A 115,343-nucleotide genomic window follows, 5' to 3' on the forward strand; every position below is an offset into this window, starting at 1 on the left:
GGATGGATATGTCTATGGACTATGCACACACATTTGGTAACGGTGTATGGTTGCAATTACGCGGTAATTTTACTTACGCCACTAACAAGTATGAGGTATACGAAGAGCCTACTTATGAAAAAGAATATTGGAAGTCGAGGATTGGGTATCCCATCCAACAGCGCTGGGGATACATTGCCGAACGACTGTTTGTAGATGATAATGAGGTGCAAAATGCGCCAGCACAAAATTTTGGGACACCAAATGTCGCCGGAGACATCAAGTACAAGGATGTCAATGGAGATGGTCAATTGACCGCACTGGATATGGTGCCTATTGGCTATCCAACGATTCCAGAGATTATTTATGGAGCAGGATTTTCGCTGGGATTTAAGAATTTTGACGTATCTGCTTTTTTCCAAGGATCTGCTCGGAGCTCGTTTATTATGGATCCTCGTTTGGTACAACCTTTTGTCTCTGATCCGCCAGACGTGGTGCCGTACATAGAGGGTCGACATCAAATATTGAAAGCATTCGCAGACAATCATTATTCACCTGAAAATCCAGATTTGTATGCCTTGTGGCCACGATTGAGTGTCGAGAATCACGCCAATAACATGCAACCGAGCACCTGGTGGATTCAAAATGGTGCATTTTTTCGGCTTAAGCAAGCCGAAATTGGGTATAGTTTGTCCGATAACGTAGCCAAAAAGATACGAGCAAAGAATTTGAGATTTTACCTAAGTGGGTCTAATTTGTTGCTAATAAGCGGTTTCAAAATATGGGATATAGAAATGGGAGATAGAGGTCTAGGCTATCCGCTTCAGCGTGTATACAACTTCGGGCTTAATGTAACTTTTTAATCCAAATGATCATGAAAATACTTGTAAGACTACAGATAGCACTGCTCTTGATCATGAGCACCTCCTGTAATAAATATCTTGACATCGTACCAGATAATGTGGCCACGATTGATTATGCATTTCGGATGCGGACGACGGCCGAAAAGTACTTGGCAACATGTTACTCTTTTATGCCAAAACTAGGCGATATGTATGCAAATCCGGGCATGTTTGGGGCGGATGAGCTTTGGCTATCAAAAGATAAAAATTGGTGGAATAACTGGGTGACGGCCTTGGGGCAACAAAATGTCAACAATCCGCAATTGGATTATTGGAATGGCTACAACGCCTCCACTAATCTTTGGATGGGTATCAGTCAATGTAATATCTTTTTAGAGAATATCGAAAAGGTGCCGGACATGGATGAAGTGGAGAAGCGACAATGGAAAGCGGAAGTGAAATTTTTGAAAGCCTACTATCATTTCTTTTTGCTGCGGATGTACGGTCCGATCCCCATCATTGACGTCAACCTACCCATATCAGCATCGGGCGAAGAAGTGCGGGTATATCGTCAACCTGTTGATAAGGTGTTCGATTATATTGTCCGTGTCATTGACGATGCGACTATCGACCTACGGAAGAATGTGCGTGATGAAAATTCGGAATTGGGCCGTGTCACCATGCCGATAGCTAAGGGTTTCAAGGCTAAGGTATTGGTTTATGCAGCAAGTCCATTGTTTAATGGCAATACGGAATACGCGGGCTTCAGTGGTAAGGACGGGGTCGTACTTTTCAACTCGACCGTCGACCAAGAAAAGTGGAGCCGAGCACTACAAGCGTGTAAGGAGGCTATCGAGGTCGCCCATGAAATGGGGCACAAACTTTATGAGTTTGAAGGGAGTTTACAGACCAAGGATATCTCAGAGGATACCCGATTGGCGCTAAATATTAGGGGCGCAATCACGGATCGGTGGAATCCAGAAATCATTTGGGCGAATACAGGCAGCACCACCCGTGGACTCCAAGTATGGTCTGCTCCACATGTGCTCGAACCAGCCCATATTGGTGTGTCCGAGCCCAATGGAAGCATAGGGGTGACCATGAAAATAGCCGATCTATTTTATTCAAAAAATGGAGTTCCCATTGAGGAGGATAAGGCCTTTGAATACAACGATAGGTACAGCTTGAAAGTAGCGACGGAAGCGGATAAATATCAGGTGAAAGAGGGGTATAGTACTGCAAAAATTCACTTTAATAGAGAAGCCAGATTTTATGGAACACTGGGATTCGATGGCGGCGTTTGGTATGGACAGGGAAGATACGATGACAAAGATCCCTATTACTTGCAGATCAAAAAGGAGCAGATTGGAGGAAAGGAAGGTATCAGTTGGCACTCTGTGACGGGATACTATGCCAAAAAATATATTCATTATACCAATACTACCGTCAATCAAAACACGTATACGACTACCAACTGGCCTTGGGTGATGCTGCGGCTTGCCGATCTCTATCTGTTGTATGCGGAAGCTGCAAATGAAGTGGGTGGGCCATCTGTGGATGCTTTCCAATATCTAGATTTGATTCGTAAGCGTTCGGGTTTACCTGCAGTACAAGTTGCTTGGACTGCACATTCCAAAAATCCGCAGAAACCTAATACCAAGGAAGGCTTGCGAGCCATCATACGGCAGGAGCGAGGCATCGAGTTGGCACTGGAAGGCGAGAGATTTTGGGACTTGAGGAGATGGAAGACGGCACCTGAGCAACTGAACAAACCGATCAAAGGATGGGATGTGGATCAGGTATCTTCAGAGGCCTACTATCGGGAGAAGGTTTTGTTCAATCAACGCTTTAGCTTGAAAGATTATTTTTGGCCAATCCGTGAACACGATCTCATCGTCAACAAGAATCTGGTACAAAATCCAGGATGGTAAACTAATAAAGGAAAATAATCATGAAAATACACGTCATATCATTACTTGCCGTTGTTCTTTTCTTTACGCAATGTAAGGAAATGGATCATGGCCCCTTATCTACATCTGACGGGAACCCGAGTCCTGTGACTGGTGTGCATGTAGAAAATACACCAGGAGGAGCGAAGGTGTCCTATACGTTGCCTGGTGACCCCGAACTATTATATGTGATGGCCAAGTTTCCTAGCGGGGATGGTACGAGCACACGGACGGTCAAATCATCGGTATATGCTAATTATCTGGTATTGGATGGTTTTGCAAGTACAGCAGAAGTGGAGGTAGAGCTGTACAGTGTCAACCGAGCGGAAAACATGTCGGAACCATTGCGAATTAAAATCAAGCCGGAGAAGCCTTATCTGGAAGATGTCTTCGAATCACTCGAGGTAGAAGAAACTTTTGGGGGTATCAATACGCGATTTGTCAACCCGATGGGAGGTGAGTATGTATTGCATACCTTATATAAAAATGCAGAAAACGAGTGGGTACTATACGATCGGTTATATACAAAATCTAAAGGACGGGATTATGCCGTCCGCGGGCTCTTAGCAGAGCCAACAGCGTTCGGATTTTATTTCACTGATAAATGGCGCAACAGATCGGATACCTTGTTACGCAATATGACTCCTTTGTTTGAAGAGCGTCTTGATAAATCAAAGTTTAAACATTTCCCCTTGTTGACAGATACTTATGAACCTGAATATGCATCATGGGCAATTGAAAATCTATGGGATAACGATCCGAATAAAATCTTCTATGTGAAAGCGGGATTGCCAGGAGCAAAGGTGCCTAATTGGTTTACAATAGACTTAGGTGCTGTACAAAAAATCAGCCGGATGCGTGTCAATCAACTCGCGTACGCGGAAGCGTGGATGTTTGCCGCGGGCGCACCCCGTGTATTCGAAATCTATGGTAGCAATGCGCCCCCATCAGATGGAAGTTGGGACAATTGGACGCTGCTGGGCTCTTTTGAATCGATAAAGCCATCTGGTTTGCCACTAGGGGAATTGACTTCGGAAGATATTGCGGTAGCCAAAGCGGGAGAGGATTTCGAATTTGCGGTCTCTACACCAAACGTAAGATACTTGCGTTTCAAGACGCTCAAGACTTGGTCTGGGCAAGTGACCATTGCTATGGGGGAAATGACCTTGTGGGGGCAGACCATTCAAAAATAGATATCTGAAACAGGAAATAGTGGAATAAAACGAATCCGTATACGAAATATTCATGTAGCACATGCTGCACAAACACGAATGACCGCGAGGCGGCATGCCTACTGTTTGAAATAGAAAAGCAGGTATAATGTAGTTTGGGTCGGCCAGTTGGCAGATGACAATTTAAAAGAAAAATTAGATATGAAATATAATCCATATTATGTGCTCATACTTATCTTGACCGTAGGCCTAGCAGGTCTAGCGGTAAGTTGTACCAAGATGGATGAGCATTACAAGGAATTTCTTCAAGGTGGAGAGATTACCTATATCGGGAAAGCCGATTCTATCGTATTTCGCGGGGGGCGTAATCGCGCAGAAATAGGGTGGCTGGTCCTTTCGGACCCTAAAGTAGATAGTTATAAAGTCTATTGGAATAACAAGCGAGATTCCGTGACAGGGCCAATTGTGAAAACAGATAAAGTGGATACGATACGGGTCAATATTGATAATCTTGTAGAAGGAACTTATCAATTTGAAATCGTCTTGTTCGATAAGAAAGGTAATTCATCAATCTTGAACAATGTAATTGGCCAAGTTTATGGACAGCAATACCAGGAGTCTCTGCTCAACAGGACTTACAAGGCTATCAAGAGGACGGGGCGTAATCTGGAAATCAATTGGATGCTTATGGATGAGACGCTACACGCAGTGGAGTTGAGCTATCTGGATCGGGACAATAAAACTGTCAAAAAGGTAGTGTCAGCAACAGCCGAATGGGATACCTTAACAAATTTTCCAATAGGTGGGACATTTGAATACCGATCGGTATTTCTGCCGGATACCCTGGCTCTGGATAAATTCTATACGCCTACACTGGAAGTAGAAGAGCTGGTGCAGGAGCAGCTGGTTTCAAAAACAGGTTGGAAAGCTGTATTGCTCCCTACCGATACCTATGAAGCTGAATTTAGCTCTTGGAAAATCGAAAATCTATGGGATAATAATGCGAATGGAAATCCTAATTTTTTCTATCAAAATCCAAATATCCCGGGGCTTGCATTACCCAATTGGTTTACGATTGATTTGGGCTCCAACAACCGTCTGACTAAAATCAAAGTACTACAATTATCCCATGCTGATGCTTGGATGTTTAACTACGGGGCGCCCAAGACCTTCGAGATATACGGAAGCAATGCTCCGGCCGAGGATGGAAGCTGGGCTGGATGGATCTTACTAGGCGATTTTGCTTCGGTCAAACCTTCGGGTAGTGCCGTAGGTACATTGACCGCTGAAGACATTGTGGTCGGAAAGAACGGAGAAACTTTTGCATTTGCGAATACAGAGACACCTTACCGGTATATCCGATTTAAGACAAAAAGTACTTGGGGGGGAAACAACAATGTGATGATATCGGAGCTTACCTTATGGGGATATCCAGCAGAATGATGATGAGGGGGCTGATATTTGGGTTGAGCATACTGATATTGTCCTGTACTGCAGTGTCTTCAGGCGTTGCAGTGCCCCCTTTGCAAAAAGGGGATAGTAGCTATACCATTCCGAAAGAAAAAATGATGCGTATCAAGGCGGCTGACTTGACGATACAGGTGGACCCCAACTTTGCTTACTACAAAAATAGATCGGTAGAGAGTATTGCGGATGAGCTGTATCTAGCGGGTTATAAAGCAGTACACTATTTTGTCGTGAATGAGCACAATGTGAATGGTCCATTGATCGATGCTATACGAAAAAGGGGATTGATGGTGTGGTTGATGACGCTAGGAAATGGTACCTATTCCACTGATCGCTATCCGGCGGGATGGGAAGCCTGGAAAATGAGGGTCAATAGTCCTACTGGGGAGGCTTCGGGGTTTACATTTTTGACTCCTTTCCATCCCGATTTTGTGGCTTGGAAAAAGAAACAATTGGTGCGTTTGATGAAAACCTATGCATTTGATGGAATTGAACTGGCCGAATCTTACTTTCCGGAGTGGGATGCTATTCGACTAAGAACCTATGGTGATGTAGGTCCCTTGGCAGCTCAAGCATTCTTGGATAGGTATGGGGTGCGGATGCCCGATTTTCAAGATAGGGACTCACCCGACTATTACCTAAAGCAGCCCGATAGGTATAAAAAATGGATTGATTTTAGGGTCGAGATCATCAACGGTTTTTTGGATGATTTGATCAACGGAAAAGATGGCATCCGAGAGGCTAGACCAGATGCATTGGTGGCGACTTGGAGTCTTGCTATAGACAAAGGAGAGCAATCCTTTAGCAAAATAAGGGAATATCAAGGACTGGATGCCGCAAAGATGATCGAACGGGTAAAGCCCGATCTGCATTACTTTCAGACGCACTGGCCCGATTGGATAAAATCTGAATCGGAACTCCCACCAGATTATATGAAGCATTATCAAGCTTTTGTGGATCAGGTACGACGCGTGCATCCCCACGTACCTTTGGGCCTACAAGCAGACATTGGTTCTATTCAGAGTATGGTCAAATCTAAGGATTGGATAGATAAATTCAATCAGCACGCTCGAGAATATGGCTATGTGACATGGACCAGCTATGAGTATCATTTAGGGGGGCATATCTATCATGAACCGCTGCTTGTAAAGGAATGTACACGTCAAGGGGAGAGCGAAATACGGATTGCATTCAATAAGCGGATAGATCCGGCAGCTATAACCGAAGGGCAACTGTCGATACTGACGGAAGAAGGTTTGTTCCCACTTGAGGGGGCTAAGCTAACCGTGGATGGACATTGGCTTATCTTGAAACGAACGGATTGGCCAAGTGATGGATTTGAATTGCGCGTGAACAATGTGAAGGATACCCCCCAATGGTGGCTGTTCAAATCATACCCAGCAAATGAAATAGCGAAGGATACTCGAGTAAAGGTCCTTCCTGCAAGTGAATAATCAATGATACAAAATTTAAATAAACTTTATACAAGCAATTATGACAGAACTATCGAGGCGTAAATTTATTAAGAATGCCGGGGCACTGGCCGCTGGTTTTACCATCGTTCAGAGCCACGTGCTTGGGAAGGCATTGGGTCATGTAGCCCCAAGCGACAAGCTCAACATTGCGGGTGTCGGTGTCGGTGGTATGGGCCGTCGTAACCTGGCCAACATGAAGACGGAGAATATCGTTGCGCTGTGCGACGTAGATTGGCGTTATGCCAACAAGACCTTCCAGGACTATCCGAAAGCGGAGCGTTTCCGGGATTGGCGTGAGATGTTCGACAAGTTCGGTCCTTCGATAGACGCGATCATGGTGGCTACTCCTGACCATTCGCATGCTGGTGTTACGGCGCACGCGATGACCTTGGGCAAGCACTGCTATACGCAGAAGCCCTTGACCCACTCGGTTTACGAGTCACGTCTGCTTGCGAAGCTTGCCAAGAAGTACAAGGTGGCCACGCAGATGGGCAACCAGGGCAACTCGTTTGATTGGTGCCGTGAGATAGCCGAATGGATACATGCCGGGGCGATAGGTGAGGTTACCGAAGTGCATTGCTGGACGGACCGTCCGATCTGGCCCCAGGGGCTGATGAAGCCAAGTGGCGATATGGCTGTGCCCAAGGACCTGGACTGGAACGGCTTTATCGGTTCGGCGGAGATGCGTCCGTATAATGCGGTCTACACCCCTTGGAACTGGCGGGGATGGTGGGATTTTGGGACAGGTGCCCTTGGTGACATGGCCTGCCACATCATGGATCCGGTATACTGGGCACTGGACCTGAAATATCCGAGCAAGGTGATCGGCAGCTCAACTTTGAGCAACCTGTACTCGCCGCCCCATGCGCAGATCGTGGAGTACACGTTCCCGGCGCGCAAGGCCGTTGGCAATGTGAAGATGCCGGAGGTGAAAGTGAGCTGGTACGACGGAGGGTTGCTTCCGCCGCGTCCTTCGGAACTCGCCGCAGGTGAGATGATGGGCGATTCCAACGGAGGTATCATCTTCATCGGAACCAAGGGCAAGATCATGACGGGCTGCTATGGTATGAACGCGACCCTTTTGCCCAAATCGCGGATGGCCAATTTCACGAAACCCAAGGCCAAGTTTGCCCGTATCCCAGGGGGCAACGGAGATATCTGGAATACGAATGCACATGAGCAGGACTGGATACGTGCGTGCAAGGAGAGTGCCGGCAACCGTAAGGAGTCCAGCTCTCACTTCGGATTTTCGGGTCCGTTCAACGAGACGGTGGTGATGGGGGTGCTGGCTGTTCGGTTACAGGGCCTCCACCGGGAATTGCTGTGGGACAGCGAGAAGATGCAGTTCACGAACATCTCTGCCAACGACAAGTTGAACATCGTATCTGTCGACGACTTCAAGGTCATCGATGGGGACCCGACGTTCGACCGCAGGTTTATCGAGATGAATGCGCAGGAAGCGGCCAATGAGTGGGTAAAGCATACCTATCACAATGGGTTCAGCTTGCCACCGATGCCGAACAGCTAAATTTTTTCATATTGTTGCGCAGCATTTTCCGGTGAAAACTGGAGAGTGCTGCATTTTTTTATATTTTTACAGTTAAATCGAACCCAATGAACCCCATAATGAAACTCATGCTTCCCATTGTCTTGTTGCTATGTACACTATCTAGTGTAAAAGCGCAGCAATTGAAATTTAACACATCCGGTAAGTACAAAATTGTACAATTTACAGATATTCACTATAAAGCGAATGTCGCAGCCTCGAAAAAATCTATAGACATGATGAATGCGACGCTGGAGGCGGAGAAACCAGATTTGGTTGTCTTTACGGGTGACATCGTCGTAGCTGATCCTTTAGCTCAAGGATGGGATGAGGTGCTGGCAACTGCTATTTCACGTAAAATCCCATATATGGTGACACTAGGCAACCATGATGATGAAGCTCAATGGAGCAGACCGGAGATAGCGAAATATATCAGCCAAAAACCTTTGTTGGTGAATAAACAGGTGGAGGTAGAAGGAGTACGAGGCGTGCTGAATGCACAAGTCAGTATCATGGGGACAAATGGTAAAGCAGGATACTCCCTGTATATCATGGACTCGAATGCTTATAGTAAGGTAAAATCAATACCAGGATACGACTGGTTTAGCCATGACCAGGTTTCTTGGTATGTCGATGCGAGTAAAAAAGTAAGGTCTGAAAATGATTCTATCGTACCTGCCTTGGCATTTTTTCATATTCCGTTGCCAGAATACCAAACGGCTTTTGATAACTTGAAAAATAAGCGGTTGGGTGTGCGTTATGAAGGTGAGGCAAGTCCTATCGTGAATTCGGGAATGTTTGTAGCGATGGCTACTGCAGGTGACGTTGTGGGGACCTTTGTCGGACATGATCATGTAAATGATTATTTGGTGGATTATCTTGGCGTAGGACTGGCCTATGGATGCTTTTCAGGAAGTGAGAATACATATGTGCGTGGAAAGAATGGAGCGCGTATCATCGAGATAAAAGAGGGGGTGAGGGCATTTCATACCTATATCAGAGAATCTGATGGTGCAATCCTTTATAAAACGGATTTCCCGTTTGCGAAAAAATAGCTTGCCTTATTTGTGGTGTGCTTTCTGCAAAAATATGAATCGATTAAGGTCGGCTGATTAAAATACCGGTATTATACAGAGGTGTTCTATTCTATCTTATTGTCCTTTATGTTACAGGAGATGTTGCATAAAGGACATAAGTGCTGTTCGAGTGGCGTCATCTTGAATCTGGCCAGTAGCATCTATCTTGCTCTTTATCCCACGTATGTGTAGGCTGGTCTCTGGACGGATAGCTGCACCTAGTGTTTGCAATATGCGTTGCAGTTCTGCATGGCCTTTCTCTCCATCGGCGGAGGCTGTCACGATACCTACAGGTTTGTCCATCCATACGGTACTGGCAACACACCATTCCAAGAGATTTTTTAATCCACTGGGGACGCTAAAGATATATTCTGGCGTGCAGATCAATACGACATCAGCGTCTTGGATAATCTGTCGCAAGGCTACAATCTCGATGGGTGGTTGATTTATACTTTCCACAGGGTCAAAATGAGGTATTTCTTTCAACCTATCAAAAATGAACAAACGGGCGCTGTCTTGAAGCTGCTCGTTTAGGAATTGGACAATCTTGTGACTTGAAGAGTCGGCGCTGGCGCTACCTATTATAGCGATGATATTTTGCATTGGAATAATGTGTGTGGTATGTTTTATAATAGCTCCTGAAAAGAGTATGGGTAATGTTCACCCATTAATTTCTTATATTCCAGCGTAAAGGATTGATAGGTTGAACGTGCTTCATCATCCATCTTTAATGTAATGTAGGCCCGTATTTTGGCCGCTAGGGCATAGTCGTTCAAGGGGTCGATCCTAAAAATCGTATTCGCCAATGATACAGTGCTATGCGGAGTTTGTGCGGCAATGCTTTTGTCCAATTCGCCGCGTAAGACAGGTTCTAACATCCGCTCGAGATTGGTTTTGAAGGTGTCAAAAACAGGGTCATTGGACGATTGGAGCAAGTGGCCCCTGTTCAATAGCTGAATCAATTCGTCGCGGCAGCTGCTCACATCGGTCGACAGTATTTGGATGCACCTGGTATAGTCGCAATACGAGCTTTCCGTCTGTACAATCTTGAATTTGCCTTTGTCAAATTCCAGTTCTATTCCGTCCAACTCACTGAGGGCCTTGCGTAGGTGATTAATGGTCACCCCGCGTGAATTCTTGACTTTGTCTTCGGGCTTGTCCGGCCATAGGATACTGCTGAGGTGCTTGGAGGTAATGCCATCTGTGAGGTTATGTTCCAATATTAGGCAAAGCGTTTGTTTGAGACGGGTACTAAAAAGATGGGTAATGTCTCGATGGGCCCTATCCAATACTTTAAATTCGCCGAATAGATAGATAGCATTGCCCCGGTCGATAGGGACTGTAGTTTCTGGCAACGGAGATGAAAAGGGCCTAAGGAGCCTTGATTTTGTTTTCTTCTTGTTGCGGTATAGGAAATAGACAGTGCCAACTGTCACCAATAAAAGGACGATAGCAATCAAAATCTTCGTTCGTGACGTATTACTTGGGTAGTCACTGAGCTGCGCCGACGAAATAGGGGGGAAACTTAAGCTATATACTTTAAGGGTAGAAGCGACATCATTCTTTGATTCTTGAACCAGGGCATAGAGACTACCCAGTTGGGCATCGTAGTAGAGTTGGGCACGGGTCGTAATCTTGTCAGAATAGATGGCTACTGAATCTCCTAAGATTTCATAGCTGCCGTCTTTGATGGAAAACTTGTAGAGCTTGAAAAAGGAATTGGATACATGCTCAGGGTATCCTAAAGTGTAGAAGTGTGTGCTGTCCGGAATAATAATGCCACGGGCTGGAACAATATTGGTCGATGCCCAAGGGATATCCCAAAGTTTGGTAATCTGCTTGGTGTCAATGTCAACCTTATGTAGGTCGTAAAAGTATTTCCTGCCAACGATATGTTCGCCCGATTCATTGCCCATCCCTCCAAAAATATAGGCGGTATTGTGTTCTTTTAAATAGCCAATGGAGAGAAAGTAACGGGGATAAATGACTTTTTCTTTGAAATCGGTTGCCATCTTCCAACTTCCGGAGTCGATGTCGTAATGATAAAATTTGTCACTGTAGCGCATCTGTCCATATCCACCAAAAATAGTGAATTGTCGATTCTGTGGATTATAAAAATAGCCGTGATGATGTAGCTCATTGTTGAGCTGATCATAGCTCTCAATCTTCCAAGTGTAGGTATCCAAGTCTAAACTGGCTACTGAAGGTCCGGTATAGGGATCTACATGATGGGTCTCGTAAACATAAAGCTTATTATGACTTGGGTCGATAAAATTCGTGCCGACCACCAGATCTACTGGACATTTTGAGGGGTATCGGATGGTTTTGGATTCTAGGGTCTTGACATTATATATGAGTATAGAGTCCTGATTGAAGTAATAAACCTCCTTACGAACGTCATTGTAATTGGAACCAGCTTGGGTGAGTGAAGCTGAAGTGGTGAGAAACTTCCATTTATAGGAATCGTTAATAAGCCACTCGGGATTGGATACATCACCAACGACGCGGCCTTGTATGTCGTGTACCTCATTTCCTTCATTCTCTCGCAAAGGTATCGTAATCGTCTGCTCGGTATTGCCTATCGTGAGATGTTTGATGGCAAAGTTTGGAAGGTCAATCAGATAGTCACTTTTTCCAAAAATAATCTTAGGGTGATAGGTGTCAGGTAGGTCAAGTCCTTGAGCAACTAATTCTCGGTTGTGTACCTGTAGCCTAATTTCATCTTTTAGCAAATCTACCTTGATATGCACTTTGAACCAACTCAGGTTTTGCAATTCATGGCGGTCTACTCGTACGGTGATAAGACTGCTCTTGCCTTCTTCATTCAATCGGAATACGCAATAATCCTGTTCTTCGTCATAAAAAAGGTTAAAAACCCGATTACTTTTCTCGTTTTTAATCCGGAGGATATAACCAATAGGATTGGGCGGGAATAGGGAGATATCGAAATCTATATCAAAGTAGTTGGTATAGGCCACCGTTTTGCGGCTCAATACTTCATAGGATGTCCTATTCTCAATCAGCTCATGGCCACCACTGAATTTTAATCCCTGGGCCAGCGATAGCTGAGGAATAAAAACACAGGATATTAGGAGCACATAGAATAATCTCATAGCTAGTTTGCAACAATAATTACCGAAGAATAGGATTAAAGAACGGATTTGTGGAATCTCTAAGGGCATATTCTCGAGTAGTCGACGTTTGGATTTAAAATAACCGAATATTCAGCAGGGGTAAAAGTATATAAAATTAAGTTTATTTGAAACTAAAAGGTTTTTGTAATCTCGATATGACAAAACAAAAACAAGAAACAATATACCCAAAAAATGCATAGGGTTAGCATTTTTCTTTTCATTTTAACCCATTTTTAACCCTGGATTTAATCATCCTCCCTTAATATTGTGGTCGATATCGAAGGTGAACCAATCTTTCGGATACCACGAATTATAAATTAAAATATGAGGAGAAAAGCAACTATAATGCGAATGGGCTTATGGCCTATTTTGATCGCAGCAGCAGTACCAAGTTTATATGGTTTTACTGCTCCCCCCCACCCAATATCCACTGTAAATACAACTCTTCTAAATAAAGAAGATCGTGCTGTCCAAAATTTGGATCGTGCTATACAATTGGTGGATCGTACCGTAGCTGTATATTTTAAAGGTGACGGAATGGAAATGGGCAGATTCTACAATCCTTTTACAAAAGTACGTTCGGACGAAAGGGGGAGTGTGTGGATGTATGGCTCGTCAATAGAAGCGGTCAATGCTATTTTGAAAAGTCTAAAAACATTAAAAGACAAGGGCAATTCGACACTATACGATAAACACTATACCCGCTATACCGCATTGCTAAATCAATTGTATGATAATGCGGCATACTACCTGGGGACATTCAACCTTACCTCTTTCACGCAAACAAAGGAATGGACAGTATACGCTGTGGATCGAGTTAATCAGAAGGGAAAGGCAAACGTATCGGGGATATTGAACGTGTATGATGATCAAATGTGGTTGATACGCGAATTTATTGAAGCGTATAAATTAACCGGAGAAAAGGCATATTTAACCCATGCGGAGTATCTGACAGCATATGTATTGGATGGATGGGATACCGGCCGTGACAATAAAGGTGACGAAATAGGAGGTATACCTTGGGGACCAGGTTATGTCACAAAGCATTCTTGTAGCAATGGCCCGATGGTGAGTCCATTGGTATGGCTACATGAGCTGTATAAAGGGAAGTCTGACAAAATCGAACATCGCTATATCGATGGAAAAGATAAGAAGACACGTAAAACCAAGCAAGAAAAAAAGAGTGATTACTACCTAGCTTTTGCGAAAAAGATATACAATTGGCAGAAGCAATATCTGATTACATCGCAAGGTGTTTATGATGATATGATGGGCGGTTGTCAACCGGATTGTAACCTGGCCTACGAGACCATTAACGGTGTGAAATATAGAAAAAGTACGTTGTTAACAGACCGGCTCGGCCCAACGTTCAGCTACAATAGTGGTACCATGCTATCAGGAGGTGCTGACCTCTACCGAGCTACACGAGACAAATCCTATTTAAGAGACGTCAGCGAACTATCAGATGCTAGTTTCCGTCATTTTGCTAAACTGGGCGCCACCGTGCCAGGCTACTATACCTATGATGTGCGTGGTTTCAACAATTGGTTTAATGGAGTGTTGATGCGTGGGTACATGGATGTACTACCTATGCATAAAGCTACAGCGACCTATCTCGATTCTTTCCAAAAGAACTTGGACTATGGCTATGACAATTACTTATACGAAGGCCATTTACCAACCAACTTATTGGGCGGTTGGGACAAGGATAAAGAGAAGAATGGTGTGGAATCCATGTTTATGTTTACCTATGCTGCACAGTATGCCGTACTTGCGCAATTTGAATTAGAAAAATCACAATAACTCTTAACCAAATAAACATTATGATCAAACTACAATGTACAAAAAGATGGCATGTTGGCATTCTGCTGATGCTGATGGCTGTATGTGTTCCGTCCGTAATTTGGGCGCAGCAAAGAACCCTCTCAGGTAGGGTGGTGGATGCGAATAGTGCACCACTTGCTGGGGTCGTGGTACGTGTGTTGGATGCTACCGTGAAAGCGGAGACTTCAACAGATGCTGATGGCCGTTTTTCGTTGGGGGCTACTGGTGGGACAGTTCTCCAATTTAGCTATGTAGGCTATGTAACCAAGCAGGAACGAATAGAAGGGCGAACGAATATTCAGGTGCAACTCCAGAGTTCGGAAACGGAATTGGAAACGGTAGTCGTAGTGGGCTACGGTACGCAGAAGAAAGTTACCTTGACGGGAGCCGTATCGGGAGTAAAAGGCTCTGAAATGCGCCAAACAAAAAACGAGAACCCACAGAATATGTTGGCGGGTAGGATTGCCGGGGTGCGTGTCTGGCAGAAAAGTGCAGAACCCGGTGCATACAGTGCAAATTTCGATATTCGGGGGATGGGGGCACCATTGGTTATTATTGATGGGGTGCCACGTACCACGGAAGATTTTCAACGTCTCAACCCAAGTGATATTGAAGATGTATCGGTATTGAAAGATGGATCTGCGGCTATATATGGTGTTAGATCGGCTAATGGTGTAGTATTAGTCACTACTAAAAAGGGAAAAGCAGGAAAGGTGTCTATGGGATACAATGCTTCCTACACGTTTCAAAAACCATCTGGTATGCCCAAATTGGCTGATGCATTTGAAGCGATGACGTTATACAATGAAAAATCCATGAACAAGATTGAAGGCGGTGGTCTCATCTATGGAGAGGATTTCTTTGAGGACTATAGAAACGGGACCCGCAAATCATCCGATTGGAATTCATTGGTCTTTTCGGACTATGCACCGCAGACGCAACATGACCTAAACGTATCGGGGGGAAGTGATCGTGTACAATATTATGTGGCTGGCGGATACTTATACCAAGAGGGATTTTTTAAATCAGGTGACCTGAACTATAAAAAATACAACTTGCGGTCGAATATCAATGCTAAACTAGCTGAGGGATTAAATCTTGAGGTCAACCTCAGTGGGATGGCAGATGTGCAGAACAATCCTTATACGAGCTCTGTAGATATCATCCGTAACTATTGGAAGCAAGGGGTCTTATTCCCTGCATATGCTGATCCAGAAGGCACACTTTTGAATTATGAGGGATTGGATCTCCAACAAAATACGGTGGCCATGATGACCTCAGATATATCCGGGTATCGCAAATACAAGAAGAAAACGTTTCAGTCTTCGGCTTCTTTGAACTATGACTTGGGTACGTTGACGGATGCCCTGAAGGGATTTACGGCTAAGGCATTGATTGGCTATGATTATCGAACGGATAATAATACGATATTCCGCAAGGAGTATTACCAGTATGCGTTGGATAAGACAACCAATAAATATATTCAAAGTCTGTATAGCCCGAGCAGTCCTAACCAACTTAGAAGGGAAATGTTTGATAAGCAGCAGCTCTTAACACAATTTATGTTGAACTATGACCGGACGTTTGGCGAAAATCATAAAGTGTCGGGGCTTGTCGGATGGGAGACACAAAAGAATGATGGGGATAATTTCTATGGCTTGAAGAACCTGGCTTACGGAGCGGATCAGCTCTTGGCAGGTGTGGAGGACGGATCTATGGTAGGCATGTCAGCTGGTCTTCGTGATTTCTATGATGAAGCGAAGCAGGCACTCATCGGTAGAGCCAATTATGACTATGCTGGCCGTTATATTGCCGAAGTGCAATTTCGCTATGACGGGTCGTCAAGATTTGCCAAAGGACACCAGTGGGGATTTTTTCCATCGGCATCTGTAGCATGGCGTATCTCAGAGGAGCCTATCTTTAAATCCATATCGGCTCTATCATTTGTCAATCAATTGAAGGTAAGGGCTAGCTACGGGGTATTGGGGGATGATCTGGCCAATGAATGGGATTTTGGATGGATGCCTGGATATATCTACCCCGCTACTAGTGGTAATGCTGCAGGTGGCTATAACAATCAATATGCACCCGGGTACATGTTTGGAGGTAAATTTGTGACGGGGGTAAATCGTAAAGCTATAGCGAATGACTTGATTACTTGGTATGAAGCGAAAACTTTCAACGTAGGGGTGGATTTTGACGGTTGGAATGGTCTATTTGGATTTACATTGGACTACTTCGATCGGAGACGCTCGGGATTATTCGAACGCCGAACTTCGACTTTTCCAACCGTTATAGGCTTAACCGCTCCATTGGAAAATGTAAACAGTGACCGACACTATGGATTGGAATTGGAATTAAAACATCGTAATCGGATCAACGATTTCTCGTACAATGTGCGCGCAATTGCTACAGTAACCCGGAATAAGTTCTTGACAGCGGTTCAGAATGGACCATATAAAAATTCGTATGATAGATGGCGTAACGATAACCTAAACCAGCGTTATCAAGGCTTCCAGTTTGGATATGAGGCCGCAGGCCGCTATACTGACTGGAATGACATCCGTAATTATCCAATCTATAAAGAACGGGATATCTTGCCAGGAGATTATAAGTATATGGACTGGAACGGAGACGGGGAAATCAATGGACAAGATGAACATCCATTTGCCTTGGATCAGACACCTTGGGTAAACTTTAGCTTAAACTTGGAGACAGCCTATAAGAACTTTGACTTGAGCCTGCTGCTTCAAGGATCGGCCCTGGGGTCTATGGAATACAAAGAACCCCTATACGCGATCTGGGGAAGCAACGGTGGCGGTACATTGGAGCAGTACCTGGATCGCTGGCATCCAGTAGATCCGACAGCAGATCCCTATGATCCGGCTACCGAATGGGTAAGTGGTTACTACGGCTATACAGGTAGATACCCCAAGCAAAATTCAGCCTTTAATAGGGTGAGTACAGCATACCTAAGGTTGAAAAGTGTGGAATTGGGATATACGCTTCCGAAATGGAAGACCACGTCTTCGATGAGTCTACGTGTGTTTGCAAATGCATATAACATCTTCACGATCACGGGGGTCAAGTTTGTCGATCCTGAGCATCCGGATGATGATTTGGGACGGATGTATCCATTGAACAAAACTTATTCAATGGGTTTGTCACTCACTTTTTAAGGCAATAAGGAGTTGTTGAATTTAAATTAAAGATGATGAAAAAAATATTTGTTATATTATCACTACTGGGTACATTAAGCTTCTCGGCTTGTGTAGACCTGGATATAGCCCCTAAAACGGTTGTCTCGGATGATGACCTTTTGGATAATGCCGCCGGGATGGACATCTACTTGGCACGTATGTATAGCTGGATGCCCTTCGAGGATTTTAAATATATGGGAGAGTGGGGGATAGAGTTTAACGGCTGGTTGGCATCTATTGGTATCGATGGCACCGGAGAAGCGGTGAACAGGGATGGGATTACGAGGGCTTTTACCGGCGAACGCACAGCATATTGGGGCCGGGGGCTTACCTTGATCCGGGATGCCAATCATCTGATTGAAACGCTACCCACCTACAAAGATAACTTTGACGAAGATACGTACAACCATTATTTGGGTGAAGCGTATTACGTGAGAGCGACAACTTTCTATGCGATGGCTAGACGTTTCGGTGGAATACCTTTGGTGACCAAGGCCATTCAATACCCCGCAGATCCGGTGGCATTGGAAGTGCCGCGCGCGAGTGAAGAGGAAACATGGGATCAAATCCTTAAGGATTATGATGAAGCTATCCGCTTGATGAAACCGAAAAGTCCCAAATCGGGATATTCGAATAAATATGTGGCATTGGCATTTAAATCACAAGCGGCATTATATGCTGGGAGTGTGGCTAAGTACAATGAGACGGTATCGGGACGATTGACAGGATTGGGTATCAAGACAGGGGTGCGGGTCATTGGTTTTGCTCCGGATAGATGGCAGCCAGCAGCCGAGCGTTACTTTGCGGAAGCCTATAAAGCTGCACGGGAGATCATGAATACAGGTGGCTACTCGCTATACAAGAAAAAATGGCTAGCCAATGATAAGGAGGCGCAATATCAAAATATGGTGGACATGTTCAGCGATCTGAGCAGCCCCGAGAATATCTATGTCAAGGAATATATGTATCCAACGACAACGCATAGCTTTGATGCATTCAGTTCTCCATTTAGTTTCCGTTCGCCGCTTTCTGCAGGGAGTTGTCCAACATTGGATTTTATGGAACTGTTCGATGGCTTCGCTCGCTATCCAAATGGAACGCTGAAGGTGACGACGGGAAATAGTAATAGCGAAGGTGATTATTTACTGTATGATAAGCCGATGGATTTATTCAAAGACGCTGAACCTCGCTTGCGCGCATATGTTATCTTTCCAGGGGATCAGTTCAGAGGTAAAGAGATGGAAGTAAGAGCGGGAGTATATACAGGACAAGCTCCTGTAAAACCCTTATTCTCCAACTATTCATATGCTACGGCAGATAGCCGCTATCAGCAATTGAGTGCTTATACACAATCACCTAAAACACTATATCTAAGCCCTCGGAATGGTGAAGGGCAGGAAACTGTGGACTATAATGGACAACAGATGACGGCCGCAGGCACTGATGGTCCCTTCTATGATAATGGTGAGGCGACGTTGACGGGTTTTTACATCCGGAAGTGGTTGCAAACGAATCCTTCTGTGGAAATCGGAGAGGGTAAATCTGCACAACCTTTTATCCTGATGCGCTATGCGGAGGTTTTATTGAATGCGGCTGAAGCTGCTATCGAGCTGAGAACAATGGGCGCCAACTCTCCAGATGGAAGCGATCTGCAGCAAGTGGCGACGCAGGCTGTAAATGAAATTCGCGAACGCGCGGGGGCTAATCTATTGTCGAATGCGTTGACGGCGGATGTAGCAGGTAGGAATATCGTGCGCAAAGAAAGACGCAAAGAGCTGGCCTTTGAACACAAAACGAAGTGGGATCTACGCCGCTGGAGAGTGTCCCACTATGATGGGCGTGACGGATTCTGGGGTGAGAATAAAGACAAGAACGGCTACAGCAACAACGAAAACTTCCGCTTTCGTGGTCTATACCCATTCTTCTCTACGACAACAGGTAAATATTTCTTTGACGCGCGTTTTCAATGGGTAAGCACCAAGACCTTTTCGTATACGCCATTGGATTACTATTTCGAAATACCGGGTGGAGAGGTTGCGAAAAGTCCGGTAATCGACCAACAACCAAACCGTTAATTTTTAAAAGATTCAGAAGATGAAATATATAATTTTAAATACATTGATGAGCGCTTCTTTGCTATTCGCTTCTTGCAGCTTTTTCGAGAAGGACAATATGGAAGCTCCCTCTGTAACCATACAGGGCGAAGTCGTGGATGTGGCTACCGGTAAACGCGTGTTGACGGATCAGGGAAGTGAAGGGATTCGTGTCAGACTGACCGAGTTGAGTTGGGGGGATAACGTAGAGCATAATCCTGATTTTTATTGTATGCCGGATGGTAGTTTTCAAAATACGAGATTGTTTAAAGGCAATTACAACGTGACTGTAGACGGACCTTTCGTTCCTTTGGTGAGGAAAACCGCCGATGGAGCGACCCTTGCGGATGAGAGTAAAGTGATGGATCTGGATGGTACGACGAAAGTAAAATTTGAAGTGCAACCATTTTTGAATGTAGAATGGGTGGATGAGCCAACAGTGAGTAATGGAAAGATTACTGCACGGGTGCGAGTAACCCGCGGAGTGACAGACGAAATATTCCGTAGCAAAATCGAGCCGATGGGAAATTACAGCGCTGATTTCTTAAACGTCACTGATGTGCAACTATTTGTCAGCTACTCCTCAACGGTCGGATATCGCGCACGGGATCAGCGTTGGTCAAACGAAATAAAATACAGTGAACAAGCTTTTAACCCGTTGTTAGGGCAAATTGTTACAATCGAATCAAAGGATGCTATCCCCATTCCAGCTGGACGTACGGTATTTGTGCGGGCAGCTGCGCGAATCAATTACGATACACCAAGGGGAAGTGGTACTAAAAGGTGGAACTATAACGAGGCAAAAGCTGTAGTGATACCTTAATAGCGCATCCTGTTAACGTCATAAAATCAATAAAATAAACGTAAAGCCAATGAAACATTTTGTTATGCTATCCTGCCTCTTGGGTATGGTCGGGCAGTCACATGCTCAGGTCAAAGATAATGTCAAGACGACTTTTCAAAGTTCGAGAGAATGGAGACCAACTATCGACAATCGCGCAGATGCTGTCATGATATATGGAACTGGAGGTAATCCTTCTGACAAATCTAGACGAATCCCCTTTGAAGATCGAGTGAAATCCTGGCGGGATAGGGGATATATTACTCATTTTATGACGGGAATCGCTTGGGGTGAATACCAAGATTATTTCACTGGCGAGTGGGATGGTAAGAAGCATCTCGATGAAGGACAGGTGACTATGAAAGGGGATACCATATGGCACGGACATATGGTACCTTATATTGTACCGACTCAAAATTTTCTAAAATACCTGAAGGAAAAGCATGTCAAAAGGGTCATTGATGCGGGTATTGATGCCATTTTTATGGAGGAACCAGAATTTTGGGCAAGGGCGGGTTACAGCGAAGCTTTCAAGCGGGAATGGAAAAGCTACTACGGATTTGACTGGAGACCCCAACATGAATCTCCTGAGAATACGTATTTGTCAAATAAATTGAAATACTGGTTGTATTATAATGCCTTGAATGAGGTCTTTACCTATGCAAAAGAATACGGTAAGACCAAAGGTATGGATGTTAAATGCTATGTGCCGACACATTCGCTTGTCAACTACTCGCAATGGATGATCGTAAGCCCAGAGGCGAGCTTGGCTTCGCTCCCAAGCGTAGATGGCTACATCGCGCAGGTGTGGACTGGGACCTCGCGAGAGCCCAATTATTTTAATGGAATCGAGAAGGAGCGGGTGTTTGAAACTGCTTTTTTGGAATACGGCTCGATGGAGTCTATGACTGCACCGACGGGACGAAAAATGTTTTTCTTGACCGATCCAATCGAGGACTGGCCGAGAGACTGGGTGGATTATAAGAAAAATTATGAAGCGACCTTCACCGCGCAATTGCTATATCCTAAGATCGCGGACTACGAAGTGATGCCCTGGCCCGAACGTATTTATGAGGGGTTGTATAAGACAAGCGCAAATAGCGATAAGAAAGAGCAAATTCCTCGCCATTATTCTACGCAGATGCAGGTCATGATCAACAGCTTGAATACAATGCCGCAATCGGAAACGAAGGTGTCGGGCTCTAATGGAATCAGTGTATTGATGTCTAATTCGTTGATGTTTCAACGCTTTCCAAACCATGCTGGGTATGATGATCCGCAGTTGGCCAATTTTTATGGACAGGCATTGCCATTTCTAAAAAGAGGGGTGCCAGTTAAGACGGTACACTTGGAAAATGTAGGATATCAACAGGCACTTGCTGAGACGAAGGTACTGCTGATGACATATGCTAACATGAAACCCATGGAGCTCCAGTCGCATCAGCATTTGGCAGATTGGGTAAAAATGGGTGGAGCGTTGGTATACAGTGGCTCTGATCAAGATCCTTTCCAATCGGTACAGGAATGGTGGAACACCAAGGGTAATGCGTATGCAAGTCCTTCTGATCATCTCTTTGAATTAATGGGTATTTCGGCAGGAGCTAAAGAGGGTGTTTATAAGTATGGAAAAGGTACGGTAGCGATTATCAGGAAAGACCCGAAAGAGTTTGTTGTTAAGGCGAACAATGCACAGCAGTTGCTTGACGTAGTGAAGGATTTATATGAGAAGCAACCTAAGGCGGGCAAATTGGCCTTCAAGAATAGCTTTTATCTACAACGTGGCGTGTATGACCTAGTGGCTGTACTCGAAGAGAGTGTTAGCAATGAACCTTACCGAATTACTGGTCATTTGATTGATCTGTATAACCCTCAATTGCCGATATTGACTACAAAAATGGTCCAGCCGGGTGAACAAAGTCTGTTTCTGAACATTGACCGTGTGAAAGATAAAAAGAGACCTCAAGTGTTAGCGGCAGCTTCTAGGGCTTACAATGAGCAAATTGCATCTAATTCTTATGCGTATATTGCCAAAAGCCCAATAAATACAACCAATATATCAAGGGTGCTGCTGCCTCAAAAACCTAAAAGTGTGCAAGTAGATAATAAAGAGGTTTGGGAAGAACAAAACTGGGATCAGCAGACTAAAACGTACCTTCTTGGGTTTGAAAACAACCCGGATGGGGTATCGGTCATGTTTAAGTGGTAATTACATAATGGAAAGTGATAAATTAATCAAACAAGTGAAAATGAAGCATATCTTATTATTGGTAGTCGTACTTTTGAATTTTACGCATTTGGCAAAAGCCGAAAAGAAAGAGCCAATCGACTATGTCAGTATATTGGTGGGTACACAGTCCAAGCACTCCCTGTCGACAGGCAATACTTATCCCGCGATAGCACGCCCTTGGGGTATGAATTTTTGGACGCCGCAGACGGGTAAGATGGGTGATGGATGGGCATATGTGTATACTGCGGATAAGATACGTGGCTTTAAACAGACACACCAGCCTAGTCCATGGATCAACGACTATGGACAATTCTCTATTATGCCAGTGACCACCAAGCCTACATTTGATGAAGAGGAACGGGCAAGTTGGTTTTCGCATAAGGCGGAAACGGCATCCCCGCATTACTATAGTGTATACCTGGCCGATCACGATGTGGTCACGGAGATTAGCCCTACTTCAAGAGCTGCAATGTTCAGATTTACATTTCCTGAACGCGCCAAATCATATGTGGTGGTCGATGCATTTGACAATAATTCGTATGTCAAGATTATTCCCGGAAAAAACCGGATAGTAGGTTACACCACCAAAAATAACGGAGGTGTACCGGAGAATTTTAAGAACTATTTTATTATCGAGTTTGACAAGCCATTTACATACACAGCTGCGGTGCGTGACGGAAAGATAGAGGACAATAATTTGGAAGCTCAGGTAAACCATGCTGGCGGAATTATTGGCTTTACGACCAAAAAAGGGGAGCAAGTACATGCTCGGGTGGCGTCTTCATTTATTAGTCTGGAACAGGCAGAATTGAATCTGAAAGAATTAGAAAACAAATCTTTCGATCAGGTGAAAAATGAAGGCCGTAAGGAGTGGAATGAAGTGCTGGGAAAAATAGAAATTGAAGATAATAACATTGATAATCTTAGGACATTTTATTCGAATTTCTATAGAACGTTACTTTTTCCAAGAAGCTTTTACGAATACGATGCGAATGGAGAAGTAGTCCATTACAGTCCGTATAATGGACAAGTGCTACCGGGGTATATGTTTACGGATACCGGGTTTTGGGATACTTTTCGGAGTTTATTCCCGCTATTGAATGTGCTATTCCCGACGATGAACGAAAAGATGCAAGAGGGATTGGTGAATGCATATAAGGAAAGCGGATTTTTGCCGGAATGGGCCAGCCCTGGACATCGGGACTGTATGGTGGGTAACAACTCGGCGTCGGTGGTAGCGGATGCTTATATGAAAGGATTGAAGGGTTATGACATCGAGAAGCTATGGGAGGCAGTGGTACATGGGGCAAATGCGGTCCATCCACAGATCAGATCTACAGGCCGATTGGGATATGAGCACTATAACACACTAGGCTATGTACCGTATGATGTAAAAATCAACGAAAATGCAGCGCGTACATTGGAATATGCTTACAATGACTGGTGTATCTATCAACTTGGCAAGAAATTGGGGAAGCCGAAAAAAGAACTCGAAATATATGCACAACGTGCAATGAACTACAAGAATCTATATGATCCGAGCCACAAATTGATGCGTGGAAAGAATAAGGACGGTAATTTTCAATCACCATTTAACCCATTGAAATGGGGGGATGCTTTCACGGAGGGAAATAGCTGGCATTACACATGGTCGGTATTTCATGATCCACAAGGGTTAATAGATTTGATGGGGGGAACACGTGAATTTAACACGATGTTGGATTCTATTTTCAGCGTTCCGCCTTTATTCGACGAGAGCTACTATGGCTCGGTGATTCACGAAATTAGAGAAATGCAAATCATGAACATGGGGAATTATGCACATGGTAATCAACCTATCCAGCACATGATTTATCTCTATAACTATTCAAAGGAGCCTTGGAAGGCACAATACTGGACGCGAGAGGTAATGGATAAATTGTATAGCGCTAGTCCCGATGGATACTGTGGAGATGAAGACAATGGACAGACTTCGGCATGGTATGTATTCTCTGCACTGGGATTCTATCCTGTGTGTCCAGGCACAGACGAGTATATCTTAAGTGCACCGCTTTTTAAGAAGGCGACGGTAAAACTTGAGAATGGCAAGGAGGTCGTAATTAATGCACCGAACAACACGAAAGAGACACGTTACGTCAATACAATGAAGGTGAATGGTGCGGAATACAGTAAAAATTATTTGACGCATGACCTGTTGATGAAGGGAGCGAAAATTGATTACGGAATGTCTACTGTAGCCAATAAGAATAGAGGGGTGAATACAGCTGATTTGCCGTATTCCTTCAGTTCGGAGAAGAAGTAGATGAAAATATTACAGTCTTAAGAACGGAATAGTATAAGGCTGAACAGAGAAGGGGTTCCGCAATTGCGGAACCCCTTCTCTGCTTTTATATTGTTATCCGCCAGTGGGTGAATCGACACGATGTTCAATTGCGTTGGTGCAGTCTGAGCTATATGGATATTTCATATTAAGATAGGATTTGAATCTGTCAAATGAATGGGCATAGGGTGAAGTCCTCATGCTGCCTACTTTTTGGAAGTACGCATAGCCTTGATTTTTGTGATAGAGTCGTCTTGAATGAAATGTTTATAGGTTGCTGTTTCCATCCCATATAGGGCGAGTTTACCATCGGCATTGCAATGTATCCCAAAGCCATGCGTCTTGGTTAAGGGGGAAGCACGCATGCAGGCTTGTCCTTTAGAAAAAAAATCTGCCCTATGCCGGGGGTGCTCCGTCTTTAGCAAATCATATCGATAGGCAAATACTTCAAATAGGACGTCATCGGATGTGAATTGATAAGGGGCATTCCGAATAATTTCATATTGTAAAGCGGCAACGGTCTTTTTGTCTCCCCTTATGATAGGTGGGGTGCCAGCGGTTACTTTAGTATCTGGAGCCACTTCAATAAAGGTGTCAAAATAGTTAGTCGTATGTATTTGATTATTGTCTTTCATATTGTTTACGTCTATTATTTCTTTTAATTAAGTGGGGCTTCGGCAACTATGGAGCAACAATGTGAGAGTAGGGGGACCTATACTGTTGGGTTGAAGACTTTGAACCACTCAGACAAGGTGTGGCGGCCTACCTCATAAAAGTATTTTACTTGCCATGCTTGCGTTTTTGTCGCTTGTTTGCTGTTGGTTACTATCCAAGGTGGATATACGCGTATGCCTCGCTTGCCTTCTTTTTGTGGTGTGGATACGATACCCCTATGAATGAGGGTACACATAGGGAAGATAAACTGCCCCAGACGATTGTCTTCTCTTATCGTGATGATCAAGAAATCAAAACCATCTGACTGGGAGAACGGAACTGTAGTACCACAAACATCACGTTGCCAGATGGTAACGAATTGTCCGTTTTTGGCCGGGGTTATCTTGGCTGTGCGATGTAGAATGAGACATCCGTCTACTTCAAAAGTACAGGCATCATAGCGTTGACTCTCCTTATCCGCACGTTCATGGAATACGATCAGTCCTGCAGGTGTATATACCTGCTCTAGGATGCGACGTCGAATGGAAGATATAGAGGTGGTCAACGTTTGGTGTATTTGTATACAGAATTATGCCTTACCGAATACAGTCGTTCGGATTTGTTTCTTACTTCCTGATAAATCAGCGGTATTGCTAATCTCCAAAACTCCTCCCTTGATGGTGTAATCTACACTGATACTCTTTGATTTTTGATCTTTGTCTAGGTATTTGAGTGTGATTTTAGAGCCATATAGCGCAAATGACCCTTCTATAGAAGTAGGGCTTTCTTGACCAATATTTCCTGTAAGCGTAAAGCTATCATCAGGGTAGAAATCAAGTGCTATGTGACTGATTTTGATGTCTTTTTTGTCTATAATTTTTCCGTTTTCGTATGTTTCTATTTGTTGGGATAAACCAATCCATTGGGCAACAATAGGATCGTCACTGCTGTCTTTTGCACAAGAGGCTACAATCGTCGTTAACAAGACAATGATAATGCCTAGTTTGAAGGTATTCTTTAGTATTTGCATGGTATAGCTATTTTTGGATAACAAACCTAAATAAATTCTTTTGTAATAGAAATGACGTTCATTTAAAAATGATTGGTTTGTGCTTTATATTTGGAAGAATATCTCGAAAGGCACCTGGTTTTATTCGCACATGTGTGCCTGTTGAGGCTTTTTGTTGCCGGAAATACAAAATAGATTGAAGAGTGTGAAAGCGAATGAAAAATTATGTATTGTAGCTAGGCGGCTACTTTAGTTTGATGGGCATGCAACTAAATTAGCTTAAACCGATGTCGAAGAAAAGGCTTGCCCTTGTTTCGATCATCGGATTATTTGTGGGTATATTCCGATGTCGAAGAGAGTGGGGACATGTGTTTTCATCCTGTTTTACATGAGTAGGCTGATGGGGTTTATTTTTCAGAGATATGAAGTGTCACGCGGTGAGAAGTAGTTGTGTAGGATGTAGTAAATGTTGCGATATTGTTGGTAAACGCTCTCTTAACACTTTAATAATATTTCTTCTTATTGGTGGTGACATATGGGATGGCTGAATCTGGGCAATGGGATGTTTCTGGTATTTTTCTCTGCTTAAACTGACTATCAGCAGGTTAAATTGTTACGTTCTTCAGTGACATATTATATGTACAACCTTCGATTTTATACATTGGGTTAGAAATTATTTCTACATATATCAATTCTACTTCCGTCTCTTTACAAGATGAATGCAAGGGTTAACTCGTTTAATTTTAGTGTTTTAACATTTTTTAACAAAAATTAACATTTTGTGATTTTTGATGAAGTTTGAAATTTTCATAACTTTTGATATATTTTTATCTTTTGAGATTATGTTTTAAATAACAAATAGCATTTCAACTTTATAGGGCCATATTTATGTTACATTTTATTACTTTTTCACGACAAATATGTCTATTAAGGATTGCGCTCAGAGTAGTGTACCTATCATATATTTTTTGCAATAGGGCGTAGGTAAAATACAATAATTCCGTTGCAGTTGTGATATAATTCATTCGATTTTGAATACAATATCTCATCTTTTTCCTCTCTAAGTTTATGTTTAAACATTATTTGATTAGTGTGATGATTTCTGTGTAGTGTTCTTACGTCCTTTCTATTCGTTTGAGTTAATTGATTCTAAAATTTTCATTTATCGCTATTTATTAACCAAATAGAAACTTATTATTTTTTAAAAAATATTTACGATTTGATAATTTATTAAATACCTTTGTCATGTAGCTAAAAAATGACATTGGTCACTTTTTTTTGTGATGGATATTATTTTGAAGCTTTTTTGCAGATACTTAGAAAAACATTATTGCCTAGGAATTGACAGTTCCAAAAACTGTTTGAATTGAAAAGGAAAAAATTGCTTATGAAACCGCAAACTAATTTATTAGCCTTGCCAAAGAGGATTTGGCATTCATTGACATTATTTGCTATTCTGGTGATGGCTGTACCGATATTCGGGTATGGGCAGACCAAGGAGTATGCAACGGTTGCTCCAAGTAGTGGAGCTATTGCTGTTGGCCTTTTCGGCACTGGAGCTTCTGGTGTTAGCGGGGCTTCCAATGCAGCTGATATCAATGATTTGAACAGTTATGCCGAGATGACCTCAACTAGAATCGTGGCCGGACTGTTAGGTTCTGGAGATGGATGGCTACAACTGAAGTTCGGAAATAATCTGGCCGCAAAAGACTGGGTTTATATTCGCTATTCGGATATTAGTCAAGAAGGTTTAGTAGTGGGTTTAGGTGCCCTGTTGGGAGCTCCTGCTAATTTCATACAAGCAACGTTGTATAAAAACGCCAACGCTTCAGGTGCTGGAAGTGCAATTGCTGGTGATGTTAATGTAAAATTTGTTACGGATAACAGTGGAACCACATACATTGCTGTTCAATCGCCCAATAATACTGAAACGTTTAATTCGGTGAGAATTAAATTGACATTTGGCTCCAATGTAAATGTTTTAGCAACTCGAAAGATTAAAATTCATAATGCTTATGCCTTGTCGGGCGTTGCTGCGTGCAACCCAGTTGCGTTCGCTGGAGATGGCGAAGCTACCGGCATTAGCGTGAATTTGGGTGGTTTACTTGGAGCAGATAGAAAAATTGTTGAGAATCCAAGTTTTGCTATTGATCAAAATACATCAAATTATTCCACATTGAGTGGTAGTCTTCTTTCTGTTGTAGGGAATTTTTCCCAAAGTTTTTATTTCCCAACAGTTTCGGAAGCAAATTCTAAGTTGAAGGTTCGACTTCAACTGAGCCAAGCTGTAGCCAACGTGAATCTGCTAGGCGGTTACTATGTAAGAGCTTACAACGGAAATAATCCTATCCCTGTAGTTGACCATACGTTCCAAGGTGGATTAATTGGCGGTTTAGATTTGCTCGGTATATTGAGTACGGGGGGTATCGCGACGTTGTCGCTAGACGCTATAGGAGTCTATGATAGAGTAGAGGTCGGAATGATTGGTGCAGTGGGTGTAAATGTGGGGGCCGACCTACGGATATATGGAGTTACGCGGACTAGTGCGTCATGTCCAGAGCCTCCTCCGACAGCAAGTCCGCTATTTCAACCAGTTTGCGCAAATGCAACAATTGTGTCGTCTTCGAATGCAGATGATCCTCAATTGGCCGTAGATGATAACTTTGATAGTTATGCAACCTTACGTTCAGATGCGGGAATTCTGGTAGGCCTTGCCAATAGAGCCGGACACCTAGAAGCGAAATTTGATGCTGAGGTTCCTGCTGGAAAGACAGCTTATATTCGTATTGATTACGATCAAGATGTCTTGAAGTCTCTGTTGGCGGGTAGTATTGGAGATTTAGTCGGTGGATTGGTAAATGGTTTAGTATTAGGGAATCATTTCTTTGAAGTACAACTGAAGAATGGTAATTCAGAAACTTTAAATACATCTAGTGCTAATCTCTTTGCTTCATCGAATGGTCAAGTGAAAATTGTACAAGACAAGACTGGAAGATATTACATCGCAATAAAGGCAAATCAACCTTTTACAAATATCAGATTGACAGATAGAACAACATCTGTAGTAGGACTGTTGTCTTCAGATAAGTATTTAAATGTGTATAGTATCTGTTACGATAACAGTACTGATATATGTAATCAGGCATTCTCAACTTCTTATGAAGGGTCGGGTATCAGTTTAGGTTTGTTACAACTTGGTAAGACAGGGGTCATCAATGCACAAAATGCTATTGATGATAATGAAACTACTTTTTCTGAAATTAACCTTGGTGTATTGAGTGTGGCAGGCTCTATGTCGCAATACATAAATTATAACTCATTAAGTGATCCGAAATCTGTATTTAAAATAAAATTAGCTTTAGCTGCTAGTAAGACACTAAATGTTGATTTGTTAGGAGCATATGAAGTGCTGGCTTATAACGGTAATACGGAAGTATATCGCAGAACACTAAGTTCTGGTTTATTAAATGGCACCGATCTTCTGGGATTGTTAGGAGGACAAGAGTCCACGATTACGTTTGCGCCCGGAAAGGCATTTGATCGTATAGAGATTCGAGTGAATGGCTTGTTAGGCGTTAGCGCTTTTGAGTCAGCCGTAAAGGTATACGATGTGAAGCGTTTTGGACCTGCCGGTTCAGGCTGTGAGGATCCAGGCTTCGTTTTGCCTCCTGCTACCGATGATCCGTTCGAAATTCCAGCCTGTGACGCTACTGTTGTAGATTCGAAACATGCGGATTACCCTTGGTTAGCTGCTGATGGTAATAACGAATCGTTTGCGACATTAACAGCAAGCAGTGGATCCTTATTGGGAATCGGAGCGTACTCCGGATTCTTAGAATATGAAATAGCTGGTGGAGTTGATGCTAATAAGACTACCTATGTACGCATAGACATGGAAGATAATATCTTGGATCGTCTACTAAGCGGTACATTAGGTAATTTGGTAGGAGCAGTGGGAGGTTTAGTTTTAGGCGATCACTATTTTACTGTAGAGGCTAAAACAGCAACTGGAGGTACTACGGTACTAACGGGCTCAAGTGCAAATGCATTTGTTGGAACCACAGGTGGAGACTTGCGGATTGTTCAAGACAATATTGGACGTTATTATATCGCAATTACACCTAACCAAGCATATCAAAACATAAAGATAACCGAGCATTTCCCTGCTTTGGTAAATACAAAAGATGCGGTCTCCATGAAAATCTTTGAGGCTTGTAGGGAAATTGGTTTGGACAATTGTCTACCCGCTCAGTTTACATCGTTTGATCAGTCGGGACTTTCATTAGGGCTGTTAAATGGAGCAGGAGTGAAAGATGCAGATCACGCAATCAGTGTCAACTCATCTGATTATTCGGAGATTAGCACGGGGACAGTAGCGATCGCAGCTGAGGTTGCGCAACGAATCTATTTCAATAAGCTTTCTGCTGCTGGAGATACGTTAAAAGTGCGTTTACAAATGGATCCTGCTAGTTTGGCAGCGGTGGATTTGGTTGGACGTTATAAAATTGTGACCTACAATGGAAGTGCCGTGGCAGAAACCTTTACTTTGCAGCAAGGATTAATCAATAATTTGAACTTATTGGATTTATTCAACTCTGGTGGGGTACAAACCTTGACCTTCCAAACGAATACAGCATATGATCGTGTGGATGTGGTTGCGGGATCGCTTTTGAGTGTTGCTTTGACTCCAGCAATTCGTCTGTACGAAGTGAAACGGATAGGTGCGGGATGTCCATCAACGACGATTCCTTCTCCATTCGAAAATCCGGTATGTGTAACAACAATCAAGGCTTCTTCAAACGCGGATAATATTTCGAATCTATTCGATAACGATTTTGATTCGTATGCAACCCTAAGATCTGGATCTAATTCTTTATTAGGACAGTTATTAGGAGGTCAACCGAATCAATATACAGGATTTGTAGAACTAGGATTTGATGCACCAGTGACTGCCAATAAAACCGCTTATGTACGCATTGATTTTGAACCAACATTATTGAATAAATTATTAGCAGGAAGTATTGGTGGTACCTTAGCTGGTGTAGTAGACGGTCTAATATTAGGAGATCACTTCTTCCATGTGCAAGCTATAAGCGGAAATACAATTGTACTAGAGGGTGGTAGCAACGATAATTTTGGAAATAATAACGATCGTATCCGAATTGTTCAGGATGCATTGGGACGTTACTACATAGCCATCACGCCAACAGCTAATTTTGATGCCATCCGTATTACAGACCATACACGTACAGGACTTCCATTGGTAGCACAAGGAAATTCGATGAATGTGTATGGTGCATGTGTCGACAATCCGTTGACAGACTGTCAACCGGTATTCACTACATCCTATGATGCTAAGGGGCTTTCCTTGGATGCGGCCGGCTTGGCAGGTAGTGGAGTCACGAATGCAAATCATGCTATTGACGCGAATACCACAAACTACTCGGAGATTAGTCTAGGTGTAGTAGGAGTGGGCACGTCAGTAAAACAGCTATTTGACTTCCGCAAAGTAGCATTGGCTAGTGAAATTGTTAATATTAAATTGCAGTATGGTTCAGGTGCTTTGGATGCCAACCTCATTGGTGGTTTGGAAATCGTCGCCTATAAAGGCGCTACTCCAGTTAAAACTTTGGACGTACAAAGTGGATTGATCAACGGACTGAATGTCTTAGATATATTGAACAATGGAGCAACTGGAATTATTCCGTTTGCACCGGGTGTTGAGTTCGATCGTATCAGTGTAGGATTGAGTGGTGCCGTAGCGGTGGGTGTACTTCCTGCTTTACGGGTATATGCAATCGAGAAAGATTGTAACACACCAATGTTTAAATCTTGGAAATCATTTGTTGTCAATAACAATACAAATATCAAGACTGTAAAAGGTGGTGAGGAAGTAGAATATACGATCCATATACGGAATACCGGTAGTGTGGCATTGAATGACTATATCATTACAGATGCTATTCCTTCCAATACAACTTTTGTATCTGCCGCTAACGGCGGAAGTGAGGTTGGAGGTATTGTAACATTTAGTGGTGTTGATATTGCAGCGGGAGCTACAGCAACGGTGAGCTTTAAAGTGGATGTGGATGCGGACTTAACAGGTGTTACTGAAATACGTAACGTAGCATTGGTTAAGAAAGACGCTACTGATCCTGGTACGGAGACATTGCCACCATCACCAACGGATCCAAACGAACCGGATGAGACAGGTGGTACGGGAACTATTATACCAGTGACACCAGTATCTACTATCGTTACTTGGAAAGCAGCGGACAAAACGGCTGTACAAGGAGGTGAAGATATTACCTATACTATTTATATTAAAAATACAGGTAACCAGGCCTTGACAGGTGTATCGATTACAGATCCGATTCCTGCGGGAACGGTTTATAAATCGGGCGGTACCTCTGATGGCACAACGATTACTTTGGCTGGAATTAACATTCCTGTCGGAGCGACTGTTCCAGTGACGTTCATTGTTACGGTGAAGAATGATCTTACAGGCTTAACAAATATCAGCAACGTAGCTACTGTCACAGCTGGAGGTACTCCAGTGCCGACGACTCCTGCAGACCCTACAAATCCTACACTTGGGCCTGATGCGACTAAAAATCCAGGAGATCCTACGTTGGTGCTAGTTACAGATAACTTTGCGTTAGTTTCTTGGAAGAATGCGGTTGTCAATAATGACCCTGCTGTTACTACAGTAAAAGGTGGGGAAGTAATCGAATATACTATTTATGTTCGCAACACGGGTAATAAGGATTTGAATAATGTAGTGATCAATGATCCATTGCCAGCTGGTACGACGTTAGTATCAGGTAGTCTACCGTTTACGATTGCATCGTTGAAAGTTGGTGCTACTTCTACAGGGTATACATTTAAAGTAAAAGTGAATGAAAATCTTACAAGTGTAAGTGAAATAAAGAATATTGCGAAGGTCATTAGTACTGAAATCACGACTGAGCAGGAAAGCTACCCTTCTGAGGTAGGTAATCCGAATGAACCGGATGTGACTAAACCAGCTGGTACAGTGACTCCTGTCATCCCTGTTAATAGTATCGATTTAACATTAACGGGTGTTAGTGACGGAGCTGTTACTAGCATGGCCGCTAGTGACGATCAAATAACTTATACAGTTACCGTAACAAATACAGGTAACAAGGATTTAGTGGCTCTTGATTTGGCAACTACTATTCCAGCAAATACAACTTCTGTAAATAATGGTGTTTTCACTGCCAATGGAACAAATTTAACTTTTACCATACCGACTTTGGGGGTTGGTCAGACAGAGACTTATACTTTTGTTGTAGAAGTGGGTACGATAGATAATGCTGTTGTAACTTCTATTAACAATACTGTTACAGCTAGCAATGCTCTTGTCACCGACACGAAGACGCATAGAATGTTGACGGATTGTACACCGGTTGTAGCTGGCAATTTGACATTGACATCTTCAGAGCCAAGTGTTTGTATTGGCGGATCCATTACCTTAGAAGGTGCTGTAAGTGGTGTTGCAGGAGTAGATCCAAGTATGATCAAATGGTACCGTGCTTATAATGCAGGTACGGGTGCAGTAAGTGGTTATTTAGGAGCTGGGGCATCTGTGGTGGTAACTCCTACTACAGTTGGCGCTACTAAATATTATGCAGTTGTCGACGGAGCAGGGTTCTGTTTTGACAATCCACCTGCAGAGATACCAATTACGGTGAATGCTTTACCGGCTACACCAACAATTACACCGAGTTCAGCTACTGTTTGTGAAAGTGAACAAGTGACCCTAACGGCTACAGGCGGTACGACTTATATCTGGTCAAAAGTAGGAGTAGCAACTCCATTGGCTGAGACATCTGCTACATTGACTCTTCTTGGAGCATTGACGGATGCCGGACAATATACAGTGAGGGCCGTGAATGGAGGTTGTACTAGTGATGTATCTGCTGCTGTACAAGTGTTGATTAATCCTAAACCTGCAAAACCAGTATTGACGGCTTCAGCAAATGGAGTTTGTGTGGGTGAGATTATTACATTAACCTCGGATGCAACAGGTACACATCAATGGTTTAAAGATGGCCAGCCTATTGTTGGTGCAGTTAACACCAATACACTTACTGTAGCAGCTGGGGGAGTCTATACTGCTCAGGTTACAGATGCTACTACAGGTTGCGCTAGTGAGGTGTCTGATGGATTGACCGTTACCGTGAATCCTGCACCTGTAATCGTATTTAACGAACCAACTTCTTACACAATAGAAGTTAATCAAACGCTTACTTTGCCAACTTATGCAAGCGAAGCTGATGTTACTTATCAATGGAAGGATCAAACGGGAACAAACTTTAATGGAACTGTAGTAGGACCATTTGCTAGCCCAGGTACGCATGTTTATACGTTGATAGCGACCAATAGCACAACAGGTTGTCAAACAGCTTCGAGCGTTACAATCCGTGTATTCAATGCAGGGGAGTGCCCTCCAGTATTTATTAGAGTATATGGCAATGATGCGCAACAGCATGGTAAGTCTCTTTTAGGGGATGTAACGAATCCAAGTCAAGCAGCTGACCAAAATCCTTCAACCTTCAGTACATTGACTGATGGAGTGAATGTTGGAAATCTATTAGGAAAGACTTTCCAAAACATTAAATGGTCAGGTAGTCCAATTGCCGCTGGTACACCGGTAACGGTTAAACTAGGTAAATCCATGACAGTTGCACAAGTAATTGGCGGTCTGCTTGTCGAACCGATTGACGCCGCTGGAAATTCAGTGGGTGCACCTCAAATTGTCGACGGAGATATAGCAAACATCGTTGCCGGGGAGAATATCTACGACTTTACATTTACACCTACGAATGCTGCTGGAGCGCTAGTGCCTTATAGTGGCGTGAAGGTTCATTTAATAGGATTGATAACAGCAGGACAATCTGTAAACCTTTACGAAGCGTATTATCATAGTGCGGGTACACCGGATTGTACTAATCCAAATGGTGTAATCGATATCTTACATGGTATTGAACGTCCAATAGGTGGCGTAGGCGTATTAAACGCATTGAACTTCGTAACAGATGCTACAAATGCTGTGGACGGAAATGAAGCCACTTCTGCGCTATTGAATAACGTAGTAAACGTCAACGCTTATACACGTTTGGAGGTTGCTTATAATACACCAGCGCTTGTAGGTGACACCTTGACAATCAAATTGGAAACTCCAAGTTCGTTGTTGACTGTCGGATTATTGCAGGCATTTACGATTCAACCTTACTTAGGTAATGTAGCGGTAGGTGCTCCAATCCATAATGATGCAAGTTTATTGAATATTACACTCCTTGATGGAGGAAATAAGGCGGATGTGAAGTTCATTGCTAATGCACCTTATGATAGAATTAAGATTCTATATGGAGGTTTAGTTACCGCCTTGTCACAATTAAAAGTAAATGAGATTACACGTACAATTCCAGCGGTAGTCGCCGGACCAAATAATGATAATGTATTTGAGATTTGCCCTGGAGATGATATTACCATCCCAGCGCCAGATAATTGTACAACATATGAGATATACGATGCTATCACTGGGGGTAATAAAGTAGATATTACGAAACTTGCCCCAGGTACGCATACGCTTTATGTACAGACCATCCGCTTCGGTACTTGTGCAGTTGGCACACGTACAGAAATCGAGGTAAGGGTTAAACCTGCCGGTGTTGTGGCTGACATAGCCGATATCTTGGTCAACGGTATGGACCCAAGCGCACCATTGTGTATCGCACCGGGTATCGATGTTATATTAACGACGGGACTTAGCGCAACTAGCACTATTGTTAACCCAATATTCCACTGGTACGATGCGGCAGGAGTTGCGATCACAGGTGGGGCAAACGGTACATTGAACATCGGAGCATTAGCTGCTGGTACTTATACATACAGTGTCGGGGTTAGTGGAGACGGTGTCTGTGAAAGTGATGCTGCAGACCACAAGACGGTTACCTTCACGATCTTGCCTACTGGAGCTGTTACGGACATCGCTGACATCTTGGTCAACGGTATGGATCCTAGCGCGCCATTGTGTATCGCCCCTGATGTAGACGTTGTCTTGACGACAGCGCTTACGGCAGCAAGCACGATCACCAACCCGGTATTCCACTGGTACGATGCGGCAGGAGTTGCGATCACAGGTGGGGCAAACGGTACATTGAACATCGGCAAATTAGCTGCCGGTACATACACTTACAGCGTAGGAGTGAGCGGCGACGGTATCTGTGAGAGTCTGGCCTCAGACCGCAAGACGGTTACCTTCACGATCTTGCCTACGGGAGCTGTTACGGACATCGCTGACATCTTGGTCAACGGTATGGATCCTAGCGCGCCATTGTGTATCGCCCCTGATGTAGACGTTGTCTTGACGACAGCGCTTACGGCAGCAAGCACGATCACCAACCCGGTATTCCACTGGTACGATGCAGCAGGAGTTGCGATCACAGGTGGGGCAAACGGTACATTGAACATCGGAGCATTAGCTGCCGGTACATACACTTACAGCGTAGGAGTGAGCGGCGACGGTATCTGTGAGAGTCTGGCCTCAGACCGCAAGACGGTTACCTTCACGATCTTGCCTACTGGAGCTGTTACGGACATCGCTGACATCTTGGTCAACGGTATGGATCCTAGCGCGCCATTGTGTATCGCCCCTGATGTAGACGTTGTCTTGACGACAGCGCTTACAGCAGCAAGCACGATCACCAACCCGGTATTCCACTGGTACGATGCAACAGGAGTTGCGATCACAGGTGGAGCAAACGGTACATTGAACATCGGCAAATTAGCTGCCGGTACATACACTTACAGCGTAGGAGTGAGCGGCGACGGTATCTGTGAGAGTCTGGCCTCAGACCGCAAGACGGTTACCTTCACGATCTTGCCTACTGGAGCTGTTACGGACATCGCTGACATCTTGGTCAACGGTATGGATCCTAGCGCGCCATTGTGTATCGCCCCTGATGTAGACGTTGTCTTGACGACAGCGCTTACGGCAGCAAGTACGATCACCAACCCGGTATTCCACTGGTACGATGCAGCAGGAGTTGCGATCACAGGTGGGGCAAACGGTACATTGAACATCGGCAAATTAGCTGCCGGTACTTATACATACAGCGTAGGAGTGAGCGGCGACGGTATCTGTGAGAGTCTGGCCTCAGACCGCAAGACGGTTGCCTTCACGATCTTGCCTACTGGAGCTGTTACGGACATCGCTGACATCTTGGTCAACGGTATGGATCCTAGCGCGCCATTGTGTATCGCCCCTGATGTAGACGTTGTCTTGACGACAGCGCTTACGGCAGCAAGCACGATCACCAACCCGGTATTCCACTGGTACGATGCGGCAGGAGTTGCGATCACAGGTGGGGCAAACGGTACATTGAACATCGGCAAATTAGCTGCCGGTACATACACTTACAGCGTAGGAGTGAGCGGCGACGGTATCTGTGAGAGTCTGGCCTCAGACCGCAAGACGGTTACCTTCACGATCTTGCCTACGGGAGCTGTTACGGACATCGCTGACATCTTGGTCAACGGTATGGATCCTAGCGCGCCATTGTGTATCGCCCCTGATGTAGACGTTGTCTTGACGACAGCGCTTACGGCAGCAAGTACGATCACCAACCCGGTATTCCACTGGTACGATGCAGCAGGAGTTGCGATCACAGGTGGGGCAAACGGTACATTGAACATCGGCAAATTAGCTGCCGGTACTTATACATACAGCGTAGGAGTGAGCGGCGACGGTATCTGTGAGAGTCTGGCCTCAGACCGCAAGACGGTTACCTTCACGATCTTGCCTACTGGAGCTGTTACGGACATCGCTGACATCTTGGTCAACGGTATGGATCCTAGCGCGCCATTGTGTATCGCCCCTGATGTAGACGTTGTCTTGACGACAGCGCTTACGGCAGCAAGCACGATCACCAACCCGGTATTCCACTGGTACGATGCAGCAGGAGTTGCGATCACAGGTGGGGCAAACGGTACATTGAACATCGGCAAATTAGCTGCCGGTACATACACTTACAGCGTAGGAGTGAGCGGCGACGGTATCTGTGAGAGTCTGGCCTCAGACCGCAAGACGGTTACCTTCACGATCTTGCCTACTGGAGCTGTTACGGACATCGCTGACATCTTGGTCAACGGTATGGATCCTAGCGCGCCATTGTGTATCGCCCCTGATGTAGACGTTGTCTTGACGACAGCGCTTACGGCAGCAAGTACGATCACCAACCCGGTATTCCACTGGTACGATGCAGCAGGAGTTGCGATCACAGGTGGGGCAAACGGTACATTGAACATCGGCAAATTAGCTGCCGGTACTTATACATACAGCGTAGGAGTGAGCGGCGACGGTATCTGTGAGAGTCTGGCCTCAGACCGCAAGACGGTTACCTTCACGATCTTGCCTACTGGAGCTGTTACGGACATCGCTGACATCTTGGTCAACGGTATGGATCCTAGCGCGCCATTGTGTATCGCCCCTGATGTAGACGTTGTCTTGACGACAGCGCTTACGGCAGCAAGTACGATCACCAACCCGGTATTCCACTGGTACGATGCAGCAGGAGTTGCGATCACAGGTGGGGCAAACGGTACATTGAACATCGGCAAATTAGCTGCCGGTACATACACTTACAGTGTTGGTGTGAGCGGCGACGGTATCTGTGAGAGTCTGGCCTCAGACCGTAAGACGGTTACCTTCACGATCTTGCCTACGGGAGCGGTTACGGACATCGCTGACATCTTGGTCAACGGTATGGATCCAAGTGCACCATTGTGTATCGCACCCGATGTAGACGTTGTCTTGACGACTGCGCTTACGGCAGCAAGTACGATTACCAACCCGGTATTCCACTGGTACGATGCGGCCGGAGTTGCGATCACAGGTGGAGCAAACGGTACATTGAACATCGGCAAATTAGCTGCCGGTACCTATACATACAGTGTTGGTGTGAGCGGCGACGGTATCTGTGAGAGTCTGGCCTCAGACCGCAAAACGGTTACCTTCACAATTTTGCCTACGACAAAACCTGAAGATATCGCAGGTATTGAAGTCAATGGTAAAGATCCATCAGGTAGTATATGTATCGAACCTACAGATGAAACCATTCTTACGGCGAAGTTGACGGCAGCAAGTACGATTACCAACCCTGTATTCCACTGGTACGATGCAGCAGGAGTTGCCATAACAGGTGGAGCCAATGGTACATTGAACTTAGGTGTCATGGCACCAGGTACTTACACATATAGTGTGGGTGTGAGCGGAGATGGTATCTGCGAAAGCCTGGCTGCTGATAGAAAAGTGGTCACCTTTACAACAGTATTCTGCCGATCAGATTTATCCATCACAAAAGTTGCTGATCAGCAAACAGTGAACGCTGGAACAAACACCAGCTTTACAGCAACGATTACCAATAACGGTCCAGCTATCATAGCGGTTGGTGAAATCATCAATCTAGGAGAGATGCCAAGTGAGGGCTTGACGATTACTGGATACGAAGTGACATCTGCCAATGGCACAGCCGCTGGTACAGCAAACACCGCTACGGTAACTACTACTAAAGCAATTGCTGTAGGTGGTACGATAGTCGTGAAAGTGACAGCAGCAGTCTCTGCAAATGCACCGGCAACGATTAGTAATGGTATCAAGGTTTGGGGGCCAGATAAGCCAACTACCGAAGATCCGGATGATGAAGACGAGACTCCAGAAATACCAGTAATACGTGAATCTAAAATGAGTATCACGAAAGTTGCTGATCAAACTAGTGTGAAAGCCGGTGAAACCACGACGTTTACATTGACAATCAAAAATGAAGGACCTGCGGATATAGCAGTAGGTAAGGATATCAGTTTGGTGGAGCGTCCAGGTGAGGGCGTGACCATCAATACCTACAGCATGGTGAGTAGCAACGCGACGGTGAGTGGCGCAGCTAATAGTGCTAAAGTAACGACTACAGCAGTGATTCCAGTTGGAGAAACCATCGTTGTGAAAGTAACGGCTACAGTAGATGAAGAGGCTCCGGAAACGATTACCAATGGTATAACAGTGTGGGGACCTGGTAAGGATCCAGGGAAAGACCCAGAGGATGATAAAGATGACACGGATCCGATTCCGGTTGAATACCCTAGAGTATTGGCAGTGGACGATCAAGCCGAAGTGAAAGCAGGCCAAAATGTTATCATAACAGTATTGGATAACGATCAAGAAGTCAAGTGGGCTATCGATCCTTCAACAGTTGAAATTGTTGTACAACCAACAAAGGGAACACATACAATCAATGTAGACGGTACGGTCTCCTACACAGCAGATAAAGCTGCAACAGGAACAGATGTATTCAGCTATCGTGTGAAAGATGTGAAAGCCAGATGGAGTAATGAGGCCGAGGTGACCGTGACGATATTAGATAATCCACTAGTGGTACCAAACGTATTTACACCAAATAACGATAATGTGAATGACGACTTTGTAATATTGGGAATAGAAGTTTATGATCGTATTAGTCTGAAGATTATCAATAGATGGGGTAATGAAGTATATCGGAACGATAACTACAAAAATGATTGGAATGGATCGGGATTGAATGCAGGTACATACTTCTACATCATTGAAGCGACTAAGGCGGGTAAGACGGATGTATTGAAAGGAACAGTCTTGATTAAGAGAAACTAAAATTGGTAAACGTATTATTTACATAAATAATAACAGCATGAAATACGGAAAATATGCAGCGATGATAGTAGCAGGATGCTTGGGCTTAACGAAAGTTAACGCCCAGCAAAGTATCCAGTTTACACAATATATGTTTAATTCCATGAGTGTCAATCCGGCGTATGCTGGATATAAAGAAGAGTGGTTTGCTCAGTTGGGACTTCGTAGTCAATGGACAGGACTAGATGGTGCTCCTAAAACGGGGACAGTATCACTGGATGGGGTACTCGATCCCTATACCAAACGACATGGAGTGGGGATGAACATTACCTCAGATAGGTTGGGGGCTCAGTCTGCTACATCATTCTATGCAAACTATGCTTTTCGTTTGCAATTAGATAATGAAGATACCCAACGTCTGAGTTTGGGTATTGCGGGGGGATTTACGCAGTATAGCCTAGATGGAAATAAGTTGCGACCTACTGAAGGGAATGATCAAGTGCTTCCTGACGGGAAAATTTCAGATCTAGTGCCGGACATCCGATTAGGTGTGTATTATTATAATCCGCGTTGGTATGCTGGGGTCTCGGTACAAGATTTATTCAATGGCACGAACTCAGGAAGCGACTATAGATTCAACCAAAATACAACGGAAAGTCTTTATCGCACCATTAATGGTTATTTTATTGCTGGGGCATTATTTGAACTGGATAAGGGGGTACATTTTAGACCAAGCATATTGATTAAAGAGGATTTTAAAGGGCCTACGGCTTTGGACCTAAATGCGATGTTTGTATTTAATGGAAAATTTTGGATAGGTGCCGGCTACCGCACAAGAGCAAAAGTGTTTAATCGCGAGTATCAAGATAGAACGGTCGATAAGTTGAGTTCTATGAATGCAGTCACAGGAATTGCACAATTTTATGCGACAGACCGTTTGAGGATTGGATATTCCTATGATGCAATGCTTAATAAGATGAGTGGCATACAGAATGGATCTCATGAGATAACCCTTGGTTTGACCTTTGGAAGAAGAGGTGCTACACAGTATTTGAATCCTCGTTTCTTCTAAGCTAAATAGATATAAGATGAATGTGTTTAAGAAACTAATTTTTGCAGCTGCCTTTAGCGCTTCAATAATAGGTGTAAGTCAGGTAGAAGCTCAAGAGCAGCTTTCTTTGCGAGACAAAGCGTATCAGTTTTATCTAGCAGGGGAATATGCCAAAGCGGCAAATATCTATGGTCGTATTCAAGAAAAAAAGGAATTGACGACTAAGGAAGTAGCGGCTGTTGCCGACGCTTTCTATCAAATTAATGAGTATAATTCGGCGGAACAATGGCTCCAGCGATTGACGCAACTCGATCCAAAAGATGCTGAAGCCTCTTGGAAATATGCGCGAATCCTGAAAATCAATGGTAAGTATGATGATGCTCGTACTAGCTTTTTGGAGTTCAAAAAGCACTTTCCGGAAAGCAAAGATATAACGCTCGAGCTAGCCGGATGTGACTCGGCATTGCTTTGGATGAAAGACCCAAGTGCACATGTGATTAAGAATGAGAATGAAGTCAATACCAGCTTTGCTGAATTCGGGATTTTGGCATTGAGTAATGGTGTACTATATACGGCCGAGCCTTCTGTTCAATCGGCAGCTATTAGTGGGATGACGGGAAATGCCTATCTCAAGATTTTTTCTGCTGGCAGGGACGATGATGGTATTTCGCTGAAATACCCGGTATTGATGGGGGATATTTTCAATGATGCTAAGTATCATGTCGGACCGGTAGCTTCTAATGAAGATCAAGATGTCCTTTTCGTCACGCGTACCTATGCCGGAAAAGATGCAGAAAAAGTCAAAAGAGATGGTATGCGATTTAAGAAGCATAATCTTGAATTGATGATTTACAAGAAGAGTGGTGAGACTTGGGTGGGAGAACCATTTCAGTATAATAATGTAGAGAAGTATTCAGTAGGACATGCAGGATTGAGTACCGATGGAAAAGTTTTGTACTTTGCTTCAGATATGCCTGGTGGAAATGGTGGAGTAGATATTTGGTATAGTCAACAAAATAGTGACGGTACATGGGCAACTCCTCAAAATGCTGGTCGGGAAGTCAATTCAGCAGGGGACGAAATGTTTCCTTCGCTTTTTGGTGATACATTATATTTCTCAAGCGACGGTTACGCAGGAATGGGCGGACTTGATATTTACAAGGCTATCGGCAGTAAGAGCAACTTTAAAGCAAGGCAAAGTTTGAAGTACCCAGTAAATTCTTCCGCAGATGATTTTGCATTTGTAGTAAGCGCAGATGATCAAGATCAACAGTACGGATATCTTTCTTCCAACAGATCTGGTGGTGCGGGTGACGATGATATCTATTCATTCGTATATACTAAGCCAAAGATTACAATTACGTTGCAAGGTAAAGTATATGACAAAGCGACATCTGAATTGCTGGATGGATCTACCGCGACGATGTTTGATGCGAAAGGTAAACTACTTTCTACCTTTCATGTAAATGGATCGAATTTTGAGCGTGAATTGGAAAAGAAAACCGCCTATAAAGTGGTGGTGACAAAAGAAGGTTATATGTCGGATTCTACTTTCATTGCAGCAATCCATCCAACAAAGGACACCACCGTATTTGCTACGTTTAATTTACAACCTGTAAATAAAAAGGGAATTACCTTTGTATTGGACAATATCTATTATGATTTTGATAAGTCTGACATTAGAAAAGATGCGGCAGTCGTATTGGATCAACTGGTCAATGTAATGAACGAGAATCCGACGTTGAAAATTGAGTTGTCCAGCCATACTGATAGTAGAGGGTCAGATAGTTATAATCTCAAGTTGTCAGATAGGAGAGCAAAATCTGCAGTGGATTACATCATAAGCCGAGGAGTAGCTAAAGAACGATTGGTTTCCAAAGGCTATGGCGAAACTAGGCTTGTTAATAATTGTGCAAATGGCGTGAAATGTTCAGAAGCTGAACACCAAGCAAATCGACGCACAGAAGTTGAGGTATTGGAATATTAAACCTTTGAAAAACATAATTAGTGAAGAAGCTGCCCTCCCAAGGCAGCTTTTTTTGTTTTAGTATTCGTACACTTTTATTTTTCTTATCTAGCTGATTTTTAATTTGTTCTGGGCCTAGTTTAACTAATTAAAAGGTTTAATATAAATAGTTTTTATGAGGCTATTTGTATCTTAATAAAAAAAAATATTACCTTCGCTATATCTACCGATTTACCTTTGGGGAATTTTTTATTTACATATATAATTTGACGAGTAAGTGCTTTTCATATTTATGTGTGTTCACTTCTTAAAATTTGGGAAGTAATGAAATGTATTAGGGCAGTTTATTTTATTTATTGTTACTGACTTAAATTTAAATATTGCTGTATATGAGTGTTTTGTACCTATGGAGACGATTTACAGTGTTTGAGATTTTGTTAACACTGATTTTGCTATTACAATTAGTCCAACTTGGAATAATTTGTCTGGACGGACATTTTCCCTTGCCCTTATTGTATGGACCGCTCTATTGGTCCGCTTATAGGTATTATTCTCAAGCGTCAATACGTCAGATACAACAAGAACTAGTCTGTGGGGCTGTTCCTTTCCTATGGTTTGGTATTTGGTATTTATACAATGGCAATGCCAATGGCTCTGTCTATTTCAGCTATTATATACCCCTTGCATTGATTGAGCAATTAGTTTACCCAGTCATGATTTTGTATGGACTGTATAGAAAAAAGACACATTCGATGCAGTCCAATCTTCTACGGCAATTGATGGCATTGGCAATAGGTACATTAATTTTTGTGTTAGTAGATCTGCTCGATAGATACGGCGGTTTTGTCGGTTATTTCGATTTTAATGCCAGTTATACAGTGGCATTTACCATGGGAGTAAGTATTTTTATGCTAGGATACTACCTATTTGGTTATCACTTAGAAGATGAGCGTAAGACAGTTGTACGAGAAGAATCAGTAGAACAGCGGGAGTTTTCTGTGGTGCATGAGACGACACTTCTCTTGGTTACTATCATGGAAAGAGATCAATTGTATTTGAATCCTAAGCTTACGTTGAGTGATATAGCCGCTTATACGAAACTTCGTAAGGCTGAAATTTCGCAGTGCCTTAATATTGTCCTTGGTCAATCGTACTACGAATGGCTTGCCGGTTATAGAGTGCAGTATGCCATTCGCTTGTTGGGGGAGAGTGGAGCAAATTACAAATTGGAAGCTATAGCCCATAGTTGTGGGTTTTCATCCAAAACGACCTTTGTACAGTATTTTAAAGAAATAGTAGGAATATTGCCTTCTACTTACCGTAATGATTTACTAACCCGTTAGATGACGATGTACGGATGTTTTTTTGCTTCGATTCAGGTGGTATGTTTGTTAGGAATGTACCTATACATGGTGTTGAACGAGAAGCGTGATGTGGATTTGATTATCATTTTGCTGTTAATAGTTTTGACATTAGATAATACTTTGGGTATTGTTTTTCGGTTGGCGTTTCCGCATTTATCGCTATGGAGTGATGCAGCTCCTTTTGGTCTTATATATGGTCCTTTGCTATATTGGGTTTGGCTGGGTTTTAGGGAGGAACGTAATATATTTAAACGGATTCTACCTCATCTACTCCCATTTATCTTAGCTTTCGTCGCTTACTTATTGGTATCCTTACTTCCTCCAGTGAAGGATAAATATATGAATGAGTGGTTAGGAATGCTTTACATAAGTATGTGCGTTTCTTGGTTATGGTATTCTTTAATGATATTCGTGGGCTCGTATCGTCATAAAGACGTCGATATTGGCTTTTTAAAATATGCAATTGTACTTTTACTAATTGCCAAATCCTGTATGTTGCCCATGTTATTTGATTGGAAGAATTCTTTGGCCCTAGTCAGTGGTGGAAGTGTAGGATTGGTGATGTATGGATGTATGTTGACGCTTTCACTTTTGATTTTTAATTATTTCGTGCAGCGACTCAAAGAATCAGTGACTTTCGCGCGTAAAATCACTGATTCAATAGAAATTATATCGGCGGATGCGGACCGATCTATATTGACAGCCGTTCAACAGCAATCGATTAGTGACTATCTTAATGAGGAACCGTATAGTGATTCTTCTTTTAATGTAACTCGTATGGCTGAAGATCTTCAACTGCCTAAAATGTTGCTTTCCCAATACTTTTCTGATAGGCATGGCGATACTGTAATCAAGACGGTCAATGCCTGGCGTGTTGCAAAGGCTTGTCGAATGTTGGAGCAGCCCAATGTGCAGCTGACTATGGAAGAGCTGGCTTTTGCCTGTGGTTTCAATTCAAGGGCTTCATTCTATCGTAATTTTAATCTCGAAAAAGGCTGTTCTCCTTCTGCCTATCGGGAGCGATTCTTTATGAGATAATTTTCTGTCAAATTATTTTAATCATTCCCACTATATAGGGTATTTGTCTGATTTTTTTTGCTTTATATGTTGTCTCATTTTTTATTTGGACAACAAGATGATAAAATGAGACAGTATGAGACGAGGACATACTTACATTTGTCGCCAATATCAGACTACCCTATGGGTAGGAATGAGTGTTGTTGAGTAGTGATATCTTTTTTTGTTAAAACAAAGTTTTTGTATAGCAAATTTTTGCTATAATGCCTTGAACTATATCAGATGTATAAAAAAAAGCTTTTCCTTTATGTCGATATCGTTTAATCTCTTTTAACCTAGTTTTAATATATCGCTATCTGTGGAATTGAATCTGATCATAGGGATTCTGTATTGATACAATATTACCAAATAGTAATTATGGAATTATTTAAAAAACCAACCCTTATTAATAGGGATTTCTGGCTGAAAATGCTGTGCTTGTCTCTAATTCTTTTATGTTCTTTTTCATGGACATATGCCGACGGTTCTAAGGATTTGTATCCATTGGGTGTTCAGGGACACAGAGCCATGTTAAGTAGCTCGAATGCTGCTCCAAGCAATAGCTTTCCGTATCCCAATCTTGGGATACATTACGTCTATGTGCAAGCCGGAGAAATCATTACGTTGGCATCCAATGCACAGGATCCCTCCGGCACAAAACGGATTTATCTGTATAGTCCCTCAGGAGCAGACGTGACGCCAGCTATAGGTGCCGCAGGGAATATTCCGAACCGGGCGGCTGAATTAGCAGGGCCAGCAAAACCGGCAACAGCTGCTGTTGGTAATCAATATGTTCCTTTGTATTATACAGCACCTACAACAGGAATTTATCAGGTGAGTTTTCTTGGCGGGAATAGTCAAGGCTCACAAGCTGGATTGGCGAATGGTAATTGGACAACAGGTACTTCAACGGGAAATGTGTCCGCATGGGATGTCTCTGTTTTTAAACCCGACGAAGATAAATTTGTCAGCGGTCGGGTGTGGACGAATGTTTTTAATTTCACAGCAAACGCCACCAATTATCGGGTATACGCTAAAGTGTATGTATTGACCAAAGATGGATATATCTACCGAACCGATCAAAACGGCATGAACGGGCAATTGTATACTTTTTTTGTTAATAATAATGGGGTTACAAATAGCAATACAAAGCAATCTATTTATAAAAGTGTGAACGCTTCAACCCCAACCAGTATTGAGGCGTTAGGATTAGGGTATAGTATTCATAATCCAAATCTTGCAGATACGGAGACCGATATTACTTATAAGATGTTTTACGCTCCTCCTGCTTTAGATATGCCAAGTGTGGCCTCTGGAGCAGTTCCTGGTGGAAGCACCTGGCTGAAAAATACGCCCATACTTCCTGAAGTGCAAGGCTTACACATAAAAGGGGTAGATGGTACTTTGGGGCAGGTAAGTAATAAAGGAGGGTATATTGGTTTTACTGCAGATGCACAGGGTCAATTCATCGTTGAAATCAAAAGTGATGTGACTCCGGCAGCTTTTGTGACCCGAGAGATACGGGGCGTGGCCAGCATTGGTAATAATGAAGTGCTTTGGGATGGTAAAGGTGGGGATGGCATTCCTTTACCGCAAGGAAATGTGCCTGCTACAATAACCGTACGTATGCAGGGAGGGGAAGTCCATTTTCCCTATTTTGACGTGGAGAATAACCTTGATGGTGTTATTATCCAACGGTTAGATAACAATAATTTGAACAACGTACTCTCGGATACGGTATACTGGGATGATTCAGATATTACGGCGACGACTGGTGCTTCAAATCCAAAAAATAACAGTCATCTTTCACCAACAAATAGTATTGGTATCCGCAGTAGCGTCAATGGACATAAATTTTCCAATGATTTTGGAAATAATAGATCATTGGACACTTGGACATTTATAAAAGGAGAAGCGAAGACTATCGCTACGAATATTATAGTCAATGAATCGGATTTGGAAGTGGCGAGCATTGTTGCGGATAACTTTCCTTCGACTATGGTTTCAGTGGGGGACGAATGGCAATATACGAGTGTGATGCGTAATAATGGGCCAAGTGCCGTACAGACGAATACAGATCCGCTCAATGGGCCGATTACCCGGGGTGCGACATTTCGCTTTTACGTACCCGCAGGCGTTGCAATTAGTACAAATCCGGCCGATATCACCTTCAGCTCAGCATGTGCTGTACTTGTAGGTACACCTACTTTTGCGAACGGAGTTTTTGAAGCCATAGTGGATATGCCCTCTGGTTGCCAAGCAACGATTTCAGTCAAAGCTTCGGTAGTGAGTTCATTGGGTACTTATAATGGAAAGATTTATACCTGGGCTACAATCCTTAGACCCAATGATTATACAGATATTAATGCTACCAATCCGGATATAACCATACCGCCTACGGATCCTTTCTTTGAGGCCAACGGTATTAATCAGGATTACACGACAGTGGCAACAGGAGATCCTACACAAGTAGATTTAACGCAAACAAACAATATTAAGCTAAATGGAGAGCTTTCCATGGTGGCTGATTTGGCAATTACCAAGGAAGTATCTGCTGGGCCATGGCACGTACGTGCGCCAGTGACTTTTACACTTACAGCAGTAAATAATGGTCCGTCAGATGCGACTGGAGTGAAGGTGACGGATCTGTTACCAAGTGGATACCTGTTTATTTCAGCTACTCCTTCGACGGGGGCATACGATGCGACGACAGGTGTTTGGACTATTGGTAACCTCTCGTCAGTTAATGGAAGCAATATTGCTACACTTTCTATCGTAGCTGAAATACAACAATCAGGAGATTATACAAACGTAGCGACTATTGCAAGTGACGTATTCGATAATGATACGAACAATAATCAAGATGAAGCCGGTGTAGTTACACCATCACCTGCAGCAGCAGATCTGGCAATAGAGAAAGTTGTGAACAATAATCGCCCAATTGTGGGAGATGAGGTGACATTTACAATGACCGTAACCAATAATGGTCCTTCGAGAGCCACTAATGTAAACGTTACTGATATCGTGCCAAATGGGTACACAGTAACCAATGTAGCGGTAGATGAAGGAAGCTGGAATGCGCCTAATTGGACAATTCCTTCATTAGCAAGCGGAGGATCTTATACGATGACAATTACGGCGAATGTGCTCGCTTCGGGTACATATAATAATACGGCAACAGTTGTAGCAAATGAATATGACCCGGATAAAACCAATAATACTGATGAAGTATTAGTAGAGTTGGCCGCACCATCATATACCTTAATTAAAGGCGCTAAGCTTACTACCGATAATGGTACGTTAGGTAAGGCGGATGTCAATGATGTGATTACGTATACCTTTACGGTTAAGAACACAGGCAATGTTACGTTGAAAGATGTAAGAGTGAGCGACCCTCTTGCGAACCTGAGTGCTATCAGTCCAGCTTCTGCTGCTAGTTTAGCTCCTGGTGCTAGTGCTACCTTTACAGCTACATACACGGTTGTTCAGACAGACGTTGATCGCGGTTCAGTAGAGAACGTTGCTACGGTTAACGGTAAGGGCCCTGACGGTACAACAACTGTTCCTCCGGTGGAATCTACCCCTGAAGATCCTGCCAATCCGGGCAGCGGCGATCCAGATCCGGGCAAGACACCTGGCGATCCTACGGTTGTTGAAGCAGATGATACAGCATCTTACACCTTAGTTAAAGGCGCTGAGCTTACTACCGATAACGGTACAGTGGGTAAGGCGGATGTCAATGATGTGATTACATATACCTTTACGGTTAAGAATACAGGTAAGGTTACGTTGAAAAACGTTACGGTTAGTGACCCTCTTGCGAACCTGAGTACTATCAGCCCAGCTTCTGCTGCTAGTTTAGCTCCTGGTGCTAGTGCTACCTTTACAGCTACATACACGGTTGTTCAGACTGATGTCGACCGTGGTTCAGTAGAGAACGTTGCTACGGTTAACGGTAAGGGCCCTGACGGTACAACAACTGTTCCTCCGGTGGAATCTACCCCTGAAGATCCTGCCAATCCGGGCAGCGGCGATCCAGATCCGGGCAAGACACCTGGCGATCCTACGGTTGTTGAAGCAGATGATACAGCATCTTACACCTTAGTTAAAGGCGCTAAGCTTACTACCGATAACGGTACAGTGGGTAAGGCGGATGTCAATGATGTGATTACGTATACCTTTACGGTTAAGAATACAGGTAAGGTTACGTTGAAAAACGTAACGGTTAGTGACCCTCTTGCGAACCTGAGTACTATCAGCCCAGCTTCTGCTGCTAGTTTAGCTCCTGGTGCTAGTGCTACCTTTACAGCTACATACACGGTTGTTCAGACAGACGTTGATCGCGGTTCAGTAGAGAACGTTGCTACGGTTAACGGTAAGGGCCCTGACGGTACAACAACTGTTCCTCCGGTGGAATCTACCCCTGAAGATCCTAACAATCCGGGCAGCGGCGATCCAGATCCGGGCAAGACACCTGGCGATCCTACGGTTGTTGAAGCAGATGATACAGCATCTTACACCTTAGTTAAAGGCGCTAAGCTTACTACCGATAACGGTACAGTGGGTAAGGCGGATGTCAATGATGTGATTACGTATACCTTTACGGTTAAGAATACAGGTAAGGTTACGTTGAAAAACGTTACGGTTAGTGACCCTCTTGCGAACCTGAGTACTATCAGCCCAGCTTCTGCTGCTAGTTTAGCTCCTGGTGCTAGTGCTACCTTTACAGCTACATACACGGTTGTTCAGACTGATGTCGACCGTGGTTCAGTAGAGAACGTTGCTACGGTTAACGGTAAGGGCCCTGACGGTACAACAACTGTTCCTCCGGTGGAATCTACCCCTGAAGATCCTGCCAATCCGGGCAGCGGCGATCCAGATCCGGGCAAGACACCTGGCGATCCTACGGTTGTTGAAGCAGATGATACAGCATCTTACACCTTAGTTAAAGGCGCTAAGCTTACTACCGATAACGGTACAGTGGGTAAGGCGGATGTCAATGATGTGATTACGTATACCTTTACGGTTAAGAATACAGGTAAGGTTACGTTGAAAAACGTTACGGTTAGTGACCCTCTTGCGAACCTGAGTGCTATCAGCCCAGCTTCTGCTGCTAGTTTAGCTCCTGGTGCTAGTGCTACCTTTACAGCTACATACACGGTTGTTCAGACAGACGTTGATCGCGGTTCAGTAGAGAACGTTGCTACGGTTAACGGTAAGGGCCCTGACGGTACAACAACTGTTCCTCCGGTGGAATCTACCCCTGAAGATCCTGCCAATCCGGGCAGCGGCGATCCAGATCCGGGCAAGACACCTGGCGATCCTACGGTTGTTGAAGCAGATGATACAGCATCTTACACCTTAGTTAAAGGCGCTGAGCTTACTACCGATAACGGTACAGTGGGTAAGGCGGATGTCAATGATGTGATTACATATACCTTTACGGTTAAGAATACAGGTAAGGTTACGTTGAAAAACGTTACGGTTAGTGACCCTCTTGCGAACCTGAGTGCTATCAGCCCAGCTTCTGCTGCTAGTTTAGCTCCTGGTGCTAGTGCTACCTTTACAGCTACATACACGGTTGTTCAGACAGACGTTGATCGCGGTTCAGTAGAGAACGTTGCTACGGTTAACGGTAAGGGCCCTGACGGTACAACAACTGTTCCTCCGGTGGAATCTACCCCTGAAGATCCTGCCAATCCGGGCAGCGGCGATCCAGATCCGGGCAAGACACCTGGCGATCCTACGGTTGTTGAAGCAGATGATACAGCATCATATACCTTAATTAAAGGCGCTAAGCTTACTACCGATAACGGTACAGTGGGTAAGGCGGATGTCAATGATGTGATTACATATACCTTTACGGTTAAGAACACAGGCAATGTTACGTTGAAAGATGTAAGAGTGAGCGACCCTCTTGCGAACCTGAGTGCTATCAGTCCAGCTTCTGCTGCTAGTTTAGCTCCTGGTGCTAGTGCTACCTTTACAGCTACATACACGGTTGTTCAGACAGACGTTGATCGCGGTTCAGTAGAGAACGTTGCTACGGTTAACGGTAAGGGCCCTGACGGTACAACAACTGTTCCTCCGGTGGAATCTACCCCTGAAGATCCTGCCAATCCGGGCAGCGGCGATCCAGATCCGGGCAAGACACCTGGCGATCCTACGGTTGTTGAAGCAGATGATACAGCATCTTACACCTTAGTTAAAGGCGCTAAGCTTACTACCGATAACGGTACAGTGGGTAAGGCGGATGTCAATGATGTGATTACATATACCTTTACGGTTAAGAATACAGGTAAGGTTACGTTGAAAAACGTAACGGTTAGTGACCCTCTTGCGAACCTGAGTGCTATCAGCCCAGCTTCTGCTGCTAGTTTAGCTCCTGGTGCTAGTGCTACCTTTACAGCTACATATACGGTTGTTCAGACAGACGTTGATCGCGGTTCAGTAGAGAACGTTGCTACGGTTAACGGTAAGGGCCCTGACGGTACAACAACTGTTCCTCCGGTGGAATCTACCCCTGAAGATCCTGCCAATCCGGGCAGCGGCGATCCAGATCCGGGCAAGACACCTGGCGATCCTACGGTTGTTGAAGCAGATGATACAGCATCTTACACCTTAGTTAAAGGCGCTGAGCTTACTACCGATAACGGTACAGTGGGTAAGGCGGATGTCAATGATGTGATTACATATACCTTTACGGTTAAGAATACAGGTAAGGTTACGTTGAAAAACGTTACGGTTAGTGACCCTCTTGCGAACCTGAGTGCTATCAGCCCAGCTTCTGCTGCTAGTTTAGCTCCTGGTGCTAGTGCTACCTTTACAGCTACATACACGGTTGTTCAGACAGACGTTGATCGCGGTTCAGTAGAGAACGTTGCTACGGTTAACGGTAAGGCCCTGACGGTACAACAACTGTTCCTCCGGTGGAATCTACCCCTGAAGATCCTAACAATCCGGGCAGCGGCGATCCAGATCCGGGCAAGACACCTGGCGATCCTACGGTTGTTGAAGCAGATGATACAGCATCTTACACCTTAGTTAAAGGCGCTAAGCTTACTACCGATAACGGTACAGTGGGTAAGGCGGATGTCAATGATGTGATTACGTATACCTTTACGGTTAAGAATACAGGTAAGGTTACGTTGAAAAACGTTACGGTTAGTGACCCTCTTGCGAACCTGAGTACTATCAGCCCAGCTTCTGCTGCTAGTTTAGCTCCTGGTGCTAGTGCTACCTTTACAGCTACATACACGGTTGTTCAGACTGATGTCGACCGTGGTTCAGTAGAGAACGTTGCTACGGTTAACGGTAAGGGCCCTGACGGTACAACAACTGTTCCTCCGGTGGAATCTACCCCTGAAGATCCTGCCAATCCGGGCAGCGGCGATCCAGATCCGGGCAAGACACCTGGCGATCCTACGGTTGTTGAAGCAGATGATACAGCATCTTACACCTTAGTTAAAGGCGCTAAGCTTACTACCGATAACGGTACAGTGGGTAAGGCGGATGTCAATGATGTGATTACGTATACCTTTACGGTTAAGAATACAGGTAAGGTTACGTTGAAAAACGTAACGGTTAGTGACCCTCTTGCGAACCTGAGTACTATCAGCCCAGCTTCTGCTGCTAGTTTAGCTCCTGGTGCTAGTGCTACCTTTACAGCTACATACACGGTTGTTCAGACAGACGTTGATCGCGGTTCAGTAGAGAACGTTGCTACGGTTAACGGTAAGGGCCCTGACGGTACAACAACTGTTCCTCCGGTGGAATCTACCCCTGAAGATCCTGCCAATCCGGGCAGCGGCGATCCAGATCCGGGCAAGACACCTGGCGATCCTACGGTTGTTGAAGCAGATGATACAGCATCTTACACCTTAGTTAAAGGCGCTGAGCTTACTACCGATAACGGTACAGTGGGTAAGGCGGATGTCAATGATGTGATTACATATACCTTTACGGTTAAGAATACAGGTAAGGTTACGTTGAAAAACGTTACGGTTAGTGACCCTCTTGCGAACCTGAGTGCTATCAGCCCAGCTTCTGCTGCTAGTTTAGCTCCTGGTGCTACGGCTACGTTTACCGCTACATATAGGGTTGTTCAGACTGATGTCGACCGCGGTTCAGTAGAGAACGTTGCTACGGTTAACGGTAAGGGCCCTGACGGTACAACAACTGTTCCTCCGGTGGAATCTACCCCTGAAGATCCTAACAATCCAGGTACACCAGATCCGGGCAAGACACCTGGCGATCCTACTACTGTTGAAGCAGATGATGCAGGAGAGCTTAAGGTCGTGAAAACGAGTCTTCCAGTAACAGGGTTTTTGCACGCTGGTGATAAAATTGAATATTTAATAGAAGTTAGTAATACGGGTAAGGTCACGTTATTTGATGTTGTTGTAACGGATGCTAATGCCGATGTTAAAAATGTTGGAACTATTGCAAAATTAGAGGTAGGGAAAACGGTACAGTTAACGGCATTCCATACGATTACACAAGCCGATATGATTAAAGGCTTTGTATCTAACATTGCGAAAGCAGAAGGTAAGGATCCGAAAGATAATCCAGTTACTGGCGAATCTACTTCCGGTAATACGCCAAATCCTGGGGATCCTACAGATCCAAATTGTGCAGACTGTACAATCACCCCATTACCTTGGGTGCCAATCGAAGCAGTGGTCGATACGCCGCCGGCGATTAACGGTAAGGACGGTGGTCAAACACCAAATGTACTGGATAATGATAAATTGAATAACAAACCAGTTGATCCGAAGGATGTTGTGATTACGGTAGAGAAACCTGCAGATCCAAAAACACCTGGGGTTCCTGTTCCTACGTTAGATCCTAAAACTGGTGTCGTTACAGTAGGTCCAGAGACACCAGCAGGCGAGTACGAGATTACCTATAAAATCTGTGAGGTATTGAATCCGAACAACTGTTCTACGACTACAGTTACTATTGTTGTAGAAGCACCTCTAATCGAAGCAGTGGTAGATACGCCACCAGCAATCAATGGTAAGGATGGCGGTAAGACCCCTAATGTACTGGACAACGATAAATTGAACAACACGCCAGTTGATCCGAAGGATGTTGTGATTACGGTAGAGAAACCGGCAGATCCAAAAACACCTGGGGCTCCTGTTCCTACGTTAGATCCTAAAACAGGTGTCGTTACAGTAGATCCAGAGACACCAGCAGGCGAGTACGAGATTACGTACAAGATCTGTGAGGTATTGAATCCAAACAATTGTTCTACGACTACAGTTACGATTGTGGTAGATGCACCTCCGATCGAAGCAGTGGTCGATACACCTCCTGCGATCAACGGTAAGGACGGTGGTCAGACACCAAACGTACTGGACAATGATAAATTGAATAACAAACCGGTCGATCCGAAGGATGTGGTTGTTACGGTAGAGAAACCTGCAGATCCAAAAACACCAGGGGCAGCAGTTCCTACACTAGATCCTAAAACAGGTATCGTAACGGTTGCACCGGGTACACCAGCAGGCGAATACGAGATTACATACAAGATCTGTGAGGTATTGAATCCGAACAACTGTTCGACGACTACGGTAAGTATCGTTGTGGAAGCAGCACCGATCGAGGCAGTGGTCGATACGCCGCCGGCGATCAACGGTAAGGACGGTGGTCAAACACCAAACGTACTGGACAATGATAAATTGAACAACAAACCGGTCGATCCGAAGGATGTGGTTGTAACGGTAGAGAAACCAGCCGATCCAAAAACACCAGGGGCAGCAGTTCCTACATTGGACCCGAGCACGGGTATCGTAACGGTTGCACCGGGTACACCAGCGGGCGAGTACGAGATTACGTACAAGATCTGTGAGGTATTGAATCCGAACAACTGTTCGACGACTACCGTAACTATCGTTGTGGAAGCAGCACCGATCGAGGCAGTGGTCGATACGCCACCAGCGATTAACGGCAAAGATGGCGGTCAGACACCTAGTGTATTGGATAATGATAAGTTAAATGGTAAACCTGTAAATCCTAAAGATGTGGTACTGACACCAGGTGTATCACCTGAAAATGGCATCGTGATGAATCCAGATGGGACCATTACTGTAGGTCCAGAGACACCAGCAGGAACGTATGAATATCCATATACGATCTGTGAGGTGTTGAACCCGAAAAATTGTAATAGTACAACGGTCACTATAGTCGTAGAAGCACCAGCTATGGAGGCGAATGATGATAATTTTGAAGTAGAGTGGAATAAGAAGACTGTAACTGTGACGGAGAGTGTACTCACCAACGATCGTTATAATAAAGGTGCTGTAAATTTAGAAGAAGTGACCTTGAAACCTGGCGTGCCATCACATAGTGGGTTGAATATGAATCCAGATGGAACGATTAACATTGCGGCGGGTACTCGACCAGGTACGTACGAGTATCCTTACACCATTTGTGATAAATTGAATCCGGATGTTTGTAAGGATGCGATTGCAACAATTGTCATTACTTCTGAGCTTCATATTCCAAATATCTTTACACCAAATGGGGATGGGTATAACGAAAAATTCGAAATTATCGGTAGCGAGGGTTTTGATCGTATTTCGGTGACAATTGTCAATAGATGGGGTAATGAGGTGTATCGTAATGCTAATTACAATAATAATTGGGCAGGGGAAGGTCTAAATGACGGCACCTATTACTACATTATTGAAACTACAAAAGGAAGTGCGCAACAAGTTCACAAAGGTTGGGTACTGATCAAACGCAATTAAAGTCATGATTCATAAAGAGAAGAAAATGAAATACGCAAGATATGCAGCAATGACTGTGCTGGTCGTGATGGGAGTTTTGAAGGCAGGTGCTCAACAGAGTATCCAATTCACCCAATATATCTTTAACTCTATGAGTGTCAATCCTGCTTATGCCGGGTATAAGGAAGAATGGTTTGCGCAAGTGGGATTGCGCAGCCAATGGGCCGGGTGGGAAGGAGCTCCTAAAACAGGCACGGTGTCCATTGATGGTGTGCTCGATCCTACGAGCAAACGCCATGGTGTGGGACTTAATGTCACTGCCGACAAACTGGGAGCCCAAGGCGCAACTTCAATCTACGGAAATTATGCTTTTCGATTACAGCTTGATGCGGAAGATACGCACCGGCTCAGTTTAGGAGTAGCTGGTGGAGTCTCTCAATACAGTCTAGATGGAAATAAATTGGATCCCAACGATTATGGAGATCAGGTCATTCCTCAAGGGAAAATATCAGATTGGGTACCGGATATTAGACTCGGAGCTTATTATTATAATCCGCGTTGGTATGCAGGGGTTTCTGTGCAAGATCTTTTCAGCGGTACGAACTCTGGGTCGGACTATCGTTTTAATAAGAATACCAGTGAGAATCTTTATCGCACTGTTAGCGGCTACTTAATTGCGGGGGCATTGTTCGAATTGGATAAAGGATTACATTTTAGACCAAGTATCTTACTCAAAGAGGATTTTAAAGGACCAACAGCATTAGATGTAAATGCCATGTTTGTTTTTAATGGAAAATTTTGGATAGGAGCTGGATATCGAACAAGAGCGAAAATATTTAATCGTGAATATCAAGATCGAACGGTTGATAAACTTAACGCAGCCAATGCGATAACAGGTATCGCACAATTCTATGCTACCGAACGTTTACGTATCGGCTATTCATATGACGCGATGATTAATAAAATGAGTGGCCTACAGAATGGTTCGCACGAGATTACTTTGGGAATTACCTTTGGAAACAGAGGGGCAAGTCAGTACTTAAGTCCTAGATTTTTCTAAGTGTACAATCTAATATTTGAAAATTAATATGAGACCAAAATACCTTATAATATTATCGCTGACAATAGCTGGGCTATTAATCGGGCAAAGCATGCTACAAGGTCAGGAACAATTGGGTCTGAGATCCAAAGCAGATAAATTGTTTTATCAATTTGAGTATTATTCTGCCAGTCGTATCTATGAAAAATTAGTTGATGTAAAGAAGCCGAAATCTGCTGATATGGAACGCTTGGCTATGTGTTATCTTCAAATCAATGAATATAGTCTTGCTCGTAATTGGTATTCAAGAGTTGTGGACACGGGGCAAGTTACTGCTGAGTCGCTGATTAACTATGCTGATGTATTAAAAAAGTTGGGCTATTATACAGAGGCAAAAAAACAGTATGCTGCATACGCTCAAAGGTCGAAGACACCTGAAGCTGTTGCTTTAGCATTGCAAGGCTGCGATTCGGCTTTGTTATGGATGGCTAATCCAACACACCACAAACTTAAAAATGAAGATGGCGTCAATACTCGGTTATCTGATTTTGGAACCTTCAGCACAGGAGATAATGTCCTGTATGTGGGCGAATCGGCTACAGGAGTGGCTACTGCAGGACTAACGGGAAGAAGCTACTTACGTGTATTTTCAAGTAATGTTGGAGCCGATGGGATGACGTTGCAATCACCTTATATGGTAACGGAAAATTTCAATGAAGCAGCCTATCACGTGGGTCCTATTGTCAGCTCAAAGGATGGCAATACTCTTTATGTCACGCGGACATACCCCGGCAAAGATACAGAGAAACACCGCTCAGGGCCATATCGTTTCAAGAAGCATAATCTGGAGATAAAGATATACCAAAAGGATAATACAGGATGGAAAGATGTCGATTTTCCCTATAACGATATTAAGAAGTATTCAGTAGGTCATGCCGCATTGAGCGAAAATGGTCAGATACTTTATTTTGCTTCGGATATGCCTGGGGGGCTTGGGGGAGTAGATATTTGGTATTGTGAAATGCAAGCTAATGGCAATTGGGGGGTACCTGTGAATGCAGGAGATGTTATAAACTCTGTTGGAGACGAGATGTTTCCTTCGGTATTCGGCGATGTATTATATTATTCGAGCAATGGATTTGCTGGAATGGGAGGGTTAGATATATTTTCTGCGAAAGGTAGTAAGTCTAATTTTTCCAATAGAACAAATTTAAGATTTCCAATAAACTCAGCGTCTGACGATTTTGGGTTCATAGAGATTGGGGATGATGAAAAAGGTAAACACGGTTATCTATCATCTAATCGAATGGGCGGATTAGGACTGGACGATATTTATTCTTATACTTTTGTAAAACCTAAGATTACCATTCTATTGGAAGGATTGACGAGAAATAGAAGCACACAGGAAATCCTTTCCGACGTACAGGTAACTTTGTTTGATTCGAGTGGAAAAATAGTATCCAATAAGCTTACTGCCACAGATGGACAATTTGCCTTTGAACTAGAGCCTAAGATGGCATATAGACTGATGGGGGAGAAGGTCAAATTTCATGGTGATTCTATAAATATTTCGGCGCTGAACCCTTCAAAGGATACGGTAATTAGAGTAGAACTAGCTTTACAACCTATTTTTGAAACGGGGACAGTATTTGTTTTGGAAAATATCTATTACGATTTGGATAAGTACAATATTCGTCCAGATGCACAACCCATATTGAATCAATTGGTGAATACTATGCGTGACAATCCAACGTTAAAAATAGAACTATCTAGTCATACAGATAGCCGCGCTACTGCTAAGTATAACTTGAAATTGTCTCAAAATCGAGCTCAATCGGCGGTGGATTATATCGTAAGTAGGGGCATCGCTCGAGATCGGATCGTTGCCAAAGGATATGGTGAGTCCAAGCTCGTAAATCGCTGTGCGGACAATGTCAAATGTTCTGAAGCTGAACACCAGGCTAATCGAAGAACGGAAGTGAAAGTACTGGTATATTAAGGATGTTGAGATAACTGTCTTTATAGACAAGAAATCAATGGATTGATTGGTTAGAATGAGCAAAAGTTTTGAACGGGAGCACGTGCTTATGTACGAGCTCCCGTTTTGCATAAATTGCTTTCTACCATTATTTTTGCTATCTTTGTTCCACACGCCTTACTTAATACTCCTTTTTCTCCTGAAATTCTAATTAGGAGCCTTTGCATCAGGAATCTCAAGTTTTATGCGCTTTAACCCTATCATTTAAATTAATATCCTTAATGGCACAAACACAGCAAAAAAAAGAAAATCAAAAGAAAAAATTAGAAAAAAGAAAATCGAAAGAACAAAAGAGAGAATTCAAGAAAACACACAATTCTAAAGGAAAATCTTTGGAAGATATGTTTGTATATGTAGATGAGTTCGGTAACTTGTCCAACACCCCACCTACACAGAAATACGAATTTAAAGCATCTGATCTAGAAAGACCAGTTGTAGAGGACGAGTTTTCGTTCGGAAAGGTTTCGTTCTTTAATGAACAAGGTCAGTATGGGTTTATCAGAAATAACGAGACTAGAGAAAACGTATATTTTAACCTTAAACTCGTAGGATTCCCGTTGAGAGTGGATCAAAAAGTTAAATTTAAATACCAGTCTTCAAAGCAGGGACTACAAGTGACTACTGTTGAAATCGTGCAATAGATTTCATCCCTCATGCCAAACTCGAAGGAGTTAACATCAAATTTAGCATACTTTAACTTAATTAATCTCTAAGTTCATTTTTATTTTTTGTAAATTTGGACAAGGTTTATCGAAGGGGCCATTAATTCCGGTGTTTCTGTTCGTGATACTCGGTATTTAGATGTCAAAAATAAAATTTAGAAATAATGGTGAAGCATTATTTTCAAAAGATCTTCGTAGTAGGGTAAACCTACACTTTAGTTCCTCCTCAAAAGAAAAAGTAGGCGATAGACGTCTCTTTTTAAAGGCGATAATGCTTGTCCTTTCAGCGATTACGCTTTATGTGTTGTTGATATCGTTAACTATTCCAGTTTGGTTTGCCATTTTATTGTGTATAGTGTTTGGGTGCAATTTAGCAGGTATTGGATTCAATATTATGCATGATGCAGGGCACGATACATTCTCTTCCAATAAAAAAATAAATCATGTGTTCTCGTATAGTTTGAATCTTTTGGGAGGAAGTATATTCTTTTGGAAACTCAAACATAACATAGCACATCATACCTATACGAACGTGGAGGGGCATGATCATGATATCGAAGTTAAGTTTATGAGGCTTCATAATGAGCAACCTTATCGATGGTATCACCGCTTCCAAACGGTGTATTTTATCTTGTTATACTCAATTTCTTACTTAGCTTGGGTATTTTATCAGGATTATGAAAAATACTTTAGAGGTTCGATGGGTAAGAAAAGTAATTCATTTAAATTTCCAATTAAAGAAAAGGTCATATTTTGGTTTACGAAAGTATTCCATTTATTGATTTTCATCATGCTTCCAATATATTTTCTAGGGGTTGTTCCTGCGGTGGTGGGCCTTTTGATTGCTTTTGTAAGTTGTGGATTGTGTTTGGCAATTATATTTCAGCTTGCACACGTGGTGACCGAGACTGATTTTCTAACCGTCAATGAACACGAGGATTTGGATCAAGAATGGATGGTTCATCAGTTGCAGACTACAGCTAATTTTTCAACCAATAATAAGCTGCTGTCTTGGTTGTTGGGCGGGTTAAACTATCAGGTTGAACATCATCTCTTTCCTAAAATCAGTCATATCCATTATCCAGCAATTAATAAGCTCGTGAAGGAGACTTGTAAAGAGCATGGTATTCGTTACATTGAGTTTAAAACTATAGGGCAAGCTGTTGTATCACATCTGAAACATATCCATAGGATGTCACTTAATCCTAAAAGACAATTACTAAATCCTTAGTATCTAGCAAGAAGGATTATAGTGTTACTTAATATAATTTAATCAACTTCGGTTGATTTTTTTGTGGACTTATTTAAGGGTATATCCATCTGTAAAGTATGCGGACCAATATTGCTTTTAAAAGCAATATTGGTCCTTTTGTTTTCAAAAATTCGGTATGGAGTTTAACCTGATTTATTAGGTAGCAAAATTGTTGTCGTTGGAAAAAAGAGTAGGCAAAAAAAAGCTGCTTTTTTATAAAAAAGCAGCTTATGCAAAAAAAACTATAGTAGTAATTAGCTTAATCTTACATTGATAGCGCTAAGCCCTTTTGGCGTACGCTCTACGTCGTAGGTAACTTCGTCACCTTCTCTAATTTGGTTTTTTAGTCCCGTAGTGTGTACGAAAACATCACCACTACCATCATTTGGAGTAATAAAACCAAATCCTTTAGTTTCATTAAAAAACTTTACAGTTCCTGTATTCATTATTTTGTATTAATATGTACTTCTGCAAGAATACGGTTTTTATTTGGTGAATGGATGATTTATTTGTAAAAATAAATTAATATGCCCTAAAAGTTGCCCTAAGTAGATAAAACGTTGGGAATAAATCTGTTTGTAACAGTCCGGGATGCCCACAGAGGAGATGACGGCTCTAGAGTATGGTCTTGTTAGTAATCAGATTAAAGCGCTTCCAAGAGTTGTTTTTCGTGTAGAGAATAATATTCTCCTCCTATGGACATTAGTTGTTCGTGCGACCCTTGCTCCACTATACGGCCTTGATCTAGTACAATGATATGGTCAGCATTCTTGATTGTCGATACTCTGTGGGCAATGAAAATTGTTGATTTACCTCTCATTATACGACTTAGACTGTGCAGGATCTGTTCCTCTGTTTTGGTATCTACAGCAGATAAGCAGTCATCAAAGATTAAAAACTTAGGTTCTTTTACCAATGCTCTTGCGATGGATACACGTTGTTTTTGTCCTCCGGAGAGTGTAATTCCGCGCTCACCTATGGAAGTCTCGAACCCGTTTTCAAAACCGATGATATTATCGTAGACGGCAGCGTCCTTTGCCGCTTGGTGAATTTGTTGTTCGCTGAACCGATCTAAGCCAAACCCTATGTTATTGCTAATAGTGTCTGAAAATAGAAAAACATCTTGAGGTACAAAGCCAATTTGAGACCGCAGATTTGAAAAGGTAAACGAACGAACATTGGTATGGTCATAGCTGATTGTTCCTTCATCAGTGTCAAACATTCGTAACAATAGGTTTGCCAGTGTGGTCTTTCCTGATCCAGTCCTCCCGATAATGGCCAAAGTTTGCCCCGCCGGAATTTTAAAGGATACGTTGTCTATGGCTTTTATTCCAGTTTCCGGAAATGTGAAACTGATGTTTTTCACCTCAAGCTCCCCAGTCAGAGCAGTTTCAATGGACCCCTCTTCAATACTTGATTGCGTTTTTAAGAATTCGTTGATTCTCTTTTGGGAGGCTGCGGCCCGTTGTACAAGCGAAGTGACCCATGCTAATGACATGGCGGGAAAGGTTAGCTGATTGACATAGATGATGAACTCGGCAATATTTCCCGCGGAAATCGTTCCCTTATTGACCTCAAGACCTCCAATGTAAACAGTAATGATAGTGCTGAGACCAATTAGAAATATGATTAAGGGGAAAAATATGGCCTGTATCTTGACAAGTGCTAAAGAAGTGTCTCGGTATTTGTTACTTTCAGCACTGAAGGACTTAATTTTGTCTTCTTCTCGATTATACGTTTTGATGACGCGTATCCCCGAAAATGTTTCTTGAACAAAGGAGGATAAATGGGACAGTTGTCTTTGGATACGTTCACTTCTTCTATTGATGACTTTGTTGATAAACAATATCACCACAGATAGGATCGGGATGGGGAGCAAAGAGTATGTTGCTAGTGTAGGATTTACGTCGTACATGGCGTATATAACCATAATAGAAAGTACAACAGTATTGATAGCGTACATAATGCCCGGCCCGAGGTAATTGCGCACCTGATTGACATCCTCAGTAGCTCTATTCATCAAATCACCTGTATTGTTTCTTCTGAAAAAAGAAAAATCAAGTTGCTGGTAATGACGATAAATTTCATTTTTGAGGTCATACTCAATATGGCGAGAGGTGAGAATAAGAGTCTGTCGCATCATAAAAAGAAATATACCTCTTAAAAGTGCGAGTAGTAAAACTATAATACCGAAAAATAGGAGGCTACTTCCGAATACCTGATAGATTACTGACTGCCTATCAAACCCTTCATAAAGTCGGAATAAATCAATATTCTCCTTTACAAGGTCGAAAGCTACCCGTATTACTTTTGCAGGTAAGATGCCAAAGTAATTGGATACGATGACGAAGATTACTCCTGGGATTAATTTCCAGCGATATTTGTAGAAATATTTGTTGAGATAAGCGAGTTCCTTCATATTATAAACACAAAAATACAGTATTATTCAATACGGTTGAATGCTATACAGTTTTATTAGTGTCATTAATTCATAGAACGTATTTATTTGCCTTTTTATCCAGTGGAGTGTAAATTATTTTCTACTTTTGTAAAAGTTTATTTTAACTACATTTTTATAGTTCTCTGTTATGCAAAATAGTAATGCGTCGCTATTTGAAATGATGGGCCAATTTGGCCATCAGAATTTATTGTTCTGTAACGATGAGATAGTAGGTCTCAAAGCAATTGTGGCTATTCACGACACTACATTGGGGCCTGCAATTGGAGGAGTGAGGATGCTTCCTTACGACACGACAGAAGAGGCTATTGAAGACGCACTTCGGTTGTCAAGAGCGATTACTTATAAAGCTGCTGTCGCTGGGCTTAATCTTGGTGGAGGTAGTGCCATAATTATAGGAAATCATCGCAGTGATAAAACAGAGGTTTTGTTGAGAAGGTTAGGTCAGTTTGTAGAAGGGCTGAATGGAAATTTTATCGCATCTATTGATGTAGGTACCACACAAAAGGACCTTGAGCATATCTATACCGAAACAAGTTATGTCGCGGGATTGCCCGAATCCTTAAATGGAGGAGGAGATACAACAATATTTGCAGCCCGAGGTGTATTTTACGGGATTAAAGCTGCAATTAAAGAGCTTTATGGTGATGATAGTCTCGCTGGACGTAAAGTGGCGGTTCAGGGCGTTGGCAGTGTAGGGGAGCATTTGGTATCGATGTTACGAAACGAAAATGCGAGGGTGTATGTCAGCGATATGACTGAGGAGCGTAAGATGAAGATTGCTGCAAAATATAAAGCGGAGCCGATTACAGACTCGACCAGTTTTGAAATGGACGTAGATGTGTACGCTCCTTGTGCTCTGGGTGGTACGGTCAATCCTGAAACTGTACCTCGCATGCGTTGTAAAATTATTGCTGGTTCCGCAAATAATCAATTGAAAAATGAACAAGAGACGTCGCGTTTGTTAAAAGAACAGGATATTTTATACGTCCCGGATTTTATGATTAATTCGGGAGCTTTAATTAGCTGCTATTCAGAGCTTGAAGGATATGGTTCTGAGCGCACCGAATCTTTGATTCGCAATATCTATACTATCACACGCGAAGTAATCCAAAAGTCAAAAGCAGAAAATATCACGACATTGGTTGCTGCAAATCAGATTGCAGAGAAAAGAATTAGTGATATAAAAAAAATAAAACGTTAACGGGTATCCGAAGTTTACAATCGTTCTTATATTAAAAAATCGTTCTTTATAAAATATGTTAAATAGAAGACACCTAAGGGTGAAAGTGATGCAGACGCTGTATGCATACAGTTTGTCGTCTGACAAGCAAGTGAAAAGCTATGAAAAGGCACTACTGAAGAGTGTAGATGAAGTTTATGAAATGTACATTTGGACGTTAAATCTGCTGGATGAAGTGTCGGAGTATGTGGTCATAGATGCAGAGGGGCGAGCAAATAAGTTTTTGCCAACAGAAAAGGACCGTTCCCTTACGACTAGGTTGAATAATAATACGTTTATTGAGTCGTTAAGACAAAATAGAGATTATCTGGAAGGTGTTAAGAAGTACAGGGTTGACTGGAATTTTGATCCGGAAATAGTCCGTTCGATATTTGCTCAATTGAAAGATTCAGAGGAGTATGTCGAATATCTTCAATCTAATGATCGTTCAATCTCCTCAGAAAAAGATATTATAAAACATATTTTTAAGAGGATTATCTTGAAGTCGCCGAGTATAGAGCAGGCTTTTGAAGAGCGATTCATCAATTGGCCAGTTGACAAGGAGGTATTGCAAGCATTGATTGCCAAAACCTTCAAGAATTTCAGCAGTGAGATTCCGCAACAGAATAAACTGGCTGAACTTACTCAAAATTGGATGGATGATCGCGAATTTATCTTGGATTTATTGACAAATTCAATTCGTTATAGTGACGAATATCAGGCGATGATTGCAGCCAAAACCAAGAATTGGGAGGCCGATCGTATTGCGTTGTTGGATACCATTTTGATGCGGATGGCTATCTGTGAACTTGTTAATTTTCCTTCTATTCCGGTTAAAGTGACAATTAATGAATATATTGAATTATCAAAGGTATTCAGTACACAAAAAAGTAATACATTTATCAATGGGATTCTGGATAAAATACTTGCGGACTTAAATCAGCAAGGGCGTATTCGCAAGCAAGGACGTGGGTTGAAAGATTAATACTTATGTCATAGTTGAACGCATTCCGCGTTAAAAATGAGGGTGTATTATCGGTACACTTACTGCTTAAATTGAAATGAATAGCTTCATTGCTTAAATAAAGTAAACTACATTCTAATGAGAAAAATAGCTTTTCTAGGATTATTATCCATCACTTCTATTATAAGTGCTTGTGGTAATAGCGATGCAAAAAAGACCGAAGGACAAATAGATGGTGATACTACGAGTATGACCCAAACTAGTGCAACTCTTGGTAAAATAGAATTTGACGAATCGGCCTTTGACTTTGGGAAAGTAAAAGAAGGTGAAGTAGTGGAGCATACATTTACTTTTAAAAATACGGGAAATGCTCCCGTTATATTATCGGAAGTAAATGCATCATGTGGTTGTACGACTCCTGATTACTCTAAAAATCCAGTACTTCCTGGTAAGACTGGTGAAGTTAAAGTGGCTTTCAATAGTTCAGGACAGGTCGGAAAGCAACAGAAAATTGTGACGGTGATGTCTAATGCGGAAAATGCAATCACGACTGTTCAGATTAGAGGTGAAGTGTCGAAACCGTAAGGGGCCAGCACTCGTAAAGTCAAATTAACCGTACGTGAGTTGACAGATTACGAAATTCGATCGTAATAATTACACTGTCTTAAAAATAGGGTTTTTAGGTGTTTGAGATAGTTAGTAATCTTTCAGTGATAAAGTTTTAAATAGTATATAAATTAAAAACAAATAAAATGATAAGTACAATTTTCTTACAAGCTGGTGGAGCAAGCAGTTTTACTACTTTTTTACCAATGATTTTGATTATTGTGGTTTTTTATTTCTTCATGATAAGACCACAGATGAAAAAACAAAAAGACCATAAAAAATATATTGAAGAATTAGGTGTGAATGCACGTGTAGTGACAACAGCTGGTATTCATGGACGTATTGTAGAGGTGAGTGATACTACATTTTTGATAGATGTGGGGTCGGGAGTAAAGATGCGTTTTGACAAATCGGCAATTGCGTTGGATGCTTCAAAAGCAATCAACGATAAAGATAAAGAGGTGAAAAGTTAAAAATTGCTTAATCTTATTAAAGCCGCATTTGTTGCGGTTTTTTTTTGAAATTATAGTTTTTTAGCAGTAATAATGGCTTTCACTCTATTCTTATTATTACTGAGTAGGGCAGGTGTCAATATGGTTTTTGATATAAACCAACTCGGTTTTCCGTTCAACACCTGAAAAATGCATACCTTTGTGCGCTATGGCAATCAGACGTTTCAGTAAAATTCAAAAGAGAAAGATTTCCATCTTTTTTAGATGTGTCGTGATTTCTTTCGTTGCTTGGACGTTATTTGCGATTTCGAATACTTACATCTATCATATGAAGGCTGGTATCCAATATGTCAATCTGCCAGACAATAAAGCCTTCCATCCTTTACAGTCGGATACGGTGAGCCTTAAGGTAGAGATGACTGGTTGGAAATTGCTACTCTCTCGCTTCAGGCAGGATACGGCAAATATCCAGGTGGATCTCAGTGGACTTAAGAATCGGAATTGGATTGTATTTTCGAACCAAATTGGTTTCATCAATAGACAGTTTCCAAATGACAAGCACGTGGTCTCGGTTAGTCCGGATACTTTATATTTTGACTTTTCTAAACAAACCCAACGTAAGGTGCCCATCAAGCCTGTCTACAGCGTAGGCTTTACTAAGCAATATGGTATTATTGGCGACACTAAGAGTCTACCCGAATATGTTACCATCACAGGGCCATTGGAAGATGTTGCTGATATTGAAACTTGGGAGACTGATACTATCAGAGGAGCAAATGTCAATTCGGATATTAGGACGATGGCTTACTTGGATCGTAATCAAAAAGCGAATATAAATGTCTATCCCGCCTATGCGGAGGTGACCATTCCTGTAGGGGAACTTACCGAAAAGGTGTTAGAACTTCCGGTAAAGGTTGTCAATGCTAGCAAGTACACTTCTGTACGTACGTTGCCTACGAAGGTGAAAGTGACCATTTTAATTTCGCTTAAGGATTATAACAAGTGGACGCAACGGGATTTTGAAGCCTTGGTCGATATCGAAAATTGGGAAGAGAATGGGGTCCCTAATCTCCCTGTTATCTTAACGAAAGTACCTCCGTATGCGAAGGTTGTGAGCATAGAGCCGCAGAATGTAGATTTTTTTGTTCGAAAGTAACTATGGGATTGAAGATAGGTATTACAGGAGGTATAGGTGCGGGAAAGAGCATTATCTGCAATATATTTAAGGTGCTAGGTGTGCCTGTATATAATGCAGATCAGGAAGCTAAGAATATCATGCAGAAAAGTAAGGAGGTAAGAAGCTCCTTAGTCACCGAATTCGGGGAGGCTGTGTATACAGACAAGGGTGAATTGGATCGGAAATTTCTTGCTGCACAGGTTTTTGGAAGTGAAGAACGTTTAAAGGTTTTAAATGGAATTGTTCACCCCGCAGTTATCAAAGATGCTGAAAATTGGGCTGAGCAACAGCAGTTTGCTTATTCATTGAAAGAAGCTGCATTGTTGTTTGAGTCCGGGTCTTATACGAAGTTAGACTATACGATATTGGTCACGGCACCCGAGGATGTCCGAATAGCTCGGGTGGTCGATAGGGATCGTATTACTGCTGAGCAGGTCAAAGAACGAATCAGCAAACAGATGATGGATGAGGAGAAGATAGTACTAGCTGATTTTGTAATCATTAATGATGGGGTTCAAGCTCTCCTTCCACAGGTGCTGGCTTTGCATACCTATTTTTTAACACTTTAAAACATACTAATGTCGGAAATATTGGCTGATTTTCTTGTTAGAAAACCAGAAGGATACTATTGTAGATACGGCGATTTTTACGTAGATGCGATGCAGCCTGTTCGAGTGAATGTCGTGTCACATGCGCATGGAGATCACGCATCAAACGGTCATGGCAAAATATATGGAACTGCAGCTACAATAGCATTCATGCAGCATAGATATACGAAGCAACCTTTATCCACATTTGAGATGATAGGATTTAATCAATCCTTTATTTTAGGAGAGGTGATGCTTACTTTTATTGCTGCAGGACATATTTTGGGTTCTGCCCAGATTCTAATGGAATATAGAGGAATACGTTATCTCTATACGGGGGACTATAAAATGGATGAAGATCCTACATGTGAGCCATTAATGGTTGTACAGGCAGATGTCTTAATTACGGAGAGTACCTTTGCACATCCAGATACTCAGCATCCAAATGCGGTAGATGAAATCCTGAAGCTGAAAAATCGACCTAGTAACATCCTATTGGGTTGCTATGCCTTGGGTAAGGCCCAGCGCATTACGGCGCTATTAAATGAGTACTGTCCAGAAAGAAGGGTGCTTGTGCATCACAATATCACACCGTTTCATCGAATATATGATAAATTGGGATTTGCTCCGCTTACATATGAGCCCTATAATAGACAGGCAATGAAACAAGGTGAGCCCAATAAAGTTTATTTGGTCCCTCCTATGACGTTTAATAATTATTTTAGAGCAACTAAGGTATTGCGAGCATTTGCGTCGGGTTGGAAGCGTTTGCAGCAACATAACGACATAGCGTTGTACATCTCCGATCATGTGGATTGGGAAGATATTGTTGGTTATGTTGCTAAGGTGAAGCCAAAACAGATTTGGACTATCCATGGTGAGGGGCGTCATCTCAAAGAGTACTATACAGGTCAGATGGAAGTAAGGGATATTTATTAAATATTCCTATTTCTATCTATAATATATCAAGTGAAAGATTTTTTTGAAAAAAAAGAAGTGGGAAATACTGGGTTCGAACCAGCGACCCCTACCTTGTCGAGGTAGTGCTCTAAACCAGCTGAGCTAATTTCCCTTGGTTTGATATGTAATACACTTTTGAGTCTTCAAAAGATATTTTGTGGTGCCAGCTGGATTCGAACCAGCGACACAAGGATTTTCAGTCCTTTGCTCTACCGACTGAGCTATGGCACCGTTAAGATATTTAGTTAAAATCTGTATCTTATCAGATTAAGGTGGTGCCAGCTGGATTCGAACCAGCGACACAAGGATTTTCAGTCCTTTGCTCTACCGACTGAGCTATGGCACCTTTTTGCAATGTTTTTATCTCCTATTGCGTTGCAAATGTATGTTCTTTTTTTGGATTCCAAAACTTTTTCCAGCAAATATTTTACTTCTATTCGACAAAGCATTGATTTTGATTAAGATAAAATTACACCAAATAAACATGCTTCAAAAAAAATAACCATTATCTTTGCACTTCAAATAATAATAATGAGTAAGAGAGGAAGAGTACTAGTAGCAATGAGCGGTGGAGTGGATAGTTCGGTCGCAGCCGTTATGCTCCACGAACAAGGATATGAGGTAATCGGAATCACGATGAAGACATGGGACTATGCATCTTCGGGTGGATCTTCTAAAGAAACTGGATGTTGCAGTTTAGACAGTATCAATGATGCGCGTGCTTTGGCCGTAAATTATGGGTTTCCTCATTTTATTTTGGATATTCGGGATGAATTCGGGGATTATGTAATCGATAATTTTGTTGATGAGTATATCGCAGGCCGGACGCCTAACCCGTGTGTGCTTTGTAATACTCATATAAAATGGGAGGCTTTGATAAAAAGAGCAAATAAGCTCGACTGCGAGTTTATTGCTACTGGGCACTATGCTAACATTAGGATGCATGATAACGGCCGTCACGTGATCTCTAAAGGGCGCGATGAGAATAAGGATCAATCTTATGTGCTGTGGGGAGTATCCCAAGAAAATCTAGCGAGAACCCAGTTTCCATTAGGTAGTTTTACAAAAGCAGAAATACGGCAGATGGCTGCGGATATGGGACAGATGGAGCTGGCCAATAAATCGGAAAGTTACGAAATCTGTTTTGTGCCGGATAATGATTACCGGTCTTTCCTAAGACACAAAATGCCAGACTTGGATGAGAAGGTAGGGGCGGGGAATTTTTTGCTCTCTGATGGCACTGTAGTGGGCCAACATATAGGATATCCTTATTTCACAATAGGACAACGTAAAGGGCTTGGTATAGCATTAGGAAAGCCAATGTTTGTTATCGAGATTCTTCCTGAAAGTAATTCTGTTGTGTTGGGTGAAGAGCACGAGTTGGAAAAAGCAGAAGCATTTGTTCGAAACATCAATCTGGTGAAGTACGCTAGTATCGAGCAACCGATGGAAGCTATTACGAAGATTAGGTATAAGGATGCAGGAGCGCTTTCCACGATAACGCAGCAAGGAGATATGATGAGAGTAGATTTTCAACATCACGTGAAAGGAATAGCTCCGGGACAATCTGCCGTGTTTTATGAAGGTAATGATTTAATAGGTGGAGGTTTTCTAATGAAATAGTGACCTACATTACAGTAATAAAAAGCGGGTCTTGGTAAATACCAAGACCCGCTTTTTATTATGCGACGATTAATAGGTGATTACGATAATTTACCTACTTCTTGTACTAAATCTACAATTTTGTTGGAATATCCCCACTCATTGTCATACCAAGCGATAACCTTCACGAAGTTGTCATTCAATGAAATACCTGCTTTAGCATCAAAGATAGACGTACGTGCATCTCCTAAGAAATCAGTAGATACAACTTCATCTTCCGTATACCCCAAGATACCTTGCAATTCACCTTCAGAAGCTTCTTTCATTGCTTTTTTGATTTCTTCATAAGAAGCAGCTTTCTCTAAGCGTACAGTCAAATCTACTACTGAAACGTCAGCAGTTGGCACGCGTAGAGACATACCTGTCAACTTTCCTTTCAGGGCAGGTAATACTAGGCCTACAGCTTTAGCTGCACCAGTAGAAGAAGGGATGATGTTTTGGTAAGCACCGCGTCCACCTCTCCAATCTTTAGCAGAAGGGCCATCAACAGTTTTTTGAGTAGCGGTAACTGCGTGTACAGTTGTCATCAAACCTTCAAGGATACCGAATTTATCGTTCAAAACTTTGGCCACAGGAGCTAGACAGTTTGTCGTACATGAAGCGTTAGAAACGATGTGTTGGTCAGCTTTCAACTCCTTGTGATTGACGCCCATTACGAAAGTAGGAGTGTCATCTTTAGCTGGTGCAGACATAACCACTTTTTTAGCACCTGCATCGATGTGTTTTTGAGCTAATTCCTGAGTTAAGAAGAAACCTGTTGATTCGATGATAACTTCGGCACCTACTTCGTTCCATTTTAAGTTCGCTGGATCTTTTTCAGCAGTTACGCGGATAGTTTTGCCATTAACAACTAGGTTGCCATCTTTAACTTCGACAGTACCATCAAATCTACCGTGTGTCGAATCGTATTTCAACATATATGCCATGTAATCCGGCTCTACTAGGTCATTGATACCTACAACTTCTACATCTGTGCGATTGATCGCTGCTCTGAATGCCAAACGGCCGATGCGACCAAATCCGTTGATTCCAATTTTCATCTTTTTAATTTTTATTGAGATTTAAATAATATTTTACTAAACTATGAATCGGCTCCTTTACAATGGTGCCTATATCCAAGCCAAATTCATGCTCCCCGATATCTTTGAGCCAATCCGAGTAATGATTGGCAACGGAACCCGTGAAATGTATCTTTTGCTCCGGGTAACGGTCATTCAACGGGACGAGATAAGTTTCGCAAAAAAGATATAAGCCTTCCTTAATAATAGTAGACAAATAAGTTTCCTCTTTGTTTTCTTGAACAAAGTCTGCAAAGGATGTCAAGAATAGATTTGGATTAGGATGGTTGTATACTTTTTCGAGAATGATTTTGCGATCTAAATTGTGTTTGGCTAATAGTCTCTCTTTGATATCAGAGGGCATGGTGCCGCTCAGAAAATCCTTGAGTAACTGTCTTCCTATCCAATTGGTAGAACCTTCATCTGCTAAAATATAGCCTAGGCCAAAATTGTTTTTTATGATTTTTTTTCCGTTGTAATATGCCGCATTGGATCCACTTCCCAAGATGCCGATAATCCCTTTTTCATCGCCAAAGGTAGAAATGGCGGAAGCAAGGACGTCATGGTTGACCTTTACATTTGCATTTTTGAAAAACAATTCGAATACTTTTTTTATCTTCTGTTGTCTGTCCAATGAAGATGCACCTGCACCAAAAAAATATATTTTTCTAATGCGTTCGGCATTATTGATGAGGTGCGTGTTTTTATTAAGCAATTGGGTAATGAATCGTTCGTCTTGAATATATGAATTGATACCAAGTGTGCGAAAACCATTGACAACACGCCCTTTGTCAGCCAGTCGCCAATCTGCATATCTTGATCCACTAAATACAACTGCAATCATAAAATCCTTTTATAATCTATATTAGATGGCCATAATGTGCGAAATCTCTAACATATCTTTACTTAATTTGAACTCTTTGTTGTGTAGCGCCTCCTCCAGCGAGGTTGTCTTTATCTCGTTACCCCTCAGGCCAACTGTCATTCTGGTGTCTCCAGCAAGTAAACATTTGACTGCTGCATATCCCATTCTGCTGGCGAGAACCCGGTCAAAACTACTGGGCGACCCACCTCTTTGCAGGTGCCCTAATATACTAACTTTTGTGTCATAATAATCAAATTTTTCTTTAACACGATTGGCAACATTATAAGCTCCTCCGTTTTTTTCGCCTTCGGCTACGATTACAATCGTTGAAGTTTTTTGTTTAAAGGCTGCTTTTTCTAGTAATTCGATTAAATCATCAATCGCTGTTTCTTTTTCAGGGAGCATAATTGCCTCTGCTCCACCAGCGATTCCTGCATTTAAGGCGATGCAGCCCGAATCACGGCCCATGACTTCAATGAAGAAAAGCCTGCCGTGTGACGCAGCTGTATCTCTAATTTTGTCGATGGCATCTATTACAGTGTTGGTTGCGGTGTCGTACCCTAACGTATAATCTGAACCGTATAAGTCATTATCAATGGTACCAGGCACACAGATGACGGGGATATCATATTCCTTAGAGAAATAATCTGCCCCAGTAAATGTACCATCACCTCCAATAGCTACTAGACCATCTATTCCTGCGTTTTTAATGTTCTGATAAGCTAGGGCACGTCCTTCAGGAGTTTTGAATTCCAAACACCTTGCTGTCTTCAATATAGTGCCTCCTTTTTGAATGATGTTGCTTACTGAACGGCTATTCATCTCGGTGAAATTGGCATCTAGCATTCCTTGGTATCCCTGATGAATCCCGGTAACCCTTTTTCCTTCAAATAGAGCAGTACGTACTACCGCCCGGATGCACGCATTCATACCCGGTGCATCTCCTCCTGATGTAAAAACTCCTATATTATGTATTGTGTTCACGCGCAAAATTCTTTTTTAGGTTTGACGAATATACAGTGTATTTTTTACACTAATGAATTTTTTGATTATTTTTTTTGTTACTTTGATATATTTAGCGCATTATTGTGGTGTTTACAAGTGTGATTCCGTATGGGCTTACGTTTGATTTCGGAAACTTAAATAAATTTTTGAACATTGTTTACAAATTTCACCATTGACTGCGTCATTTTTGGCTTTCATGACGGTCTTTTAAAAGCTTTATTAACCGAGAGAAATGAATATCCATTCAAAGATTGGTGGGCCTTGCCTGGTTTTTTTGTGAACAATGACGAAGAAATGGAAGATGCCGTCAAACGGATTCTTTATGAAAATGCAGGCTTAAAGGATATCTATATGGAACAATTGGCTGCGTTTGCTGGTCTTAAACGACATCCACAAGGCCGTATACTTACCGTAGCTTATTTTGCACTTATGCAACTAGACCAAAGTAAGATCAAGGTTAAACCTGTTACCACATACATGCGTCAGGCGAAATGGTTCTCAGTTAACGAACTTCCCGAGTTGGCATTCGATCATCAGCAGATAATAGACCTCAGTTTGGAAAAACTAAAACGTAAAATAGGGTATACGGCTGTGGCCTTTGAATTACTGCCTGAGAAATTTACGCTTACACAATTGCAACAAGTCTATGAAGCTATATTGGGTAGAAAATTAGATAAAAGAAATTTTCGAAAGAAAATGTTAAACTATGGCTTCCTTAAAGAACTTCCAGAGTTCCAAAAAGGGGTATCTTACCGTGCTGCACGTCTTTATAAATTAGACAAGAGAAAATTCCAAAAAGTGTTCTCGCATGAAGATTAAGGGTAAGCAAACCTTTAATATCAATTTTATCATCCCTTTTTTAAAGTATATAAAGCTTTTATACGTCAGCTAGGAAAGTAGCTAGGTATAGCTTTCTCGCTTACATATTGTTATCTGTATACGAGAACAATATGTAAGAACTGATATGTCATATTAAAATCCTTTTTTTAAATTATCGATGGATTACGGCTTGAAAATTGCATAACCATTTTACTTTTTTTACTTTTGACCCGAAAATAAAAAAAGTCAAAAAGTAAGATTGATGGTGAATTCAGATAATAAGAGAAAGCAAATTGTGAAAGCAGCGGTTAAGCGTTTTGCTCATTTTGGGATTCCAAAAACAACAATGAACGAGATTGCTGAGGATGTGAATCTAACTAAAGCTAACCTTTACTACTATTTTCCGGACAAAAACTCCTTGATTAAAGATGTGTTGTTAAGCATTGTCGATGAGATGGATGTTGAAGAACAAATAGTAATTAAGGAGTTGGGTAAGAATCTCTTGGAATTGTTATACAAGCTTTTGGATGTGCGGGTGATTTTTGTAAAAAAATATTATATGTTTTACCTTTTTGAGAATATGGATTGGATTAAGGATTCCAGTATTTCAGCCGAGATTGAGTCCTTGATACAAAAGGATGAGGATCAATACTGCCAGATTTTTGAAAGAGCGAAGGCTGCGGGAGAGATTGTTGATTTAGACCCTCGTTATATTGCTAAGAATTACAGTGACGCCATGCGGGGCATCGGTTTTATGGGAAATCTTTCCAATATAGTTAAAGGCTTTCCTAGTATAGACAATATAGATGATATAGTTCAGCGGCAGAAGGAGGTAACCGAGATCATGCTCTATGGGTTGAGTACTAAAAATAGAAACAACTAACATACACACACACATAAATACAACGATGAATAGAATTAGAAAATGGTTATTAATCTTGCTTAGTTTTGGAGTGGTTGGAGGCTCTTATGCGCAAGAGGAATTGACGCTGGGTGAAGCAATACAATATGCGCTCAAAAATAAAGCCGATGCTAAGAAATCACAATTAGATGTAATCAACGCCGAAAATAAAATTAGTGAGGTTAGAGCAAACGCTCTTCCTCAAATTAATTTGTCCGCCGGATTAACGTACAATCCCATCATTCAAAAGATAGCTCTTCCTGACTTTACAGGTCAAAATGGGGGGAATCCAAGTTTGGTAGAGATGGGACAGAAATGGCAAGCGACGCCGACGATATCATTGACTCAGCAAATCTTCAATCAATCTGTATTTACGGGATTAAAAGCAGCTAGTACAACTCGTGCATTTTATCAGATTAATCATGAATTGACAGAGGAGCAGTTGATTGAGCGAGTTGCCAATAGTTATTATGATGTATATCAATCTAAGTTGGAGTTAGCTACAATCGAGACTAATTTGCAGAATACAACTAAGACCCGAGATGTAATCGACGGGTTGTATAAAAATGGTTTGGCTAAAAAGATTGATTTAGATCGTACTAATGTAGCAGTCAATAATTTGGAATCCTCCAAACAGCAAATGATTAATGCAATTCAACTAAAGGAGAATGCGCTTAAATTTGTCATTGGTATGGATGTGACAAAGGAGATTTCTATGCCAAAAAATACATTTGAGATTGACTTGGCCAAAGCATTGGTCGATACCTCTAGTTTGGACAGTCGAACTGAAGTAAAGCTTTTGGAAACGCAGAAACAACTTTTGGGCTACAATAAAAAATCAATCGAAGCCCAATACTATCCAACATTGTCTCTGAATGCTAACTATGGATACACAGGATTTGGGCAACAGTTTCCAATTTTTAATAGTGGTCCTTCTATAAATTGGGCAAATTTTTCAACAATAGGTGTTAATCTTTCATTTCCCATATTTACAGGATACGCCACGCGTTCGAAGGTAAGGCAAGCTCAGATTGATATTGATAAAGTTAGTGTTGATATAGAAGATACAAAGTTGGGATTGTTGCTTGCATCTGAAAATGCGAAGAAGCAGCTGAAAAATAGCTTATTGACTATTAATGCGCAATCTGATAATGTAAAGTTGGCAAAAGAAGTATTATTTAATGTGGAAAATAATTACAAGAATGGACTGGCAACCCTTACAGATTTATTAGACGCCGAAAAATCATATGCTGAAGCCCAAAATAGCTATTCAACGGCATTATTAAATTATAAAGTTGCAGAGATCCAAATCATCAAATCAAACGGAAACTTAAAATCACTTATTAACGAATAATTAGCATAAAAATATGAAACGAATCATCATAACCATTGTCATTATAGTAGCAGCCCTAGCTGGTATTATGTATGTATTGAATAAAAATAAAGAAAAGAATAAAGCGGAGACGGAAATAGTGGCGCAGAAGAATGCATCAGTAGCAGTGCGTACAGATACAGTTGCACTTCGGGAGATGAATCTACAATATATTGCAAATGGTACGTTCATGCCTTATCAAGATATGAAACTGTCTGCTGAGACATCAGGTAAAGTAATCAAAGTGTTGGTGAAAGAGGGTGACTATGTGAGAGCAGGACAAGTATTAGCTATAGTGGAAGGGGATAAGTTGGATGTGAGTAAACAGAATGCACAGGCAGCGTATAATAATGCAAAAGCAGATTACGAGCGTTACGAAAGTGCCTTTCAGACAGGTGGTGTGACAAAGCAACAACTTGATCAGGCTAAATTGAAGTTAGAGAGTGAGCAAAATAACCTGAAAAGTGCGCAATTGAATGCATCAGACGCTACTGTGAGAGCTGGTATAAGTGGTACTATTAATGAACGTAAGATAGAGCCAGGTACATATGTGTCTCCAGGTACGGAGATGTTTAGTTTAGTAAATGTGGGGTCACTAAAATTACGTGTCAACGTGGATGAGAAGAATGTCGCAACATTGAAAGTCGGACAGAATATCAAAATAGCTGCAAGTGTATTCCCAGACAAGAATTTTGATGGAAAGATTGTCTTTATTGCACCAAAAGCTGACGGAAGTCTAAATTTCCCTGTTGATATCGAAGTGAAGAACAATGCGGGTAATGAATTGCGTGCAGGAATGTATGGTACTGCAGTTTTTGGAGCGGATCGTTTCTCATCGGTATTGACTATACCACGTACAGCATTTGTAGGTAGTGTGAGCTCAAATCAAGTGTTTGTCAATGAAAATAATACAGCCATTCTTAAGACAATTACCTCCGGACGTAATTTTGGTGACTATATAGAAGTAATCGAAGGATTGACTGCAGGTCAAATCGTCATCACAAGTGGTCAAATCAACTTGCTAAACAATACACCGATTAGCATCATTAAATAATAATTGAAAGAAGATATTTCATGAAAATTTCAGAAATCTCAATAAAACGCCCGAGTATAATAATCGTACTGTTTATTATACTGACCTTGGGTGGTTTATTCAGCTATAAGATGTTGAGTTACGAGTTGATTCCCAAGTTTGAGGTCAACGTTATCACAGTACAAACGGTCTATCCCGGAGCATCTCCTTCAGAGGTAGAAAATACAGTATCAAAGAAGATAGAAGATGCCATCTCCTCCTTGGAGAACGTAAAAAAGGTGGAAACAAAGTCTTACGAGAGTTTATCTCTGGTGTTGATTACGTTAACCAATAATGCTGACGCTAACTATGCATTAAATGATGCACAACGTAAGATTAATGCCATTTTGAAAGACCTTCCAGATGACGTGGATCCTCCGTCCTTGGTGAAATTCTCATTGGATGATATGCCCATCATGAATCTATCGGTCACGAGTAAATTGTCCGAAAAGGAATTGTATGATCTTTTAGATAAGAAGATACAACCTATATTTTCACGGATAAGTGGGGTAGCTCAGGTGGATATGATTGGCGGACAGGAACGCGAGATTCAGGTCACCCTGGATCCTAAGAAAATGGAGGGTTACGGCTTGACCATTGCACAGGTACAGCAAGATATATTGTCGTCAAACTTGGATTTCCCGACCGGAAACGTAAAGACCCGTACCAATCAAACCCTGATTCGCTTGGCTGGTAAGTTTAAATCGGTTGAGGATCTTCGTAATCTACCGATTACGACACCTCAGCATGTAGCCATTAGATTACGTGATATAGCTGATGTGCAAGATGCACAAAAGGAAGTGGAAAAAATTGCGCGTTTAGATCGCCAGAACACGATTTTGATGCAAGTTAAGAAACAGTCCGATGCAAATGCTGTTGAAGTGAGCAAGCTGGTTAAGCAAACCATCGAGACAGTGCAAAACGATTATAAGGAACAAGGCGTACAGGTATTGGTCGCTAATGATACATCTGACTATACCTTGAAAGCGGCCAACAACGTTATTTTTGACTTGTTCTTGGCGATAGTATTGGTCGGGGTAATTATGCTTTTCTTCCTACACAGTTTACGTGATGCTGCAATCGTGATGGTGGCTATTCCATTGTCTTTGATTGCGACCTTCATCGGGATTTATTTGATGGGATATACCTTGAATTTAATGAGTTTGCTTGGACTGTCATTAGTGGTAGGTATCCTGGTCGATGATGCGATTGTGGTCGTGGAAAATATTCACCGTCATATGGAGATGGGTAAGAGTAAGATTCGAGCGGCGTATGATGGAGCGGCTGAGATTGGTTTTACCGTTACGGCAATTACGATGGTAATTGTAGTGGTGTTTTTACCGATTGCGATGTCGACTGGGTTGGTAGCTAATATTTTGGCTCAATTCTGTGTGACGGTTATCATCGCGACGGGATTGTCGCTATTGGTTTCCTTTACGATAGTACCTTGGTTGTATTCACGTTTTGGAAAGCTATCGCATATCAATCCACATACATTCTTTGGTAAGATTATCCACGGTTTTGAAGCGGGGTTGACAGCCTTCACGCATAAGATTTCAGATTTATTGAAATGGTGTATTGACTCAAGATGGAACAAAGTGATTACGATGTTTGTCGTGTTGGTCTTATTTGTAGGATCACTGGGGCTTGTGGGTGCTGGTTACATTGGTGGAGAATTTTTTCCAGCTTCGGATAAAGGAGAATTCTTGGTCCAATTAGAGCTAAATAAAGATGCGTCTATTGAGTCATCTAACTTTATGACACAGCGTGCGGAAAACTTCATTTCTAAATTTCCAGAAGTAGAACGTGTGATTACCACTGTTGGACAGTCGAGTGATGGAATGGGGGGGACCACTGGTACCAAATACAAAGCGGAAATCCACGTGATTTTGATTGATCAAAAGGAGCGAAGTGAAAGCACCAAAGTATTCGGAGCCAAACTGAAGAGGGATCTGGAGAAAGAATTAGTCGGTTCTAAGGTAAAAACCGTTACAGTTGGTATGATGGGAGCTGAGCAGGCACCAATCACTTTGACGGTAATTGGATCTGACATGAAGGATGCATTAGCATTTGCAAATCAGGCCGCAGATCAATTGCGTAATATTGAAGGAGCTACAGAGGTCAAGTTGACCTCTGAGGATGGTAACCCCGAAATCAATGTGCAAGTAGACCGTGATAAGATGAATTCCTTAGGATTGAATCTGTCTACCGTAGGTATGGCTATGCAAACGGCGTTTAGTGGAAATACAGATGGTAAATTCAGAGCTGGTGAATACGAATATGATATCAATATCAGATTCGGCGAACAGGATCGTAAAAATATAGAGGATGTCCGTAATCTACAATTCATCAATACTCAGGGACAAGCCATTAAATTGGAACAATTTGCTGATGTGAGTTACAGCTCAGGGCCAACTTTGTTGGAACGTAGGGATAAGTCACCGTCGGTATCTATCGAAGCACAAGTGATTGGACGGCCTTCAGGTACTATTGCCGCGGAATGGGAGACACAGTTCGAAAAATTGCAACGTCCTCCAGGCGTAAACTACATGTGGGGTGGAGATATGGAAAATCAGACCGAAGGTTTCGGTACATTGGGATACGCTTTATTGGCTTCCATTATTTTGGTTTACCTGGTAATGGTATCGTTGTATGACAGTTTTGTCACTCCATTTATCGTCATCTTCTCGGTACCGCTATCGTTTATTGGAGCGCTATTATTAATGGCACTTACTGATACATCTCTTAATATCTTTACCATTTTGGGGATTATTATGTTGATTGGATTAGTGTGTAAGAATGCGATTCTTCTTGTTGACTTTGCAAATATGCGGAAGGAAGCTGGTGATAATACGCATGATGCATTGGTCGCTGCCAACCATGCTCGTCTTCGTCCAATTTTGATGACGACTATTGCCATGGTATTTGGTATGATACCTATCGCGATTGCTACGGGTGAAGGAGCTGATATGAATAGAGGACTTGCTATTGTAATTATAGGTGGGTTGTTATCATCCTTATTTTTGACGTTGGTTATCGTTCCTGTGGTCTACTCAATATTTGATAGTTTGCAGAAGCGTTTTGGACAGCATAAAAAACCAGATTACGAAGCATTGATGAAAGAGGACTATGTGCCCAATGCGGATTACGTGGACGAAATGTCTGTCAAACACAATTAGAAAAAATGAATATTGTTACAAACCGCCCCTTATCCAGGGGCGGTTTTTTTTGTTTAAGTCTATTGGATATCCAGTTACTAGATAGTATCCAGTTCAGGGATAGTTTCGGTTTGGAATCCGTAAAAGGATAATGTAGTTCGTGTATGAAATACATTATGGTATACTTTGCCTAGATGTGCTTTCGACGTTTAAAACTTATCGTATAAATAAAAAACAACCCATGTGCAATCGATTGCGTAAAAAAATATACATTTGTTTCGAACTTTATAAAAACTTATTGAACAACGTATGTGTGGAATCGTAGGATATGTAGGTGATAAGAATGCCTACTCTATAGTAATCAAAGGTCTAAGAAGACTTGAATATCGAGGATATGACAGTGCTGGGATAGCGCTTCATCAACAATCTAAATTGACGGTTTACAAGAAGAAAGGAAAGGTCGCGGATTTGGAAGACGAAGTTGTCGGAAAGGATAATGGCGGTACTGTTGGAATTGGGCATACTCGATGGGCAACACATGGAGAACCATCTGATAAGAATTCACATCCTCACGTATCGGCATCTGGCAAATTGACCCTTGTCCATAATGGTATTATTGAAAATTACGCCCAGATTAAAGCTGAGCTGATAAAGAAGGGATATCAATTCCATAGTGATACGGATTCGGAAGTTTTACTCAATTTTATCGAAGATATTCAGATTAACAATGCTTGTCCACTTGAAGAAGCTATTCGTATAGCCTTGAGGCGTGTGGTAGGTGCATATGTAATACTGGTCTTGGATGAAGCCGATCCGCAAACTATAATAGCAGCTCGAAAAGGAAGTCCACTGGTGATTGGGATTGGAAAGGGCGAACATTTCTTAGCTTCCGATGCTTCTCCTATGTTGGAATATACGAAGGAAGTCGTCTACATTAATGACTATGAGCTTGCAATAGTACGACCAGATGAGCTCATCCTTAAAAATTTGGGAAATGAGCGCATTACACCTTATGTTCAGAAGCTTGACCTTGAGCTTTCTGCGATAGAGAAGGGCGGATATGATCACTTTATGCTCAAGGAAATATTTGAACAACCCCAGACAATCCAAGACTGCCTAAGAGGGCGTCTAGATCTCACGAATGGCGACATCCATATGAAAGGTATAGAGGAGTATGCTGCACAGCTTGTCATCGCTCCTCGTATCATTATATTGGCTTGTGGTACGAGTTGGCATGCTGGATTGGTGGCCGAATATATTATAGAGGAGTTGTGTAGGACCAATGTAGAGGTTGAGTATGCTTCTGAATTTCGTTATCGTAATCCGATTATCAATCCTGGGGATGTTATTATCGCAATTTCTCAAAGTGGAGAGACTGCGGATACCTTAGTGGCGATTGAAACAGCCAAAGCCAAAGGGGCGATAATATTGGGTGTTGTTAACGTAGTTGGATCATCCATTGCCAGAGCTTCACATGCCGGCGCGTATACACATGCGGGACCTGAAATAGGTGTGGCAAGCACCAAGGCTTTTACCGCTCAGCTAACGGTGTTGACCATGATGGCGCTAAAACTTGCAAAATTGAAGGGAACTATTACTACAGAACGTTTCCTACACTTGTTACACGAGCTGCAAGCGGTCCCACAGAAAGTGAGTGATATTTTAGAGAACCATTTGAATATTGAGGCACTTGCTAAAAAACTGACCGAGGCTAAGGGGTTTCTTTATCTTGGACGGGGTGTCAATTTTCCGATAGCGTTGGAAGGAGCATTGAAGCTCAAGGAAATTACCTATTTGCATGCAGAGGGTTATCCTGCGGCCGAGATGAAACACGGTCCTATAGCTTTAGTGGATGAGCACCTGCCAGTTGTATTTGTAGCTACTAAAGATGCTTATCATGAAAAGATTGTCAGCAACATGCAGGAAATCAAGGCACGGAAAGGAAGAGTGATCTCCGTCATAACGGAGGGTGATACAGTTTCTCCGACAGTTTCAGAGGAAATATTCGTGATTCCAGAAGCGGATGAGTTGATTTCTCCGATTCTATCTGTTATTCCATTGCAACTCCTTTCCTACTATCTCGGCATCATCAAAAAATTGGATGTGGACAAACCTCGTAATCTCGCCAAGTCGGTGACGGTTGAATAGGCGCGAATTATTTTTATCGTTCTAATTTCCATGTTAGAAGCTGTGGGAAAGAGACAAGCCCTTAATTATCTAGGAGTAGTGGACACGAGTGCATATCCTCGCTCTAACATTTTTGATAAGTAATATATATGAGTAATTTGAAGAAAGGTAGTCTTGCAGGACTAGGCCATAATTTTGTTAAGCAAGAATACTTATTTGAGGGGCAAAATGAGTACGATATACGGTTTGAACAACATCACCCCTCAACGGCCTTTAGGCCACTTACCGAGGATGAGATCCATATCTTGAAATCACATTCGAATGTAGCAGATGATTGGGCCAACATTTTGGTGACCAATCGTTTTATCCCGGAGCAAATCCAAAATTGCAAGTTCTATGGGCTGAATCGAATCGGTAACATGGAGCCCATTTATCTCGAGTACAGAGATTTTAGATTGCCAGTTGGGATATACAATTCTACCATCATCAGTTGTGATTTTGGTAATCTTGTAGCGGTACACGAAGTTCGATATTTAGCCCATTTTATTCTGAAGGATGAGGTTATCTTAGCCAATATCAACGAGATGGAAACCAGTTCCAAAGCGAAGTTTGGTAATGGAATTTTAAGAATAGGAGAGGATCCTGAATTGAGGATTGCATTGGAGCTTTGCAACGAAAATGGCGGTCGGCAAGTATGGCCATTTGATGGCATGCTATTGAGCGATGCCTACATTTGGAGCCGTCATCGTCACGATTTCATTTTACAATCTAAATTGGAGCGTATGACCAATGAGCTACATACTACCAAAAGGGGGGCATATAGCGTTGTCGAAGACGGAGTCGTAATCAAAAACTGCCAAGTCATTAAAGATGTCAAAATAGGTAAGAGCGCTTATATCAAAGGAGTCAACAAGCTTAAGAATGTAACCATCCATTCATCAGCGGAGGATCCGACACAGATTGGAGAAGGGTGCGAATTGGTAAATGGCATCATTGGAGAAGGTTGTCGTATTTTTTATGGGGTGAAGGCTGTTCGTTTCATACTAGCTGCACACTCGCAGTTAAAGTACGGCGCTCGGTTAATCAATTCCTTCTTAGGTGAAAATTCAACGATATCCTGTTGTGAGGTGCTGAATTCACTCTTGTTTCCAGCGCATGAGCAACATCATAATAATTCGTTTTTGTGCGCCTCATTGATTCGGGGACAAAGCAATATGGCTGCTGGGGCCACGGTAGGTTCTAATCACAATTCTAGAGCTCCCGATGGAGAGATTGTTGCGGGAAGAGGTTTTTGGCCGGGTCTATGTGTCAGTTTGAAACATAATTCTAGGTTTGCGTCTTATACATTAATCGTGAAAGGCGACTTTCTTTACGAATTAGATATCAAGATACCCTTTTCCCTAGTCAGTAATGACATCACTAATGATCGTTTGATCATTATTCCAGGCTATTGGTTTCTTTACAATATGTATGCTTTGGCGAGAAATCCAAGTAAGTATGAAAAACGGGACAAAAGAAGGGTCAAACAGCAGTACTATGAGTACGATATATTGGCGCCAGATACAATAAATGAACTATTTGACGCCCTACAGATTATCGAAATTGCTGTTGCAAGAGCATATTATCCAGACCAACCTATTTCGGAACAACAGGCGAAACAAAAGGGCGGAGAGCTGCTCGAGTCGAATGTGGATCTTAGCCGATTGGAGGTTTTGCTGGAGGGATTCGAAAATTCTAAAAGGAAAGTTCAGCTATTGAAGGTCAGGGAGAGCTATGAACTGTTTAAGCGCTTGATTCGATACTATACGACCTCGACAATAGCAACCGCACATGAGTTATTTCAAGTGACAGTGGATTTGTTGAAATCAACGGATATTGGCATACGACCGAATTGGGTCAATATTGGAGGGCAACTGATTTTAGCAGAGGGGTATCGAGACCTCATTAACCAGTTAAAGGAGGATAGGCTGAATGAATGGTCGCAAGTTCATGCTTTTTATTATCAGAGAAGCCAGTCTTATCAGCAAGATAAGTTAGCTCATGCATATGCCTCATTATTGGAAATTATGGGGGCGGAAGACGAGGGGTTGACTATCCACCAATGGCAAACACTTATTGACGAGGCTTTAAAGACGAAGGAATGGATTAGCGACCAGATCTATAGGACCAGAGCCAAGGACTACCAAAATGAATTCAGACATATGGTTTATGAATCTATAGAGGAAATGGAACAAGTTGTTGGGAAGATAACGGATAACACATTTATCAAACAGCAAGAAAATGAACTTCTAACATACCGCAATCGCATGTGCGAGGTACAGGCCCAGCTTAGTACATGGGCAGCTAATGATTAAAGGTTTTAGGGGGAATTAAACCCTTAAGGATGGTGCGTCAGGAAGCGCGGTGGAATATGACATCATATCTTAATGATGGTGTCGATTCATACTGCGCTTCATTGATCGTATACGCGCTTCATTCTTTCCATCTACTCTAGATGCTACTGCCCATATAGCAGCTGGGAGCCAGCCAATCAAGGTGATTTGTAAAATTAGACACAGTATTCCGGACAATATCTTACCTCTAAGAAAGAAAGACAACCAAGGGAAAAGAACAGCAATTAATATCATGGTCTTAAATAGTGTATAGGTAATAAATGTAGCTAAAAAGCTTTAGATTGGCAAATCGGATATAGCAAGCGCAATAGGTTCCAGAAGATATTATATAAGAATTTACTATAAGATAATCAGTAAGATAGAGGAGATAGTAATCAATGTAATGACCAGTATTCGGAACTCTTTCTCTGGGAGTATCTTTATGATTTTAATACCAGTATATCCTCCCAAAAGAATAAATGGAATTGCAAAAATATTTAACATGAGGCCGGCCCAAGATAGGTTTTGCCAAACAAATAGCTGTAGAGGGATCTTGCTGAAGTTCAATATCATGATAAACCAAGCCCCAGTAGCGACAAAGGTGTATTTCGGTAGTTTTTTGGTGAATAGGTAGACTGCAAGTGCAGGGCCAGCTGCATTGCCAATCATGGTAGAGAATCCAGCTATAAAACCGAATAGAGGAGCATACCATTTTTTTGTTGTAATGGAAGAGTCGCTTTTGCTGCGATCCATCCAAATCATGAATACAACACCTAAGAGTATACAAGCACCCATTAATATTTTGAAGAGACTGTCATCAATATAATTACCTAATATGAGTGCTCCTATTAGACCTACAAATGCAGCTGGAAGTAGCTTGAGTACTTCCGACCACAGGAACTGCTTACGGTAGTAAATAATAGCAATCAGATCAGCCATACAAAGTAGGATCAGTACTATACCTGTAGAATGCTTGGCCCCGAATAGGAATGCAAATATCGGAACTGCTAGTGTCCCGATATTTTGGATACCTGTCTTGGACATCCCAATCAACACTGCGCAAAAGAAGTACAGCATCCATTGGTATGGTGAATCGAAAAGTTGAAAGGCCTCTTGAATCACTTGCCTGCAATTAGTTGCTTGACCTGGGCGACATCTATATCCCTGTAGTCATTGATGTAGTATTGGCAGGGTGGAAGTTGCTCTTTTGTATGCGAACTCAATACGCCCACTACTTTCATATTCGCATTGATAGCTGCCGATATACCTGAGTAGGAATCTTCGAAGACTAGGCACTCTGAGGGCAAAACTCCAAGTTGTTTGGCCGTCTCTAAGTATACCTCGGGGTCGGGTTTGTGTTTGGTAACGTTTTCACTCGAACGTAGGGACTCCATTTTTGAGCGGATGTTCAGCCCATCCAATATCAAATCCATATTTTCTTTTGGAGCCGAGGTTGCTACGGCGGTCTTCAAACCAGCATTTTTCAACGCATCCAAAAATTCTATATAGTTTGGGATTGGATCAATTACAGAGGCGTATACCTGTCTAAACATATCTTCTTTTTCAAACTCCAGTGCCAAGAGTTCTTCACCCATTATGGGACGTTTGAAGAAATGACTCATGATGTAACTGTTGTGTTTGCCATACATATGTTCTTCAAATTCTTGTTCGCTACTTTCAATTTCATATTTTTTAAAAAAAGCTTCGAACGCTTTCGCATGATAGGGATTCGTGTGACAGATTACCCCATCCATATCAAAGATTACAGCATATTGATTCATGGGGGCAAAGATAGGGAAATTAAAAATGGACAATGTGCGAAAAAAGTCAATTTATAGGGTATGCATATCTCTTCAGTGATAAGATTTGCCTTGCTATTGTTGGTATTTTGTAGTATCTGTTTCTCGGATTCTTACACTCGTCAATAAGCTTTCCTCACTAGGTGGCGGGAGGTTGTGAATGTAAAGCATTTTATCTAAGTTTACATAGTATCCACTGTTTCAAAGTAGTCGATGTATATCTATGCAAGATCACCATCACGATAAATCTCTGTCCGATATCCACGAAAGTGTGGATGTTGTCAAAAGCAAATCAAAATTTAAACGTATTCTCAGTTTTTTTGGCCCTGCATACCTCATTAGTGTAGGGTATATGGATCCAGGGAATTGGGCTACAGATTTGGCAGGTGGCAGCCAATTTGGATATGCATTGATATGGGTATTGTTGATGAGTAATCTAATGGCGCTTCTCTTACAGAGTTTATGTGCCAGATTGGGAATCGTGCGAGGTAAGGATCTTGCTCAATGTAATCGCGAGACCTACCCTAAACGGATGAATTTTGTACTCTATGTTCTGGCTGAGATTGCAATCGCTGCATGTGACTTGGCGGAGGTCTTGGGTATGGCAATCGGTCTCAATCTGCTGTTTGGAATAGATTTGATATGGGGGGTATTGATTAGCTTTGTAGATACGTTCCTTCTACTCTATCTTCAAAAGTTGGGAATGAGGAAAATGGAAATGTTTATCATAGGACTCATTTCGATGATTGGGATGTGCTTTATGGTAGAAATGTTTTTTGCGAAGCCTGACTTAGGAGAAGTAGCTCTCGGATTTATTCCCAGTCTTCCCAATAGCGCAGCTCTGTATATCAGTATAGGCATTATTGGAGCTACCGTGATGCCTCATAATCTGTATTTACATTCAGCTCTTGTGCAGACCCGTAAAATACCGCGAGAACCAACATTTATTAAGAAAGCGCTAAAGTACAATTTCTTCGATAGCGCTATCGCACTTAACTTGGCATTCTTCGTGAATGCGGCAATTTTGATATTGGCAGCCTCGGTTTTTCACAAAAATGGTATGCATGAAGTGGCCGATCTTAAAGATGCTTACTATCTATTGGGCAGTACCTTGGGAACACATTGGGCCTCTAAATTATTTGCCATTGCATTGATTCTTGCAGGACAAAGCTCCACTGTCACGGGGACTCTTGCAGGGCAGATTGTTATGGAAGGATATCTGAGATTAAGAATTAGTCCTATACTTAGGAGGCTAATTACACGACTATTAGCAATTGTCCCCGCTGTATTAGTGATTTTAATAGCAGGGGAGGAACAAGTTGGAGCTTTGTTAATTTTTAGTCAAGTGTTATTGAGTATGCAGCTTGCATTTGCTGTTGTACCTCTGATTCATTTTGTCAGTGATAAGAAAAAAATGGGTCAATTTGTGATTAAGCCCTATGTACAGCTATTGGCTTGGTTGATTGCGGCTATAATCGCGGTATTAAATTTTCAATTGGTATATGTAGAGGTCAAGGGGTGGATAATAAAACTGGACAATCTGTGGTGGAGTATGGGATTGATAGCAGGAAGCCTTGGACTTGCCCTTCTGTTGTTGATGACGGTTTTTTATCCGATATGGCATCGCCGCCAACCTACTTTGGTAGATGTACATGCTCCCTTTGAGGCATTGGTATTTGACAAGGTCACACCTTTCAAAACAATAGTAGTCGCATTGGATTTTTCAATTTCTGATACAAAAGCGGTGGAGCACGCATTCCACTTTTGCACTAAAGATACTGTGATTGTACTCGTACACGTAGTAGAGAGCGCTTCAGTCAAATATACTGGTGGGGAGACTGGTGACTATGAGGCGCGTAAAGATATGGAAAGGCTGATGAAATATGTGAATCTGTTTAGACAACAGGATATTGAGGTTAAATATGAGTTGCGCTACAATAACCGGGTTAAAGCAATAGTGGGCGTTTGTAAACAGTATGACGGCAACTTACTTATTGTCGGCAGCCATGGACATTCGGGAGTAAAAGATTTTATATTTGGGGAGACTGTAAATAAGTTGCGGCATGAGGTCAAGATTCCAGTCTTTATTGCACAATAGTGACTGCCTATTAATTGATATATTTATAAGGTACCAGCAATATAAATAATTCATATTGCTGCAAACTAGTATATAACATATTTATAAAATAAGATGAATATAACACTGACAGATAAGGTAGCGATGGTAGGAGGTGCTACCTCAGGAATAGGGGAAGCTATTGCTATACAGCTTGCCAGTAGCGGAGCAAGTTTAGTACTTGTGGCAAGGAACGAAAGCAAATTGAAGAACACGTTGACACGGCTTGATGTCAGCCAAGGACAGGAGCATCGTTATCTTGTAGTCGATTTTGCTGATTTCGGACATGCTCAATTGATAATCAAGGAGTTTTTTGAAAATAATTCAATCGATATCGTGGTCAATAATACTAATGGCCCCTCCGCTGGCGGCATCAAAGATAAAACCATAGCGGACTATCAACAAGCCTTTGACTTGCTATTTCAATATGCGGTTAGTACAACTCTTTTGGCTATACCCCATATGGTTAAGCAAGGGTTTGGACGGATTATCAATGTCTCCTCTCTCACGGTTAAAGAACCCCAGGACACATTGATATTGTCTAATACTATGCGTACAGCTTTGGTTAGCTGGAGCAAGTCATTATCAAGAGATGTTGCCCCTAACGGTGTGACGGTGAATACAGTTTTAACGGGATATTTTAATACCGATAGGTTGAATAAACTTATGGAAACACAGGCCGAGCAATTGGACGTTTCTGTCGAAGACATTCGAGATAAAAGAATCAGTTCCATCCCTATGAAGCGATTGGGACGCCCAGAAGAATATGCCTATCTGGTCACCTTTTTAGCATCTGACTATGCGGCGTATTTGACAGGTACCTCTTTACAACTTGATGGTGGATTGATGACAGGTTTATTCTAGATAAACCTGTCATCAATTTTGATTCGACCTATTCATTCTCCAATTGGTTTTTATAGGTTTGCATATGTCTTTTTATCTCATCGCTCAATTCGGGGTATTGGATATCTTTGTATTTTTTTAATACCTCATGCATGATACTGGCAACGAGATATCGGGCCACTTCTTTATTGTCAGATGGGATGATATACCAAGGCGTTTTCTTTTTGCTTGTTTTTTGGATGGCTTCTTCATAACAAGTCATATACTTGTCCCAAAGTTCGCGTTCTGCGAGGTCCCCAGGGGAAAATTTCCATTGATGTTTATCTTTTTCCAATCTTCTTAAAAGCCTATTTTTCTGTTCACCCTTACTGAGGTGAAGATAGAATTTGAACACGATTGTACCATTTTCGACAAGATGCTGTTCGAAATTATTAATTTGATCCAATCTTTTTTTCCAAAAATCGGGAGTAACATCTTCTATATTTTTTATTTCAGGAATATTTTCAGCAAGTAAGTATTCAGGATGTACACGGGTAACCAGTACATTTTCGTAATGTGTACGATTGAATACGCCAAATTTTCCCTTTTCAGGTAACGCAATATAATGTCGCCATAGATAGTCATGCTGATGTTCTTTTATCGTGGGTGTTTTGAAGCTTTGCACATCGACACCCCGCACATTGAATTTGGCGAATACCTCTCGAATCAGGCTATCTTTACCAGCAGTATCCATACCTTGAAGGCATACCAGGACATTATATTTATCATGCGCGTACATGGTGTCTTGTAACGTGCTTAGTTTTTTACGGACTTCCTTCAATCGGATTTCTGCTTCCTCTTGCGTTACTTCGTCAGTAATATCTGTAGGAAAGTCTGAGATTCTAAAATCAGACGTTGCTATTAGCTTTTTGGAGTAATTGGTGCCATTGCTCATAATGTGCTGTTTCTTATAAAAATAGGGAATCTTAAGTAAAGAACGGTATATGTAGAAAGCCCTGCTGTCACGAATAGTGAGGTTTGCTCTCTAATTTCCTCTGTGATTAAAACCAAACAACATAGTAAAATGTTTTAAAGTTCATACAATCATTGTATATGATGATATTCTTAATTATCACTATATTTGATAATATTAATGATGATTATATGGACGATAATAGGTTGATAGGGGTAATTACCGGTGATTTGATAAATTCTCGAAAAACGGATGTGAAAATATGGCTCCCGCTATTGGAGGATGCGCTCGATTGGAATACACATAAATACGACATCTATAGGGGGGATAGTTTTCAGGCTGAAATAGATCTGGAACATATTTTCCATGTACTTTTTTATATTAAAGCTCGTCTTAAGACTATTAAGAACATGGATGTAAGAATGTCCATCGGGGTTGGCCACCTTACATTCAGTGATAAACATGTCAAGACATCCTCAGGAGAGGCTTACATAAATGCCGGTGAAAGCTTTGACCTTCTGAAAAAGGAAACGTTGACTATCAAAACTCCTTGGCAGGAGATGAATGAAATATTGGATCTTCTATTGCAATTAAGCGCAGAAATTGCCGATCGATGGACGGAAAATATGGCTGAATCAGTTGCAATGGCGTTACGATATCCGGACAAGAGCCAGGTCGAGCTTGCCCAGTTGTTAAATAGAAAGTATCAAAGTCAGGTCAGTACCGAATTAAATAAGGCTGGTTATTTTAAAATACAGCGTGTTATCGATTATTGTAAGCTTCAAATTTTGGAAAGATGCTCTATACGTTCTTAAAACTTTTGTTGGCACATATCTTAGGTGATTTTGTGTTTCATCCCCGTAAATGGGTTCACGGCCGGGCCTATCACATCCGTTATATTTTTTATCACGTAGCGGTACATGCGGTATTATTATGCCTGTTTTTCTTCAATGATTTGGCTGATTGGTGGCCGGAGCTGACGATTGTTATATTATCCCATTTGGCAATTGACAGTTTGAAAGTATCTCTGGAGAGAAAGGTCAAAGCCAGGCCGCTGTTGTTATTTATTATTGATCAATGTTTGCATTTGACGGTTTTGGCCGCAATCGTTGGTTGCTACTATGCTGTTTATATAGACGTAGAGGAATTGCTCTCCTCGAAGAATCTAGTACTTTTAATTGGCGTACTGGTGACCGTTTTTGTTTCTCCTATTGTCTTAAAGGTGTTTTTTAGTAAATGGGGACAATCAAAAGAGGTCGAAGCTCAACGAAAAGAAGCATTAGTAGACGCTGGATTCATTATTGGAGTATTGGAGCGTGTGCTTATTGTAATTTTCATAAATTTGAATTTTATGGAAGGCATAGGTTTCCTACTGGCAGCAAAGTCCATTTTTCGATTTGGCGATTTAGCAAACTCTAAAGACAAGCAATTTACGGAATACGTATTGGTGGGGACATTAGCAAGTTTTGTCATGGCCATCATTATTGGTTTCGCATTAAAATGGACACTCCAACTGATTTGAAAAATGGGTTTAAAAAATGTTAAGTCAGGTAATTATTATTACCTTAGTACTGTAAGGTTCTTTCTGACTTTTTGATGATTTTGAAATTAAAGTCAGAATGGTAACTTTGCTGTCTATTTATTGAGGTCCTATCTTATCACAAGCAAATGGCAAAGAAAAATTACGTTTCAAATTCAACGGAATCTACGAGGATGTTCAAGAACGATTTTTTGGAATCGTTGACGAAAGTTCATTACTCAGTTCCTATTATATTCTATCTACCCGTTATTATTTATTTTTCATGGAAGGCCATGGGGCCAGGAGAGATGTCTGCTTGGACCTACCTTATGTATTTTGTCTGTGGTTTAGCATTTTGGACTATTTTCGAATATGCATTGCATCGTTGGGTCTTTCATTTTCATCCCAAAGGAAAATTATTGAAGCGTGTACATTGGATTTTTCATGGTATCCATCATGACTATCCTAAAGATCGTTTACGTTTGGTAATGCCTTTATCGGCTAGTATTCCTTTGGCCGCTTTGGTGTATTTTATGTTCAGCGTCTTCTTTAGTAATGAGTATATCTTAGCTGCTTTTTTTGCGGGCTTTATGATTGGTTATCTCATTTATGACGAGTCCCACTACGCTATGCATCATGCAAATTTTAAGAGTGGTTTGATGAAGCGGATAAAGCAGCACCATATGCTACACCATTATCAAGATCCAGAAAAAGGATTTGGCGTGAGTTCTGCAGTATGGGATGTGGTATTCGACTCAGGCTTTCCCGAAAAGAAGGAAAAAGAAAAAGAGCAAGCTGAAAATGAAACGGCCAACTGAGGATAGCAAAAAAAGGAGATACATCGATATCTCCTTTTTTTTTGAATGACTCTCCGGTCATTTAGTACATGGGGGGAACTTGGTTGATTGATGTTGTGTATAGCATTTCGCCATTATATTGAACCATAAAAGTAGTGGTAGATATTGCAAGTTTTGAACCTTTATTTTTTAATGCTAAATTAGATTATATTAAACTTTGTATGATGTGTCATTCTCCCCTAAAAATAGTATTATTAGTTGGTTTGGTTTTTCACGCAATGGCCGGTGTTGCCCAGCAAGATGTGCGTCGTGCGGAAATGGAGGTTCAGCATATCATCGACCGGTATCAAGCAGTGGGGTTATCAACAATTGTTGTCAAGTCGGGCAAGATAGTTCATAAACAACATTACGGATATCAAGATCTTAAGACCAATACTCGATTGAATGATTCTTCTCTATTTAGGATAGCGTCGATATCCAAATCATTTTCAGCTACATCGGTGATGCAGTTGGTAGAAGCCAAGAAACTGGATTTGGATGGGGATGTAAGCCAATTAATTGGTTTTGAAGTTCGTAATCCTTCCTTTCCCGATATCCCGATTACAATCAAGATGCTATTGTCCCATACCTCAAGTATCAATGACAAGAATGGCTATTTTGATTTTGATGTCATCAATCCTTCTAAGAATCCTAAATGGAAGGAAAGTTACAATAGCTATGCACCTGGGAAAGGGTATCAATACTGTAATTTGAATTTTAATATGATAGGCGCTATTATTGAACGTGTTTCGGGTGAACGATTCGATGGTTATGTAAATCGACATATCCTGACTCCTTTAGGGTTGTATGGGGGCTATTGCGTAGACTCACTGGATTATAGCAAATTTGCGACTTTGTATGAATTTGATAAGGGCGAAATGATACCTCAACCAGCGGCCTACAATCCCAGAAGAAATGAAATCGCTAATTATCAGATGGGGTATTCTACCCCTATTTTTTCTCCAACTGGAGGAATGAAAATCTCTACCTTAGACCTAGCTCGTTACATGATGATGCACATGAACTATGGAATGAGCAATAATAGTCGGATTATTTCGGAAGAGAATGCCAAGATTATGCAGACAAAAGTGAGTGATACCGAAAGCTATGGTTTGGCACTATGGCAAACTACTGATTTGGTTTCGGGTGTCAAATTGGTAGGACATACTGGTTCTGCCTATGGGCTCTATAGCGCTATGTTTTTTGATCCTGAACAAAAATGCGGCTTTGTTGTGATTACAAATGGATGCAACCAGTCCGAGAACGAAGGGTATAACCTACTGTTAAAAGAAGTTGTCAATTCCTTATACCATTCCTTTATAGAATAGGTGGTCTTTGAATCTTGGCCCAAAATTTGAATTTAATACTTATGTAATGATATGTTTACAGAAATTTATATATCTTACATCGTAAAATAGACAGGAATGAGTCGCTGATTTATTGGGTAGTATTATAAATTTAAGTCTTATGCACAAAATCTTGATTATCGCGTTGTTGTTTGTTGCCAAAAGCAGTTTTGCCCAAAAGTTGGACCTAGATCAAATCCGCAAAGATTTTAATAAGGGAGTCAAGAGTGAGGAGCTGTGTGAAGGACACTTGGAGGCTTTGGAGAAATATGCCAAAACTCCCGAAGAAAAAGGATATCATGCTGCATATCATATGTTCATGGCTAGCCATACAGGTAATCCCTTTAAAAAGATGGGATATTTTAAGCACGGCAAAAAGCTATTAGAAGATGTTATCTCTAAAACTCCCCAAAATGTAGAATTGCGTTTTATCCGTTTGTGCATACAGTTTTATATTCCCAAATACCTAAATTATCACGATAAGATTGAGGAGGATAAGGCTTATGTGATGAATAACTTGTATAAAATGCAAGATGAAGAAGTTAAGGATTTGATTTTTAATTATTTAAAGGGTGCGAAAATGTATACCAGTGAAGAATTAGCGCTGCTAGGTAGATAGTTCTCTTTTTACATTCCTTACCTAGTTTTGAATTCCTCTAAGAGCGGGTGGTCCTATGGTGCAGGATAGAGCAGGATGCTTCAATGTGCTAAAAAACCTTTATTTGTGATAGTATGGTATACATTCACCCATCCCTTTCATTATAAATAAGAGTGTATTTCTTCTTTCAGAAATTGCCTCAGAATGGACACTTCTGTCGAAGTTGCGAATCCTACCCCTCCAAGTATAAGCCCCCAAGTACATGTGATGGATATTGAGCCTCTATTTAAGTTGTAACGATGGGAGAGGGGTGCGAGATACGGTACGTTGCTGGTTGGGTCTCGGATTGGCTGGCGACCTGTGTAAATAATAACCAATTTAAAATAAAAAGTATGTATTGGAGAATGTTTCAAAAGAGATTTTGCTTGATGTTGATGTGCGTGGCCTTTACTGGTTTTTCATTAGTTTCCTTCGGTATGAATAAACGGGGACCATACGAATTTGAATCGCTGTATGTCGATCTAATTGCGTATACGGACAAACAGTGGGATGCTGGGTATTCATTGAACACCTCCAAGACACCCTTTGAGAATGGTAGTCAATATCCTGCTATTTTAAATAAGCAACCTGCATTCAGTTGGTCTATAAAATCAGGTAATCGTCCTTTTGGACAACATGCTTTTCGTATCCTAGTTGCCGACCGTCCCGATGTTTTTGCAAAGTCTAAGACTTATATATGGGATTCGGGCAAGGTGAAAAGCAATCGTTCTGCAGGAATTGTGATGAAAGATGCCTTTTTGCGCGCTGGACAAACATATTATTGGAAGGTAGTAGTCTGGGATGAGAAGGGAGTAAAGACCGAAAGTGATATAGCCGTTTTTTATACAGGAGATATCCAAGAGGGCTATCAAACTTCCAGATATCCTTTACAACGTAGTGATCAACACCCACATAATATCGAGAAAGACGATGACGGAAGCTACTTTATGGACTTTGGCAAAGCGGCATTTTCACAACTTTCCTTTGATTTGACGAGTACGTCAGATAAGGACACGTTAACTGTACATCTTGGAGAGGCGTTAGACAAAAAAGGACGGGTTAATCGATCTCCTGGTGGGACTATTCGTTATCAGGTCTATCGTTTACCTCTAAAAAAAGGAACACATACATATCAGGTCGAAATTAAATCGGACGCGCGTAATACAGGGCCTCAAGCAGTATTGATGCCAGCATATATTGGCGAAGTGCTGCCATTTAGATATGTGACTGTCGAGGGGTATAAAGGAGAGCTTAAGAAGGAGCAGGTGTTGCGTAGTATGGTCCATTATCATTTTGATGATGACGCTTCCTATTTCCACTCTTCCAACGATACCTTAAATCAGATTTGGGAGCTTTGCAAATACAGTCTTAAGGCAACTACGTTTGCCGGAGTATATGTTGATGGAGATAGAGAACGCATCCCTTATGAGGCGGATGCCTATATCAATCAGCTATGTCACTATGCTGCAGACCAAGAATATACTTTGGCCAGACATTCGCACGAATACTTGATGCATCATGCTACATGGCCCACGGAATGGATTTTGCAGTCGGTATTGATGGCATATAATGATTATTTATATACGGGTGATCTTCGTTCTGCTGCTCATTATTACAATGATCTTAAGGCCAAGACTTTGACTATGTTAGAAGAGAGCAATGGTCTAATCAGCTCACGTAAGGGCAAGCAAAATCCAGAATTATTGAAGTCAATTTATTTTAATGGGAAGGAGCTTCGAGATATCGTGGATTGGCCGCATGGAGGAATATTGGGTTTGAGCGCCAAAGATATGGGAGAGAGCGATGGGTTTGTATTTACAGATTTTAATGCAGTAGTCAATGCCTACTACTACAAAGCATTGATCGATATGCACAAACTTGCTGAAGCATTGGGGAAGGTAGATGACAGTCAGTATTACAAAGCAAAGGCTACTAATGTTTATCGGGCGTTCCAACAGCATTTTTTCAGAGAAGATGTTGGGAATTATCAAGACGGAATCGAGACTGATCATGCTTCATTACATAGCAACATGTTTGCTTTAGCTTTCGATTTGGTCCCGGACAAGTACAAGTCTACAGTGATGGACTATGTCAAGTCGCGTGGTCTAGCCTGTAGTGTATACGGTAGTCAGTTTTTAATGGATGCTATTTATCAAAGTCGTGATGCCGATTATGGTCTGTCTTTACTAACTTCCACAGCAGAGCGAAGTTGGTACAACATGATTCGGGAAGGTAGTACGATCACAATGGAGGCCTGGGGCAATAAGTTTAAACCAAATCAAGATTGGAATCACGTATGGGGCGCTGTGCCTGGAAATATCATTCCGCGCAAATTGATGGGAGTAGAGCCTACTCTTCCTGCTTGGGAGCACTTTCATGTTAGACCGCAAATTAGTAATTTGTCAGCGGCCAAGATCAAGGTCCCTACCATAAAGGGCCCTGTACTCGTAGATATCACTCAAAATGCACAAAGCTTTAGTATGAGCGTGGAGGTTCCTGCCAATACTACAGCCGATATCTATATCCCGATTATGAGTAAAAAGAATCGAGTCACGGTTTTTGTAGATAATAAGGCGCAAGAATTACCTGTTTATGATTCTTGGGCGAAGTTAGAAGGAGTTCGGGCTGGACAATATCATTTAACGTTGAATAAGCTGCAATAACTGGCGACAAATGACGGAAGGGATACAAATCATTTCTTAGCTTTGCAATTACAAAGAAGCTCGATCAGACTTGGCTACCCATCCAATCTGTTTGAATGGACGGTTATGTTAAATAATGTCAATGAATATAATGTTGGATTATTATTTGCTGTTCACAAATAGATTTTTTCGGTACATTCGAAATAGACAAGTCTGAGCAAAGAGTAGGCCTTGGCAAGTAATGTTAAAATTTTGGTCCCTAAAATATATATTCTGATGAGAAAAATAATTATTATCTGTCTACTATCTGTCTTTGCTGTTAAACTATCGGCTCAAATGAGCCAAGTAGTTAGCCCGTTCACCACTGTAGAGGCGACGGACAAGATTAATGTGCAGCTCAAGTATTCTAAAGATTTAAAGGTGACTATTGAGGGTGCCTTGGCCAAGGATGTGGAAGTTATTCAAAAGAATGGTATCCTACGATTAAAAATGAACACAAGGAATATTCTACAAGGCGACAAAGTAGATGTAATCGTGTATGGGCAGGATGTGAGCAGAATCATTTCAAAGAAAGGCGCTCGTATCGTGGCGGCTGAATCTGGGATTTTGAGCGAAGATTTGATTAAGCTAACTGCCGCTGATGGTGGGCTGATTGATTTACATAAATTGTCCGTACAAGAAATTAATGCAGATGTTAATAAGGGTGGAAATATCAGATTGGAGGGGAAGGTGACTTCTCAAGAGATTCAGTTGACATTCGGCGGTATTTACGATGCTAAGAATCTGACTTCGGAGCAGGCTAAGGCCACGGTCAATGGCGGAGGGAGATGTGAGATTAAAGCGTTAAAGTCGGTTGATACGCAAGTAAGAGCTGGGGGAGTGATAGATGTGTATGGTAATCCGCCTCAAACGAAGGAAAAGAAATTAGCTGGCGGTATCGTTAATTACAAATAGCGATTTGTACATACTGTTGCATCATCTATAGCTCGATGAGCAAGCGTGTAGCTTTATTTGCTTCGACCTGACCTTATTTTTGGAATTATATGGATTGTTCGTCATCTTTACAAGATGGATTCAGTGATGAGTAATCCTATTAAATGTTATACTTCAAATTGATGTAGACAGTGGTGAAAGCAGAGCCTTCAGATGATAAATTCAACTATAAAAGCTATTTAATAATCAGTGCAATAGGAGCTATCCTTCTGATAGGTCTTACTGTGATGGTGATGAAGTTTTTTATGGAGCCTAAGGATTCTATAAAGGCTAAAGTCTTTAATCAAGATATGGCTTTGAACGAAGATTTAGTTTATATGGACAATACCATAGGAGCCACAAAATGGCTTTGGAGTTTTGGCAATGGAGATACATCTGTGCGGCAAGATGGGAAGTACAGGTACCACCAGGCTGGTACCTATGTGGTCAAGCTGATGGTCAATGACCATTTGAAAGAAGAATTTTTTGTGACGGTAAAGGATACCGTACCCAAAGAGGTAGATAGCACATTGCGTATTTCCGGACCTACGACAGGAGAAGTATTGGCTGAAGTAAAGCTTAGTGTAGATGGTCCAGGAGAAGTCTTCGAATGGTGGTTTGGCGAGACTGGTAAAGTTGATTTTATAGGGAAAATTGCACAGTATACTTATTCTAAACCCGGGCAATATCGTGTCAAGGTCCGATCGGATAAAACCCTTCGATTTACATATAGAACGATGTCAATCACAGGCATGGAGATTGATAGTCTCGATAGCTTGATTGTCGATAATCTTGCTCAAAAAGTTGCTATGGATGACCTAAAAGTGCAGTTGCAAGCCATCGCTGACGGTGGAGACTTCAATGTACGCTATCGATATATATTGAACAAATTTTTCTGTAAGAACGAACGTGCCGGCGTCACTATCAACATGGGAACCAATGTCAAACAACAGGATATCTATAGTTACTGTATTGGTTTGACTTTTGGAGGAGGATTGAAGATTGATAAGGTTGTCCTTTCTCGGGAGCCCAACACCAATTGCTATAACGCATTGATAGTAACTCAACACAAATGATCATGTGTCCGATAATATAATAGATTACGACACGAAAAAGGGACAAAAACTATTGTCCCTTTTTCGTGTCGTAATATTCAAGTTAATTCAAGTTGATGACAAAGTCCTTTTTATCTTTTCTCACTTTTTTCATATTGACCAACCAATCGTTCTCCGTATCTCTATAGCCCAAAGCTAGTATCGTGACTGATTTTAAGCCATACGCTTCTAATCCTAATAGCTCGTCCAACTGTTGATTGTTAAAACCCTCCATGGGGGTCGCGTCCACTTTTTGCTCAGCTGCCGCCGCTATTGCAAGTCCAAAACCTATATAAGCTTGACGTGCCGCATGCTCAAATTGTTGCTGTTGCTCTCTAGTAGAAAGCATACCGAAAAGTTGGTTTTTGTAATCGTCAGCATATCCAGTCGGTAGTCCACGTTCTACTTCCTGTTGAGTAAATACTTCATCTACACGGTCTTTGGTATACTGGTCATATGCCGCAAAAATCAACAAGTGCGACGAGTCTACTATCTGCGATTGGTTGAACGCTATAGGTTGTATTTTTTCTTTCAGTTCTGCATTACTGATTTCAATGATTTTGTAAGGTTGAAGTCCGGATGACGTAGGAGCCAATCGTGCGGCTTCAAGGATATAATTAATTTTTTCTTGGGAGACCTGTTCGCCATTCATTTTTTTAGTGGCATATCTCCAGTTCAGATTTTCTATTAAGCTCATTTTATTTTAATTTATTAATGATTTGATATAACCATCTATTGCATCTTTCATTATGTCAGATGGTTGGATGGATTTTTGATTGTTTGATAATAATTCTAAAGCAACAAGTCCATGCATGATGGACCAAAAGGTCTTGAGTTTTAAGTGTATGTCTATATCCGTTCGACCGCTCTGAGTTACAGCCTCTGCAATGACGCTGTAAATTACATCTGAGGTTTGTCTTTTTTCAGATACAGTTTGGATAGCCTCACATGTAGGGATACCAAGTCCAAACATAATCTCGTAGTGCTTTTGGTGTGTAAAAGCAAATGCCCAGTAAGCTTTCGCGATACGATTGATTTTGTCTGCAGCTGCATGGTCAGTCTGAATAGCATTCGATAGTTGTGTGGCTAATAATTCAAAGCCTTCCTTTGTGAAGTATTCGATAATATCGTCCTTGCTAGTAAAATGTTTGTAAATCACTGGTACACTGTATCCGATGGCATCGGCTATTTTGCGGATGGACAAGGCCGACCATCCTTCCTCCTCAATAATGATTCGGGATTGTTCGATGATTAAATTTTTCAACTGCTCTTGCTCTTGCTGCCTTTGTATCGCTTTTTCCATGTTCAGACATTTAGTTAACACTGTTAACAAAGGTAGGTAGGGTTTTAATTCCAACCAATACCTTCTGGATTTTTATACTTTTATATGACATTCGCGTCTGCACTTAATATTGTATTTTTAGACTATGGATATTGGAACCAAAAAACATGTTTCGCTCGTTCTCGGCAGTGGCGGAGCTCGCGGAATTTCAGAAATAGGAGTTATTTATGCGTTAGAATCCAAGGGATTTGTCATTGATGAAGTGGTTGGCTGTTCGATAGGCTCATTGGTTGGTGGGATATATGCACAGGGAAAATTAGATCAATTTCGAGATTGGCTGAAGAGTTTGAGTAAGCGCGAGATTTTTAGATTAATGGACTTTACTTATTCTGGCGCTGGTGTGATGAAAGGTGTCCGGATATTTGAAGTCTTAAAACAAATCGTCCCCGATATGGCAATAGAAGATTTGCCGATTCGATACACCGCCGTTGCCACTGATCTCAAGAAAGAGGAAGACGTGGTTTTTCGAACAGGGAGTATGTATGACGCTATCCGCGCCTCTATCGCTATTCCTGCAGTATTTACTGCCGTGAGTGTCGATGAACAATTTTTGGTAGATGGCGGAGTGCTCAACCCTTTGCCCATCAATCATGTTCAACACAAAAATAACATTGTTGTGGCCGTCAATTTAGATGGACATCCAGATCCCGAGTTGGTCGTCCAAAAAAATAATGCAGTGCCAAAACTAAACTCTATAGGCGTCCTCACCCATGCCTATTATGCAATGCGGAGAAAATTAGCATCTCAAAGTCTGGCACTTTATCAACCAGATTATATCGTTACTATTCCGCACAACATATCGGGACTATGGGATTATGACAGGTCTGAATACTTGATTGAAAAGGGTATAGAATTGACGGAAAAAGCTCTACTCGACGTGCAGGTTTTTTAAAAAAGTATTCATCACACTATTGAATTTTTCGGGTGCCTCCAAGTTAGGTAGATGTCCACAGTCTTCAAACTCCATATATTCGGAGCCTGTGATTGCCTGGTGAAGTTCTTCCATATAGGCCTTGGGCGTTACGTTGTCTTCTGCTCCCCGAATGACTATCACTGGCACCTTGATGTTAGATAAAGATGCGGTGGTATCCGTACGACTAGCCAAGGCGAGTTGGGTAGCGCATATACTATTTATACTGTTTCTTCTTATACTGCTTTTAATCAATTCGACTACATCGTTGCGGAGCTGTATCGTATTAGGATGCAAGATATTCTCTACAAAACCAATTGCAAATGGTCTCCGTCCATGTTGCAGTATAGCTTGTATCGAGTCAAATCGTTTTTGTTTGCCCTTATTGTCATCGGCCTTGGCATGGGTGTCGCTAAGGATTAGACCGTTGATGTTTTCGGATATCAGTTCGGCTGTTCGTAGTGCTATGTAGCCACCCATAGAGACTCCGCATAAGACCACTTTACCTAATTCCATTTTTTTGATAAAGGCTACTAAGTCCTTAGCAAAGACATCGATGCTGAAAAATCCATGGCTTGATGTCGTATTTCCATGTCCTCTGACATCAATAGCAATCCCTGTTACATCATCGGCAAGACTTTCCAATTGTGGTCTCCATGTATTTTTATTAAAAGGGAAGCCATGTATGAATATAATGGTCTTGACGGGACTAGGAGTGAGTGCAGGTTTGAAATAATAGGATATACTGATATCTCCTATCCTGATTTTGCTGCTTTTGAAGTTACGGTCTGTCATGTGCTAAAACTGTATGTTGTGAATAATTGTGTAAACTTAAACTTAGACAAAATGGTTGGTTTTCATGATACGGGTAAAAAATATATACGCTGAAATGTACTACGATCACCAGTTTTTACAGTGTTGAAAAAATATTTTAACAAAGGAACTGCAATATAATCAACAAGATAATTGATTTATAGTTTTAAAAGCTCTCAAAAAACGATATTTAAATTTGGAAATTAGATAAAAGTAACGATATTTGCATCACCAAAACAAAACGAGGGATATCCTCGCAGAGTACACGGTTTGCGCTCATAGCTTAATTGGATAGAGCACCTGACTACGGATCAGGAGGTTAGGGGTTCGACTCCCTTTGAGCGCACATTTTTTAAATTCCCATCTTTTATATTTTTCAATTCTTTTTCTTATTAAATTGCCTTTTTCGGCATGTTAATCTCAAAGAAGAGGTGTTTTTTTTGCTATGAAGGATATTTTCTATACAAGGAAAATAATGAGTTTCAAATATCAATAATATGGATACCATAGCCATATCTTTTCTGTCTCGATCCATATTCGTAAATAGTGGGAAAAGTAAAATAGATGAAAAAAAATTTGTGCAAAGATGGATTTTCCCTATATTTGCATCACCAAAACGGAAAAGGCTTATTGTCCAAAAGTGTTGGTAGCCGCGCTCATAGCTTAATTGGATAGAGCACCTGACTACGGATCAGGAGGTTAGGGGTTCGACTCCCTTTGAGCGCACTTGTTTAATTCCAAGCCTAATCTTATTTCTGATTAGGCTTTTATTTTTTTTACAGAAATACAACTATGCTAAACCTTGTTTTATTTGGCCCTCCTGGAGCGGGCAAAGGTACACAATCAACGAAGCTGATTGATAAATACCAATTGGTCCATATTTCTACAGGCGATCTGTTTAGAGCGCATATCCAAAATCAAACAACCTTAGGTCAGCAAGTTAGTCAAATCATTGCAGATGGAAATCTTGTTCCAGATTCGGTGACAATTGCAATGTTGGAAGAGGAAATCCAAAAAAATCCAGAAGCAAAAGGGTTTATTTTTGACGGATTTCCACGCACGGTTGCACAAGCAGAAGCTTTGGACAAGTTCTTAGAATCCGTTCAGTCTTCCATCACTGGGGTGATCGCACTTGATGTTAACGAAGATGAATTGAAAGCACGTATTGCAAAAAGACAGGAAATTTCTGGAAGAGCTGACGATGCTGCTGATAAGTTGACAAAGCGTATCGAAGAGTATTTTGAAAAAACCATCCACGTATTACCTTACTATGAAGCGCAAGGTAAGTTGTCAAAAGTGAATGGTATTGGAGAGATTGACTCTATATTTAGTGAGTTAACTAATATTGTGGACAAATACTAGAGAAGTCTAGTTAGTTTTCTTTTTTACTTTTAAGAGGTTTTAATTAAATGGCTCAAGGATCAAATTTTGTAGATTACGTGAAGGTGTGTTGCCGATCTGGCCATGGGGGCGCGGGTTCTGCCCACCTACATCGAGACAAGCATACCGCAAAGGGAGGCCCCGATGGAGGTGATGGAGGTCGTGGAGGGCATATTATACTCAGAGGCACTAGTCAACTCTGGACGCTATTGCACCTCAAATATAGAAAACATATCATTGCCTCAGATGGAGAACGAGGTGGTAGTGCATTGCGATCGGGAGCTTTTGGTAAGGATGAGATATTGGAAGTTCCGCTAGGTACTATTGCTAGGGATGCTGAGACAGGTGAGGTGTTGTTTGATATTACCGAAGAGGGAGAGACCAAGATCTTAACACCTGGAGGTATTGGCGGTTTAGGAAACTGGCATTTCAAGTCATCTACCCAACAGACCCCACGCTATTGCCAACCGGGAATGCCAGGAAAGGAGCAATGGATTATCCTAGAGTTGAAGGTCCTTGCTGATGTAGGGCTTGTTGGCTTTCCAAATGCGGGTAAATCTACTTTACTTTCAGTAGTGTCTGCTGCGAAACCCGAAATTGCCAATTATCCTTTTACCACTTTGGTACCCAATCTGGGGATTGTAGCCTATAGAGACAACAAGTCTTTCGTGATGGCGGATATTCCTGGCATCATTGAGGGTGCTTCCGAGGGGAAGGGCTTGGGGTATCGCTTCTTGCGTCACATCGAGCGAAACTCTGTGCTGTTGTTTATGGTTCCGGCGGATACCGACCGTTCAATCACTGAGGAGTACAACATCCTTTTAAAGGAGCTTACAGCTTATAATCCAGAATTGATGGATAAGCCCAAATTGTTGGCTATTACTAAGGCCGATATGCTGGATGAGGAGTTGGAGAAAGAAATGGAACTAGAGGTCCCCAAAGACATCCCATATATCTTTATTTCTTCCGTATCAGGTAAGAATATTCTTCAGCTTAAAGATATGATTTGGAAAGCTATACATGCTTAACCGATATTAATAATTTTCGTAATACAAAAGAAGGGGAGCATTTTTTATGCTCCCCTTCTTTTGTAATTCCATATCAAATAATGGGGAATAATTTTTTATTCACCTCGATTCTGAAATTGGCATCCATGGTATCCATAAGCAACTTCGATGGATTGCTGTTTGCATCAAAGAGCATACAGGGGATTTCAACTACGTTGTCTTTTGTAATCAGTCTATAATAACCAAAAGATAGACCTTTGGTCTTTTGTATAGACTCTACCTGTTCTACGGCAGTTACATCACGGAGCAGATTGAAACGATAGGTTTTGTCCTTGACATATTCAATGACAAAATCCGAGCTGTCAGGGTCAAACCACACCGCTTGATTTTTTGTGGCTCGGATGTGATTGGTCAATACAAAAAGTTGGCCTATCAGGTAAAGACTAATGGGGAGTAAGATTAAAAGTATCTTTATTTTAATAGCAAGAATAAGTACGATGACCAGTAGGATAAATCCTACGCCAGCATTCGCAATTGCCATATTTGATATTTTGCTAATCCGCCCCATACCTGCTCGCAAAAGAAAATATTGATTCCTTCTGACTACTGTAGCGGTGGTACCTACAAAACCTGATATTTTTTTGGAAACGAAATAGAGAACAAATCCTATTAATCCAATTACCAACAATGCCTTAAACATACTGGCGAATGATGATATTAGTACTGTTCATTTTCATTTGGATAGTTAACAGCTTTGACATCCGTGACATATTGTCCCACGGCCTTGGTCATTTCTTCATATAGGTTGAGATATTGACGTAAGAATTTTGGTTTAAAACCCTTTGTCAGCCCCAGCATATCGTTGACCACTAGCACCTGTCCATCACAGCCATTTCCCGCGCCGATGCCAATAGTTGGGATCCGAAGGGATTTGGATACCTCGGTAGCTAATGTGGCCGGTATTTTTTCCAATACTATTGCAAAGCAGCCTGCTTCTTGAAGAGCCAGTGCATCGGTCTTCAATTTTTCGGCCTCAGCCTCTTCTTTTGCCCTAACACCAAAATTACCGAATTTATAAATAGATTGAGGTGTCAATCCTAAATGACCACATACAGGAATACCAGTATCTACTATTTTTTTGATATTATCGATGATTTCCTCACCTCCTTCAAGTTTAAGTGCATGTGCACCCGATTCTTTCATGACCCTTACTGCTGCTTTGTAAGCGTCATTTACATCACCTTGGTAACTACCGAAGGGCAGATCTACGACCACCATAGCGCGTTTTGTACCTCTGACTACTGCTGAGGCATGGTAGATCATGTGGTCTAGAGTTATCGGTAAGGTAGTTTCGTAGCCAGCAAATACATTTGCGGCCGAGTCCCCAACCAATATGATTTCAACTCCGCCCTCATCCAAGGCTCTGGCTATAGAGTAATCATACCCCGTCAACATTGCAACTTTTTCTTTACGGTTCTTCATATCTTGAATGATAGAAGTCGTAATTCTGGTGATTTCTTTATTTACAGACATATTTTGATTTGTTGTATAAGCAAAAGTATAGTTTTTTTAAGCAAAAGCCCATTATCCTGCTGATTTAATGTCATTAATTAGAAACCTAATCCGATAGTAATAGCTATCTCAAAGGGATTTCGTAATTTTGCATAATGAAGCAAAGCGAAGGCAAACTCTTTAAATACCCCAAGTTCCCCGAACTGATCATACATGAAGATGATAACATTATAGTCATTAACAAACCTCCCTTTATAGCATCATTGGATGAGCGCGAAGGTGGTGAAGTCAATATACTTCGTCTCGCAAAAAAATACTTTGCTGAAGCACAAATCTGTCACCGCTTGGACAAAGAAACCTCCGGGATTCTCTTGATTGCTAAAAATCCCGAAACGTATAGACTCATTTCCATTGAATTTGAAAAGCGACGAGTAGATAAGATTTACCATGCGGTGATAGAAGGTACCCATGTGTTCAATGATCTTAAAGTCGATCTGCCCATCCTCAATCAAGGCAATAAGAATGTTTCAATCGATCGATATAATGGTAAGGCTGCTGAAACAATCTTTAATTCGATACAATATTTCAAGCATTATACTTTAGTCGAGTGTAAGCCGATTACAGGTCGGATGCATCAGATTCGTATTCATTTAGCTACGCAGCACGCCGCTATCGTAGGGGATGACATGTACCGAGGTAAGCCTGTGTATCTTTCTCAGATTAAGAAAAGAGGATTCACTTTGTCTAAGGACGAGGATGAGCAACCTATTATGAAGCGTTTTGCCCTCCATTCCAAAAAGGTAACCTTTACAATCGACCAAAAGCAATACACTTTTGAAGCTCCTTACCCCAAAGATTTTGCTATCTTGGTCAAGCAATTAGAGAAATTTGATGCTTAACACCTTTTATTGTATATCATGAATCCAAAAACTAAGAAAATCATCTTTAATGTCATATTTGTTGTGCTCATTGCATTACTGATATGGCCTACTAGCCGTTCTTATTTTCAACAAGGTCTGATGAAGATAGGGCTATTCAAGCCGACCTTGGAAGCACCAAAGGAATCCAAAGATAGTGTCGCAGTAACCAACACTACTGTCGGTGAGCCTAACCTTTCATTTGTAGATGCATCTGGAAAGCAAGTCAATACGCATGATTTGAAAGGTAAAGTTGTTTTCGTGAACTTTTGGGCCACTTGGTGCCCTCCGTGCAAAGCCGAAATGCCATCTATTCAAGTCTTGTACGATAGGTTTAAGGACAACGACAAGGTGGCTTTCTTAATCGTCGAAATCGAGAATGATGTTGAGAAAGCTCACGATTTCCTGAAAGCCGAGAAATTGACTATGCCGATACACTTCCCTGTCGGAGAGATTCCGCAAACGTGGTTGGGTGGGTCTATTCCGACAACACTTATCTTGGATAAGACTGGAGCTATTGCAGCACGCCACGAAGGCATGGCCGATTATAGTAGACCCGAAGTGACAGATTTTATCAACGAATTGATTAACAAATAATACTATTAATGACTAGAGCAGAGCTCATTCATCAAATACGGGTCAAGCGATCATTCTTATGCGTAGGATTAGATACCGACCTTACCAAAATTCCAGAACATTTATTGGATCATGAAGATCCAATTTTTGCGTTCAATAAAGCTATTATCGAAGCCACCGAAGATTTGTGCGTGGCTTATAAACCCAATATTGCTTTCTATGAAAGCTATGGTGTCAAAGGATGGGAAGCCCTTCAGAAGACTTGGGCTGCTTTGCCTAAAAATTGTTTTAGTATTGCAGATGCTAAGCGCGGAGATATCGGTAATACCTCTAAGATGTATGCCAGTGCTTTCTTCGATGATGTGAATTCCGGAATGAGTTTTGATTCAATTACGATTGCCCCTTATATGGGACAAGATTCCGTTACCCCTTTTCTTGATTTTAAAGACAAATGGGCTATTGTACTCGCTTTGACATCTAATCCTGGAAGCTTAGACTTTCAAAATTTTAAAAATGCTACAGGAAAACAATTGTTTGAAGAAGTTCTTGACAAGGTCAATACTTGGGGGAGTGACGAGCAAATTATGTACGTGGTCGGTGCTACCAGGGGCGAAGGTTTTGTTAAGATTAGAGAGCATGCACCTACCCATTTCCTTTTGGTGCCTGGAGTTGGTGCGCAGGGGGGGAGTTTAGAGGATGTGTGTAAGTATGGGATGAACAAAGATTGCGGACTTTTGGTCAATAGTACGAGAGGCATCATTTATGCTTCAAATGGAAGAGACTTTGCTGAGCGTGCTCGTGAAGAGGCCCAATTGCTGCAGAAGCAAATGGAAGCTGAGCTATTGCGCTACGGGGTAATTGGTTAACATTCTTTTAAATAGTAAAAGCGGGTTGTTTTCGTTATTGAAGACAGCCCGCTTTTTGTTGATATATTCACTATCTTACGACTTTTATAATTATCCCTATCATGAAGCATCTTATTGTTTTGTTCGTTTCGTGTGTTGTGTTGCACACAGGTGCCGCCCAGCAGTCCAAGCCACAGTCATTTATTAACGCCTTTGAACGACATTTGGGGCAGTACTACGAAGGTAAGATTATTGCAGGAGGGAAAGAGGGTGACGGTTTTACAGGGAAGCCTTTGCTTATGCAGGTATTGAGCTGGGATGCTGGACAAGTTAAAGTTCCTTTTTATGTGGGCGACGATAAATCTCGGACATGGATTTTTTCACTGGTTGATGAGAGGATAGAGTTAAAGCATGACCACCGAATGTCTGACGGTACGCCAGATAAGATAACCTTTTATGGTGGTGTAGCCCCGAACGAGGGAACGGCCAGTCTGCAAATGTTCCCCGCTGATGTCGAGACCTGTGCATTGATTGATTATGCGTGTTTCAATGTATGGTGGGTCACGCTAGAGCAAGATAAGTTTACCTACAATCTTAGACGAATTGGGTCAGATCGTTTGTTCTCGGTTGAGTTTGATTTGACCAAGCCCATTCAGTCTGATTTTAAACCTTGGTAATCTACATATCTATTCATTTGCAATCCATGCTTGGATGTAAATGCTGAAGATTAGCCCTAGAAGTCCAAATTTAATCATATTCTACAGTTGATAAAATGATAGTTTTAATAGAAATATAGGTAGGCCAGGTTTGAGAATCAACGAATTATAATGAATAGTGAAGTTTAGGTGTGGAATAGATTGATTAAAATTTACTTCGATATATTTCAGCACAAATCCGTAACTTTGCGCCATGCCAGAAAAAATTATTATTCTCGATTTTGGTTCACAGTATACGCAATTGATAGCTAGACGTGTACGTGAACTGAGCGTATATTGCGAAATTCATCCATACAATCATCTTCCAGAGTTTGATGATTCGGTTAAAGGTGTTATCTTCTCAGGTAGTCCATATTCAGTTAGACAAGAAGATGCTCCACAGATTGATTTTCAATCTATCCAATCACGCTTTCCACTTTTAGGAGTTTGCTACGGAGCTCAATATATAGCCCAGCAATCTGGGGGCGAAGTTCTTCCTTCAGAAATTCGTGAGTATGGACGCGCCAATCTACAATTTGTAGACGAGCAAAACGAGTTATTGGCTGGAGTTCCCCTTCAGTCTCAAGTATGGATGTCTCATGGAGATACCATCAAAGAAGTTCCGGCTAATTTTAAGATTATTTCAAGCACAGATAAGGTACGAGTCGCGGCCTATCAGGTGGAGGGTACCCAGACTTATGGTATACAGTTTCATCCTGAGGTGACCCATAGTACAGATGGGCAGATTTTGCTGAAGAATTTTGTAGTCAATATATGCGGATGTGCACAAGAGTGGACGCCAGATGCTTTTGTCGAAACTACTGTCGCAGACTTAAAGCAACAGCTCGGAGACGACCACGTTATCTTAGCGTTGTCAGGAGGGGTAGACTCTACAGTAGCTGCAGTATTATTGCATCAAGCCATCGGCAAAAATCTACACTGTATATTTGTCGATCACGGATTGCTCCGTAAGAATGAGTATGAGCAGGTTCTTGATTCTTACAAGAACATGGGCTTGAATATAAAAGGAATAAATGCCAAAGAGCTATTTTACGGTAGGTTGGCTGGAGTTTCTGAGCCGGAGCAGAAGAGAAAAGTGATCGGTGCATCATTCATCGATGTATTTGATGAAGCATCTAAAGAGATTCAAAAGGAACTTCCAGACGGTATTGAGCCTAAGTGGTTGGGACAAGGCACCATTTACCCAGATATTATCGAATCCATTTCTGTAAAGGGACCATCTGCTACAATCAAATCACATCATAATGTTGGCGGATTGCCAGACTATATGAAACTTAAAGTAGTAGAGCCTTTAAAGACCTTATTTAAGGACGAAGTCCGTAAAGTAGGAAAGACATTAAATGTAGATCCAAATATCCTTGGTAGACACCCTTTTCCGGGGCCAGGCTTGGCAATTCGTATTTTAGGAGAGATAACTGCAGAAAGGGTACAGATTTTGCAAGATGCTGATGATATTTACATCCGAAATTTGAAAGAGTCAGGTTGGTATGATAAAGTTTGGCAGGCAGGTACCATATTCCTACCTGTGAAATCGGTAGGTGTGATGGGCGATGAGCGTACTTATGAGCACGTTGTTAGCCTTCGTGCTGTAGGATCCTTAGACGGAATGACTGCCGATTGGATACATTTACCTTACGATCTACTTGCTAAAATTTCAAACGAAATCATTAATCATGTTAAAGGAATCAACAGAGTTGTTTATGATATCAGTTCGAAACCACCAGCAACGATTGAGTGGGAATAATCTTGTAAGCATTGCTGCCGCACTTCTACTAATTGTGGCTTCCTGCGCACCGAAAGGTACGCAGGTGCTTCGCGCACCAGATTATAATGGTGGAAATGTTGGTGCTGAGACTAAAAAAGACGAGGGAAAGACGACCGTTAAAGAACTATCTCCAGAAGAGAAAAAAGCGGCACTAAAAAAATCTAGGGTCAATCAGATAGCTTTGGTACTTCCTTTTCAATTGCATCAGATGAATACCCATGCACTTTCTGAAGAGGACGTCAAACGCTCCGCATTGGCATTAGATTTCTATCAAGGGTTTCAGATGGGGTTGGACGATCTTGCAAAAAAAGGAACCAACTTTACCTTGAATATCTTGGATTCTAGAGACGATGCTACCCATACGACAGCGCTTGCAAAATCTGACGATATTGAATACGCTTCCTTGGTAGTTGGGCCTATCTATCCAAAGGAAATTCGCATTTTTGGCGAAAACTCCATCAATAAAAATATCCTTCAGGTATCTCCTTTAGCGGCTACTATGCCCACTGAATTCAATATTTCTAATTTGGTCTCTTTGACTCCGCCGATCCGTGTTCATATGCGCGCCGTAGCCAAAGATGTGGCTAAGCGTTATCGGGCCGGAGATGTCGTTGTTATCTATAATACTGAAGATAGTGATGGCAAGCAATTTTTGAATGGACTACAGTCAGAGATAATGGCCAGTAAAGCAGATATCAAAATCTATTCTGTGAGTACCATTGATCAGCTCAATCAGCACCTTACTACTACCGGGAGTAATTTTATCTTGACTGGGACCACAAGCGCAGTCAACCTCAGATCTCTTTTAAGCAACTTAGAGGCTCAGAGTAATGAGTCTTATTATGCTTTCAATGTATATGGTCATCCTAATTGGGATCGATTTGACTTCAAAGCCTATAGTAACGTGGATAGCTACAATATAGCTATTACTTCTTCCTTTTCCTTACAGGAAAATTCGTCCGCTGTGCGAAATTTTAAAACAAATTACAGAGCGGCATACAAGATTGAACCTTCTGAATTTTCCTTCAAAGGATACGATGCTGCTCAATACTTTGGACGTTTGATTGCCAAGTATGGTAAAGATTACGCAAAGCATGTCGTCAATGAGCCGTATGACGGGTTGTCCAACTCGTATGATTTCCAATATAACGCTGCATGGGGATATGTAAATAATGCTGTAGGCTTTATGCAATATCGTAATGGCGCATTTCAATATCGCTAAAAAATAGTAATGGAAGTAAATGTTAATGAAAAGCGCGTTGGCCAGCAGATAAGAAGTTTTGAACGTGTGTTATCGGTCTATCAGGGG

General features: G+C 41.8%; 78 protein-coding genes and 5 tRNA genes (2 of these 83 only partly in view). 61 read left to right on the plus strand and 22 right to left on the minus strand.

Annotated elements, in window-relative coordinates; translation table 11 throughout:
- The 7 genes from OQ289_RS06915 to OQ289_RS06945 all read left to right on the plus strand — a co-directional run.
- On the plus strand, positions 1–842 hold the 3' portion of the coding sequence (locus tag OQ289_RS06915; RefSeq protein WP_270089999.1) for a SusC/RagA family TonB-linked outer membrane protein. It extends 2,365 nt beyond the left edge of the window; 842 of the gene's 3,207 nt are visible here — the last part of the coding sequence; its start codon lies off the left edge, out of view; it ends in the stop codon at positions 840–842.
- Between the two features lie 11 nt (positions 843–853).
- Positions 854–2,752, plus strand: a complete 1,899-nt coding sequence (locus OQ289_RS06920) for a RagB/SusD family nutrient uptake outer membrane protein (RefSeq protein WP_270090000.1) — start codon at positions 854–856, stop codon at positions 2,750–2,752.
- 20 nt (positions 2,753–2,772) lie between these two features.
- On the plus strand, positions 2,773–3,963 hold the full coding sequence (locus OQ289_RS06925) for a DUF5000 domain-containing lipoprotein (RefSeq protein WP_270090001.1): 1,191 nt from the start codon (positions 2,773–2,775) through the stop codon (positions 3,961–3,963).
- Positions 3,964–4,143: 180 nt separating this feature from the next.
- Entirely contained in the window at positions 4,144–5,385 is a 1,242-nt protein-coding gene (locus tag OQ289_RS06930; RefSeq protein ID WP_270090002.1) for a DUF4998 domain-containing protein, read from the plus strand.
- Positions 5,322–6,863: a hypothetical protein gene (locus tag OQ289_RS06935; RefSeq protein ID WP_270090003.1), complete on the plus strand. Its 1,542-nt coding sequence runs from the start codon at positions 5,322–5,324 to the stop codon at positions 6,861–6,863. Before OQ289_RS06930 ends, OQ289_RS06935 begins: the two co-directional genes overlap by 64 nt.
- A gap of 40 nt (positions 6,864–6,903) precedes the next feature.
- A complete protein-coding gene (locus tag OQ289_RS06940; protein WP_270090004.1) occupies positions 6,904–8,412 on the plus strand; it encodes a Gfo/Idh/MocA family protein in 1,509 nt (502 codons plus the stop codon).
- Between the two features lie 86 nt (positions 8,413–8,498).
- A complete protein-coding gene (locus OQ289_RS06945; RefSeq protein ID WP_270090005.1) occupies positions 8,499–9,485 on the plus strand; it encodes a metallophosphoesterase family protein in 987 nt (328 codons plus the stop codon).
- 111 nt (positions 9,486–9,596) lie between these two features.
- On the opposite strand, the gene OQ289_RS06950 is transcribed toward OQ289_RS06945, so the two are convergent.
- Both OQ289_RS06950 and OQ289_RS06955 read right to left on the minus strand, forming a co-directional pair.
- On the minus strand, positions 9,597–10,109 hold the full coding sequence (locus OQ289_RS06950) for an NADPH-dependent FMN reductase (protein WP_270090006.1): 513 nt from the start codon (positions 10,107–10,109) through the stop codon (positions 9,597–9,599).
- Between the two features lie 23 nt (positions 10,110–10,132).
- The gene (locus tag OQ289_RS06955; protein ID WP_270090007.1) at positions 10,133–12,619 is read right to left on the minus strand and encodes a hypothetical protein; all 2,487 of its coding nucleotides are present in this window, start codon (positions 12,617–12,619) and stop codon (positions 10,133–10,135) included.
- A gap of 345 nt (positions 12,620–12,964) precedes the next feature.
- Here OQ289_RS06955 and OQ289_RS06960 point away from each other — a divergent pair, with 345 nt between their 5' ends.
- From OQ289_RS06960 to OQ289_RS06985, 6 genes are read left to right on the plus strand one after another with little or no spacing between them, the layout of a single operon-like run.
- The gene (locus tag OQ289_RS06960; RefSeq protein ID WP_270090008.1) at positions 12,965–14,443 is read left to right on the plus strand and encodes a glycoside hydrolase family 76 protein; all 1,479 of its coding nucleotides are present in this window, start codon (positions 12,965–12,967) and stop codon (positions 14,441–14,443) included.
- A gap of 20 nt (positions 14,444–14,463) precedes the next feature.
- Complete coding sequence (locus OQ289_RS06965) at positions 14,464–17,643, plus strand: SusC/RagA family TonB-linked outer membrane protein (protein WP_270090009.1); 3,180 nt, start codon at positions 14,464–14,466, stop codon at positions 17,641–17,643.
- A 32-nt stretch (positions 17,644–17,675) separates the two neighbouring features.
- Entirely contained in the window at positions 17,676–19,739 is a 2,064-nt protein-coding gene (locus tag OQ289_RS06970; RefSeq protein WP_270090010.1) for a RagB/SusD family nutrient uptake outer membrane protein, read from the plus strand.
- Positions 19,740–19,758: 19 nt separating this feature from the next.
- Positions 19,759–20,580: a DUF3823 domain-containing protein gene (locus OQ289_RS06975; protein ID WP_270090011.1), complete on the plus strand. Its 822-nt coding sequence runs from the start codon at positions 19,759–19,761 to the stop codon at positions 20,578–20,580.
- A gap of 49 nt (positions 20,581–20,629) precedes the next feature.
- The gene (locus OQ289_RS06980; RefSeq protein ID WP_270090012.1) at positions 20,630–22,804 is read left to right on the plus strand and encodes a hypothetical protein; all 2,175 of its coding nucleotides are present in this window, start codon (positions 20,630–20,632) and stop codon (positions 22,802–22,804) included.
- 40 nt (positions 22,805–22,844) lie between these two features.
- Complete coding sequence (locus tag OQ289_RS06985) at positions 22,845–25,127, plus strand: GH92 family glycosyl hydrolase (RefSeq protein WP_270090013.1); 2,283 nt, start codon at positions 22,845–22,847, stop codon at positions 25,125–25,127.
- 224 nt (positions 25,128–25,351) lie between these two features.
- On the opposite strand, the gene OQ289_RS06990 is transcribed toward OQ289_RS06985, so the two are convergent.
- The 3 genes from OQ289_RS06990 to OQ289_RS07000 form a co-directional block, all read right to left on the minus strand.
- Positions 25,352–25,780, minus strand: a complete 429-nt coding sequence (locus OQ289_RS06990; protein WP_270090014.1) for a DUF6157 family protein — start codon at positions 25,778–25,780, stop codon at positions 25,352–25,354.
- 77 nt (positions 25,781–25,857) lie between these two features.
- A complete protein-coding gene (locus OQ289_RS06995) occupies positions 25,858–26,364 on the minus strand; it encodes a MepB family protein (protein WP_270090015.1) in 507 nt (168 codons plus the stop codon).
- Between the two features lie 24 nt (positions 26,365–26,388).
- Complete coding sequence (locus OQ289_RS07000) at positions 26,389–26,829, minus strand: hypothetical protein (protein ID WP_270090016.1); 441 nt, start codon at positions 26,827–26,829, stop codon at positions 26,389–26,391.
- A gap of 1,366 nt (positions 26,830–28,195) precedes the next feature.
- Between OQ289_RS07000 and OQ289_RS07005 the strand changes: the two genes are divergently transcribed.
- The 11 genes from OQ289_RS07005 to OQ289_RS07055 all read left to right on the plus strand — a co-directional run bounded on the left by OQ289_RS07005 (position 28,196) and on the right by OQ289_RS07055 (position 62,637).
- Complete coding sequence (locus OQ289_RS07005) at positions 28,196–41,515, plus strand: Ig-like domain-containing protein (protein WP_270090017.1); 13,320 nt, start codon at positions 28,196–28,198, stop codon at positions 41,513–41,515.
- 37 nt (positions 41,516–41,552) lie between these two features.
- On the plus strand, positions 41,553–42,566 hold the full coding sequence (locus tag OQ289_RS07010; protein ID WP_270090018.1) for a PorP/SprF family type IX secretion system membrane protein: 1,014 nt from the start codon (positions 41,553–41,555) through the stop codon (positions 42,564–42,566).
- A gap of 16 nt (positions 42,567–42,582) precedes the next feature.
- Positions 42,583–44,532 (plus strand): OmpA family protein, encoded by a 1,950-nt coding sequence (locus tag OQ289_RS07015; RefSeq protein ID WP_270090019.1) that lies wholly within the window; start codon positions 42,583–42,585, stop codon positions 44,530–44,532.
- A gap of 368 nt (positions 44,533–44,900) precedes the next feature.
- Complete coding sequence (locus OQ289_RS07020) at positions 44,901–45,854, plus strand: helix-turn-helix domain-containing protein (RefSeq protein WP_270090020.1); 954 nt, start codon at positions 44,901–44,903, stop codon at positions 45,852–45,854.
- Between the two features lie 54 nt (positions 45,855–45,908).
- Complete coding sequence (locus OQ289_RS07025) at positions 45,909–46,913, plus strand: AraC family transcriptional regulator (RefSeq protein WP_270090021.1); 1,005 nt, start codon at positions 45,909–45,911, stop codon at positions 46,911–46,913.
- A 396-nt stretch (positions 46,914–47,309) separates the two neighbouring features.
- On the plus strand, positions 47,310–53,975 hold the full coding sequence (locus tag OQ289_RS07030; RefSeq protein ID WP_270090022.1) for a DUF7507 domain-containing protein: 6,666 nt from the start codon (positions 47,310–47,312) through the stop codon (positions 53,973–53,975).
- The gene (locus tag OQ289_RS07035) at positions 53,861–57,688 is read left to right on the plus strand and encodes a DUF7507 domain-containing protein (RefSeq protein ID WP_270090023.1); all 3,828 of its coding nucleotides are present in this window, start codon (positions 53,861–53,863) and stop codon (positions 57,686–57,688) included. The genes OQ289_RS07030 and OQ289_RS07035 overlap by 115 nt, the downstream gene beginning before the upstream one ends.
- A 25-nt stretch (positions 57,689–57,713) precedes the next feature.
- On the plus strand, positions 57,714–58,727 hold the full coding sequence (locus OQ289_RS07040) for a PorP/SprF family type IX secretion system membrane protein (RefSeq protein WP_270090024.1): 1,014 nt from the start codon (positions 57,714–57,716) through the stop codon (positions 58,725–58,727).
- Positions 58,728–58,755: 28 nt separating this feature from the next.
- The gene (locus tag OQ289_RS07045; protein ID WP_270090025.1) at positions 58,756–60,705 is read left to right on the plus strand and encodes an OmpA family protein; all 1,950 of its coding nucleotides are present in this window, start codon (positions 58,756–58,758) and stop codon (positions 60,703–60,705) included.
- 260 nt (positions 60,706–60,965) lie between these two features.
- Complete coding sequence (locus tag OQ289_RS07050) at positions 60,966–61,385, plus strand: cold-shock protein (protein WP_033566308.1); 420 nt, start codon at positions 60,966–60,968, stop codon at positions 61,383–61,385.
- A 160-nt stretch (positions 61,386–61,545) separates the two neighbouring features.
- Positions 61,546–62,637, plus strand: coding sequence for a fatty acid desaturase family protein (locus tag OQ289_RS07055; RefSeq protein ID WP_270090026.1), 1,092 nt, complete (start codon positions 61,546–61,548; stop codon positions 62,635–62,637).
- A gap of 275 nt (positions 62,638–62,912) precedes the next feature.
- Here OQ289_RS07055 and OQ289_RS07060 read toward each other — a convergent pair whose 3' ends face one another.
- A complete protein-coding gene (locus tag OQ289_RS07060) occupies positions 62,913–63,104 on the minus strand; it encodes a cold-shock protein (protein WP_033566310.1) in 192 nt (63 codons plus the stop codon).
- Positions 63,105–63,301: 197 nt separating this feature from the next.
- Positions 63,302–65,077, minus strand: coding sequence for an ABC transporter ATP-binding protein (locus OQ289_RS07065; protein ID WP_270090027.1), 1,776 nt, complete (start codon positions 65,075–65,077; stop codon positions 63,302–63,304).
- A gap of 169 nt (positions 65,078–65,246) precedes the next feature.
- On the opposite strand from OQ289_RS07065, the gene OQ289_RS07070 reads away from it, so the two are divergent.
- The 7 genes from OQ289_RS07070 to OQ289_RS07100 all read left to right on the plus strand — a co-directional run bounded on the left by OQ289_RS07070 (position 65,247) and on the right by OQ289_RS07100 (position 71,063).
- Positions 65,247–66,320 (plus strand): Glu/Leu/Phe/Val family dehydrogenase, encoded by a 1,074-nt coding sequence (locus OQ289_RS07070; RefSeq protein WP_270090028.1) that lies wholly within the window; start codon positions 65,247–65,249, stop codon positions 66,318–66,320.
- 55 nt (positions 66,321–66,375) lie between these two features.
- Positions 66,376–67,323 (plus strand): transcription antitermination factor NusB, encoded by a 948-nt coding sequence (gene nusB / locus OQ289_RS07075; RefSeq protein WP_270090029.1) that lies wholly within the window; start codon positions 66,376–66,378, stop codon positions 67,321–67,323.
- A 117-nt stretch (positions 67,324–67,440) separates the two neighbouring features.
- Positions 67,441–67,887 (plus strand): DUF1573 domain-containing protein, encoded by a 447-nt coding sequence (locus OQ289_RS07080; protein ID WP_270090030.1) that lies wholly within the window; start codon positions 67,441–67,443, stop codon positions 67,885–67,887.
- A gap of 167 nt (positions 67,888–68,054) precedes the next feature.
- Entirely contained in the window at positions 68,055–68,381 is a 327-nt protein-coding gene (gene yajC / locus OQ289_RS07085) for a preprotein translocase subunit YajC (protein WP_270090031.1), read from the plus strand.
- A gap of 187 nt (positions 68,382–68,568) precedes the next feature.
- Positions 68,569–69,516 (plus strand): hypothetical protein, encoded by a 948-nt coding sequence (locus tag OQ289_RS07090; RefSeq protein WP_270090032.1) that lies wholly within the window; start codon positions 68,569–68,571, stop codon positions 69,514–69,516.
- A 2-nt stretch (positions 69,517–69,518) separates the two neighbouring features.
- Complete coding sequence (gene coaE, locus OQ289_RS07095) at positions 69,519–70,106, plus strand: dephospho-CoA kinase (protein ID WP_270090033.1); 588 nt, start codon at positions 69,519–69,521, stop codon at positions 70,104–70,106.
- A gap of 9 nt (positions 70,107–70,115) precedes the next feature.
- Positions 70,116–71,063 (plus strand): MBL fold metallo-hydrolase RNA specificity domain-containing protein, encoded by a 948-nt coding sequence (locus OQ289_RS07100; protein ID WP_270090034.1) that lies wholly within the window; start codon positions 70,116–70,118, stop codon positions 71,061–71,063.
- Positions 71,064–71,121: 58 nt separating this feature from the next.
- On the opposite strand, the gene OQ289_RS07105 is transcribed toward OQ289_RS07100, so the two are convergent.
- From OQ289_RS07105 to OQ289_RS07115, 3 genes are all read right to left on the minus strand, one after another.
- Positions 71,122–71,196 (minus strand) — tRNA-Val (locus OQ289_RS07105).
- Between the two features lie 46 nt (positions 71,197–71,242).
- Positions 71,243–71,315 (minus strand) — tRNA-Phe (locus OQ289_RS07110).
- A 42-nt stretch (positions 71,316–71,357) separates the two neighbouring features.
- Positions 71,358–71,430, minus strand: a tRNA-Phe gene (locus OQ289_RS07115).
- Positions 71,431–71,615: 185 nt separating this feature from the next.
- Here OQ289_RS07115 and mnmA point away from each other — a divergent pair.
- Complete coding sequence (mnmA, locus tag OQ289_RS07120) at positions 71,616–72,707, plus strand: tRNA 2-thiouridine(34) synthase MnmA (protein ID WP_033566319.1); 1,092 nt, start codon at positions 71,616–71,618, stop codon at positions 72,705–72,707.
- Between the two features lie 80 nt (positions 72,708–72,787).
- On the opposite strand, the gene gap is transcribed toward mnmA, so the two are convergent.
- Genes gap through pfkA form a run of 3 tightly spaced genes read right to left on the minus strand, consistent with a single transcriptional unit; the run spans position 72,788 to position 75,653 of the window.
- Positions 72,788–73,786, minus strand: coding sequence for a type I glyceraldehyde-3-phosphate dehydrogenase (gene gap, locus OQ289_RS07125; RefSeq protein WP_033566320.1), 999 nt, complete (start codon positions 73,784–73,786; stop codon positions 72,788–72,790).
- A gap of 4 nt (positions 73,787–73,790) precedes the next feature.
- Positions 73,791–74,648: a hypothetical protein gene (locus OQ289_RS07130; protein ID WP_270090035.1), complete on the minus strand. Its 858-nt coding sequence runs from the start codon at positions 74,646–74,648 to the stop codon at positions 73,791–73,793.
- Between the two features lie 21 nt (positions 74,649–74,669).
- Positions 74,670–75,653: a 6-phosphofructokinase gene (gene pfkA, locus OQ289_RS07135; RefSeq protein ID WP_270090036.1), complete on the minus strand. Its 984-nt coding sequence runs from the start codon at positions 75,651–75,653 to the stop codon at positions 74,670–74,672.
- 174 nt (positions 75,654–75,827) lie between these two features.
- Here pfkA and OQ289_RS07140 point away from each other — a divergent pair, with 174 nt between their 5' ends.
- From OQ289_RS07140 to OQ289_RS07170, 7 genes are all read left to right on the plus strand, one after another.
- The gene (locus OQ289_RS07140; RefSeq protein ID WP_033566323.1) at positions 75,828–76,493 is read left to right on the plus strand and encodes an NUDIX hydrolase; all 666 of its coding nucleotides are present in this window, start codon (positions 75,828–75,830) and stop codon (positions 76,491–76,493) included.
- 262 nt (positions 76,494–76,755) lie between these two features.
- Positions 76,756–77,376, plus strand: coding sequence for a TetR/AcrR family transcriptional regulator (locus OQ289_RS07145; RefSeq protein WP_270090037.1), 621 nt, complete (start codon positions 76,756–76,758; stop codon positions 77,374–77,376).
- Between the two features lie 25 nt (positions 77,377–77,401).
- Positions 77,402–78,748, plus strand: coding sequence for a TolC family protein (locus tag OQ289_RS07150; protein ID WP_052144347.1), 1,347 nt, complete (start codon positions 77,402–77,404; stop codon positions 78,746–78,748).
- A gap of 13 nt (positions 78,749–78,761) precedes the next feature.
- Positions 78,762–79,820 (plus strand): efflux RND transporter periplasmic adaptor subunit, encoded by a 1,059-nt coding sequence (locus OQ289_RS07155; RefSeq protein ID WP_270090038.1) that lies wholly within the window; start codon positions 78,762–78,764, stop codon positions 79,818–79,820.
- Between the two features lie 20 nt (positions 79,821–79,840).
- Positions 79,841–83,017, plus strand: a complete 3,177-nt coding sequence (locus tag OQ289_RS07160; protein WP_270090039.1) for an efflux RND transporter permease subunit — start codon at positions 79,841–79,843, stop codon at positions 83,015–83,017.
- Between the two features lie 288 nt (positions 83,018–83,305).
- Positions 83,306–85,144 carry a glutamine--fructose-6-phosphate transaminase (isomerizing) gene (gene glmS, locus OQ289_RS07165; protein ID WP_270090040.1) on the plus strand — a complete coding sequence of 613 codons (1,839 nt, stop codon included), beginning with the start codon at positions 83,306–83,308 and terminating at the stop codon, positions 85,142–85,144.
- 128 nt (positions 85,145–85,272) lie between these two features.
- The gene (locus OQ289_RS07170; protein ID WP_270090041.1) at positions 85,273–87,477 is read left to right on the plus strand and encodes a DUF4954 family protein; all 2,205 of its coding nucleotides are present in this window, start codon (positions 85,273–85,275) and stop codon (positions 87,475–87,477) included.
- Between the two features lie 69 nt (positions 87,478–87,546).
- Here the strand turns inward: OQ289_RS07170 and OQ289_RS07175 are convergent, their stop codons facing one another.
- From OQ289_RS07175 to OQ289_RS07185, 3 genes are all read right to left on the minus strand, one after another.
- Positions 87,547–87,750, minus strand: coding sequence for a YqaE/Pmp3 family membrane protein (locus tag OQ289_RS07175; protein ID WP_033566329.1), 204 nt, complete (start codon positions 87,748–87,750; stop codon positions 87,547–87,549).
- A 105-nt stretch (positions 87,751–87,855) separates the two neighbouring features.
- Positions 87,856–88,617 (minus strand): sulfite exporter TauE/SafE family protein, encoded by a 762-nt coding sequence (locus tag OQ289_RS07180; protein ID WP_270090042.1) that lies wholly within the window; start codon positions 88,615–88,617, stop codon positions 87,856–87,858.
- The gene (locus tag OQ289_RS07185) at positions 88,614–89,276 is read right to left on the minus strand and encodes an HAD family hydrolase (protein ID WP_270090043.1); all 663 of its coding nucleotides are present in this window, start codon (positions 89,274–89,276) and stop codon (positions 88,614–88,616) included. The genes OQ289_RS07180 and OQ289_RS07185 overlap by 4 nt, the downstream gene beginning before the upstream one ends.
- 241 nt (positions 89,277–89,517) lie before the next feature.
- Between OQ289_RS07185 and OQ289_RS07190 the strand changes: the two genes are divergently transcribed.
- Positions 89,518–91,392 (plus strand): Nramp family divalent metal transporter, encoded by a 1,875-nt coding sequence (locus OQ289_RS07190; RefSeq protein WP_270090044.1) that lies wholly within the window; start codon positions 89,518–89,520, stop codon positions 91,390–91,392.
- A 93-nt stretch (positions 91,393–91,485) separates the two neighbouring features.
- Complete coding sequence (locus OQ289_RS07195) at positions 91,486–92,274, plus strand: SDR family oxidoreductase (RefSeq protein WP_270090045.1); 789 nt, start codon at positions 91,486–91,488, stop codon at positions 92,272–92,274.
- A 28-nt stretch (positions 92,275–92,302) separates the two neighbouring features.
- Here the strand turns inward: OQ289_RS07195 and OQ289_RS07200 are convergent, their stop codons facing one another.
- Entirely contained in the window at positions 92,303–93,187 is an 885-nt protein-coding gene (locus OQ289_RS07200) for a PPK2 family polyphosphate kinase (RefSeq protein WP_270090046.1), read from the minus strand.
- A gap of 158 nt (positions 93,188–93,345) precedes the next feature.
- On the opposite strand from OQ289_RS07200, the gene OQ289_RS07205 reads away from it, so the two are divergent.
- The 8 genes from OQ289_RS07205 (at position 93,346) to OQ289_RS07240 (ending at position 102,233) form a co-directional block, all read left to right on the plus strand.
- Entirely contained in the window at positions 93,346–94,020 is a 675-nt protein-coding gene (locus OQ289_RS07205) for a hypothetical protein (RefSeq protein ID WP_270090047.1), read from the plus strand.
- Entirely contained in the window at positions 94,002–94,727 is a 726-nt protein-coding gene (locus OQ289_RS07210; protein WP_270090048.1) for a DUF3307 domain-containing protein, read from the plus strand. Before OQ289_RS07205 ends, OQ289_RS07210 begins: the two co-directional genes overlap by 19 nt.
- A 146-nt stretch (positions 94,728–94,873) precedes the next feature.
- The gene (locus OQ289_RS07215) at positions 94,874–95,542 is read left to right on the plus strand and encodes a sterol desaturase family protein (protein WP_333485593.1); all 669 of its coding nucleotides are present in this window, start codon (positions 94,874–94,876) and stop codon (positions 95,540–95,542) included.
- A 200-nt stretch (positions 95,543–95,742) separates the two neighbouring features.
- The gene (locus OQ289_RS07220; RefSeq protein WP_270090049.1) at positions 95,743–96,888 is read left to right on the plus strand and encodes a serine hydrolase domain-containing protein; all 1,146 of its coding nucleotides are present in this window, start codon (positions 95,743–95,745) and stop codon (positions 96,886–96,888) included.
- Positions 96,889–97,027: 139 nt separating this feature from the next.
- The gene (locus tag OQ289_RS07225; protein WP_033566336.1) at positions 97,028–97,525 is read left to right on the plus strand and encodes a hypothetical protein; all 498 of its coding nucleotides are present in this window, start codon (positions 97,028–97,030) and stop codon (positions 97,523–97,525) included.
- A 371-nt stretch (positions 97,526–97,896) separates the two neighbouring features.
- Complete coding sequence (locus OQ289_RS07230) at positions 97,897–100,206, plus strand: alpha-L-rhamnosidase-related protein (RefSeq protein ID WP_270090050.1); 2,310 nt, start codon at positions 97,897–97,899, stop codon at positions 100,204–100,206.
- A gap of 255 nt (positions 100,207–100,461) precedes the next feature.
- Positions 100,462–101,139 (plus strand): head GIN domain-containing protein, encoded by a 678-nt coding sequence (locus OQ289_RS07235; protein WP_270090051.1) that lies wholly within the window; start codon positions 100,462–100,464, stop codon positions 101,137–101,139.
- Positions 101,140–101,309: 170 nt separating this feature from the next.
- Complete coding sequence (locus OQ289_RS07240; protein ID WP_270090052.1) at positions 101,310–102,233, plus strand: PKD domain-containing protein; 924 nt, start codon at positions 101,310–101,312, stop codon at positions 102,231–102,233.
- Positions 102,234–102,315: 82 nt separating this feature from the next.
- Here OQ289_RS07240 and OQ289_RS07245 read toward each other — a convergent pair whose 3' ends face one another.
- Positions 102,316–102,948, minus strand: a complete 633-nt coding sequence (locus tag OQ289_RS07245; protein WP_270090053.1) for an NAD(P)H-dependent oxidoreductase — start codon at positions 102,946–102,948, stop codon at positions 102,316–102,318.
- A 6-nt stretch (positions 102,949–102,954) separates the two neighbouring features.
- On the minus strand, positions 102,955–103,554 hold the full coding sequence (locus OQ289_RS07250; RefSeq protein ID WP_033566341.1) for a TetR/AcrR family transcriptional regulator: 600 nt from the start codon (positions 103,552–103,554) through the stop codon (positions 102,955–102,957).
- A 124-nt stretch (positions 103,555–103,678) separates the two neighbouring features.
- Here OQ289_RS07250 and OQ289_RS07255 point away from each other — a divergent pair, with 124 nt between their 5' ends.
- Positions 103,679–104,485, plus strand: coding sequence for a patatin-like phospholipase family protein (locus OQ289_RS07255; RefSeq protein ID WP_270090054.1), 807 nt, complete (start codon positions 103,679–103,681; stop codon positions 104,483–104,485).
- Here the strand turns inward: OQ289_RS07255 and OQ289_RS07260 are convergent.
- Positions 104,462–105,298 carry an alpha/beta fold hydrolase gene (locus OQ289_RS07260; protein WP_270090055.1) on the minus strand — a complete coding sequence of 279 codons (837 nt, stop codon included), beginning with the start codon at positions 105,296–105,298 and terminating at the stop codon, positions 104,462–104,464. The two genes, OQ289_RS07255 and OQ289_RS07260, sit on opposite strands and share 24 nt — an antisense overlap.
- Before the next feature lie 290 nt (positions 105,299–105,588).
- On the opposite strand from OQ289_RS07260, the gene OQ289_RS07265 reads away from it, so the two are divergent.
- From OQ289_RS07265 to obgE, 4 genes are all read left to right on the plus strand, one after another.
- Positions 105,589–105,662 (plus strand) — tRNA-Arg (locus tag OQ289_RS07265).
- A 306-nt stretch (positions 105,663–105,968) separates the two neighbouring features.
- Positions 105,969–106,042: transfer RNA gene (locus tag OQ289_RS07270), tRNA-Arg, on the plus strand.
- 66 nt (positions 106,043–106,108) lie between these two features.
- The gene (locus OQ289_RS07275; protein WP_033566011.1) at positions 106,109–106,678 is read left to right on the plus strand and encodes an adenylate kinase; all 570 of its coding nucleotides are present in this window, start codon (positions 106,109–106,111) and stop codon (positions 106,676–106,678) included.
- 47 nt (positions 106,679–106,725) lie between these two features.
- The gene (obgE, locus tag OQ289_RS07280) at positions 106,726–107,724 is read left to right on the plus strand and encodes a GTPase ObgE (protein ID WP_033566010.1); all 999 of its coding nucleotides are present in this window, start codon (positions 106,726–106,728) and stop codon (positions 107,722–107,724) included.
- Positions 107,725–107,797: 73 nt separating this feature from the next.
- On the opposite strand, the gene OQ289_RS07285 is transcribed toward obgE, so the two are convergent.
- Entirely contained in the window at positions 107,798–108,403 is a 606-nt protein-coding gene (locus OQ289_RS07285) for a hypothetical protein (RefSeq protein WP_270090056.1), read from the minus strand.
- A 17-nt stretch (positions 108,404–108,420) separates the two neighbouring features.
- Positions 108,421–109,236 carry a 3-methyl-2-oxobutanoate hydroxymethyltransferase gene (gene panB, locus OQ289_RS07290; RefSeq protein WP_033566008.1) on the minus strand — a complete coding sequence of 272 codons (816 nt, stop codon included), beginning with the start codon at positions 109,234–109,236 and terminating at the stop codon, positions 108,421–108,423.
- 134 nt (positions 109,237–109,370) lie between these two features.
- Between panB and OQ289_RS07295 the strand changes: the two genes are divergently transcribed.
- From OQ289_RS07295 to OQ289_RS07325, 7 genes are all read left to right on the plus strand, one after another.
- Positions 109,371–110,114 carry an RluA family pseudouridine synthase gene (locus OQ289_RS07295; protein WP_033566007.1) on the plus strand — a complete coding sequence of 248 codons (744 nt, stop codon included), beginning with the start codon at positions 109,371–109,373 and terminating at the stop codon, positions 110,112–110,114.
- Between the two features lie 18 nt (positions 110,115–110,132).
- Positions 110,133–110,729: a TlpA family protein disulfide reductase gene (locus tag OQ289_RS07300; RefSeq protein WP_270090057.1), complete on the plus strand. Its 597-nt coding sequence runs from the start codon at positions 110,133–110,135 to the stop codon at positions 110,727–110,729.
- 8 nt (positions 110,730–110,737) lie between these two features.
- Positions 110,738–111,574 carry an orotidine-5'-phosphate decarboxylase gene (gene pyrF, locus OQ289_RS07305; protein ID WP_270090058.1) on the plus strand — a complete coding sequence of 279 codons (837 nt, stop codon included), beginning with the start codon at positions 110,738–110,740 and terminating at the stop codon, positions 111,572–111,574.
- Between the two features lie 101 nt (positions 111,575–111,675).
- Positions 111,676–112,230 carry a hypothetical protein gene (locus OQ289_RS07310; protein ID WP_270090059.1) on the plus strand — a complete coding sequence of 185 codons (555 nt, stop codon included), beginning with the start codon at positions 111,676–111,678 and terminating at the stop codon, positions 112,228–112,230.
- Between the two features lie 232 nt (positions 112,231–112,462).
- A complete protein-coding gene (gene guaA / locus OQ289_RS07315) occupies positions 112,463–114,013 on the plus strand; it encodes a glutamine-hydrolyzing GMP synthase (protein ID WP_270090060.1) in 1,551 nt (516 codons plus the stop codon).
- Positions 113,970–115,256: an ABC transporter substrate-binding protein gene (locus OQ289_RS07320; RefSeq protein WP_270090061.1), complete on the plus strand. Its 1,287-nt coding sequence runs from the start codon at positions 113,970–113,972 to the stop codon at positions 115,254–115,256. The genes guaA and OQ289_RS07320 overlap by 44 nt, the downstream gene beginning before the upstream one ends.
- 9 nt (positions 115,257–115,265) lie before the next feature.
- Positions 115,266–115,343, plus strand: the start of a protein-coding gene (locus OQ289_RS07325) for an RsmB/NOP family class I SAM-dependent RNA methyltransferase (protein WP_270090062.1). Its footprint extends 1,101 nt past the window's final position; 78 of the gene's 1,179 nt are visible here — the first part of the coding sequence; the start codon lies at positions 115,266–115,268; the stop codon falls past the right edge of the window.

The organism is Sphingobacterium sp. SYP-B4668 (genome assembly GCF_027627455.1).
GTDB lineage: Bacteria > Bacteroidota > Bacteroidia > Sphingobacteriales > Sphingobacteriaceae > Sphingobacterium.

Bases quoted from the DNA above. Each gene is read 5' to 3' on its own strand.
- OQ289_RS06920 (WP_270090000.1), top strand. From the start codon at position 854: ATGAAAATACTTGTAAGACTACAGATAGCACTGCTCTTGATCATGAGC.
- OQ289_RS06925 (WP_270090001.1), top strand. From the start codon at position 2,773: ATGAAAATACACGTCATATCATTACTTGCCGTTGTTCTTTTCTTTACG.
- OQ289_RS06930 (WP_270090002.1), top strand. From the start codon at position 4,144: ATGAAATATAATCCATATTATGTGCTCATACTTATCTTGACCGTAGGC.
- OQ289_RS06940 (WP_270090004.1), top strand. From the start codon at position 6,904: ATGACAGAACTATCGAGGCGTAAATTTATTAAGAATGCCGGGGCACTG.
- OQ289_RS06945 (WP_270090005.1), top strand. From the start codon at position 8,499: ATGAACCCCATAATGAAACTCATGCTTCCCATTGTCTTGTTGCTATGT.
- OQ289_RS06950 (WP_270090006.1), bottom strand. From the start codon at position 10,109: ATGCAAAATATCATCGCTATAATAGGTAGCGCCAGCGCCGACTCTTCA.
- OQ289_RS06955 (WP_270090007.1), bottom strand. From the start codon at position 12,619: ATGAGATTATTCTATGTGCTCCTAATATCCTGTGTTTTTATTCCTCAG.
- OQ289_RS06960 (WP_270090008.1), top strand. From the start codon at position 12,965: ATGAGGAGAAAAGCAACTATAATGCGAATGGGCTTATGGCCTATTTTG.
- OQ289_RS06965 (WP_270090009.1), top strand. From the start codon at position 14,464: ATGATCAAACTACAATGTACAAAAAGATGGCATGTTGGCATTCTGCTG.
- OQ289_RS06970 (WP_270090010.1), top strand. From the start codon at position 17,676: ATGATGAAAAAAATATTTGTTATATTATCACTACTGGGTACATTAAGC.
- OQ289_RS06975 (WP_270090011.1), top strand. From the start codon at position 19,759: ATGAAATATATAATTTTAAATACATTGATGAGCGCTTCTTTGCTATTC.
- OQ289_RS06980 (WP_270090012.1), top strand. From the start codon at position 20,630: ATGAAACATTTTGTTATGCTATCCTGCCTCTTGGGTATGGTCGGGCAG.
- OQ289_RS06985 (WP_270090013.1), top strand. From the start codon at position 22,845: ATGAAGCATATCTTATTATTGGTAGTCGTACTTTTGAATTTTACGCAT.
- OQ289_RS06990 (WP_270090014.1), bottom strand. From the start codon at position 25,780: ATGAAAGACAATAATCAAATACATACGACTAACTATTTTGACACCTTT.
- OQ289_RS07000 (WP_270090016.1), bottom strand. From the start codon at position 26,829: ATGCAAATACTAAAGAATACCTTCAAACTAGGCATTATCATTGTCTTG.
- OQ289_RS07005 (WP_270090017.1), top strand. From the start codon at position 28,196: ATGAAACCGCAAACTAATTTATTAGCCTTGCCAAAGAGGATTTGGCAT.
- OQ289_RS07010 (WP_270090018.1), top strand. From the start codon at position 41,553: ATGAAATACGGAAAATATGCAGCGATGATAGTAGCAGGATGCTTGGGC.
- OQ289_RS07015 (WP_270090019.1), top strand. From the start codon at position 42,583: ATGAATGTGTTTAAGAAACTAATTTTTGCAGCTGCCTTTAGCGCTTCA.
- OQ289_RS07020 (WP_270090020.1), top strand. From the start codon at position 44,901: ATGAGTGTTTTGTACCTATGGAGACGATTTACAGTGTTTGAGATTTTG.
- OQ289_RS07025 (WP_270090021.1), top strand. From the start codon at position 45,909: ATGTACCTATACATGGTGTTGAACGAGAAGCGTGATGTGGATTTGATT.
- OQ289_RS07030 (WP_270090022.1), top strand. From the start codon at position 47,310: ATGGAATTATTTAAAAAACCAACCCTTATTAATAGGGATTTCTGGCTG.
- OQ289_RS07040 (WP_270090024.1), top strand. From the start codon at position 57,714: ATGAAATACGCAAGATATGCAGCAATGACTGTGCTGGTCGTGATGGGA.
- OQ289_RS07045 (WP_270090025.1), top strand. From the start codon at position 58,756: ATGAGACCAAAATACCTTATAATATTATCGCTGACAATAGCTGGGCTA.
- OQ289_RS07050 (WP_033566308.1), top strand. From the start codon at position 60,966: ATGGCACAAACACAGCAAAAAAAAGAAAATCAAAAGAAAAAATTAGAA.
- OQ289_RS07055 (WP_270090026.1), top strand. From the start codon at position 61,546: ATGTCAAAAATAAAATTTAGAAATAATGGTGAAGCATTATTTTCAAAA.
- OQ289_RS07060 (WP_033566310.1), bottom strand. From the start codon at position 63,104: ATGAATACAGGAACTGTAAAGTTTTTTAATGAAACTAAAGGATTTGGT.
- OQ289_RS07065 (WP_270090027.1), bottom strand. From the start codon at position 65,077: ATGAAGGAACTCGCTTATCTCAACAAATATTTCTACAAATATCGCTGG.
- OQ289_RS07070 (WP_270090028.1), top strand. From the start codon at position 65,247: ATGCAAAATAGTAATGCGTCGCTATTTGAAATGATGGGCCAATTTGGC.
- nusB (WP_270090029.1), top strand. From the start codon at position 66,376: ATGTTAAATAGAAGACACCTAAGGGTGAAAGTGATGCAGACGCTGTAT.
- OQ289_RS07080 (WP_270090030.1), top strand. From the start codon at position 67,441: ATGAGAAAAATAGCTTTTCTAGGATTATTATCCATCACTTCTATTATA.
- yajC (WP_270090031.1), top strand. From the start codon at position 68,055: ATGATAAGTACAATTTTCTTACAAGCTGGTGGAGCAAGCAGTTTTACT.
- OQ289_RS07090 (WP_270090032.1), top strand. From the start codon at position 68,569: ATGGCAATCAGACGTTTCAGTAAAATTCAAAAGAGAAAGATTTCCATC.
- coaE (WP_270090033.1), top strand. From the start codon at position 69,519: ATGGGATTGAAGATAGGTATTACAGGAGGTATAGGTGCGGGAAAGAGC.
- OQ289_RS07100 (WP_270090034.1), top strand. From the start codon at position 70,116: ATGTCGGAAATATTGGCTGATTTTCTTGTTAGAAAACCAGAAGGATAC.
- mnmA (WP_033566319.1), top strand. From the start codon at position 71,616: ATGAGTAAGAGAGGAAGAGTACTAGTAGCAATGAGCGGTGGAGTGGAT.
- gap (WP_033566320.1), bottom strand. From the start codon at position 73,786: ATGAAAATTGGAATCAACGGATTTGGTCGCATCGGCCGTTTGGCATTC.
- OQ289_RS07130 (WP_270090035.1), bottom strand. From the start codon at position 74,648: ATGATTGCAGTTGTATTTAGTGGATCAAGATATGCAGATTGGCGACTG.
- OQ289_RS07145 (WP_270090037.1), top strand. From the start codon at position 76,756: ATGGTGAATTCAGATAATAAGAGAAAGCAAATTGTGAAAGCAGCGGTT.
- OQ289_RS07150 (WP_052144347.1), top strand. From the start codon at position 77,402: ATGAATAGAATTAGAAAATGGTTATTAATCTTGCTTAGTTTTGGAGTG.
- OQ289_RS07155 (WP_270090038.1), top strand. From the start codon at position 78,762: ATGAAACGAATCATCATAACCATTGTCATTATAGTAGCAGCCCTAGCT.
- OQ289_RS07160 (WP_270090039.1), top strand. From the start codon at position 79,841: ATGAAAATTTCAGAAATCTCAATAAAACGCCCGAGTATAATAATCGTA.
- glmS (WP_270090040.1), top strand. From the start codon at position 83,306: ATGTGTGGAATCGTAGGATATGTAGGTGATAAGAATGCCTACTCTATA.
- OQ289_RS07170 (WP_270090041.1), top strand. From the start codon at position 85,273: ATGAGTAATTTGAAGAAAGGTAGTCTTGCAGGACTAGGCCATAATTTT.
- OQ289_RS07175 (WP_033566329.1), bottom strand. From the start codon at position 87,750: ATGATATTAATTGCTGTTCTTTTCCCTTGGTTGTCTTTCTTTCTTAGA.
- OQ289_RS07185 (WP_270090043.1), bottom strand. From the start codon at position 89,276: ATGAATCAATATGCTGTAATCTTTGATATGGATGGGGTAATCTGTCAC.
- OQ289_RS07190 (WP_270090044.1), top strand. From the start codon at position 89,518: ATGCAAGATCACCATCACGATAAATCTCTGTCCGATATCCACGAAAGT.
- OQ289_RS07195 (WP_270090045.1), top strand. From the start codon at position 91,486: ATGAATATAACACTGACAGATAAGGTAGCGATGGTAGGAGGTGCTACC.
- OQ289_RS07200 (WP_270090046.1), bottom strand. From the start codon at position 93,187: ATGAGCAATGGCACCAATTACTCCAAAAAGCTAATAGCAACGTCTGAT.
- OQ289_RS07205 (WP_270090047.1), top strand. From the start codon at position 93,346: ATGATGATATTCTTAATTATCACTATATTTGATAATATTAATGATGAT.
- OQ289_RS07210 (WP_270090048.1), top strand. From the start codon at position 94,002: ATGCTCTATACGTTCTTAAAACTTTTGTTGGCACATATCTTAGGTGAT.
- OQ289_RS07215 (WP_333485593.1), top strand. From the start codon at position 94,874: ATGGCAAAGAAAAATTACGTTTCAAATTCAACGGAATCTACGAGGATG.
- OQ289_RS07220 (WP_270090049.1), top strand. From the start codon at position 95,743: ATGATGTGTCATTCTCCCCTAAAAATAGTATTATTAGTTGGTTTGGTT.
- OQ289_RS07225 (WP_033566336.1), top strand. From the start codon at position 97,028: ATGCACAAAATCTTGATTATCGCGTTGTTGTTTGTTGCCAAAAGCAGT.
- OQ289_RS07230 (WP_270090050.1), top strand. From the start codon at position 97,897: ATGTATTGGAGAATGTTTCAAAAGAGATTTTGCTTGATGTTGATGTGC.
- OQ289_RS07235 (WP_270090051.1), top strand. From the start codon at position 100,462: ATGAGAAAAATAATTATTATCTGTCTACTATCTGTCTTTGCTGTTAAA.
- OQ289_RS07245 (WP_270090053.1), bottom strand. From the start codon at position 102,948: ATGAGCTTAATAGAAAATCTGAACTGGAGATATGCCACTAAAAAAATG.
- OQ289_RS07250 (WP_033566341.1), bottom strand. From the start codon at position 103,554: ATGGAAAAAGCGATACAAAGGCAGCAAGAGCAAGAGCAGTTGAAAAAT.
- OQ289_RS07255 (WP_270090054.1), top strand. From the start codon at position 103,679: ATGGATATTGGAACCAAAAAACATGTTTCGCTCGTTCTCGGCAGTGGC.
- OQ289_RS07260 (WP_270090055.1), bottom strand. From the start codon at position 105,298: ATGACAGACCGTAACTTCAAAAGCAGCAAAATCAGGATAGGAGATATC.
- OQ289_RS07275 (WP_033566011.1), top strand. From the start codon at position 106,109: ATGCTAAACCTTGTTTTATTTGGCCCTCCTGGAGCGGGCAAAGGTACA.
- obgE (WP_033566010.1), top strand. From the start codon at position 106,726: ATGGCTCAAGGATCAAATTTTGTAGATTACGTGAAGGTGTGTTGCCGA.
- OQ289_RS07285 (WP_270090056.1), bottom strand. From the start codon at position 108,403: ATGTTTAAGGCATTGTTGGTAATTGGATTAATAGGATTTGTTCTCTAT.
- panB (WP_033566008.1), bottom strand. From the start codon at position 109,236: ATGTCTGTAAATAAAGAAATCACCAGAATTACGACTTCTATCATTCAA.
- OQ289_RS07295 (WP_033566007.1), top strand. From the start codon at position 109,371: ATGAAGCAAAGCGAAGGCAAACTCTTTAAATACCCCAAGTTCCCCGAA.
- OQ289_RS07300 (WP_270090057.1), top strand. From the start codon at position 110,133: ATGAATCCAAAAACTAAGAAAATCATCTTTAATGTCATATTTGTTGTG.
- pyrF (WP_270090058.1), top strand. From the start codon at position 110,738: ATGACTAGAGCAGAGCTCATTCATCAAATACGGGTCAAGCGATCATTC.
- OQ289_RS07310 (WP_270090059.1), top strand. From the start codon at position 111,676: ATGAAGCATCTTATTGTTTTGTTCGTTTCGTGTGTTGTGTTGCACACA.
- guaA (WP_270090060.1), top strand. From the start codon at position 112,463: ATGCCAGAAAAAATTATTATTCTCGATTTTGGTTCACAGTATACGCAA.
- OQ289_RS07320 (WP_270090061.1), top strand. From the start codon at position 113,970: ATGATATCAGTTCGAAACCACCAGCAACGATTGAGTGGGAATAATCTT.